Source organism: Caulobacter sp. FG7 (assembly GCF_057808875.1).
The window spans coordinates 1-109,532 of record NZ_JBMDIW010000002.1 but is presented as its reverse complement, the minus strand read 5'-3'; the positions used below and the strand labels follow the sequence as shown (position 1 = coordinate 109,532).

Sequence of the window (109,532 nt, the reverse complement as noted above, 5' to 3'; positions counted from 1 at the left end):
CCATCCCGCCGGGCCCGAGTGCCAGGAGTTCCGCGACCGCTATTCGCGGCGCGAGGTGGTGGGCAGCGAGGACCTGCTGCGCAAGGTCGGCGAGACCACCGTGACCCGGCGGGCGGCCGACGCGGCCGAGGGCGAGGAGTGCCTTCTGACCGACGAGGTTCGTCGCAGGCGGGCCGTGCGCATCCGCTATCTGGGCTTGTGGGACACAGTGGGGGCGCTGGGCGTGCCCGACCGCTTCTGGCTGCTGTCGGCCTTCAACAAGCGCTTCCGCTTTCACGACACCGAAGCCTCCAAGCTGATCGAGAGCCTGCGCCACGCCATCGCCGCCGACGAGGACCGCCGCACCTTCAGCGCCGCGCCGTTCTCCAACATCCGTGACCTGAACATCACCGCCACCGAGGAGCTGAACGCCGGGACCAAGGCGCGCAACGCGCGGGCGGCCAAGGCGGGACGCGAAGTCGCGCCCCTGGCCCAGGTCGTCGACCGCAGGGCGCCCGGCTACATCCCCTATGGCGAGCGGCGCTACCAGCAGAAGTGGTTCCCGGGCGACCACGGGGCGGTAGGCGGCGGCAATTTCGAGCTGGGCCTGTCGAGCGCCGCCCTGCTGTGGGTGGCGCAGGGCGCGCAGGCGGCGGGCCTGGTCTTCGACGACCGGCCGGACGGCGAGCTGGCCCAGGCCGGAGACCTGGCCAATCCGCTGGTCGACTGGCGGATCGGACGCCGGCCCGGAACGCTGCGGCCGGTGTGGATGACCGACCTCCTGGGCATGATCGGCGGCTATCGCTCGCGGGCGGTGTCGATCGGGCGCGACGAGGTGCATCCCGGCGCGCGCCTGCGCTGGACGCGGATGGCGCACTACCGGCCCAAGGTGTTCTCGCCGTTCACCGGCGAGACGAGGCTGGGCCCGCACCGCTATGTCGAGCTGTTCACCGGCCCGCCGTTCCGGCTGCTGTTCGTGCTGGCGCTGATCGCCGGCGCCCTGCTGCTGGTCTGGCTGCTGGGCGTGGTGGCCCACGAGCTGCTGCGGCTGCTGCCCTTCGGGATCGGCGCGCCGGCGGCCGACGTCCTGGCGGGCGTCGGCGCCTGGGTGCGCGGTCTGTTTGGGAGGTAGGTCCGATCGACATTCAGGCCCGGTGCGCGGCCCTCGCCCTTCGACAAGCTCAGGGTGAGGTCCATCTACAGGCCCGAGCGATGGAAAAACCTCATCCTGAGCTTGTCGAAGGACGAGGTTTTCGTCTCAACCGGTGAGGTGTCGATCCTCTCCGGCGCCCTAGTGCGCCAGGGTTTCCAGGAAGCGCACCGGCTCGCCGCGGCCCTCGGCCACGATCTCGTCGTCGCGCATGACCACGATGCCACGGACGATGGTGGCCACCGGCCAGGCCTTGGCCTCGAAACCGTCGAACGGGGTCCAGCCGGCGCGGTTGGCCATCTGCTCGTGGGTGATGACCTTGCGGGCCTTCATGTCGACGATGGTGAAGTCGGCGTCGAAGCCTTCGGCCAGGCGGCCCTTGTCGGCCAGGCCGAACACGCGGTTGACGCCGTGGCTGGTCAGGTCGACGAACCGCTCGAGGGAGAGCTTGCCGTCGACCACGTGGGTCAGCATCACCGGCACCAGGGTCTGCACGCCCGGCATGCCCGACGGCGAGGCCGGGTAGGGGCGGGCCTTCTCCTCGCGGGTGTGCGGGGCGTGGTCGCTGCCCAGCACGTCGGCGATGCCGGCCTCGATGCCGCGCCAGACGCCGGCCACGTGATAGGCGTCGCGGATCGGCGGATTCATCTGGGCGAAGCCCTTCAGCCGCTCATAGGCTTCGGGCGCGACCAGCGTCAGGTGCTGGGGCGTGACCTCGACGCTGGCGACGTCCTTGTTCAGCGCCAGGAAGTCGATCTCTTCCTTGGTGGTCACGTGCAGCACGTGGATGCGCTTGCCCAGGTTCTTGGCGATGCGCACCAGGCGGTGGGTCGACTGCAGGGCGGCCTGGGCGTCGCGCACCTCGGGGTGGCTGGTCCAGTCGCCGGGACGGGCCAGGCTGCGGCGATCGGCCAGGCGGTACTCGTCCTCCGAGTGGAAGGCCGCGCGGCGGTTGACGTGCCGCAGCACGTTCTCGACGCCCTCGTCGTCCTGCACCAGCAGGCTGCCGGTCGAGGCGCCCATGAACACCTTGATGCCGCAGCAGCCGGGCAGGCGTTCCAGCTCGCCCAGGAAGTTGGCGTTCTCGTGCGTGCCGCCGACATAGAAGGCGTGGTCGGTGTGCATGCGGTTCTTGGCGCGCGACAGCTTGTCGGCCAGGGCGTCAGGATCGGTGGTGGTCGGCTCGGTGTTGGGCATCTCGAACACGGCGACGACGCCGCCGAGGGCCGCACCGCGGCTGCCGCTTTCGAGGTCTTCCTTCCACTCCAGGCCCGGCTCGCGGAAGTGCACCTGGCTGTCGATCACGCCCGGCAGCACGGTCAGGCCCGAGGCGTCGAACACCTCGCCGGCGCTGGCCTGGGAGAGGTCGCCGATGGCGACGATCTTGCCGCCGCGTACGCCGATGTCGGTGATCCCGCGCCCGGCGTGGTTCACCACCTCGCCCCCACGGACGATCAGGTCGAAGGTCTGGGACATGGGGCGCGCTCCTGCGGTGGTTTGGGGCGGTCTAGGTCCGCTGGGGAGCGGTGGCAACACGTTTCATTCGCCGTTGCACCCCAACTCCGAGCTTCCCCGCGAAGGCGGGGATCCAAGCGGGATTGGCGACCTCTGGAAAGCGTCAGGGGAGAACTGGTTTCTGACTCAGCTTGGGCCCCCGCCTTAGCGGGGGAAATCGGGGGAGGGGTTAGGGTTGGGCCCCTTTGTCCAGGTCGAACGACACCCGGAACAGGCGGCCGGGGCGGGAGAGCTCGTAGGTGAAGGCCTGGTCGGTCAGGCCCAGCGACCAGACGTTGGTGTTGGACACCGCGCGGTCCAGGCGGGTGAACATCGCCTTGGACTCCGTGTCGACCGGAAAGCGCTGCAATTGGGCTGTTCCCGCCTCGACCGTGTCGCCGCCATAGCGGGAAAGCTCGTCCTCGACGCCGTCGGCGTGGCGGTGGTCGTGCTTGAGGCGCAAGCCGCCGTCCTCGAGGCGGGTGATGATCCACGTGCGCGAGCGGTCTTCGCCCACGTGGAAGGGGATGCGGATCTCGCGGGCGTCGCAGCTGGCCACGGTCATCACCAGCGCCGACTTGCGGAACGGCTCGTCGGCGGCGTCGCCGGCGACGACCTGGCCGGTCAGGGTCTTGCCGCACAGGGCGGTCAGTCGGGCGAAGAACTGGTCGGCCGGCGTCTTGGGCGCTGGAAGGGGCGCAGGGAGGGGCGCGGCGGCGGCCGGGGCGGCCGAGAGGCCAAGCAGCGCGCACAGCGCCAGGATCGCCTTCATTGCATCAGGCCTGCGGGCTGGCTTCGCCGTCCGGGCGCTTGCGGCGGCGGGGCGAGACCTTGAGCTTGGGTTCGGCCTCAGGCGCGGGCGGCGCGGCGGGCAGGTCGAGCGGCAGCTCCGGCGCGGCTTCGCTGGCCAGGGGCGTCTCTGCTTGTGCTTCGGGCGGCGTATCGACCGGCGCTTCGGCCTCGACAGCGGGCTGGGGCTCCACGATCGTCGCGGGAACGACGGCGGCGCGGGCTTCGTCCAGCAGCTCGATCGCGGCGCGCACGACCTTGGCCACCGGCAGGTCGCTCATGTGGCGGATGGCCTGCGAAAGGTCCGGGTCGACGGCCTTGAACTGGTCGAAGTCGCGCGGGCCGCGCACGGCGCGGGTCAGCGGGCCCCAGGGGCCGTAGCGGCGCTCGTCCGATGGGCCGAACAGGCCGACGGTCGGCGTGCCGGCGGCGGCGGCGATGTGCATCAGGCCGCTGTCGTTGCCGATGAAGAGGTCGGCGCGCTTCAGGCAGGCATAGGCGGTCAGCAGGTCCACCTTGCCCGTCAGGTCGATGCATCTGCCTCGGGCGGAAGCCATCCGCAGCTCCTCGACCATGCGGCCGTCCTCGGGACCGCCCAGGATCAGCAGGCGCCCGCCCTCCAGCTTGCCGCCGGGGCCCAGCAGCTGGGCGGCGGTCTGGGTGAAGCGCTCGATCGGCCAGACCTTGCCGATCCAGTTGGCGGCCGGGCCCATGGCCAGGATCGGGCCTGCCGGTTCGTTGCCGCGCGGGGCCAGCATCTGGTCGGCCAGGGCCTGGACCTCGGGCGTGATGTAGAGGTGCGGAGCCGGCGGATCGCCGTCGATCTTCAGCACGCGAGCGGTCTCGACCACCTTGTGGGCGATTTCGCCTGGGGTCTTCTTCCAGATCGCCCGCTTCTCGCGGCGCAGGAAGAGGGCGGTGGCTGAGCCGCGCAGGTCGACGACCAGGCCCCACTTCTTGTGGCGCACCTGGTTCCACAGCTTGAACCAGTGGCCCTTGCCCTTGCCCTTCTCCATGACGATCACGCGATCGAGGCCGGGCACGTGGGCGAACAGCGGCGCGGCCAGCGGGCCGGCGACGATGGTGAAGCGGGCGTTGGGGATCTCGTCGGCCAGCATTTTGATGAGGCCGGACGACAGCACGGCGTCGCCAATACGCGTGGCGGTGATGAAGAGAATCGGGAAGGCCCGCTGTGTCATCGGTCCATGTATAGGGTGAACCGGCTGTCAACGCATCCCGTTATCCCGCTTAAGCTTTCTTGAGCCGAAAGACTGGCGTCGGCGTCGCCTCGGCGCCACATGTGCGGCCATGACTAGCACGCGTCTCGCCCATCTCCCGTCCCGCGCCGTCATCGCCGTCGCCGGCCCCGACTGGCGCAGCTTCCTGCAGGGCCTGCTGACCCAGGACGTCGACAGCCTGGCGCCGGGCGAGTTGCGCTTTTCCGGCCTGCTGACGCCGCAGGGGCGGCTGCTCTACGACCTGTTCGTGGCCGGCTTGCCGGACGGGGCGCTGCTGGACGTCGCCGCCGAGCACCGCGAGACGATCGACTCGCGCCTTTCCATGTATCGCCTGCGGGCCAAGGTCGAGATCGGGTCACTTGACCTGACGGTGGCGGCCGCCTTCGATCCCGCCGGCGCGCCGGTGACGGGCGAGGGGCTCTATGCCGATCCGCGCCTGCCGGCCCTGGGCGCGCGCGCGTACGGCTCTGCCGGCGAGCCCGACGCCGACGAGGCCGCCTACGAGGCCCATCGCCTGGCCCTGGGCGTGCCCGGGCCGGCCGACTGGCTGAGCGACAAGAATTATCCGATCGAAGCCGACTTCGATCTGCTGGGCGGCATCGACTTCAAGAAGGGCTGCTTCGTCGGCCAGGAGACCACCAGCCGCATGAAGCGGCGCGGCACGATCAAGAACCGCATGCTGCCGATCGTCTTCGACGGCCCTGCTCCGGCCTTCGGGGCCGAGGTGCTGGCCGGCGAGCTGCGCGCCGGCGAGGTGCTGAGCGGAAGCGACGGCCGGGCCATGGCCCTGCTGCGGTTGGACCGCATCGAGGGCGCCCAGCTGACCGTCGACGGCCGTCCGGTGCGGGTCGACCGGCCCGAGTGGGTTCCGCAGACGCCGGCGGCGGGCTGAGACGAAGCCCCGTCCTTCGACAGGCTCAGGATGAGGTTTTCCACAGTCCGGGCCTGTAAATGGTCCTCATCCTGAGCCTGTCGAAGGACGAGGACCACACACCGGACCTGGCTATCGAGACGCCTTAGCGGCAGCGGCCGTAGCGGTCGGGCGAGGCGCCGGGACCGCCGCGCCAGCCAGGCGGGTTCTCCCAGTTGGTGCCGGGGCCGCCGCGGGGGCCGGGCGGGTTGTCGTCGCGGTCGAGCCAGCAGCGGCGAGCCTGGTTCCACCAGCCGTAGGTCGGGTGCCAGTAGCCGAAGCGCGGGTTGTAGTAGTAGCCGCGGCGATAGTCGAAGCGGACCTTCTGGCCTTGCCAGCGGTAGAAGCGGCGATCGGGCGAGGCGCCGGGGCCGCCGCGCCAGCCGGGCGGGTTCTCCCAGTTGGTGCCCGGACCGCCGCGCGGACCGGGCGGGTTGTCATCCCTGTCGCGATGCTGGGCGAGGACCGGCGAGGCGGTCATGGTCGCGGTCGCCAGGGCGAGCGCGGCGAGCGTTCGGAAAGCGCGCATGAGCGGCTTCTCCTTGTCGTTGGCGTCCCTCTCGCCAAGCCAAACGTGCGAGACCGGCGTTTCCGTCGCGGGTGGGAGAATGTTCCCTGAAAGTTCTGGTTTTCGGCGCGCGGTCTGCTAGCGTCGCGGCATGACTGAGATCCATCGCTGCACCTGGCGGGGCATGAACGGCGACCCGCTGTACGAGGCCTACCACGACACCGAGTGGGGCGTGCCCGAGTGGGACGGCCGCGCCCTTTGGGAAAAGCTCGTGCTCGACGGCTTCCAGGCCGGGCTGTCGTGGATCACCATACTGCGCAAGCGCGAGGCCTTCCGCGAGGCCTTCGCCAACTTCGATCCCGAGGTCGTGGCTAGGTTCGGCGAGGCCGACCGCGCCCGGCTGATGGCCGACGCCGGCATCATCCGCTCCAACGCCAAGATCGACGCGGCCATCAACGGCGCGCGGATCTATCTCGACATGCGCGAGCGCGGCGAGGACTTCTCGCGCTTCCTGTGGGACATCGTCGGCGACGCGCCGATCCAGAACGCCTTCACCGGCATGGGCGACGTCCCGGCCCAGACGCCGCTGGCGGTCGACATGGCCAAGGCGCTGAAGGCCAAGGGCTACAAGTTCTGCGGTCCGGTGATCGTCTATGCCTTCATGCAGGCGGTCGGCATGGTCAACGACCACTTCGTCACCTGCTTCCGCCACGAGGAATGCAAGGCGCTGGGGCATCGTCACCAGGGGGAGCTCAATTTTCTGGAGAGATAAAGTCTTTAAAATCAATGCTAAATCGATCGTCATCCCGGAAAGCGCGAAGCGCTTATCCGGGACCCAGGGGCGGGCGCACTGCTGGTGGCCCCTGGGTCCCGGCTCTGCGGCCCGCTATGCGGGCCTCCGGCCGGGATGACGACCTTTATAGCTAAGGCATAGAGTACGACCCCGTTGACAGGCCCCCCTGCGGCGCGCCTGTGCGGCCTCAACCGTTCCGTGCTAGAGCGAGGCGTTGGCGTTCGGGGGCGTGTCGCGGCATGGAATGGGTGTTCATCGTCGGCCTGACGGTGTGGATCGCGGTGCAGCACCAGTCGCTCGACCTGGTCAAGCGCCAGCTGAGCAAGGCCCTGGTCGAACTGGAGCGCCTGAAGGCCTCTCTGGAGGCGGCGGGGCCTTCCGCGCCGCGCGAAGCCGCCGCGCCGATCGCGCCAAAGCCGTTCGGGCCCGAGCCGACCCAGCAGGCGCCGCAACCATCGCCCTGGGCGATCGAGCCCAAGGCTGCCGAGCCGCCGCGCGCGCCGCCGTCTGTCGAGCCGGTCTCTGATCCCCGGCCCATTCCGGCGCCCGCCCCGCGCTCTATCCGTGTCGAGCGGCCGATCATCACCCGCGAGGCGGCCTCCACCTGGCTGGCCGAGAACGGCCTGGCCTGGATCGGCGGCGGAGGCCTGGCCCTGGGCGGCCTGCTGCTGGTGGCCTACGCCGCCCAGAAGGGCATCTTCACCCCGCCGCTGCGGATCGCCGCGGCGGTGGTGCTGGGCGTGCTGATGGGGCTGGCCAGCGAGTGGATCCTGCGCCGCAAGACCGAGATGAGCCGCCACCTGCTGGCCGCCGCCATCGCCGCCGGGGCCGGGGCGGTCACCCTGTACGGCGCGGTCTGCGCGGCTCACGGCCTCTATCACCTGATCCCGTTCTGGCTGGCCGCGAGCCTTGCGGCGTCGGTGTCGCTGGGGCTGCTGGCGCTGTCGCTGCGCCACGGCGAGCCGCTGGCCCTGGTGGCCATGGTCGGGGCCGCCGCCACCCCCATCGTCACCGGAATCTCGTCCTGGTCGCCGATCGTCTTCGAGGCTTACGCCATCCTGATCGGCGCCACCGGCTTCGTGCTGGCGGCCGGGAGACGCTGGGGCCGGACCAGCCTGGCCACCGCCGCCGGCGTGGCGGTGTTGAGCCTGCCGCCCCTGGCCGACAGGCAGTACGCCGCCGCCGCCGTCCTCGTCGCCCTGGCCGCCGGCGGACCGCTGGCCGCGCTGTGGCGTCGTCGTCGGACGGGCGAGACGCAAGCAGAGGTGCTGCGCATGCGCCAGGCCGCCATGACGGCGCTGCTCGGCGCCAGCGTGCTGGCCCTGGCGGTCTGGTTCGCCCCGCCGAGCCCGGCCGGAGCCGCCTCCGGCGTGCTGAGCGTGGTCCTGCTGGGCCTGACCGCCCTGGCGATCGCTGCGCGCGTCGCGCCGCCTGGTCTGTTCGCCGCCCCGGCCATCGTCACCGCCTTCGCCGCCATGGCCTGCCTGCTGTTCGAGGGCGTCGACGTGGGGATCGCCGCGCGGCCGCCGTGGCTGCATCTGCTGCTGGCGGCCGCGCCCCTGACGGCCCTGCCGGCGGCGCTGCGGCTGCACGGACGCCAGCGGACGCAGATGCTGGCCATCGCCGGGATCACGACGGCCGTGGCCGCCAGCCTGGCCTGGATGCTGCTCGACGAAGCCCGCTTCGGCTATGCCTGGAGCCCGGCCGCCCTGCTGGGCGCGGGCCTGTTCGGTCTTTCGATCCCGATCGCCCGCCGGTCCGAGGATCCATCGCGCGACCTTGGCCTGGCGCTGTGGCTGGGCGCGGCCGCCGAGATGGTCTTCCTGGCCGTTCACGGCGCCGTCCAGCCGCGGTTCGAGCCGGCCGCCTTCGCGGTCGCCGCCCTGGTCCTGGCCTTCGCCGCCCGCCGCCTTCCCTGGCGGGGCCTGGCCGAGGCCAGCGTCGTCGCCGGGCTGCTGGCCCTGGTCGTCATGCTGCGCCCGGCCTTCATCGGCCCGGCGCTGGAGGGCAGTCCGCCTCTGCCGCTGCCGCTGATGGCGGCCGTGTCGGGCGCCGCCGCCGCGATCGCCTTCGTCGCCGCCTGGCTGCTGAAGGCGGCCGGACGCCGCAACGAGGCCGAGGCGCAGGGCGCGTCGGCCCTGATGGTCCTGCTGCTGGGCCTGTTCATCGGCGTGCACGTGCTTGTGGTCGGCAAGCCTGGCGGCGCCTCGACGTTCCTGCTGGAGGCCTCGCTGCGGACCCTGATCCTGTTGGCCGCGGGCCTGGTGCTGGTCCTTCGCCAGCGCCTGGACGACGGCCGGGTGGCCCGCTGGCGCACCCTGTTGGTGATCGGCGGGGGGCTCGCCCACGGCCTGCTGTTCCAGGGGCTGCTGGCCAATCCCTGGTGGGGATGGGGCGAGGTTCCGGCCGGACCGCCGCTGCTGAACACCCTGCTGCTGTCCTACCTGGCGCCGGCCCTGCTGCTGGCCGTCGCGGCCTGGCGGCGGCCGGTCGACGCCGCCGGCCGCGGCTGGGTGGTCGGGGCCGCGGCCTTCGGCCTGCTGTGGGCGGCCATGGCCCTGCGCCACGGGATCCATGGCCAGGCCATGCACGACGCCGAGATCGGCCGGGGCGAGATCGCCGGCTATGCGGTGCTGGCCCTGGCCGCCGCGCGCGGCTTCTTCGACCCGCGCCTGGCCGCGCGGCCGGCCGCCAGCTGGCTGGCGCGCGCCGCGCCCGTCGTCGGCTGGATCGCCCTGGTCTTCGCGGTTCTGGTGTTTGGCCTGCTGGCGAATCCCTGGTGGGGCCCTGGGCAGGCGGAGCTTTCGTCCCTGGCCGCCGCCCTGCTGCTGGCCCTGGCCCACGGCGCGGGCGCGGTCCTTTTGCTGGAGCTTGGTCGCCGGGGAGGGCCGTTCGGAACGACGGCCCGGGCCAGCGCCGTGGGCGTGCTGTTCGTGCTGGTCAGCCTGGTTGTCCGCTACGGCTTCCATGGTCGGGCCATGGGCGCGTCGATCGACGCCGGCGGGCTGGAGACCTGGACCTTCTCGGCCGTCTGGGCCGCCTTCGGCCTTGTGGTGCTGAGCCTGGGCTCGGCCCGCAAGGACGCGGTGCTGCGTTGGGCCGGCTTGGCGGTGCTGCTGCTGACCGCGGCCAAGGTGCTGCTGGTCGACCTGGCGCGGCTGGAGGGCGTGGTCCGCGCCGCCTCGTTCCTGGCCGTCGGCGCCCTGCTGCTGGGCGGGGCGGTGCTGGTGCGCCGTCTCAATGCACGCGGCGCGAAGACCCCGGAGGTCCCGCAGCCGCCCGAGGCCGGCTGAGCCGGCCCCGGGGCCTGGCCCGTCAGCTTCCGGGCGTCGGCGTCTCCAGGCCCTTCAGCCGGTTGACCGCGTTGGTGTTGCCCGGATCGAGCGCCAGCGAGCGGCGGTAGTGGACGATGGCGGCGGCCTTGTCGCCGTTGACGGCATAGGCCTCGGCCAGGCTGTCCTGGGCGTTGCCGCTGTTGGGAAACAACTCGGCGGTCAGGGCCAGCACCGCCAGCGCCTTGGCCGGCTCGCCGAAGGCCAGCAGGCGATAGCCCCAGTCGTTCAGCTCATGCTCGGCCGGCTTGAAGCCGGGGGCCTGGCGCTGCTTGGCGATCACCCCGGCGAAGGCGGTCTGGGGCTGGCCGGCCAGGGCCGCGCGCAGGGCCGCCACCCCGGTCAGCTTCATGCCGGGCACGAACAGCTGGGCGATCTCGTCGATGGCGTCCTCGGGCGTGCCGCCGGCCAGGTTGCTGAGGATCGCCACCCCGACCCTGTCGTCCGGATAGAGATAGACGGCGTTGCGGCTGCCGCCGGTCATGCCGACCACCAGGCGGTCGGGCCGCTCCAGCACCAGCCAGCCCATGCCCCACTGGCCCAGCTTGCCGTCGGTGTAGGCGTCTTGGGTCCACATGGTCTTGCGGGCGGCGGGGCCCAGCAGGCGGCCGTCCATCAGGGCGATCATCCAGCGGCCCATGTCGTCGCCGGTGCTGTCCAGGCCCGCGGCGGCGCGGGCCAGCGGCGAGAACACCTCCTTGCGCAGGCTCGGCTGGTCGGGAGCCTCCTTGCGGTAGGTGTACGAGGCGGTGCGGCGAGGGCCCGGATCGAGGCTGTCGCCGTAGCGCGAGCTCTTCATGCCGGCGATGGCGAACTGTTCCCCGCCCAGCGGCGTGGTCACCGGCAGGCCGCGTCCGCGGTCGATCGCCATCTGCACCAGGGCGTAGTTGGTCTGGCAGTAGTGGAAGCGCTGGCCGGGCGGGAACAGCACCGGCGCGGCCAGGGCCTCGTTCCAGGCGACGGCTTCCTCGACCCCGCCGTCCTTTTGGCGCGGCACGAAATCGGGCAGGCCCGAGGTGTGGCTGAGCAGGCGGCGCACCTGGATTGTGCGCCAGGCCTCCGGCAGGCCCTCGACGTAGGCGCCGATCGGCTTGTCGAGATCCAGGCGCCCGGCCTCGACCTCGCGCATGGCTGCAACACCGGTGAAGGCCTTGGTGATCGAGTTGATCGGGAAGGTGGTGGTCGGCGTCGCCTTGGTCCCGCTGGCCAGGTCGGCCACGCCATAGACCCGCGAGAAGACGATCGCCCCGTCCTTGACCACCACCACCTGCGCGCCGGGCACGTGGCGGTCGGCCATGAACCGCCGGACGAGGGCGTCGGCGCGGTCGGCCGGGGCCGGATCGGCGGCGAAGGCCAGTGGCGAAGCGACGAAGGTTGAGGCGGCGAGCGCCGGACAGGCCAGTCCGGCCGCCAGCAAGGCGCGGCGGTTCATGATGCGATTACCCCTGGAGCTGTCCCCGCCCCGGCGGGCAAGGGACCAGCCCGGAGCGTGGCGGGCCAGTTAATCTTCGGTCATGCGGCGCCGGTTTCCTTCCCCGGCGAACCCGCCTAGGAAGGGCCCATGCCGACCGGACCCGACATGATGCTGGAAGCCGCCTGCGGACCGGGACCGGTCTGCGGGGTCGACGAGGCCGGCCGCGGGCCGTGGGCCGGGCCGGTCAGCGCCGCCGCCGTGATCCTGGATCCGGCGCGCATCCCCAAGGGACTCAACGACTCCAAGAAGCTCTCGGCCAAGGCCCGCGCGGCCCTGGAGGACGAGATCAAGGACATGGCGCTCGCCTGGTGCGTGGGCATGGCCAGCGTCGAGGAGATCGCGGAGCTCAACATCCTGCACGCCGCGGGCCTGGCCATGCGGCGCGCAGTCGAGGGCCTGTCGGTGAAGCCCAGCTTCGCCCTGGTCGACGGCAATTATCGCTTCGTCCTGCCGTGCGAGGTCAAGACCGTGGTCAAGGGCGACAGCCTGTCGTGCTCGATCGCCGCGGCCTCGATCCTGGCCAAGGAAGCCCGCGACCGCATCATGGTCGAGATGGACGCGGTCTATCCCGGCTACGGCTTCGCCGGCCACAAGGGCTATCACGCCCCGATCCACCTGGAGGGCCTGAGGAAGCTCGGCCCCTCGCCGATCCACCGCCTGGGCTGGGCCCCGGTGAAGCTGGCGCTCGCGGGCGGGCTGGGCGGCCCGATGGACGGCCCGATGGACGGCGACGAAGCCTAGGTCCGGGCCGGCGCGGGCGCCCAAAGCGCCCAGAGACCGTCAGGCCTCCGCTTCCCAGACCGCCAGCGCCCCCAGCTGGCGCAGCCGCGCGAACAGGCGCTTGAGGTTGGCGTGGTTGGCCTGCGCCATGGCGGCCAGGCGGGGCAGGGCGTCCGGCGGAGCGGCGGCGACCCAGCCGTCCGGCCGGCGCAGGCAGAATCCCTGCGCCTCCAGCCCGTTCAGGTGGCGGCGGACGGTCTCGGGCGGCACCCGCAGCGAGCGGGCCAGGGCCGCCGTCCGCGCGGCCTGGCCGGTCGCGGCGGGATCGCGGGCCCAGGCCGGCAGGTCCTGCGCCGCCAGCGCCTCGATATTGGCCACCACCAGTTCCAGCAGCACGCGGCTGGCGATCAGGGCGCCGGTCAGGGCGATCAGGTCGTTGCAGGCGCGCAGCACATATTCCGACAGCGCCCAGTTCAACGCCCGCAGGGGCGGGGCCTCCTCGACGCCGCCCTCGGCCGGCTCGTTCGCCGCCAGGGCGCCGATGGCCTTCAGGTCGTGGTGGAAGCGGCGGGCCCGATCGCTGCGGGCCTGCATCTGGACGCGGTAGGCGCTGGTGGTCACCGCGCCGTTGGGCACCACGACGCCCTGCGGCCCGACCACGCACAGGCCCTCGCGCGCCAGTCGCAGCACCCGCCGGCGCACGGTCTCGAACGGCAGGACCAGTGACTGGGCGATGGCGTTGACGCTGACCGGCCGCCGCAACTCGTCGGGCGCGGATTCCGCCGCTCCGCCATAGACCGCCATCAGCGCGGGATCGCGCATCACCGTGGACATGTTGGCGTCCAGCGCGGCGGTCAGGATCCAGGCGTCGAGCAGGTCGTGGTCGCCGCGGGTGATCTCGATGGTGTCGCGCACATAGATCAGCGAGGCGCGGACTTCCTCGCCCAGGCGGCGCGCCGGCGCGGGGGCGGAGGGGCGGGATGTCGCCGGCGGATCAAGCATCGCTGGAACAGAGCAAGCGCGCGGGCCGGGCGCAAGACCGCGAAGCGCTCAGAATGAGTAGCGAGACGAGTATTTTTCTCCAGCGCGCGCCGCTTACAGTCCGCGCCGTCCGACTGCGACGGTCCTCGGGGGAGGACAGGTCGCGAACCGTTCGTGATCCGGCTGGGGGGCTGGAGGCCGACGGGGGGAGCGGGAAGCGTGCGGGGGCGCGCCTCCCGCTCCTGGAACCTTCCCTGGAAAATCGATCAGCGTCGCCGCGCGACCAGCGCCCACGCCGTCACCGCGACCGATACGCCCAGCGCCGCCGCGCCGATCCAGTCCCAGATCCCGTCTTCGAGCAAGGCGGCCACCAGGCCGAAAAGGCTGAGCGCCGCCACCACGACCGGGATGCGGAACATCTGCCAGAGGGTCAGATGCGGGCGGCTCATCGCACGCTTCCGCGCTTGACCAGCCACAGATAGACGCCCGAGCCCAGGATCACGATGGTGGCGAGGTCGAGCAGCGCCCACAGGATCTTCAGCGGCAGGCCGCCGTAGTCGCCGAAGTGCAGCGGCTGCGACAGCGACAGGGTCTTCACGTACCAGGGCGTGGGGGCCACGGCCGACAGCTGGCCGGTGCGGGCGTCGATCAGGGCCGGGGTGGTCAGGTGGGCGGTCAGCGGCGTGTCGCCGTGGAAGAACACTGCATAGTGGTGGTCGGTCGAATAGCTGCTGCCGGGGAAGGCCACGAACTGCAGCTGCTTGCCCGGCAGGGCCAGCTTGGCGCGTTCGACCGCGGCGGCCAGCGAGCTGCGCTCGCCCGTCGGTGCGGGCTTGTCATAGGCCTGTGTGAGCTCCTTCAGCGCCGTGTTCTTCCAGTAGCCGATGATCGGCGTGGCCAGGGTGTTGACCACCCCGGTGACGCCCACGACCAGAACCCAGGCCAGGGTCACCGCGCCCAGAAGGTTGTGGTAGTCGAGCCAGCGGGTGCGGGCCGCCTTGCGGGCCCGCACCGCGCCGAACGGCAGCTTGCGCATGAACGGGGCGTAGAGGACGACGCCCGAGACCAGGGCGGCCACCAGCAGGAGGCCCATGGCGCCGAGGAACAGCATGCCCGCCAGGCCCAGGAACATGTCGGTGTGCAGCTGGAGCAGGAACTCCATCACCGGATGACCCGCCACCGAGGGGGCGGGATCGCCGCTGGTCTGGTCGATCGGCTGGAAGCTGTAGCCTGACTTGCCCGGCTGGACGGTGGTGACGTTCACCACCGGCCGTTCCACGTCGAAGCTCATGAAGGCGGCGACCTCGCCCGGCTTGCGGGCGAGCGCCGTCTCCAGCACCTGGTCGAGGCTCAGCTTGGGGCCGTCCGGATGGGCCGGCGCCCAGGCCTGGTGCATCGCGACCTCCTCGATCTCGTGGGTGAACACGAGCGGAAGGCCGGTGACGCACAGCATCAGCAGGAATAGGGTCGAGACCAGGCTCGACCACTTGTGGACCCACGACCAGGCGCGGAGCGTCGACGGCTTCATCGCGGGCTTAGAAGTCCGTGGTGACCGACAGGCGCAGGGTGCGCGGGGCGCCCAGCGTCAGGTAGTTGGCGCCCGGATAGCCGCCGACCGCCACCCACTGGTTCTTGTCGGCCAGGTTCTCGATGCGGGCGCGCAGCGTGATCGGACGATCGCCGGCCTCGAAGGCGTAGCGCGCGCCGATGTCGAAGCGGGTCCAGGACCCCAGCTTGACGCTGTTGGTCGCGTTGGCGGCCTGCGAGCCGGTGTAGACGGCGCGGCCCTCGACGGTCAGGCCCTCGAGCGCGGCGACGTCGTACTCGACATTGAGGTTGGTCTGGAACTCCGGCACGCCGATCGGCGACTTGCCTTCCAGCGAGGCGTCGAGGGCGCGCTCGACCTTGGCGTCGACCCAGGTCGCGCCGCCGATCAGGCGCAGGCCCGGCGTCAGCTCGCCATAGGCGGTCAGTTCGACGCCCTGGTTCTTCTGCTCGCCGCCGGCGCTGTAGATGCGGCTGGCGGTGTCGAAATATTCGCTGGGCTGGGTGGTGCGGAACAGGCTGATCGTACCGCCGAACGAGCCGGCGTCGTACTTGGCGCCCAGCTCGGTCTGCTCGCCGCGGAACGGCGACAGGATCTCGCCGGCATTGGCCACGACCACGCCGTTGACCGTGCCTGGGGCCGTCTTGCCGGGGATCAGGGCCTGGGCGTAGTTCGCATAGAGCGAGATCTGGCCGGTCGGCTTGTAGACCACGGCCACCGCCGGGGTGGTGGCGTCGCCGTCATAGGCGCCGCTGCGCGCGCCGGTGTTGTAGTCGTACGAGCGGGTCTCGATCTCCTGGTAGCGGACGCCGGCGGTGACCAGCACGCGCTCGTCCAGGAACGACAGGGTGTCGGCGATCGCGACGCTGCGGGTCTTGGAGCGTTCGGTGACGTTCGGGTCAGACAGCGAACCGCCGATGAAGAAGTCGGCCGCCGGCTTGGCGACCTGCACCGGCGTGTAGAGGCTGCTGGTGAAGCCCGCGAAGTTGGAGAAGGCGTAGGCGTTGCGCGACTTCAGGTTCACCTGGGCGACCGAGGCGACGATGCTGTGGCCCACCGAGCCCGTTTCGAACTTGGCGCGCAGGCCTGCGTCCGCCGAGACGATCGTGTCCTGGCGGACGTTGTCGAAGCGATAGGCGCTGATCGTGCCGTCCGCCTGGGCGGTCGGGTTGGCCAGGACGTTGTCTTCCTTGCCCTTGCGGCCGCCGATCGCGGCCCAGGCGCTGACGTTGTCGGTCAGGTCGAACTCGCCGCGGGCCGCGCCGAACAGCTGGCGCTCGTCGGTGTAGGTCCAGTCCTGGGCGAAGTTCCTGCCGGCCGACGGGGCCTTGGGGATCGCGCCGGCCGGGGTGACGGTCGGGCGCGGGGCGTCGATGTGGTGGTCCTGCCAGCCGAGGTCGGCCGAGAAGCGGGCGCGCTCGCCGCGGCGGTCCAGACCCAGGCCGACCACCTTCAGGTCACGGTCCTGGCCGTCGATATTGGTCTCGCCGCCGTGCAGGCCCAGGTTCAGGCGCGCGCCGTAGGCGTCGCCCTGGCCAAAGCGCCGGGCCACGTCGGCGGTGGCGTAGAGCTGCTCGCCGCCGTCCCAGCCGGCGGTGACGCGGGTCAGAGGGCTGTTGCCAGCCCGCTTGGGCACCAGGTTGAAGGCGCCGCCGACGCCGCTGCCGCCCGGGGCCGCGCCGTTTAGGAAGGCGTTGGCGCCGCGGAAGACGTCGACACGCTCGACCAGCTCGGCGGCCACGAACTGCCGGGGCAGCACGCCGTAGAGGCCGTTATAGGTCATGTCGTCGGAATACACGGGGAAGCCGCGCACCACGTACAGCTCCTGGAAGTTGCCGAAGCCCTTGGTGACGCGCACTGTCGGGTCGTTCTGCAGCACGTCGCCGATGCTGATGGCCTGCTGGTTGCGGATCAGCTCTTCGGTGTAGCTGACCACCGAGAACGGGGTGTCCATGGTGTCGAGCGCGCCGAGCAGGCCCACGCGTGCGCCCTTGGCCACCTGGCCGCCGGCATAGGCGGGCGGCAGGCGCACCTGCGAGCCGGTGACGATCACTTCCTCGACGGCCGTGGCGTCGGCGTCCTGCGCCAGGGCAGGGCTCGCGGCCAGGGGAGCGAGCAGGGCGGTGGACAGCAGCAGGGCGAGGCGGGACGACACGGCATTTCTCCGACAGGTGAGAATGCGTCGCGATAGAGGGAAAGCGCTGTCGTGACAACAACGGGGCGCTCGATGGGCGAGTTTGGCGGTAACCTGTTGCCGTAACTCGCGTTTTGGCTGTGGAATTGTCGGGTGGCCGACGTTTACGGCCGCCGCCACCCGGTCGGCTGACCGACGCCCGCGGCGTCGATGCGGGCGATGGCCTGCGCCAGGGGCTCGATCGCCACGGCCATGTGGTGGGCGTTGGCGTGGACGATGGTGTCGCGGTCCAGCAGGATCGCCACGTGGCCCTTCCAGAACACCAGGTCGCCGCGCCGGCGCTCGGCCTCGTCGATGGGCTGGAAGAACGAAAACTGCATGTCGGTGTCGCGTGGGGCGGCGCGGCCCGTTGCGGCCAGGGCCTGCTGCACCAGGCCCGAGCAGTCCAAGCCCAGGCTCTCCCGCCCGCCCCACTGATAGGGCGCGCCCAGGAAGCCGAGGGCGACCTCGGCTGGGTCGACCGCGCTCGCCAGGCCGATCGGGGTCAGGTGGGCCTCGATGAACCAGCCCGTGCCCGCGCCCTTGGCGAAGCGGCCGTCGCGGGCCTCCACGCTCACCAGCGCCCCCAGGGAATAGAGCCCCTCGGGACGCGACTTGATGTTGGGCTCGCTGAACGCATAGGTCCGCAAGCCCGCCACCTGGTGGGTCGCCGGCTCGCCGAGCGGGGCCAGATCAGCCTGCGCCACCCAGCCCACATAGCCGTCGCGCGCGCCCTGGCCCCAGGCGAAGCCGTCCTGCACGTCGAGCACCGAAAAGCGTTCGCCGAACAGCAGCTGGGTCCATTGCTCGGCGTCGGCGGCCGGGGCCTTGCGCAGGGCGGCCGCCGGAACGGCGACCTGCCAGGCCTTGGGGGCGTCGTAGCGTTCGGCGGCCACCACGCCCTGCAGGGCGATGTCGGCGAGGTCCGGGCGGGCCAGGGTGAGGCGCGGATCCATCAGGCGAACCGGCTCTTCAGCATCGCATAGAGACCGCGGATGGCCTGGGCCTCGCCGCCGCTGGGACGGCCGGGCGCGCCCTTGGGGTTCCAGGCGAAGATATCGAGGTGCACCCACGATCCGGTGGTCGGCGCGAACCGCTGCAGGAACAGGGCGGCCGTCACCGAGCCGGCCTGGGCCCAGCCGTCGGGATCGTTCTTCAGGTCGGCGACGTCGCTTTCCAGCGCCTCGCGATAGCCGTCCCACAGCGGCATGCGCCAGACGGGGTCGGCGGCCTTGCGGGCGCCGGCCTCGATCTGCCCGGCCAGGGCGTCGTCGGGGGTGTAGAAGGGGATCACCTGCGGGCCCAGGGCGATGCGCGCCGCCCCGGTCAGGGTGGCGAGATCGATGGTCAGGGCCGGCGACAGCTCGCCCGCCCGGGTCAGGGCGTCGGCCAGGATCAGGCGCCCTTCGGCGTCGGTGTTGCCGACCTCGATGGAGAGGCCCGCGCGGCTGTCGAGCACGTCGCCCGGCCGCATGGCGTCGCCGGCGATGGCGTTCTCGACCACCGGGACCAGCACGACCAGGCGCACCGGCAGCTTGGCGGCCATGACCATGCGCGCGAGAGCAAGAGCGTGGGCGGCGCCGCCCATGTCCTTCTTCATCAGCCGCATGCCGGCCGAGGGCTTGATGTCCAGGCCGCCGGTGTCGAACACCACGCCCTTGCCGACGATGGCCACGACGGGGTTCTTCTCGTCGCCCCACTGGATCTCGAGCATGCGCGGCGCGCGCTCCGGCACGGCGGCGCGGCCCACCGCGTGGACGGCCGGATAGTTCTGCTCCAGCAGATCGTCGCCGACGATGGCCGAGAAACCGGCGCCGAACTGCTCGGCGATCTCGCGGGCGATGGTCTCGATCTGGCGCGGGCCCATGGCGTTGGCCGGGCTGTTGACCATGTCGCGGGCCAGGGCGCAGGCGTGGGCGATCGCCTGGATCTCGGCGACATCGACGCCGTCCGCCGCGACAAGGCGTCGCGCCCCGTCGGCGCCGCGGGCCTTGAAGCGGTCGAAGCGATAGGTCCCCAGGGCGAAGGCCAGGGCGATCTGGGCCGGGTCCAGGCCCTCAGGCGTGGCGTGCAGGCGATAGTCGCCGGCCGGCAGCTTGGCCGGCAGGGCGCGGAAGGCCATGGCGTCGGCCTTGCTGCCCTTGACCCGTTGTCCCAGGCCGAAAAGCACGCGGTCGAGCGCGCCTTCGGGGGTGGGCACGGCCACCGTCTGGCCGGCCTTGGCCGAGAAGTCCGACAGTTGGGCGAAGCCGCGCACGAAGCTGCGCCGCGCGTCGAGGAAGGCCGTCAGCTCGTCTTCCCACAGGGCGTGCACCGGGATCACGGGGCCATCGGCGGCGCCGCGCGAGGAGGCGGTGATCAGGGGTTCGGTCATGGGCCGGGGCCTTCGCGAATTTATGCTTAACGATTCCTTGAGGGGGCCGCGCGATGCTCGGCCGACCTTCCGGAGACATGCCTTCCATGTGTCGCAAGCCTGCCCTGCTCGCAACCGTCCTGACGCCCATTCTTCTGCTGAGCGTTCCGGCCCTGGCCGCCGGCAAGGGCGACAAGGCGGGCAAGACCGCCGCCAGCGCCCCGGTCGCCGCCCAGCCGGTCGCGCCGCGCAAGGCCGGCGCCGCCGAGCGCGCCGAGGCCGCCCGCATGGACCCGCTGGCCCGCGCCGCCTTCTGGAGCGCCGAGTTCGAGGCCGACCCGCGCGACGCCGACGCCGGGGTGGGGCTGTCCCAGGCCCTGCGCGCCCTGGGGCGCTATGACGACGCCGCGTCTGCCGCCGGCCGCGTGCTGGTTTCACATCCCAACAATGTCGAGGCGCTGCTGGAGTCGGCGCGCGTGCAACTGGCCCGCGGCGAGGGCTTCTTCGCCATCGAGCCGGCCAGGACCGCCGCCGCCGCCGCGCCGAAGGACTGGCGTCCGCAATCCTTGCTGGGCGTGGCGCTGGAACAGTCCAAGCGTGACGACGAGGCGCTCGTCGCCCACCGCCAGGCCGTGGCCCTGGCGCCGAACGAGGCCGCTCCCGCCGCCAACCTCGCCATGTACCTGGCCGGGCACGGCGATCTGGCCGGCGCCGAGACCCTGCTGCGCAAGGCCGTGGCCATGCCGTCCTCGACCATTCAGATCCGCCAGAACCTGGCCTTGATCGTCGGCCTGCAGGGCCGCGTCGACGAGGCCGAGCGCATGGCCCGCCAGGACCTGCCGCCGCAGATGGTCGACAACAACCTGGCCTGGCTGCGCGCGGCCCTGGGCCAGGGCTCGGCCACTCGCACCTGGGGCGCGGTCAAGGCCGGCGGCTAGGGCGCCAGCGTCACCCCGACATCCGGCCGGGTCTCGCCGTTGACCTGGGCCAGCCAGGCCGCCGCTATCGCCTCGGGGCCTTGCGAGCGCCGGGCGTGCAGCCAGCGCGGGGCGTCGGCGACGAAGCCGGCCCAGGCCTCGTCGTAGCGCTGCTCGAACCCGCCCGGACCCCAGTCCTGGCGCCGCTTGGCGATGCGGTCGGGCGCGAAGAAGAACACCGGCCTGGGCCCGGGCAGGCCGCCCTGGCGGCCGCCGGCCTCCCAGTGGGCGCCGCCGACCAGCATCGAATAGGCCAGTTCCTCGCCGAAGGTCTCGTGAATGGCCTTCAGCACGCCCGCGTCGCCGGCGAAGTCGACGGAGACCGCCGGCCGCGCGATCGCTGCGCCCGGCAGGTCGTCATAGGCCAGCACCTGGTCGTAGACGCCCAGGCCCTCGACGAAGGCGCGGCCGCGCGGCGAGGTCAGGCCGACGACCTTGGCCGCCCCGCGCTGTTTCAGCAGGTGGGCCAGGCCGATCGCGGTCTTGGCCGAGGCGCTGGTCAGCACGATCGACCCAGCGCCGAAGCCGGCGTGCTCGTCGAGGAAGTCCTCGATCAGGAACGAGGTGATGAACAGCGGCTGCAGCAGGGCGCGGTGGTCGTCCTGGCGCGGGTCGTCGTCCACCGCCTGATAGTGGTTGTAGGCGGCCGCCAGGCCCTGGCGATGGGGCGCGGTGTCGACGAGGCCCGTGCGGCCGGGCCGGGCCTGCACCGTCAGGTGCGTCGACATCGGCAGGTAGCCGTAGAACCGCCGCCCGACCGCGACCTCGGGATGGGCCGAGGCCTCGACCCGGGCGTGACCCCAGACCGGAACCCGACCCCAGCCCTCGGGGCCGGGGAAGAAGTCCCAGTAGCGCATGGCCTCGCCGAAGGCGGCGTAGGTGACGTTGTTGGCGGTCAGGGCGAAGTTCTCGATCGCCAGCCGGACCTGGCCGTCCTCCAGCGGCGGCGGTCCGGCTTCTTCGAAGCGCGTGGCGCGCAGGTCGGACTTGGCGACCAGAAAATCCCAGGCCATGGCCTACTCCCTCGGCGAGCGACGAGCGGGAGTAGGCGGTCGGACTTGCCGGAAGTCAAACGATTGTTTGAATTCTGTTCTCCGGCCCGGATGGCGAGGGGGCTACCCCGCCGGGAAGATCCGCAGCGCCGCGTACTGCAGCAGCATGATCGTCTTGGCGTCGCGGATGGCGCCGGAGTCGACCATCGCCAGAGCCTCTTCGATCGTGACCTCGTGGACGGCGATGTCCTCGCCCTCGTCGGCCTCGCCGCCGCCGGCCGAGACGCGGTCGCCCGGACCGTACTCGCCGACGAAGAAGTGCAGGCGCTCGGTCACCGAGCCGGGGCTCATGAAGGCGTCGAAGATCTTGCGCACCTTGTCGATCCGGAAGCCGGTCTCTTCCTCGACCTCGGCGCGGATGCGGGTCTCGGGGTCGGCGTCGTCGAGCAGGCCGGCGGGCGCCTCGATCAACAGGTCGTCGTGGCCGTTGACGAAGGCCGGATAGCGGAACTGGCCGACCAGCACGACGGTGCGGCGGGCCGGGTCATAGAGCAGGATCGTCGCGCCGTTGCCCCGGTCGTAGGTCTCGCGCGACTGGCGCTGCCAGGTCCCGTCGGCGCGCAGGTACGAGAAGGTGGTCTTCTTCAGCGTGTACCAGTCGTCGGACAGCACGGTGACGTCCTCGACGCGGATGCGATCGGCGATGGACATGGCGGGAACTCCGTTACGGGCCTTGAAGGCTCGCGTCCAGGCGAGCCTCAGGCGATCTGCTGCGGCGCCAGCCGCGCCTGCGTCAACCCGACGCTCGCCTCGACGACGAAGCGGCTGCCCCGGCCAAGGGTGCTGTCGACGCCGATCGTCCCGCCCATGGTCTCGACGATCTGGCGGGTGATGCTGAGGCCAAGGCCGGAGCCGCCCTCGTGGCGCGAGGCGTCGCCCACCTGCTCGAACGGCCGGAAGATGGCGTCCAACTGGTCGGCGGCGATGCCGACACCGGTGTCCTCCACCGTGAAGGCAAGGCGCGCCGTGTCGCCCGCCTCGCCCTCCAGGCGCTCGACCCGCAGGGTGACCGAGCCGGCGTCGGTGAACTTCACGGCGTTGCCCAGCAGGTTGATCAGCACCTGCCGCAGCCGCTTGGGATCGGCGACGATCTGGGACGGGACCTCGGGGGCCATGGCGACGGCGAAGGCCAGGCCCTTTTCCTCGGCCCGCAGGCGGAACATCGGATCCAGCTCGGCCAGGCACGCAGCCAGGTCGAAGGCGACCGGCTGCAGGTCCAGCTTGCCCGCCTCGATCTTGGCCAGGTCGAGGATGTCGGTGATGACCGCCAGCAGATGCTCGCCGCTGGAGCGGATGGCGTCGACGGCCGTGCGCTGCCGGGCATCCAGGTTCCCGCGGCTGAGCCAGTAGCTGTAGCCGATCACCGCGTTCAGCGGCGTGCGCAGTTCGTGGCTCATATGGCTGAGGAACTGCGACTTGGCGGCGTTGGCGGTCTCGGCGGCGATGCGAGCGTCCGACAGGGCGAGGGCCTCGTCCGCCTGCTGGCGCTGGCGGGCCTCGAAATCGCGGCGCATGCCCAGCAGGCGATGCACCAGGAAGGCGCCGATCATCAACAGCCAGACGCCCAGGATAATCAGGTACCACTGCTCGTCCGACAGCTGGACGCCCTCGGCGCGCACGGCGTCCATCGACACGGACAGCGGGCCGGGCGCCGCGCCGCTGACGGCGACGGCGATCGCGCGCACCTCGGAGAAGTCCGCGCCGACGTCGCGGCGCGACAGCCCGTGGCTCGACAGCCACCACTGCTCGGGCTCCAGCCGGTCGAGCGGCAAGACGATGGTGTTGGCGCCGGGGACCACCGAGACCTCGGCCCCCAGCGGTACGTCCATGTCGCCCAGCCGCGCGCGCAGGGCGGCCGGCGGGGCGGTCTTGACCACCACCTTCAGGCGGTCGGCCTCGCCGCGCCAGTGCAGTTGCAGGGTCAGGGTCTGGAAGCGCGAGAAGTCGAGGCCCCGGGCCTTGGCGCCGGGGTTCAGCAGCAGGCCGTAGCCGCAGTAGGGATAGGCGACGCCCGCGCGGATCTCGCACGACCAGGCCATCGGCCGGTCCGGATCGGGCGTCACCGTCGAGCGGCCGCCGGTCTCGTAATCGGCGAAGGCGTAGCCGGCGAACTGGGTCGATCCCGGGGTCAGTTCCAGCGCCTGGCGGGTGAGGGCGCTCTTGCCCAGCACCGCGGCGAAGGTGACCAGCACCAGCAGGAAGATGACCGCCTCGACCTTGAGGTGGCGGTAGCGCAGCCAGCCGGCGTCGTTCTCGTTCGACGCGGCCGGCCGATCGGCCCGGCGGTCGAGGAAACGGAACGGACGCTGGGGCACGAGGCGCTCCTGAAGGGCCTGCGCGGCCGGTGGAAAGTCGGGAGCGGCGACCTTATGCGGTCATGTTTGATCGCCGTTTAACGGCGGACGAAATTTCTTGCCGAACCGTCGCGAATTGCCGGCTTTGCGTCTTTGCCGTGTCAACATGGCATGGTTCAACCAGGCATGGGGCGCGCGACGCGGCCCCGATCCCGTCATGGAGCCGCCGCATGTCCGTCCGTCGTCAGCTTGTCGCCGCCGTCGCCCTGGCGGGCTTGATCTCAGGGGCCGCGGTCGCGCCGGCCTGCGCCCAGATCCCGTCGAACCTGCGCGACCTGGTCGGCGCCCGCGCCGCCGACGGCGAGAGCGAACTGCAGGCCCGCGGCTACGCGCTGGACCACGTGGACGAGGGCGGCTCGGCCAAGTTCGGTTACTGGCGGCGCGGCGACGAATGCGTGCAGGTCACCACCCGCGACGGCCGCTACCTGACCATCGTCGAGGCCCGCAACATGTGCCGCAAGAAGAGCTCGGGCTCGGACGCCTCGGCGGTGGTGGCGGGCGTCGCCATCGTCGGCCTGGCCGCCGCCCTGGCGGCCCACAAGAAGAAGCACGACGACGCCGACCGCGACCACGACGCCGAGTACGAGCGCGGCTACCAGGCGGCGATGTACGGTTCCGACTACGACGATCGCCACGAGAGCGAGGGCTATCACGAAGGCTATCTCGCCGGGCAGTCCGAGCGCGACAACCGCCGCTTCTCCAACTCCCGCTATGTGCGCAACGCCCCGCGTGCGGCCCAGGACGCCTGCTCGCGCCGGGCCGACGAGTACCAGAGCCGCCCCTACGGCAGCAGCGTGCCGATCAGCGTCCGCGACCTTGGCCGCGGCGACTGGGAACTGACCATGGCCACGGGCTCGTACCGCTCGCGCTGCACGGTCTCGTCGGACGGCCAGGTGCGGGCGATGAACCCCTACTGAGCGGTCACAGCAGCGCCAGCGGCAGCACGATCAGCAGCATGTAGAAGAGGGCGCGCGCCAGGGCGGCGATGGCCATGACGGTCGCGCGCGCCTTGCTGATCTTCAGGTGCTTCGACAGCCAGCGGCCTTCGGTGAGGATCAGCCAGGCGGTCGCGGCCAGGATCAAGGCGCAGCCCGCCGCGCTCCAGGCCGTCCCGCCGCGCTGCACGGCCATCAGGCCCAGCGAAACGCACAATGTTGTCGGCGCGGCTAGGTAGCACTGGGCGTAGAACGGCTTGCGCAAGGTTCGGCGCGAGACGGCGTGGCCCTGTTTGCTCAGCAGGGTCAGGGTGACGACCAGCGGGGTCATGCCAAACAGCAGGCAACGGAACATCAGCAGGTTCTGCTGGGAGTCGAAGACCGCCTTGGCCAGGGGCGTGGCCCCTTGCGGTTGCGGCGCGTGCAGCGCCCAGGCCAGGGCGTTGGCGATCACAAGGGTGATGATGAGCAACACCGGCGGGCTCAGCGAGTCGTCGTAGCGCTGGTCCTCGGGCTGGCCTTCCTCGCGATCGGAATAGGCCATGGCGGTGAGCGGGCGGGTGACGATCCGCAGCATGGTGCGCGGATAGAAATAGAGCCAGGTCATGGCTTCGAAGAGCAGTTCCTCGAAGCTTCTCAGGATCTTCAGCAGGTCCACGGCGTGCGCCTCGTTCGTCGCTCCTGCCGGTGATAGCAGCGGCGTTCGGCGGGTTTCCAGCCTTTCGACCGTCGCGGGCGCGGCGGAAGCTATACACGCATGGCGAAGCCGGGCCTAAATCCCGCGACAGCGGAGCTTCGAGCATGGCCACCCGGCGCGACTTTCCCTACTACCTCGGCGAGCCGGTCGCCCTGTCGGGGCTCGGCTGGATGCTGGCCCTGGGCGGCTGCGTCGCCGGCTTTCTGGCGCTGATCCTGATCCCGCGCGGCGAGGCGGGCCAGGCGCCGGGCCTCATCGGCCCCTTGCTCTTCGTGACCCTGCCCCTGGTCGGCCTGGCGTTGGCGGCGGGCAGGCGATGGACGGCGCTGTTCCCGCGGCCTGCCGCCCGCGACCTGCTGCTGGGCCTGGCGTTCACGCCGCTGGCGCTGCTGGTCTCCGGCGTCGTGGCGTTCTTCTATGGCAAGGGAGGCTTGGCGCAGGCCAATCCCGTCGCCGGGATCCTGCTTCATCTGGAGCCCATGGAGCGGGCGGTGTTCATCGCCGGGACCGCGCCGCAGCTGCTGGGCGAGGAGCTGGTGACCGTCCTGCCCTTTCTGGCGGTGCTGACCCTGTGCCGTCGGCGACTGGTCCTGCCGCGCGGCGCCTCGATCCTCGCAGCCTGGATCGTTTCGGCGGCAATCTTCGGTCTGCTGCACCTGCCGACCTACGGCTGGAACCTCGTCCAGGTGCTGCTGGTGATCGGCGTGGCGCGGCTGGTGCTGACGATTCCCTACCTGCTGACGAAAAGCGTCTGGTCCTCGTTTGCGGCCCACCTCACCCTGGACTGGTCGATCTTCGCGCTGGTGCTATTGGGAAGCGCCCGGACCTAGCGCGCCCAAGCCCTTGGCCTGACTCAGCTTCCGGCGCTTTTGCGCGGTTGACATCGCTCGGCTCGTCGCTTATCCACCGCCCCTCACTCGCGGCGGCCAACCGGCTTTCGCGTCAACGCTATTAGTTTCGGAGCCACGTCGTGAAGCGGACATTCCAGCCGTCGAAGCTCGTGCGAGCCCGCCGTCATGGCTACCGCGCCCGCATGGCCACCAAGAATGGTCAAAAGATCGTCGCGCGTCGCCGCGCCAAGGGCCGCAAGCGCCTGACGGCCTAAGAGCGGGTCCCCCGCTCTTCTTTCCTGCTCCGGCAGGATCGTACGACATGACAAAAGCCGCCCCTTCCCAGAACCAGGCCTCCAGCCTGCGCCGGAAAGGGCGGCTTTTTTCATGACCGATTCCCAAGTTTCGGCCGTCGCCCCGCAAAAGGGGCCGAAGATCGAGCGCCTCAAGGTGCGCGCCGACTTCCTCAAGGCCGCCAAGGCGCCTTCGCTGTCGCGCGGCGCCGTCTTCATGCAGCTGCGCCCGCGGGGCGATGAGAACGCCCTGATCCGGGTCGGTTTCACCGCTTCGAAGAAGGTCGGCGGCTCGGTGGAGCGCAATCGCGCCAAAAGACGCCTTCGAGAGGCGGCCCGGCTGCTTCTGCCCCTTCATGGACGCCCCGGTTGCGACTATGTGTTCATCGCTCGCGGCGGCACGCGCTCGCGGCCCTGGGGGCGTTTGCTTGACGATGTAAAAGCCGCGCTGATAAGCCTCGCGGCCGAAATCGACCGCGGGAGCAAGCCTGCCCAATCTGGGGCTATCTCTCCCGCGCCCGCCTCACCCTCTTCGCACGCGCAAGCGCCCGAACCCTCCGATCCCGGTTAAGTCTCAATGCAGAACGACAACAAGAACACGCTGGTCTTCATCGTCAGCGCGTTGGCGATCCTGATCGGCTACCAATTCTTCGTGCTGGGCCCGAACCAGAAGAAGCAGGAAGCCGCCGCCCGCGCCAAGAAGGCCGCCGAGGCTCAGGCCGCCGCCGCCAATCCTGGCATGGCCATCGGACCGGACGGCAAGCCGCAGCCGATCAAGCTGTCGCGCGAGGCCGCCAAGGCCGCCAGCCCGCGCATCCCGATCGACACCCCGACCCTGTCGGGTTCGGTTTCGCTGAAGAGCGGCAGCGTCGACGACCTGCTGCTCAAGGGCTATCGCCAGACCACCGACAAGGCCTCGCCGCCGGTCGAGCTGCTGCGCCCCGCCGGCGCGGAGAACGCCTTCTTCACGCTGTTCGGCTGGAGCGGCCAGAACCTGGGCGCCATGCCGGGCCAGGACACGGTGTGGACCGCCGCGCCGGGCCAGACCCTGCGCCCGGGCTCGCCCGTCACCCTGACCTATGACAACGGCGCTGGCCTGGTGTTCAACCGCACCATCGCCGTCGACGCCGACGCCATGTTCACCGTCACCGACAGCGTCCGCAACAACGGCGGCCAGCCGGTGTCGATCACGCCCTACGCCTCGGTGCGTCGCTGGGGCGTCCCGGCCGATCTCGGCAAGAACCACATCGTCCATGAAGGGGCGATCGGCATGCTGGGCGAGAAGGACTACAAGCTCGAGCAGTCCAAGTACCAGAAGTGGAAGAAGGACAAGCCGCAGCAGACCATCGCCTCGGTCGGCGGCTGGACCGGCATCACCGACAAATACTGGCTGACGGCCCTGATCCCGACCCAGAACGAGCGCATCAACGCCCAATACAACGTCACGCCCGTCGGCGGCGTGGACGTCTACGAAGCCAACTTCGCCGCTGTCGCCAAGACCGTGAACCCGGGCCAGGCCGTCACCGAGACGACCCGCCTGTTCGCCGGCGCCAAGACCGTGCCGCTGTTGCGCAAGTACGAGTACGGCGAAGGCCAGGCTCCGGCCTGGTGGCAGTTCTGGAGCAAGAAGGCCCAGGCCATCCCGCGCTTCGAGTGGGCCGTGGACTGGGGCATGTTCGCCCTCATCACCCGGCCGATCTTCAACGTGCTGGAGATCTTCTACAAGCTGGTCGGCAACTTCGGCATCGCCATCATGCTGCTGACCGTGACCCTGAAGCTCATCCTCTATCCGCTGGCGGACAAGAGCTACGAGTCGATGGCGAAGATGAAGAAGGTCGCCCCCGAGGTCGAGAAGCTGCGCGCCAAGCACAAGGAAGATCCTGCCAAGCAGCAGCAGGAGATGATGGCGCTGTACGCCAAGGAGAAGATCAACCCGTTCATGGGCTGCGTGCCCATGCTGATCCAGATCCCGGTGTTCTACTCGCTGTATAAGGTGCTGACGGTCACCATCGAAATGCGGCATGCGCCGTTCTTCGGCTGGATCCAGGACCTGTCGGCGCCCGATCCGACCACCATCTTCAACCTGTTCGGCCTGATCCCGTGGGATCCGGGCATGCTGCCCTTCGTCGGCGCCATGATCGCGCACCTGGGCGTCTGGCCGCTGCTCTACGGCTTCACCATGTGGCTGACCACGGCGATGAACCCGCCGGCTGGTGATCCGATGCAGCAGAAGATCTTCCAGCTGTTCCCGATCATCTTCACCTTCACGCTGTCGGGCTTCGCCGTCGGCCTGGTGATCTACTGGTGCTGGAGCAACGTGCTGACGATCATCCAGCAATACATCATCATGCGCCGCTACAAGGTCGAGAACCCGATCGACAAGATCATCGGGCGACTGACCGGCAAGTCCGCGACGGCCACCTGATGACCGATCCGATCGAACCGCTTTACACCGACGAGGAGATCGAGGCGGCCCGGGTGCTGTTCGCCCAGCCGGTCTCGTTCATGATGGGGGCCGTCCGCATGGACGGCCTGCCGCCCGCCGACCTGCCCGAAGTGGCCTTCGCCGGCCGCTCCAACGTCGGCAAGTCGAGCCTGATCAACGGCCTCGTCGGCCAGAAGTACCTGGCCCGGGCCTCCAACGAGCCGGGCCGCACGCGCGAGCTGAACTTCTTCCTGCTGGCCGAGCAGCTGCGCCTGGTCGACCTGCCGGGCTACGGCTTCGCGCGCGTCTCGCGCTCGACCGCCAGCAAGTTCCAGGACCTGGGCCGTCAGTTCCTGCGCGGCCGTCCCAACCTCAAGCGGGTCTACCTGCTGATCGACTCGCGCCATGGCCTCAAGAAGGTCGACGCCGAGGCGATGGATGCGCTCGACATCTCGGCGGTGTCCTATCAGATCGTCCTGACCAAGGCCGACAAGATCAAGCCGCCCGAGGTCGACAAGGTCGTGGCCGATACGCTCAAAGCCATCGCCAAGCGCCCGGCCGCCTTCCCGCGGGTGATCGCCACCTCGTCGGAAAAGGGCCTGGGCCTGCCGGAACTGCGGGCCGAGATCCAGCGGACCTGCCTGAGCTGACCCCCTCCGGCCCTCCGGGCCACCTCCCCCGGAGGGGGAGGATTTGGAACCGCCGACGCCGGAAAGATGCTCCCCCTCTGGGGGAGCTGTCGCGGAGCGGCTGAGGGGGAGCGCGCTCCCGCGCCACGGTCTCTGTGAAATGATCCGCGCACGGATCATCCGCGCACCTACATAAAATCGCAATAAAACTGTCGCCGAAACTTCTCTGGCTCAAGAGTTGTGGCGAAACTATGCCCTCCCCCGACAAGAACACCCGTGTCCCCCGGTGTCGGGCCGATGGCGCGGAGTGTCCGTGGGGATGTTCCGATGAAGAAGACCGCTCTGCTGGCGCTGTGCGCCATCGCTCCGCTGGCGCTCGCCGCCCAGGCCGCGGCCGCCGACCTGGCCGACGCCCCGATCGCCACCGCCGCCGAAGAACCGGTCACCGCTTCCGAAGTGGTCGTCCAGGCCGGCATCGCCTATCGCAACCGCACCGAGGAGACCGCTCCGGTCCTCGAATACGGCCTCGACTACTTCCAGCGCTTCGAGCCGCTGAGCGCCGGCGACGCCCTCAAGCGCGTGCCCTCGGTGGCCTTCCTGTCGGACGTGCTGGAATCGGACGGCGTGCGCCTGCGCGGCCTCGACCCGGCCTATACCCAGATCCTGATCAACGGCGAGAAGGTCCCGGGCGCCGGCTCGGGCTCGGGCGCGTTCGGCGCCGGCGCCGACGGCTCGTTCTTCGTCGACCGCATCCCGGCCGAACTGATCGAGCGCATCGAGATCGTCCGTAGCGCCAGCGCCAACCGCAGCGGCGACGCCGTCGCCGGCGCCATCAACATCGTGCTGCGCGACGCCTACGCCCTGGACGGCGGCTTCGTCCGCGCCGGCGCGATGATGTTCGACGACAAGCGCATCCGCGAGACCGTCGGCGGCGTGTGGGGCGGCCAGGTCGGCCCCGGTCGCCTGCTGATCGGCGCCAACCTGCAGGGCCGCCGCAATCCCAAGCTCAAGACCAGCCTGCGCTACGACGAGCCGAACGGCACGCTCGACAACAGCGAAGTCCAGACCGACACCCGCAACGGCACCGACTATTCGGTCAACGCCAGCTACCAGGTTCCGGTGGCCGGCGGCGACCTGTCGCTGGCCGGCTTCTTCGTCCGCACCGACCGCACGCAGGACGAGGACTCGATCGAGTACGCCAAGGACATCCGCACCAACGCCAACATCCAGACGATCAACAACAACGACGTCCAGATCGACCAGGACAGCTGGTCGCTGACCGGCAAATACAAGCGCGACATGCTGGGCGGCCGCACCTCGGTGAAGCTCGGCTACGCTGGCTTCAAGGGCAAGGAAGACGAGTTCGAGGACGAGATCGAGTACCTGCGCGACGCGATCCCGTTCCCGGACGGCGACCGCATCACCCGCGACAAGTCGCGCCGCGATATCGACGACACCGAAGTTTCGGCCAAGATCGAGCACGAGCGTGACCTGTCGTTCGGCGCCGAGCTGGAGTTCGGCCTGCAGTACGAGAAGAAGGAACGCGACACCTACTTCACCGAGGTTCCGCGTAACCGCTACAACCTGCCCCAGGCCAACCCGCCTGCCTTCGGCGCCTATGCTCCGATCGCCGGCGGCGACTCGACCTTCGAGCAGACCCGCCTCGACCCCTACGTCATGCTGTCGGGCAAGTCCGGCGCTCTGAAATGGGAAGCGGGCCTGCGCTACGAGACCACCGACGTCTCGATCGAGGACCGCACGGCGAACGAGACCTACGACGCCGACTACAAGATCCTGCTGCCGTCGGCCTCGGTGCGCTACAACCTGACGGCCAGCGACCAGTTCTACGCCGCCACGGCCCGCACGGTCCGCCGTCCCAGCTTCGAGTACCTGTCGCCGGCGACCCTGGAAGCCGAACTGGGCGACAACGACTTCATCGGCGTGCCCACCCTGAAGCCGGAAACGGCCTGGGGCCTGGACGTCGGCTACGAGCGCCGCCTGGGCCGCTCGGGCGTCGCCGGCGTCAACGTCTTCTATCGCAAGGTCAACGACCTGCTGGAGCTCTACAACACGGGCGACGAAGGCAGCGAAGGCGACGGCACCTTCGTCTACTCGGCGCGCAACGCCGGCGACGGCAAGGTCTGGGGTATCGAGTTCGACCTCTCGACCCCGCTGACCGTCATCGGCCTCGAGAACACCGGCGTGTTCCTGAACTACTCGTGGCTGGATAGCGACATCGACGACGAGTTCGGCTCGCGCAAGTTCAACAGCCAGTCGGACTACGTGCTGAACGTCGGCTTCATCCAGGACCTGCCGACCTGGGGCGCTTCGTTCGGCGTGACCTACCGCAAGCAGGGCGAGGCCTACAGCCGCGTCGTCGGCGAGGAAGTCACCACCACCTACGGCGGCGACCTGGAGATGTTCGTCGAGAAGCGCATCGGCAAGGACATCACCATCCGCCTGACCGGCTCGAACCTGCTGGACGCCTCCAAGAAGGAGAGCTTCAACAAGTTCACCACCATCGAGGACCAGGTCGACCGCAGCTTCGACGAGTACGAGCTCGAGCGCGAGCAGGCCGGCCCGGTGTTCCAGCTGATCGCCCGCATGGCGTTCTGATCGGAACCCTCAAGGCCTGGAAACACGGAAGGCGGCGTCCGAAAGGGCGCCGCCTTTTTCTTTGTTCCTCCCCCTGAAGGGGGAGGATCGCTCAAGCCGCGCGGCCGTTGCCCTCGTCGGTCATGAAGCCCATCAGGACGTCGATGCGCTTGACCAGTTCGGCGCGGGCCATGGCGCCGGTGACCTCGACCTGGGTCATGGCGCCAAGCGCGTTGGCGGCCTCGATCAGGCGTGGTTCCTTCACCGCCTCGCCGACGGCGCGCAGTTCGGCGGCCTGGGCGGCCAGGGCGCGGCGGGCCTGGGCCGGATCGCTGTCCAGCGACTGGGCGGCGGACTTGACGATGCGCAGGGCCTGCGAAAGGCGGGCGGCGGGCGTGCCGGCGGCGTCGGCCTTGCGCTTGCGCGGCCCCTTGTATTCGGCCGAGTTGAAGCGGCGGCGGTCGGGGCCGACGTATTGCACGGCCTCCACCCAGTCGCGCGGCTTCATCGTCACCGCTTCCAGGCGCCGTTCCAGGTCCTTGATCGTGAACGGCTTGCGCATGAACTCGTGGATGCCGGCGTCACGGGCGCCGAAGATCGCCTCGGCCGTGGCTTCGGCGGTGCACATGATGATCGGGGCCTGGCGGCAGGCCAGATCGCTGCGGCGAATCTTCTTGGCCAGGGCCAGGCCGTCGACGCCGGCGCTGGAATGCTCGACGAAGATCATCTGCGGGTCGACGGTGCGCACCATCCCCCAGCCCTGCTCGATGGTCGGGGCGGAAAAGACCTGCACATTGCCCACGTGGCGCAGCTGGTCGCCCAGCAGGCGGACGGCGGCCGTGCTCGGGTCGACGACCAGCACGCGCTGCATCTTGGCGGCGATGCGCTGCAGGGTGCGGGGGTTGCCGTCGAACACGGGGCGGGGTCTCCAGAAGATCGGACCCGACTCTTAACCCCAGGAGGGTAAAAAACCGCTTGATGATCCGCAGGCGACCTGTGCGTCAGTTCGCCTTGTCTAGACCGCCAGCGAGGCCGAAAGCCCGGAGTCGAAATCCTGCAGGATGTCGACGGCTTCCTCCACGTCGACGATGGCCGGCTGGCCCTCGGGGAAGCGGTAGCGCCAGAAGCTGGCGATGTGCGAGATCACCCCGACCTTCTCGCCCAGGGACAGGAACATGTCGGGGGCGCGCAGCAGGAACTCGCGGAAGGCCTGCGGCTTGCCGTTGTCGATCAGGTCCTCGAAGGCGTCGTCATAGACCTTGATGGTGCGCAGCACGGAGGCGCGTTCCAGCACCACGCCCTGTTGCAGGCGCTTGCGGGCGTCGTCCACATACCGGGCGGTTTCGGCCTCGCGGGCGCCGGTGATAATCATCTGGCCGATCTCGCCGGCCGTGGCGGTCAGCTGCGGCCACAGGCGGGTGAGCATCCACTTGTAATAGAGGAAGCCCTTCCAGCTGAAGACGCCCTCCTTGAAGCTCTCGCCCTCCAGCACCAGGGTCTCTCGCAGCGGCTCCAGCCGCTCGTCGACGTCGGTGGAGAGCAGGGCCTCGACCAGGCGGGCGGCGGCCGCGCCGTTGACCCGGCCGCTGTCGCGATAGGCCAGGTCGATCAGCCGCGAGATCTCCAGCGCCACGAAGCCCTGCATCTGCTCCAGGTCGCCCGGCGACAGGGCGAAGTAGCAGGGCGCCACGATCATGCCGTGGCGGCGCAGGTGCTCGCGCAGCAGGAACGGGTCCAGCGACGGCAGCATGTCGATCATGCGCAGCGTGGCCAGGTCCCGCGTCATGTCCGACGGGTCGTTGCAGGCCTCACGCAGCAGGTCGATCCAGCCGCGCTGGCCGACGAAGAACGACTGGCCGCCCAGGGAGAGGTCGCTGCGCTCGAACGGGATGATGATCTTGGTCGCCGTGGGGCGCGCCTCGTCGAACAGGAAGAGGTCGTCGCTGCGCAGGCGGTGCTTGACGATCAGGGCGTTGTTCAGGACCCGGTTGCGAAACAGCGGGTGCTGGGAATATTCGGGCCGCTGGCTGCTGTCGGCGGCGATGGCCAGCAGGTTCAGCACCCGGCTGGTCGACGCGGTGCGCTCCAGGGCGCGCAGGCTGCGCGTCAGGCGGTCCGGCTTGCGGACAGGAGCGAGCTTTCGGCGCGCGGACAAGATCAGGAGCCCCCTTGGTTACGGGGGGAGTTGTAGCGCTGGCGGACTAAATAAACGCTAACCGTGACCGCAGGTAGTCCCCGGAATGGGGATTAGCGGATGGCGGGAGCGCCGGCTTTGTAAGGAACCTCCCCCTATGGGGGAGGCGATCGCGCAGCGATCGGTGGGGGGAGTTTGCGAAATCGGCGAAGGTCGGTGGCGGCTGATAACGGCCCCCCACCGGCCTTCGGCCGCCTCCCCCAGAGGGGGAGGTTTCTCGCTCAAGATCCTCCCCCTATGAGGGAGGCGCCCGGAGGGCCGGAGGGGGTCACCCCTCGAACGGATCGCGCATCAGGATGGTGTCGTCGCGCTCGGGGCTGGTCGACAGCAGGGCCACCGGGGCGCCGATCAGTTCCTCGACGCGGCGCACGTACTTGATGGCGTTGGCGTTGAGGTCCTTGAACGAGCGGGCGCCGGCGGTGCTTTCGCTCCAGCCTTCCATCTCCTCGTAGATCGGCTCGGCGGCCGCCTGGTCGCGCATGCCGGCAGGCAGGTAGTCGACGACCTTGTCGCCGATCTTGTAGCCGACGCAGATCTTCAGGGTCGAAAGGCCGTCCAGCACGTCCAGCTTGGTCAGGGCGATGCCGTCGATGCCGTTGATGGCCACCGACTGGCGCACCAGCACCGCGTCGAACCAGCCGCAGCGACGCGGACGGCCGGTGTTGACGCCGACCTCGCGGCCGATCGTGGCCAGGTGCTTGCCCACGTCGTCCGAGAGTTCGCAGGCGAACGGGCCTTCGCCGACGCGGGTGGTGTAGGCCTTGACGATGCCCAGCACGTAGCCCGGGCCCTTGGGGCCCATGCCCGAACCGGCGGCGGCCTGGCCGGCGACGGTGTTGGACGAGGTGACGAACGGATAGGTGCCGTGGTCGACGTCCAGCAGGGCGCCTTGCGCGCCTTCGAACAGGATGCGGCGGCCGGCCTTCTTGGCCTGATCCAGCACCCGCCAGGCCGGCTGGGCGTAGGCCAGGATCTGCGGGGCGATCTCCATCAGCTGGTCGAACAGCTGGGCCGCATCGGCGTCCGGCAGGCCAAGGCCGCGACGCAGGGCGCCGTGGTGGCTGAGCAGGCGCTCGATCTTCGGCTTCAGGGCCTCGGGATCGGCCAGGTCGGCGACGCGGATGGCGCGACGGCCGACCTTGTCCTCGTAGGCCGGGCCGATGCCGCGGCCGGTGGTGCCGATCTTCTGGCTGGAGGCGGCTTCACGCGCCTGGTCCAGGTCGCGATGCAGCGGCAGGATCAGGGTGGCGTTGTCGGCCAGCACCAGCAGGTCGGGGGTGATGTTGACGCCCTGGTCGGCGATCTTGCCGATCTCGGTCAGCAGGTGCCAGGGGTCGACGACGACGCCGTTGCCGATGACCGAGGTCTTGCCCTGCACCACGCCCGACGGCAGCAGGGCCAGCTTGTAGACCTTGCCGTCCACCACCAGCGTATGGCCGGCGTTGTGGCCGCCCTGGAAGCGCACGACGACGTCGGCCCGGTTGGAGAGCCAGTCGACGATCTTGCCCTTGCCCTCGTCGCCCCACTGGGCGCCCACGACGGTCACGTTGGCCATGATAGAGATATGCCTTGTCACCTGCCCGGTAGCGCCCGCGGCCCTTCGACAGGACTCGGCGGCGGACGTTGTCTCGATTGTAGGTGACGAACGGGGGGCCGTCAGGCGGCCCCCGCGAAGTCAGAAGGCGTAAAGCAGGCGCACGCCCAGATCGTCAAGCCCCTGGTTCTTGCCCTGGTGGAAGATCTGGCCGTTCGACAGGTGCACGTAGGACAGCTCGGCGGCCCACTTGTCGTTGAAGCGGTAGCCCAGGGCCAGCTCCGGCTGGAACAGCACCTTCGAGCCGAAGTCGATGCGGGTGTTGTAGAGCTTCAGGCGACGATCGATCTCGGCCTGGCTGATGCCCGGCTCGTTGACCGGCGGCAGGCCGGTCTCGCCGTCGGTGTAGGCCAGGCCCATGCCCGGACGGAAGTAGAAGCCGCCCTCGTCGCCGAAGTCGATCGGCCAGGAAAAGCCGGCGGCCAAGAAGTTGGAGGTGTTCTCGCTGTTGAGCGATACGAAGGCGTGGACCTGCGGCTTGCCCAGCCAGGTCAGGTTCTCCAGGCGGTCGGTGCGGTAGCCGAGGTGCAGGTCGACCCCGTCCTCGCGGCCGGCGGCGCCCAGGCCCACGGCCTCGCCGATGAAGGTGACGTCGTGCTTGTAGGCGCCGACGATCAGTTCGCCTGCCCAAGCGGAAGAACCGGCGGTGGCGCAGGCGAGCGCGGCGCCGGCCACGGCGGCCAACAGTGCGAATTTCATGGTCTCTGACCCCTCAGCAGTATCCGGCTCCCTTATGGCGCGAACCGCCGGTGCGAGCTAGAGCAGGGGCGATCGAATGCTGTGGCTGCGTGGCCACATAGCCACTGAGCCATTGAGGGGCCTCATGACCGTCTCGCTCGCCGACATCCAGGCCGCCGCCGACCGCCTGAGGGGCCAGGCCGTGGTCACGCCTCTGCTCGAGAGCGCGGTCCTTTCGGACCGGGTGGGCGGCAGGATCTTCGTCAAGCCCGAGACCCTGCAACTGGCCGGGGCCTTCAAGTTCCGCGGCGCCTACAATCGCCTGTCGCAGTTCAGTGAGGAGGAGAGGGCGCGCGGCGTCGTGGCCTTCTCGTCGGGCAACCACGCCCAGGGCGTGGCCCTGGCGGCCGACAAGCTGGGCATGCCGGCCCTGATCGTCATGCCCGCCGACGCGCCGTCGGTGAAGGTCGAGGCCACGCGCGGCTTCGGGGCCGAGATCCGCTTCTTCGACCGCTTCAAGGAAGACCGCGAGGCCATCGCCGCGCAGATCGCCGCCGAGCGCGGCATGATCGTCGTGCCGTCCTACGACGATCCGCACGTCATCGCCGGCCAGGGCACGGTGGGGCTGGAGATCATCGCCCAGGCCGAAGCCGCCGGCGCGAGCCTGGACAAGGTGCTTTGCCCCATCGGCGGCGGCGGCCTGATCGCCGGGACCTCGACGGCGGTGAAGGCCCTGTCGCCCTCGACCCAGGTCTGGGGCGCCGAGCCCGCCGGCTTCGACGACACCCGCCGCTCGCTGGGCAGCGGCCATCGCGAGGGCATCGACCCCGACGCCCGCTCGTTCTGCGACGCCCTGCTGGCCCCGACGCCGGGCGCCCTGACCTGGCCGATCAACAGCCGCACCCTCACCGGCGTCGCCGCCGTCACCGACGACGAAGTGGCCGCCGCCATGCGCTGGGCGTTCATGAACCTCAAGCTCGTCGTGGAGCCGGGTGGCTGCGTGGCGCTGGCCGCGGCGCTGAGCGGCAAGATCGACGTCAGGGACCAGACGGCGGTGATCGTGCTGTCGGGCGGGAATGTTGATCCGGCGGTGTTCGCGAAGGTGCTAGGGGGCTGAGGCTGGCCCTCAAGATCCTCCCCCCGAAGGGAGAGGTGGCCGCGAAGCGGTCGGAGGGGGAAGTCCCTGCCGACATCGAGGCGGTCGCTGACTCACAGGCCACATCCCCCTCCGTCGCCTTTGGCGACACCTCCCCCTTCAGGGGGAGGATCTTGGAAGCACGCCCACTTTCTCCACGCCCCCTAGTCGCGGTCAAAACCTCCCGCTAGGGTCCGCGACCTCGAAACGAACCGCTCGAAAAGAGTAGCGACGATGAAACGCCTTCTCCTCGCAACCGCGCTGATCGCCGCGCCGATGATCGCGCAGGCTGCGGATGCGCCCAAGATCGATCCCGCCCGGCTGTCGCAGCACATCAAGATGCTGTCGTCCGACGAATTCGAGGGCCGGGGCCCCGCCACCGAGGGCGAGAAGAAGACCGTCGCCTACGTCGTCGAGCAGATGAAGGCGATCGGCCTGGAGCCGGCCGGCGACCTGCAGGCCGACGGCAAGCGCGCCTGGACCCAGGACGTGCCGCTGGCCAAGTTCGAGATCGCCGGTCCCGTCAGCGCCCACGTCATGGCCGGTCCCGACCATGTCATGCTGGCTCAGGGCGAACAGATCGCCATCCGCGCGGCCATGACCAATGTCGACAAGGTGTCGATCAAGGACGCCCCGTTGGTCTTCGCCGGCTACGGCGTCACCGCGCCCGAGCGCAACTGGGACGATTTCAAGGGCCTGGACGTCAAGGGCAAGATCGTCGTCGTGCTGATCAACGACCCGGACTTCGAAACGGGTAAGGGCGACTTCGGCGGCAAGGCCATGACCTATTACGGCCGCTGGACCTACAAGTACGAGGAAGCCGCCCGTCGCGGCGCCGCCGGCCTCTTGATCGTGCACGAGACCGCGCCGGCCTCCTATGGCTGGGCCACGGTGAAGAACTCCAACACCAACACGATGTTCGACATCGTGCGCAAGGATCCCTCCAAGAGCCACCCGGCCCTGGAAGGCTGGATCCAGCGTGATGTGGCCGTCGACCTGTTCAAGAAGGCCGGCCTCGACTTCGAGACCCTGAAGAAGCAGGCCCAGACCCGCGACTTCAAGCCGGTGGACCTGAAGGCGACCTTCTCGGCCGACTACGCCGTCAAGCACGAGGTCATCGTCTCGAAGAACATCGCCGGCCGCGTGAAGGGTACGAAGTATCCGGACGAGACCATCATCTACAGCGGCCACTGGGACCACCTGGGCGTCGGTTTGCCGGACGCCAAGGGCGACAAGATCTACAACGGCGCCGTCGACAACGCCGACGGCATCGCCGCCCTTCTGGAACTGGGCCGCGCCTTCAAGGCCGCGCCGGCGCCGCAGCGCTCGGTGATGTTCCTGGCGGTGACCGCCGAGGAAAAGGGCCTGCTGGGTTCGGAATACTACGCGGCCAACCCGCTGTTCCCGCTGGCCAAGACGGTCGCCGACCTCAACATCGACGCCCTGTCGGCCGCAGGTCCCGCCAAGGACGTCACCACCTCGGGCGACGGCAAGGTCGACTTGCAGGACATGCTGGTGGCCAAGGCCAAGGAAGAGGGCCGCTACTTCACGCCCGATCCGGTGCCGCAGGCCGGCCACTTCTACCGCTCGGACCACTTCCCCTTCGCCAAGCGCGGCGTGCCGGCCATCTCGGTGGGCTCGGGCAGCGATCTGGTGAAGGGCGGCAAGGAGGCCGGCGAGAAGGCCGAGGCCGACTACAACGCCAACCGCTACCACCAGCCGGCCGACGAATGGTCGGCGGACTGGGACCTGTCGGGCCAGGCCATGGACATCGGCCTATTCTACAAGGTCGGCGCGGATCTGGCCAACTCGCGCACGTGGCCCGAATGGCAGGCGGGTTCGGAGTTCAAGGACCTGCGCGACAAGACCAAGGCCGAACGGAAGTAGCGAACTAAACGCCGCGCTCCTTTCAGCCGTCATCCCGGATAGCGCCTGCGGCGCTTCCGGGATGACGACCCCTTTTACGAATACCCCGCAACATGACCGCCTCCGTCTTCGACCTCTTCAAGCTGGGCGTCGGCCCTTCCAGCAGCCACACCATGGGGCCGATGACGGCGGGCGTGATGTTCGTCGAGCGGCTGCGCGCCGCCGGCAAGTTGCCCCTCACCGCCCGGGTCGAGACCCGGCTCTACGCCTCGCTGGCCCTGACCGGCAAAGGCCACGCCACCGACCGCGCCGTGATCCTGGGCCTGATGGGCTTTGCGCCCGCGCAGCTCGATCCCGACGCCGGCGAGGCCGCCTTGGCCGAGACCAAGGCGACGCAATGGATGAAGCTCGGCGGCGAGGTCGGCATCGGCTTCGACGAGGCCCGCGACATCGTCTTCGCCGGCCACGAGCGTCTGCCCCAGCACCCCAACGCCCTGACCTTCACGGCCTTCGACGCCGAAGGCGGCGTGCTGGCCGAGCGCACCTATTTCTCGATCGGCGGCGGCTTCGTGCGCGATGAAAGCGAGATGGGCCGCAATGCGCCGCCCGAGGAAGGTCCGGCCATCCCGTTCCCGTTCGAAAGCGCGGCCGACCTGCTGGAGCGCGCCGAAAAGGCGGGCCTGACCATCGCCCAGGTGATGGCCGCCAACGAGCTGGCGAGGATGAGCGAGGGCGAGATGAACGCCGGCCTCGACCGCATCTTCGGGGCCATGGAGGCCTGTATCGACCGGGGCATGCGCGAGGACGGGATCCTGCCTGGCGGCCTGTCGGTCAAGCGCCGCGCCCGCCAGATCCACCAGACCATCCTGGGCCGGATGGAGCGCCAGATGAGCGATCCGCTGGCGGCCATGGACTTCGTCAACCTGTGGGCCATGGCGGTCAACGAGGAGAACGCCGCCGGCGGCCGCGTCGTCACCGCCCCGACCAACGGGGCTGCGGGCCTGGTGCCGGCGGTGCTGCGGTTCTTCGTGCGCTTCCACAAGGGAACGCCCGAGCAGATCCGCATCTTCCTGCTGACGGCGGCGGCGATCGGCGCGCTCTACAAGCGCAACGCCTCGATCTCGGGGGCCGAGGTCGGCTGCCAGGGCGAGGTGGGCGTGGCCTGCTCGATGGCGGCCGGCGGCCTGTGCGCCGCGCTGGGCGGCACCAACGCCCAGATCGAGAACGCCGCCGAGATCGGCATGGAGCACAACCTGGGCCTCACCTGCGACCCGATCGGCGGCCTGGTGCAGATCCCCTGCATCGAGCGTAACGCCATGGGCGCCATCAAGGCCATCGACGCCGCCCGCCTGGCGCTGCTGGGCGACGGCCAGCACTCGGTCAGCCTCGACAAGGTCATCGCCACGATGAAGCGCACGGGCGAGGACATGAACGAGATCTACAAGGAGACCTCGCTCGGTGGCCTGGCCGTGGGTCTGTCGGTGAACCGGGTGGAGTGCTGAGGCGGAGCTAGGCCTGGAGCCGCTCCAGCCCCCTATGCCAGACGTGCCGGACGGTTTCCAGGGCGTCTATGACGTCCTTCGCCGAGCGGTTCGATAGCGTGAGCTGGTGCTGATAGACCGTCATGAAATTGTAGAGCGGCATCTGCGTGATATCGACGAACGATCGAGCGGCCGAGACGACGAGCAGCCCCTCGATGTGTTCCGACAGCGGGTGCGTCCCGTCCAGCGGAGAGACCCAGGTCCGGATGTCGATGCGGACAAGCGCGCTCTGGTAGGTCGAGGCGGTCCGGTCGAGATCGACGAGGTACCTCTGGTCCGGTTGCTCGGCCGTGGGCCGGTCGGCCGCGGCGGCGGCGAGCCTGATGATCAGCCGGGCCTCCGACTTTGAGAGGGAGGCGAAGTCCGCTTCCAGGGCGCCGGGAACGTCGCCGGCCCCGTAGCCGTAGCTCTGGTGTACGATCCTGTCCAACGCCGTGACCGGCACGTTCACCTGGTCTTGCGGATCGGGTGACTGGCGGAACACCGCGTCGTCGAGCAGATGCCGAGCGGCGGCCAACTGTTCCAGAGCCTGGACGGCGTCGCTGTCGGCGCCTTTGTTCAGCAACGTGTTGAGCGGCGTCAGCTTGGCCATGTCGGCTCCCTCGCATCGAATGGTGAGGCGCAACTTCCGCGAGGCTAATTAACAAACTCCACCGACGGCGCCTCTTCCCACCTGAACGCCGATAATTAGAATGAGCGTTTGAAAGAGCGCCGCCCCCGTCCCAGGTTAGAGCGGCCCGGCAGGAGGAACCCATGCGCGACTACCTGAAGTTCTACATCGACGGCCAGTGGGTCGAAGCGAAGTCCGACAAGACGGTGGACGTCATCAACCCCGCGACGGAAGCCGTCGCCGGCCGGGTGACCCTGGGTTCGGTGGAGGACGTGGACCTCGCCGTCCGCGCCGCCCGCAAGGCCTTCGCCAGCTATTCCCAGACCAGCCGCGAAGAGCGCATCGACCTGCTCGAGCGGATCATCGCCGAGTACCAGAAGCGCTTCGAGGACATGGCCAAAGCCATCACCGAGGAGATGGGCGCCCCCGCGTGGCTGGCCCAGCGCGCCCAGGCGGCCATGGGCATCGCCCACGTCCAGACCTCGCTGCAGGTGCTGAAGGACTACAGGTTCGAAGAGGATCGCGGCACGACCCGCCTGGTCAGGGAGCCGATCGGCGTCTGCGCGTTCATCACGCCATGGAACTGGCCGGTGAACCAGATCGCCTGCAAGGTCGCCCCGGCCCTGGCCGTCGGCTGCACCATGGTGCTCAAGCCCTCGGAAGTGGCGCCGTTCTCGGCCTGGGTGTGGACCGAGATCCTCGAGGCCGCCGGCGTGCCGGCCGGCGTCTTCAACCTGGTCAACGGCGACGGCCCGACGGTCGGCGCGGCGCTGTCCAGCCATCCTGAAGTCGACATGGTGTCGTTCACCGGCTCGACCCGCGCCGGCATCGAGGTGGCCAGGAACGCCGCCCCGACCGTCAAGCGCGTGCACCAGGAACTGGGCGGCAAGAGCCCGAACATCATCCTCGACGACGCCGACTTCCAGCGCGCCGTCGGCGGCGGCGTGGCCTCGGTGATGATGAATTCGGGCCAGTCGTGCAACGCGCCCACCCGGATGCTGGTCCCCGCCAAGCGCATGGACGAGGTGATCGCCATCGCCAGGGTCGCCGCCGAGGCCCACACGGTCGGCGACCCGAACGGCAATTCCAAGCTCGGCCCGGTGGTCTCCGAAGTGCAGTGGACCAAGATCCAGGGCCTGATCCAGAAGGGCGTCGACGAGGGCGCGACCCTGGTGTCCGGCGGCCCGGGCAAGCCGGAAGGGCTGGAGACCGGCTACTACGTCAAGCCGACCGTCTTCGCCAACGTCACCCCCGACATGACCATCGCCAAGGAAGAGATCTTCGGCCCGGTGCTGTCGATCCTGGGCTACGACAGCGTCGACCAGGCCGTCGAGATCGGCAACGACACCGAGTACGGTCTGGCGGCCTATGTCTCCGGCGGCGACCCCGCCGGCGTCCGTGCGGTGGCCGCCAAGCTCCGCGCCGGCCAGGTGAACCTCAACGGCGCCAGCCCCGACCTGATGGCCCCGTTCGGCGGCTACAAGATGAGCGGCAACGGCCGCGAGTGGGGCGACCACGCCTTCGGGGAGTTCCTCGAAACCAAGGCCATCCTCGGCTACGCGCCCAAGCAGGCGGCGGAGTAGGTCGTCTCACCTTCTCCCATAGGGAGAAGGAGGGGCCCGCGCCGAAAGGCGCGGGAGGATGAGGGGTTAGGGACTGAAGACGGCGTGCCAGCACGCCGGTTGAGGCCGTCACCCCTCACCCTCCCAGGCTATCGCCTGGGCCCCTCCCTCTCCCCTCCGGGAGAGGGGCTGAAACGCATCACCAGCTGACGCTCGCCCGGGTCAGCACCAGGGTCTTGTCCGAGATCCCCCAGCCCATCAGGCCTTCCGGCTTGGCGCCCGGCGAGGGGGCGGCGCGGGGCCAGCCTTCGCGGGTTTCGAGGGCGGCGGCCTCGACGCGGCCGGCGCCGTTCAGGCGGCTGAAGCTCAGGGTCACGCCGTTGGGGTCGGGGGCGTGGTAGGTCAGGCTGGTCCACTCGCCGTGCTTGGTGGTCAGGGGCACGGGGCGGCCGTTGAGGCGCGCTCCGGCCAGCATGCCGTCGGGCTTGATGCGCAGGGTGACGTATTCGGCGCCGGGACCGGGGATCACCCGCACCAGCAGGCGCTCGCCGGCGTGCTCCATGATCAGCTGCGGCGGGTCCAGCGGCACGGGCCGGGCCTCGGCCATCCAGACCTTGGAACGGAAGAACGGCGGCAGGTCCTTCTGGGCCGGGGTTCCGCCCTGGGCGGTCAGGGCCCCGCGCGACCAGGCGTCCAGGCGCGGCAGGGTCGAGATCCGCCAGGCCTGGCCGCTGGACAGGTCCGACAGGTGGGCGGCCTCGGTCAGTTCGGGCCGGGTCGGCGTGGCGCCGGCCAGCACGGCGTAGGCGACGAGGCCGCCGCCGACCGCCGCCACCAGGGTGGCGGGGATGGCCGCCAGCTTCAGGGCCGAGAAGTCGTGGGCCAGCGGGATCAGGGCGGGCAGGGCCAAGAGGCCGAACGCCGCCAGGATCGCCGGCAGGCTCACGCCCAGCCCGGCGAAGGTCCACGCGCCCCAGGCGCCGACCTGGACGACGACCAGGATCGCCGCCAGGGCGACGCAGGCGGTCAGCGCCCAGGCCACCCGGCGGTCGCGGGTGCCGCCCTTGGCCAGCACCAGCACGGCGGCCAGGGCCGCGACCAGCAGCGGCCAGACGGCCATCACCGAGCCGCCGGGCAGCAGGATCATGGCCGCGACGGCGATGGCCAGCAGGCCGACGAGGGCCCCGATCCAGGCGCCGAGTACGCCTACCGGCTTGCCGAGCGAGGCCCAGACCAGCACGGCGCTGGCGACGCCGAGGCCGGCGCCGATCGGGTCGAGGGCCGGCGGGCCGCCGATCAGGCAGGTCGCGCCGCCGGCGACCAGGGCCAGGAGGCTCGGCCAGATCCGCGCCGCGCCCTTGGCCTGGCCGATGACCACCGCCAGGGCGACGCCGACCAGTATGGCGGTGCAGCCCAGCAGCAGCGGGTCGAACCGGCCCAGCAGGGCGTAGTGGGCCTGCAGGTCGGCTACGTGCAGCAGCTTGCCGGTCAGGTGCAGGACGAGGGCGCCCGAGGTTCCAACCAGCAGGAAGCCGGCGAGCCCCTTGAGCAGCTCGACGGGGCTGGTTCCCCGGATCATCAGGCCGCGGACCAGGGCGTACAGCACCAGCACGCCGGCCAGGGCCAGCAGGCCCCAGGCCACCTCGACCGGATAGCTGACGAGGAACAGGCCGAAGACGTCGGAATAGACGGCGTTGGGCGCCTTGCCCGGCAGGGTCTGGGCCGTGGCCAGGGCGCGGGCGGTGGGCAGCACCTGGTCGCCGAAGTGCTGCAGACTGCCCTGGTCGAGGTGGTCGGCCTTGGCCAGCGGCGTGTGATAGGCCAGCTGGTCGTCGATGAAGGCGAAGTTCAGCCCCGGCAGGCCGGCCTTCACCGCGTGGGTGAAGTCGGTGTCGTTGGGCATCTTCTCGTAGACCGCCGCGGCCAGGGAGTTGGCGGCCGGCCGCCTGGCCTCGCGGGCGAAGAGGGTCATCAGGGCGCCGTTCTGCGGGCCGGTCTGGAACATCGCCGCCCGGCCGCTGTCGCCGCGCGCCTCCATGTTGATGACCACCCCGACCTTCTGGCGCAGCGGGTCGCGGGCGAAGAAGGCGTCGGCGCCCAGCAGGCCCTGCTCCTCGCCGTCGGTGAACAGGAAGATGACGTCGCGGGCCGGCGTCGGGCCGGCCTTGAGGGCGCGAGCGACCTCGAGGGCGGCGGCCACGCCGGCGGCGTCGTCGGCCGCGCCCGGTGAATTGGCCACCGAGTCGTAGTGGCTCATGACCAGTACGGCGGGCTTGGAGCGGTCGGCGCCCGGCAGCACGCCGATGACGTTCTGCACCGATCCGGCGACCAGCCAGCGGCCGTCGTTGCGCGGACCGGTGTAGCCCTCGTCGGCGCGGACCGACAGTTCCAGCCCCAGCGACGAGATCCTGGCCATCAGGTGGTCGCGCACCCGCACGATGTCGGTCGAGCCGGTGGGGTGGGGACGCAGGGCGATGGTCCGCACGTCGGCCATGGCGCGCGCAGCGGAGAAGGCGTCGGGCGGGGCGCTGGCGGGGACGACGGGCGGCGATCTCTGCGCCAGGGCGGCCAGCGCCAGGCCCAGCAGCAGGCAGATCCAGAATCCGAGCAGTCTGATCGCTTTCATGCGCGGCTCGCCCTCGCGTCCATCCCCGGCCCGCGTCGAGGGTGCGGGTGTTCGCGCGTCGGGGGAACGGGAAAGGCGGGCGTGCGGAGCGAAAATGGGCGGGAAACGCTAGGGTTTTCCCCAGCATGGCGGCGCGGAGCGGCCGCGCTATGCCTCGATCCTTCCTTCATATCTCCCGAGGTCATCGATGAGCATCGTTTCCGCCTTCGCGATCCTGGCCATGCTGGCCGGCGCGCCGCTCCAGGCGACGGGGCCGACCGAGGCCGGCGGCAAGGCGATCGCCATCTCCGGGACCGACCATGTCGAGACCTTGGCCTGCGACGGCCGCGCCGTGACGATCACCGGCGTCGACAACACCGTCACCCTGACCGGCGCGTGCAAGAGCCTGGAAATCTCGGGCAGCGGCAACACCGTCACCGCCACGATCGCGCCCGGCGGCGTGCTGTCGGTCACCGGCACGGACCAGAAGGTGCGCTGGCGCTCCACCGGCGAGGTCCGTCGCAGCGTGACCGGCGTCGACAACCAGGTGGTCCGGGAAAAGTAAGGCGTTCCACTTTCGCATGCGGCCGTGCAAGCTTGGCGGCATGCGGATCCTTCCCGGCCTTTCGATCGCCTGCTGCCTGGCCCTCGGGCTCCTGGTCGCGGGCTGCAAGCCCCCGTCGCCGGAGGCCTTCGAGCCCTACGCCAGGACACGGGGATATGTCGACCTGACACGGCCGGCCTGCGCGGCAGGCTACAACGCCTTCCTGCGCCATGCGAACGCGCATCCGGGCGGGATGGCCGGGCGTGACGGCTACGAGGCGGTGCAGCCGGTCGAGCCGGGCGACCCGTTCTCGCCGACGGTCTGGGCCAAGGTGAAGCTCTACGGCGTGGATGGCGAAAACCGGCTCTACATCTTCACGACGCCAGGCCATCCCGCCCATCCGGCGGTGATCCTCAAGGAGAGAATCGTAGCCATCCACGGTCCGTGGTGGTCGATCAACGGCTGTGGATGGGGCGACCAGCAAGCCTATCAGGCGTTCGAGGGCGCGGTCCGCATGCTGGCGCGCGACTTCGAATGGCAGGCCAAGCAGTCGCCTCCGCCGGACGCCAGGATGGTTGCGGGGCATGAGGACCTGACCGATGTTCGCGCACCGATGCCCCTTGTGGTCGGCAAGGTCGCGGACCGGGCCGTGGGGCTGCTCGAGGTCGGTCGCCCCGCAACGCGCATCAACGGCCTGACGCCGGCGGGCGATTTGCCCCCGGCCCTGAACTTCGTCTGGCTCGACCCGGTGAAGCCGGGGCTGGACCGCTACGCCATACTGGAGGCCTCCCGCCTCGACTACACCAGCGACGAAGGCGCGGCGGCCATGGCCGCTTGGTGCGGGGGCGCCGAAGGACGCAGGACGCCCAAGCTTTGCGCTCAGGCCCGCAAGGTCACCGCCATGTGGAACATGATCAAGGTCGACTAGCCCTCCGACTCGCGGATCGGCGGGCAGCGGTAGGCCGGTTTCAGGCGCAGCTGGACGTCGGTGAGGGAAGCGGTGCGCTCGGCCTCGTCGTCGCCATAGACGGCGATCACCGCCTTGCCGGCTATGGGGCGGTCCGCCTGGTTGTGATTGCGGGCCTGGCTATGATCGCGGCCTTCGACTCACGGGCCTTCCGGCAGCTGAAGGTGACGCGGTGAGATATCAAATTGCGTCACCGATAAAATTTCCACCCAATTTATAAGATCTTCGACGTCGCTTTTGCTAAATTGATCATTATGTCCATGTGCAGCGTTATTTCGTATGTCGGCCAATGCTGTTATGCGTTTTTGCTTTTGTAAATTGTATGTGCCGATTTTGCTTAAATCGGCATTCATTTTATTTAGACTTCCGTGACCGATTCCTGCTCGTTCGCATAGTTCGCGTAGTGTGGTTTCGAGTATGACGCCGCCGATTACGGCAGCAGATGACGTATAGCCGGCCTCTAATAATTCGCGTGCTTGTGAAATCTCGCTGTCGAATATTTCGGATTGGATTACGCTGCGCATGGATTGAAGGTGGCCGCCATCATAATCTTCTTGTGCGGCGCAGAAAATTGCCCGCAATAATATTAGTTTATCAAAATTTGTGCTGTAAAATCCTTCTTCTTCATTTTTGATAAATTCTTTGAAGTGGTGAGAATTTTCGCCACATGCGCGTGAAAGAAGATTTTTGGCTTTCACCTTCCAATTCAGATATGCGGAGTTGTCGACATAATTTCCAGATGTCATATCGCCGTGGCGATAATATTTTGTTTTTTCGACTTCAGATAGTTGATCGATGAGTTCTTTGAAGCGCGCAGAAAGTGCCGGCATTCTTGTCTCTCCGCCTTGGGGGAAATTATCGTGCGCGCGAGAGCGCTGCAATGAGTAGCCGCCCAAAGAAAAAGGGCGGCCCGTGCGGACCGCCCTTTCCCTGCCCCAGGCGCCCGTCGCCGGGCGCCTTAGCCTTATTGCCTAGAACTTCGCCCGCAGGGTCACGCCGTAGGTGCGCGGCGCGCCGAGGAAGGCGTCGTAGGTGAGGGTGTCGGCGGCGGGGTTGTAGACCTTGTTGGTCGCCGACAGGCCCGACGAGCCCTGCAGCGGGCCGTTGAACACCACTTGGTAGTAGTCCTCGTCGAACAGGTTCTGGGCCCACAGCTCGACGGCCCACTTGTCGTCGGCGTCGCCCAGGCCGACGCGGGCGTTCACCAGGGTGAAGGCGTCCTGCAGCTTGAAGGGGAACAGGTCCGAGCCGGTGTTGTATTCCGACACGTACTTGGCGCCGATGTTATACTTGGCTTTCAGCGTACCGCCGACGGCGTGCTCGTAGGTCACCGAGGCCGAGCTCGACCATTCCGGAGCGAACGACATCTGCGAGCCAGGCAGCAGGGCCAGGGCGTTGGTCGGGTCATTGGCCACCGGCTGGTCGCCGTATTCAGTCTTGGCGTAGGTCAGGCCGCTCTGGACGGTCAGGCCGCGCACCGGGGTGAACCACAGGAAGTCGACGTCGACGCCCTTGGAGGTCACTTCCTCGACCGAGCGCACCGCGAACGAGGTGCCCAGGAAGGTGTTCAGCTGGAAGTCCGAGAACTTCTGGTAGAAGCCCGTGACGTTGAACAGCACCGTGCGATTGAACAGGGTGTTCTTCAGGCCCAGCTCGTAGCTGTCGACGAATTCGGCCGGGAACGAGGTGTCGGTGATCGGCACGACGCCGACGCCGCCCGAGGGCGTGCCGTTCGACGACTGGGTACGGTCCAGGTTGAAGCCGCTGCCCTTGTAGCCGCGGGCGTACGAGCCGTAGGCGAACACCGACGGGTTCAGGCGGTAGCTGGCCTTGACCGTGCCGGTCCACTCACGCTCGCTCAGGCTCTGCTGGGTGCCGCGGCCGTTGAACAGCGGATTGGCCCAGGGCAGGCACATGTTGCCGACGACGGTCGAGACGATGCTGGTGCCGGTGGCGGTGCCGAACAGTGCGGCCGGCACGCCGCGGCCGACCAGGGTCGAGGCCACGCGGGCCTGGCCCGCCGGGGTCAGCAGCACGCCGCAGGCGTTGGAGGCGCCGGTCTGGTAGGTCGACAGGTCCTTCTCTTCGGCCGTGTAGCGCAGGCCCACGGTGATGTCGAAGGCGTCGGTGACCTTGAACGTGTTGTTGGTGAACAGCGCGATGGTCTTGGAGCGCTGGTTGTAGGTGTCGTGCAGGCCGGTGCCGGCGGTGAACGAGCTGCCGTAGGGCAGGGCGGTGATCTGCGAGGCGAACAGCGCGCTGTTGGCCTGGCTGACCGTGATGCCGGCCGGGGCCAGGGCGCCGGCGACGCCCGACAGGACGATCGTCGACATGTAGGCTTCGTAGTCGCTGCCGAAGCGGAAGTTGGCCTCGTTGTCCAGGCGCTCGTCGGCCAGGAAGGCGCCGACCAGCCAGTTCAGGCGCTCGGTGCTGCCGGCCAGGCGCAGTTCCTGGCTGAAGGTGGTGAACTCGGCGTAGTTGGTGCCGTCCTTGGCGCGATAGGTGATGTCGGCCGTGGTGAAGTCGGCGTCCTGGCCGCTGTCGATGCGCCAGTTACGGATGGCGCTGATCGAGGTCAGCGTGCCGATCGGCAGGTCGATGTCGGCCTGCAGCGAGATGCCCTTGTCCTCGATCTCCTGCGGCGCGCCGCGGTTGGAGTAGGCGACGCGGTCGAACGGCTTGGCCGGGTTGGCGATGCCGGTTCCGCCGGCCAGGGCGTTGATGATCGCCGCGGTCGGGCCGGTGCGGATCTGCACGGCGCCGCAGCAGTTCTCGTCGCGCTTGGTGTAGTCGGCGATGATCTTGAAGGTCGAGTTGTCGTCCGGCACGAACAGCAGCTGGCCGCGCACGGTGTAGAAGTTCTGGTCGGCGTCTTCCTTCTCGGTGCTCGGACCCTTGCCGGTCACCACGTCGTTGAAGCCGTCGCGCTGGCGGGCGGCGGCGTAGAGGCGGCCCGCCCACTTGTCGCTGCCGAACAGCGGACCGGTGACCGAGGCCGAAGCGCCCTTGGCGCCGTAGTTGCCGGCGGTGACCTCGGCGTTGGCGCCGAAGCCGAACTCCGGCTCCTTGGTCATGATGTTGATGACGCCGGCCGAGGTGTTCTTGCCGAACAGGGTGCCTTGCGGACCTTTCAGCACCTCGATGCGGTCCATTTCGCCCAGGTCGCCGAACGACACGCCGTTGCGGGGGCGGTAGACGCCGTCGATCACCACGCCGACCGAGCTTTCCAGGCCGGGGTTGTCGCCGACGGTGCCGACGCCGCGGATGCGGGCGGTGGTCGAGGCTTCCGACGTGGTCGAGGTCACGGTCAGGCCCGGCGTCAGGATCGTCAGGTCCTTGATGTCGCGCACGCCGGTGTCTTGCAGCAGCTTGGCGCCGACCGCGGTGACCACCACCGGGGTGTCCTGCAGGTTCTGCTCGCGCTTCTGGGCGGTGACGATGATGCTGTCGACGGTAAGGGTTTCGGGCTCTTGGGCGGCCGCCGCGGCCGAGTCCTGAGCATGGGCGACGCCGACGGCGGCGACGCCCGCGAGCACGACGGCGGAGGCCGTGCCGCGAAGCACCTGGGTAAAGCGCATTTCCTACCTCGGTTCGTTATGACGAGAGCGCTTGCACCGCCCCCGCCGGTTTTTTGATTGGCCTTCACCCGAACGATCGTTCGAATGGACAGCCAATGGTTATGGGCGGTCCGTATGCTCGGCAAGCGAAAACCTTGCTGTGAAACGGTTCCAAGGTTCCTGTTGCGAAACTGCGACAGCGTTATGCGAACATGCCGGCCTTCTTAAAACGGCCCTCTCGGCCGCCTCGCCTTGCACTGGGCGAGGGGCGGGCGCATCTGGCGTCCATGCCGGCCAATGCACGCTACCACCCCGATTCCCGCTTCGCCTCGCTGGGCGGAGAGTTCGCCGACCCGGTGGCGGCCGCCGATTTTCCGGAAACGATCCTGCGGTTCCGCAATGATCGGGCCGCCGCGACAGTGGGCCTGGAGACCCTGGCCGAGGCCGAGTGGATCGCGCATTTCGGAAGGTTCCAGCCCCTGCCGGGCGCCCAGACTCAGCCGCTGGCCATGCGCTATCACGGCCATCAGTTCCGATCCTACAATCCCGAGCTCGGCGACGGCCGGGGCTTCCTGTTCGCGCAGGTGCGGGAGGAGGGGACCGATCGCTTGCTCGACCTGGCCACCAAGGGCTCGGGCCAGACCCCGTGGTCGCGGCACGGCGACGGCCGGCTGACCCTGAAGGGCGGCATGCGCGAGATCCTGGCCGCGAGCCTGCTGGAGGCCCTGGGCGTGCCCACTTCGCGCGCCTTCTCCCTGATCGAGACCGGCGAGGCCCTGACCCGCGGCGACGAGCCCAGCCCGACCCGCTCGGCCGTGCTGACCAGGCTCTCGCACAGCCACATCCGCTTCGGGACCTTCCAGCGCCTGGCCTATTTCGAGCGCGCCGACCTGATCTCGGCGATGGTCGACCACGTGGTCGAGACCTACTTCCCGCACCTGGCCGACGCGCCCGACCGGCCGACGGCGATGTTCGAGGAGGTGGTGACCCGCACCGCCCGCCTCGTCGCCCGCTGGATGACCGCCGGCTTCGTCCACGGCGTGCTCAACACCGACAACATGGTCGTCACGGGCGAGAGCTTCGACTACGGCCCCTGGCGGTTCCTGCCGCGCAACGACCCCAACTTCACGGCCGCCTATTTCGACCATTCGGGCCTCTACAGCTTCGGCCGCCAGCCGGAGGCGGGGTTCTGGAACCTGCAGCAGCTGGCCGCCTGCCTGGTGCTGGCCGCTCCCGACCAGGCAGGATTGATCGCTGCGCTGAACCGCTTTTCCGACGCCTACAAGGACGGCCTGCGCGAGGCGATGATCGCGCGGCTGGCGGTCAAGAGCCGGGGCGCGGAGGCCGACGTCGCGCTGGTCAACGCCGCCTTCAAGGCCTTGGCTGAGGGGAGCAGGCTTTCCGGCGGCGAGGCCCTGCGCTGGGAGCCGTTCTTCTTCGACTGGTTCGGTGGCGAGGCCTCGCAGGTGCGGGCGCTGGAGGGGCCGCGCGGCGGCCTCTACCAGGACCCGGCCTTCGCCGACTTCCGCACGCGGCTGTCGGGCTTCGAGCCCGATCGTCCCGATCGCCTGGAAAATCCCGTGTTCGGACGAACCGAGCCGGAGGAGCTGCAGATCGAGGAGGTCGAGGCCCTGTGGGCGCCGATCGACCAGGCCGACGACTGGGCGCCGCTCGACGCCAAGCTGGCGCGGATCGAAAACGCACGCGCGGCCTACGCCCTCGATGTGTGAACTGGACGACTGACATAAGTTTGAGGCATTTATGCCGCATGCTGAGTTTTCCGGAGTCGCACCCGGAACCAACGTCAAGCTTGCGATTTAAGCGTGCTGGACGGCGGTCTATCAACCCCGCGGCCGACCCCTTCCCCCGAGGGCGGCGGGACAAGGTGGAGAATAACGCATGCGCATCTTCCAACCGATCATGCTGGTCTGCGCCGTGGCCCTGTCGTTCATCGGCGCCCTCGGCCTGCCGGGCTGCGCCCGCGCCATCGGCGAAGCGCTCTCGGACAAGCCGGAACTGGCTTAAGCGCCAGGATGCTCCCCCTGAAGGGCGAGCTGTCGGCGAAGCCGACTGAGGGGGAAGTTGCTGGTGAGCCAGCAGCGCTCTCGACGTCAGTGGGCGCTTCCCCCTCCGGCCCTCCGGGCCACCTCCCCCTTCAGGGGGAGGACCTTTGGTGACGGTCCTGCGGCCTGTGGCTTAACCAACACACCGCCCGCAACTTCCGCGCGCGCCGTTCGCTCGGCGCTGGCGCGGATTGGCATAGCCCTGTAATCGCCCGCCTCCCGATAAGGACCTCGAAGACCATGGCGCGCAAAGCCCCAGCCTTCATGACCGTCAGCTACCAGCTCGACCTGCAGGTCGAGGGTAATGACGCGTGCATGCTGGAGGGGATGACGGCCTAGGTCCGAAAGGATTTCGGGAAGTACGAAGAAAACCCCTCCTGGCCTTGGCCGGAGGGGTTTTTCGTTTTTGCGCGGAAATTCCACCGACCATGACGCCGGGAGGGGCGGATTGGAAAGGAGAAGCCCATGAGCGGCTTCATGGACATCGAAAGCGGGGGCGCGCCGATCAAGGCGTGGACCCAAGGGGTGCCGATCGAGGACTCGGCGCTCAAGCAGCTGCGCAACGTCGCCAGCCTGCCGTTCATCCACAAGCACGTGGCGGTGATGCCCGACGTGCACTGGGGCATGGGCGCGACCGTGGGCTCGGTGATCCCGACGTGGAAGGCGATCATCCCGGCCGCCGTGGGCGTCGACATCGGCTGCGGCATGATGGCGGTGCGCACCTCGATCCGCGCCGAGCACCTGCCCGACAACCTGTTTGCGATCCGCTCGTCGATCGAGGCGGCCGTACCGCACGGCCGCACCGACAACGGCGGCCGCAACGACAAGGGCGCCTGGCAGGTCGAGCCTCCGGCGATCGCCGCGGCCAAGTGGACCGACCTGAAGGACGGGTACGACGACATCGTCGCGCGCAACCCCAAGGCCGGCCACCCGCGCGGGTTCGGGCACCTGGGGACGCTGGGCACGGGCAACCACTTCGTCGAGCTGTGCCTCGACGAGGCCGGCGACGTGTGGGTGATGCTGCACTCGGGCTCGCGCGGGGTCGGCAACCGGTTCGGGACCTACTTCATCGAGCGGGCCAAGCACGAGATGCGCCGCTGGTTCATCAACCTGCCCGACGAGGACCTGGCCTACTTCGCCGAGGGCAGCGACGGCTTCGTCGACTACGTGCGCGCGGTGGCCTGGGCCCAGAAGTACGCCCGCGCCAACCGCGAGGTGATGATGGACCAGGTGCTGGGCGTGCTCCGCGAGCACTTCCCTGACCTGGTGGTGACGCAGGAAGCGGTGAACTGCCACCACAACTACGTCTCCAAGGAGAAGCACTTCGGCAAGGACGTCTACCTGACCCGCAAGGGCGCGGTGTCGGCCAAGGCCGGGGAGCTGGGCATCATCCCCGGCTCGATGGGCGCCAAGTCGTTCATCGTGCGCGGCAAGGGCAACCCGGACTCGTTCTGCACCTGCTCCCACGGGGCGGGGCGGGCGATGAGCCGCAACGAAGCCAAGCGCCGGTTCACGGTGGAGGACCACGTCGCGGCCACGGCCGGCGTGGAATGCCGCAAGGACGAAGGCGTGATCGACGAAACCCCGATGGCCTACAAGGACATCGACGCGGTCATGGCCGCCCAGAGCGATCTGGTTGAGATCGTCCACACGCTGCGCCAGGTCATCTGTGTAAAGGGATAGCGGGACGCCGTCCGGTCGCAAGACCGGGCGGCGTTTCCGCGTGGGGTTACCCATTGTGGGCGGGTGGTGCGTACAGCACGCGCGTCTGTTGCTAAGCCGCTGCTCAAGGTTGACCTGAGGCGCGCGCCATGCCCACGGAAGTCCCGTTCCCGACCCGGCCCTTCTACATCGTCTCCAAGCTGCCCGGCGACGAGCGCTTCGCCCTGACGAAAGGCGACGGCGGCAAGGTGGCGCTGCAGCCGCTGGTCGGCGCCTTCGAGCAGTTGTGGACGGCCGAGGACACCGCGCAGGACGGGTCGGTGCTGCGGCACCTGGCCAGCGGCCTGGCCCTGACCTATCGAACCCGGCGCTACTCGACGCCCAGGGCTGGCGGCTACGAGACGCCCGAGGGGCTCGTGCACCTGACGCCGTTCGTTCCGGGCGAGGTGCGGCAGGTCTGGCGCGCCGAAGCGGTGAACGGCTGGGTCGCCCTGAACACCCGCCTCGACTGGGAACGCAAGCTGAACGTCTATCGCTCCGACCCGCGCGGCGACATCGGCGTCTATCCCTGGGACCGCGGCGCCAACAACGAGTGCTGGGATCTGCTGGTCGAAAACGGCCAGGTGATCGTCGCCGACCTGCGGTACGCCGGGAAGGGGTCGGTCGAGCTCGAGTATCTGGCCGGGCGGCCGGGACCGGTCATGACGGTCGACAACCGCGCGGGCGACACGCTGCTGACCGACGTACGCTGGGCGGCGCCCGCCTACAAGATCGAGCGGGCGTTCGTCGTCGACGAGGCCAGCAAGCGCGGCGGGCTGCCGGCGCTTGGCCGGGCCTTCGGTTTCGACCTCGCTGCGGAGGCCGGCCTCAACCGCGAAGTTCTCGAGCGCCCGATCCATCCCATGGCGGAGGGGTCTCCCGAGAACCTGGAACAGGAGATGGTGGACGACCCGTCTCAGGTGCTGGTCGAGGTTCCGCCGGGACGGGTCTATGGCTATCGGGTGATGGTCGAGTACGCCCGGGTCATCGCGCCGTTCACCGCGACCTTGCGCCTGGGCTCGTCGGTCTCGGGCCGCGTCTCCGGCGAGGCGGTGGTCAAGGGACGGTTCTTCGGCGTCAATCCCGTGCGTACCGAGGTTCAGGTGCTGGACCTGACTGCGGTCGGTATCGACGGCGGCGAAGGCGACCCGGTCGGTTCGCTCGAGCCGGTCTAGTCGCGCCTGCCCGCGCGCCGCAGCCAGAGCTCGGCGGCGATCAGGTTGGGAACCCAGGCCAGGAACGAGATGGCGCGGTACCAGGGCAGGAACGGCAGGTCGAGGACCATCACCAGCGGCAGGTAGAGCCGCAGGGTGACGGCCGCCAGGGTCAGGGCCCAGGAGCGGATCATCCAGCGGCGGTGCTCGACCAAGCGGCCCTGCACGGCCGCGCGCCAGCCCAGGATGTTCACCGCGATCCAGATGACCGCGAGCAGGCCAAAACCCGCCGTGGCGATCGGCCCCGCATGGGAGCCGGGCGCCAGGACCAGGCCCGCGACGCCGCCGACCAGGCACCCCAGCACGTAGACCCGTCCGGTCCAGCGGTGCGGCGGGACCGCGCCCCGGCGCAGGGCGGGAATGAACTGCACCGACCCCAGCACAAGGGCGGTGACCGAGCCGGCGATGTGGATGACCAGCCACGGAACCCCGCGCGGATTGCCCAGGGCCTGGGCCGGGGTCTGGGGCGGGCTGAGCAGGTAGCGCGCGGAGTAGGCGGCGATCCCCAGGCAGAGAAGGCCGATGGCGATCCAGGCGAGACGGGCGCGCCAGGACATAGGCGCTGGGTGGAGGGCGGCGGTCGTGGCGGTCAAGGCTAAGGTCCCCGTTGCGAATTGGCGCAACCTCGTTGCCGGACGGTCGGCGGCTCGCTAGGCCTTGCTTCGCGAACGGCGCCGGGGCTGCGCGAACGGGACGGCATGGACAGCGGGACGGACAGGGCAGGCGGAAACCTCGCCGTGCGACGGTGGGCGATCGATCTGGCCATGCTGGTGGCGATCGGCCTGGTGATGGGGTTCCTGGGGCCCTTCGCCTCGGAGCGCGCGCCCGTGGTGCAGCGCTATGTCTACTGGATGATCTGCATGGTCGGCGGCGGGCTGATCGGCATCGGCGTGGACGCAGTTCTGAGCCGGTTCGTACCTGCGACCTGGCCGCGGGTGATCGTGGTCTCGGTGCTGATGACGCCGCTGGTGTCGCTGTTCGTGCTGACGACCGAGCATCTGGTCATGGGCGGCGCGTTCAAGCCGCACGGCTATGTCCGCCTGCTGTGGCAGGTGTGGCCGATCTCGCTGGCGGTGATGGTGGTGCGGGCCCTGGCCTGGCGGCGAGCAGCCCCGAGGGTCGAGACGCGGACAGTCATCGCCGCGCCCCTGCCCGAAGCCGAGGCCGCCTTCCGCCGACGTCTGTCGGCCAAGCGCCGGACGGCGCGGCTGATCGCCGTCGAGGCCCACGACCACTATCTGAAGGTCCACACCGACGCGGGGTCCGAGATGATTACCCTGCGCTTCAGCGAGGCGCTGGAGGAACTGGCGCAGGCCCATGGCTGGCGCGTGCACCGCTCGTGGTGGGTGGCGGCCGAGGCGGTCGAGGCGGTGCGCTGGCGGCGCGGCGCGGGCGAGGCCAGACTGGCCGGCGGCCTCGTCGCACCGGTCAGCCGCACCCACGCGCCGGTGTTGAAGGACGCCGGCTGGTTCTAGGTTCAACGTCCGTCATTCCGGCCCACCCCTACCCCGAGCTTCCCCGCGAAGGCGGGGATCCAAGCGTGGGTGGAAGGTGGGCCGCCGACGTGGGCGATCCTGAAAGTCAGCTTGGGTCCCCGCCTTCGCGGGTATTGAGCGGATTGTAGTAGCGGCGCGGGAGTGAGCGCTGCCCCTCACGCCAGGACCGGCATCTTCTCCAGCAGCTTGTCCAGCGTCACCGGGTACTCGCGCACCCGCACGCCGGTGGCGTTGTAGACGGCGTTGGCCACCGCGGCGCCGACGCCGCATATACCCAGTTCGCCCACGCCCTTGGCCTTCATCGGTGACGACATCGGGTCGGTCTCGTCCAGGAAGATCACCTCCTGGTGCGGGATGTCGGCGTGCACCGGCACCTCGTAGCCGGCCAGGTCGTGATTGACGAAGAAGCCGATGCGCTTGTCGACGACCAGCTCCTCCATCAGGGCCGCGCCGGCGCCCATGACCATGGCCCCGATCACCTGGCTGCGGGCCGCCTTCGGATTGAGGATCCGGCCCGCGGCGCAGACGGCCAGCATCCGGCGGATGCGGATCTCGGCGGTGTCGGCGTCGACGCCGACCTCGACGAAGTGCGCGCCGAAGGTCGACTGCTGGTGGGTCTTGGTGAGGTCGCCGTACTCCATGAAGTCCTCGGCGGTGACCGGGCCCGAGGCGGCGGCCTGCTCCAGCGGCAGGCTCTGATTGCCCAGCTTCACCCGGCCGTCGGCGAACTCGGCCTTTGCCGGATCCAGGCCCAGCTTGTCGGCCACGGCCTCGCGCAGCTTCATGCAGGCGGCGTAGACCCCGGCGGTGGAGCTGTTGGCGCCCCATTGTCCGCCCGAGCCGGCCGACACCGGGAAGGACGAGTCGCCCAGGCGCACGTTCACGCGGGTCAGGGGCACGCCCATCATCTCGGCCGCGGTCTGGGCGATGATGGTGTAGCTGCCGGTGCCGATGTCGGTCATGTCGGTCTCGACGGTGACGACGCCGCTGGTCTCCAGCCGCACGCGGGCGGCCGACTTCATGACGAGGTTGTTGCGGAAGGCCGCCGCCACGCCCATGCCGACCAGCCAGCGGCCGTCGCGGACCTGGCCGGGCTTGGCCCGGCGGCTCCAGCCGAACTTGTCGGCGCCGGTGCGCAGGCACTCGTTCAGCCGCCGCTGCGAGAACGGCCGGCTGGGCTTTTCCGGGTCGACCTGGGTGTCGTTGAGCACCCGGAACTCGACGGGGTCGATCCCCAGCTTCTCGGCCAGCTCGTCGACCGCCACCTCCAGCGCCATCAGGCCGGGGGCCTCGCCGGGGGCGCGCATGGCGTTGCCCTCCGGCAGGTCCAGCACCGCCAGCCGCGTCCTGGTCATGCGGTTCTCGCCCGCATAGAGCAGGCGGGTCTGCTGCACGGCCGTCTCGGGTCCGCCGCCGGGCAGGTCGCCCGACCAGCCTTCGTGGCCGATAGCCAGGATCTTGCCGGCGCGGTCGGTCCCGATGCGGATGCGCTGGATGGTCGCCGGACGGTGGGTGGTGTTGTTGAACATGAAGGGCCGCGTCAGGGCCACCTTCACCGGCCGCCCCGCCGCCTTGGCGCCGAGGGCCGCCATGATGGCGTCGGCCCGCACGAACAGCTTGCCGCCGAAGCCGCCGCCGATGAACGGCGACATCAGCCGCACGTTTTCGCGCGGTATCCCCAGGGTCTTGGCGACGTCGCCGGCGCCCCAGGCGATCATCTGGTTCGAGGTCCACAGGCTCAGCTTGTCGCCCTTCCAGGCGGCGATGCTGGCGTGCGGCTCCATCATCGCATGGCCGTGGTCGGGGGTGATGTAGGTCTCGTCCAGCTTCACCGGCGCGGCGGCGAAGGCGGCCTCGAAGTCGCCGACCGCGCTGTCGGGGCCGCCGTCCTTGGGCTTGGTCGCCCCGTCCTTGGCCGAGGCCAGGTCGAAGGTCCCCTTGGCGCGCTCGTAGTCCACCTTCACCAGGCCGGCGGCGGCGCGGGCCTGCTCGAAGGTCTCGGCCACGACGATGGCTATGGCCTGGTGGTAGTGCTGGATCTCCGGGCCGCCCAGCAGCATGGCGGTGTTGAAGTCGCCCTTGGCCAGCTTGCCGGCCTCGGCGGCGGTGACGATGGCCAGCACGCCCGGCGCGGCCTTGGCGCGCGAGGTGTCCATGGACGTGATGCGTCCCTTGGCGATGGCCGCGCCGACCACGTAGCCGTAGGCGATGTGCGGAATCGCGTCGTGGCGCTCATAGGCGTAGGGGGCGCGGCCGGTGGTCTTCAGCGGCCCGTCGATGCGGTCGACCGGCTTGCCGACCACCTTCAGCTGGTCGATCGGATTGGTGGTGGCGGGGGTGTCGAACTTCATGGCCTCAACCCCTCGCTTCGGTGACGGCCGCGCCGATGGCGCGCTGCGCCAAGGTCAGCTTGAACGCGTTCTGGCTGGTGGTCCTCGCGCCGGCCAGCAGGCCCTCGGAGATGGCTTTTGCGCCGCGCGACAGCGAGCCTTCCGCCGCCTCCACCCGCCAGGGCTTGTGGGCGACGCCGCCCAGGGCGATGCGGCCGCCGCCATCCTTGTGGATGACGCTGGCCACCGAGACGAGGGCGAAGGCGTAGGAGGCCCGGTCGCGCACCTTGCGATAGGCGTGAACCCCGCCGATGGGCCTGGGCAGGGTCACCGAGGTGATCAGTTCGCCACGCGCCAGGGCGGTCTCGACATGGGGCGTCTGCCCCGGCAGGCGGTGGAACTCGGCGATCGGGATCGAGCGCTCGGTCCCGTCCGGCGTCACGGTCTCGACCGTGGCGTCCAGCACGCGCAGGGCCACGGCCATGTCGCTGGGGTGGGTGGCGATGCAGGCCTCGCTGGCGCCCAGCACGGCCAGGCTGCGGGTGAAGCCGCCGATCGCCGAGCAGCCTGCGCCGGGGGTGCGCTTATTGCAGGGCATGTTGGTGTCGTAGAAGTAGGGGCAGCGGGTGCGCTGCAGCAGGTTGCCGGCGGTGGTGGCCTTGTTGCGCAACTGGCCCGAGGCGCCGGCCAGCAGGGCCCGCGACAGCACGCCGTAGTCCTTGCGCACCCGCTTGTCGGCGGCCAGGTCGGTGTTGCGCACCAGGGCCCCGATGCGCAGGCCGCCGTCCTTGGTCGGCGCGATCTCGTCCAGCTTCAGACCGTTCACGTCCACGAGGCGCGTGGGTGTCTCGATCTCCAGCTTCATCAGGTCGAGCAGGTTGGTGCCGCCGGCGATGAAGCGGGCGGTCGGGTCGGCGGCGACGGCGGCGGCGGCTTCGCGCGGGCTTCTGGCGCGCTCGTAGGAAAACGCTTTCATGCCTTTCCTCCCGCGACTTCGGCCACGGCCGCGACGATGTTGGAATAGGCCCCGCAACGGCAGATGTTGCCGCTCATCCGCTCGCGCAGCTCATCCTCGCTGAACTGGACCTTGGCGTTGAGGTCGGCGGTGACGTGGCTGGGCACGCCGGCCTTGATCTCATCGAGCACCGCCTTGGCCGAGCAGATCTGGCCCGGCGTGCAGTAGCCGCACTGGTAGCCGTCGTGCTTGACGAAGGCCGCCTGCAGCGGGTGCAGCTTTTCCGGCGTTCCCAGGCCCTCGATGGTGGTGACCTCGTCGCCCTCGTGCATCACCGCCAGCGACAGGCAGGAATTGATCCGCCGGCCGTCGACGATGACCGTGCAGGCGCCGCACTGGCCGTGGTCGCAGCCCTTCTTGCTGCCGGTCAGCTTCAGGTGCTCGCGCAGGGCGTCCAGCAGGGTGGTGCGGGTGTCCAGCTCCAGGGTCTGGCGCTGGCCGTTGACCGTGAAGGACACCTTCATCAGCGAAGGCCCTGGTTCAACGGGCGCGGCGCCGGCCGCGCCCGGGGCGGCCGCAACGCCGACGGCGGCGCCGGTCGCCATCACTTCGCGCCTGGAAAGCTGAAGGTCGTCGAGTATCGCCATCCCATCCTCCGGTCCTCCACGCGCCAAGGGGCCGCGATCTAAGCGGCTGGGCGCGCGGGCGGTTTCGTCGCGGGTGTCGGCCCAGCGAAAGACGCGAAGCGTAACAGCGGCGGGGACGGCGCATTAGGCGCCTGGCGGTGCATGGGGTGTTGAGCGCTGCTCAACAATCCGGATCGGGTTTCGCGCGTTGCGGCGGACGCCGCGGAGCGATCGGCGCGGTCGCGGCGTTGTCCGGGCGAACCCGATGGAGATCGCATGGACCTCGACACCAAGCCCGACACCCACCCCGACCAGCAGCCCAAGCCGGTCAAGCGCAAGCACGTCAAGGTGCTGGCCCTGGTCGCCATCGTCATCGCCGTGCTGGCCGTGGCGATGTTCGTCGGCTTCAACACCTTCTATGCGGTGGAGGCGACCTAGGCGGCCCTACGCCTCGCCCTTGCTCCCGCCCGAGCGCTGGAAGAGCTGCAGCGTGCGCAGCATCGACAGGCGGGCGCTGTCGGCGTGGTGTCCGCTGGGGGCGACGAAGGCGTGGCCGGCGTCGTACTGGAAGATCGGCAGGTCGGGATGGGCCGCCTCGATCGCCGCCACGTCGGCGGGCGGGATCATCTCGTCGGTCTTGCCAAAGTGCAGGATGGTCGGGACCTTGGGCGTCTCGTCGCGATAGCGCACGATGTCGCCGCCGTAGAAACACGAGACCGCCGTCACGCCGTGGGCGCGGGTGGCGGAGAGCCAGGCGGTGGTGCCGCCAAAGCAGAAGCCCAGGACGAAGACCGGACCCTCCAGGGCGTCGATGGCGGCCTGGACGCGCGGCACACTGGCCGCACCCCAGCCGGCCTGCTCGCCCAGCGCCATGCGCTGGTCGAGGATCGCGGGGTCGGTGTTGTGCTCGGGCCAGGGGGCGTCGGCGCTGTCCAGCAGGTCGGGGGCGATCACCTCGTAGCCGTGCTCGGCCAGGCTTTCGCTGAATTCGCGGATGTGCGGGGTGATCCCCCAGATGGCGTGCAGGACGACGAGGCCGCCCCGGCGCGCCTCGCCCGGCTGGACGTGGAAGGCCGACAGCGGACCGCCGTCGCGGTCGCAAAGGGCGATGCGGGTTCCGGTCGTGCTCATGCGCCTGCCCCGCCCTGGGATGCGGCGACTTCCTCGAACAGGGCCACGGTGCGCTCGCGGGCCAGTTCGGCGTCGGCGAGGTCGCTGTCGGGGCGGCCGTCGTTGTTGAAGCCGTGGCCGCTGGCCTCGTAGACATGGACCGGCACGTCGGGGTGCGTCGTCCAGATGGCGGCCTTGGTCGCCTCGGCGTCGATGTGGGCGTCCTGGGCGCCCAGGTGGACGATCACCGGACAGTGCAGCGGCAGGGCGGCGTTGGCCCGCACTTGGCTGCCGTAATAGCTGGAGCCCGCCGCCAGGCCTTCCAGCTTCGAGGCCGCCAGCCACACCAGCGAGCCGCCCATGCAGTAGCCGACGGCGAACACCGGGCCCTTGTCCTTCAGGGCGTCGATGCAGGCCTGGATGTCCGACAGCATGGCCGGCATGCCCACCTTGCCGACGGCGGCGACGCCGTTCTGGAAGCCCTCGGGGTCGTGCTCGGCGACGTAGCCGCGCTCGACCCGGTCGAACAGCGACGGCGCGATGGCCTCGTAGCCGCGCGCGGCCCAGCGCGCGAGGTCGGCCTGCACGTACTGGTCCAGGCCGAAGATCTCCTGGATCACCACCACCCCGCCCTTGCGCTCGCCTTGCGGCTGGACGTGGCCGGCGGTGAACGAAAAGCCGTCGATGGCGGAGGTCAGGGTGAGGGTCTGCGACATGGGATCTCCGGCGTCTTCGAGGCGCCTTGGTCAGGCGCGCGCATCCAGAACCGCGCCGCCCTTCCGGTCAAGGCGCGCCGTCGTCGAAGTCCATCAGCCGGACGTGCGGGGCCAGGGCGCGGATCATGTCCGGCAGGTCTTCGCCCCAGGCGTTCTGGCCGCCGATGCGGATCGAGACGCGCTCGCCCGGGACGCTGTCCAGGTCCAGCTCCAGCCAGCCGTCGTCGTGGTTGCGGGGATGGTCGCGGTGGCCGACGGCGCGCACCTGACTCCACGGCGCGAAGCGCAGCGGCGTCCAGAGATGGGGGCGCCAGCGCAGGCCGTCGCGGTCGAGCACGAGGCGCGCCCGGCGGTCCAGGGCGCCCAGCAGGTTGCACGCGCAGGATAGGGCGACGCCGGCTCCGAGCAGCCAGATTCCCACCCCGCGCAGCGCCGGCGAGGCGAACATCAGCATCACCAGGCCGATGGCGGCGAACAGGGCCGTGCTGACCCAGTTCTTCCAGTTGGACGGCCTGACCACGAAGGGCAGGCGCGGCGGCGGGGCCGGGGCGTCGACGTCGGTCATGGCGTGATCCTCACCCGCGCGCCGTCGCGCACCAGCGTCCAGACCTCTTCTATCTCGGGATCGGTGAGCGCGATGCAGCCGTCGGTCCAGTCGCGGCCCTTGTAGAGCGCCGAGAGGGCGCCGCGGCCGTTGGGCAGGCCGTGGATCATGATGTCGCCGCCGGGATCGATCCCCTTGGCGCGGGCCGTCGCCGTCTGGGCCGGGGTCGGATAGCCGATGCGCAGGGCCAGGTGATAGCGGCTGCGCGGGTTGCGGCCGGTGATGCGGTAGTCGCCCTCGGGCGTGCGCCGGTCGCCCGCGCGGACCTTGGGCGCCAGCCCCCCGCCGCCCAGCGAGATCGCATAGGTCCGCACGAGGCGGTCGCCGGCATAGAGGCTCATGCGGTGGGCGGCCTTCTCGACCACGATGCGGTCGACCGAACCCTCGACCTTCGGCGGCTGGGCGGCGGCCATGCCGCAGCCGGCCAGGGTGAGGACCGCCAGGGCGGCGAGAACGGGGCGCATGAGAAAGCCGGTGCGTCTCAGTTCGCCGCGCCCAACCGCTCGCGCAGCATCCTGACCACGTCCTCCTTGCCGATCGGCGGCGACAGCAGGGTCTCGCCCGCCGTCATGCCCGAGACCAGCCGCACGGTGGCCGGACCGTCGACCGTGACGTCGGAGATCTCGATGCGGTAGGCGCCGAGGACCAGTTCGCCCTTGCCGTCTTCGATCTCGACGACCTGGGGGTCGCTGTCGAACAGGGCCTCGCGGTTGGGGCCGGCCACGACCTGGAACTCGACTACCCCGTCGCGCAGCTTGCCGTCGGGCGAGATCCTGCCCTGCACCGGGCCGCCATAGCGCAGGCCCAGCAGCTCGGTGAACGGCGCGGTCGCTCCGGACTTGGTGTAGGGCGCCGGGGCCAGCAGTTTCTCGGGGCGGCCCGCCTCGGAGATCTGGAAGACGCTGCCGGGGCGCAGGCTGTCGGAATAGGACCGGGTCAGGCTTTCGAAGCGGCCGTCGTCGTCTTTGTCGGCGAAGCAGTAGACGTCGCCCGCGGCCGGCTTCTGTCGGCGGCAATAGACCGTCCGGCCGTCGACCACGGCGGGCCACAGCGCCTCGCCGGCGGCGCCCAGGCGGGGCTTGTCGTCGGGCATCCTGGTCAGGGTGACGCCCGGCGCGGGGCGCACCACCTGCACGCCGATGACGGCGCGCTGATCGATCGAGCGGGCGGCGAACGGCTCGAGCGCCTGCTCGACCACCAGCCGCGACTGCGGCGGCGCCTTGTCGAGCATGGGGGTCAGGCTCTGCTGCACGCTCGGCGGCAGATCATCCCAGGTCTTGGGGAGCTGGAAGCGGATCGGCGACGCGCCCGGCGTCTGCCGGGCGGCGCTGCCCACCGGGACCTTCAGCGGCTCGCGCTGGACGGGGGGAATGGCCAGCGGCGGGGCGGCCGGCTTGGCCTCCTGGGCGGCGGCGGCGGCGGCGGCGGTCAGGCCGGCGGAGGCGAGGCCTGCGGCGACCAGAAGGATGGCTGGGATCGAGCGGCTCATCGGTAGATCGGAATGTAGGTGGTCGTGGTGGTGATCGACAGCGTCACGCGGTCGACCTGCGCGGGGATGGCCTCGACCACGCGATAGCGCAGGTCGCCCTCGGGGGTCAGGCCCAGCACGTCGATGCGGGAGCCGCGGATGGTGACGCTGGCCGGGCTGTCCTCGTCTCGCAGCGGGCGGGTGGCGCCGCCGTTGCGGATGGCCTGGAAGCCCAGGGGGCTCTCGAAGGCCGGCTGGACGGTCACCGAGCCGGGCTTGGTCGGCTCGCCCTCCCTGGCCCGGGGAGCCTGGGCGTTCCAGATCAGGCCGAAGTCGACCGAAGGCCCTTCGGCATAGGGCGTGCGCTCGTAGGCGACCGAGGTCTCCAGCGGCTTGGGCGCGCCCAGGGTGAACACGAACAGGGCCACGTTCATGAACGGCGAGCCCGACGGCCGCACCTGGTCGAAGTCGCCGTCGGCGTCGACGTCCTCGAAGCACGAGAAGGTGGCGCTGGACCACCAGCGCTTGCCCTCGGACACCGCGCAGTAGGCGAACCCGCCCTGCGAGGGCACGCCGAACATCTTGGCGCCGACGGGGAAGACGGTGGCCTTCTTGCCGCTGCCCAGGGTCGCCTGGGCGGTCAGGCGCGCGGCGCGCGGGGCGACGGCCTGCTGCACCAGCAGCGGCTCGCCCTTCTTGGCGACCTGCACGCCCTCGGGGGCGGTCGTCGGCAGGATGACGTAGCTGGCCGATTGGGTGCGGGTCTGGGCGGCGGACTGACCGCCGGTGACGGCAAGAACCGCCAGCAGGGCCCCGCCAGCCCATGCGGCGCGCCCGAACGATACTGGTTTCACGCTGAGCCAAGCTCCCCCGAACAACTGCGGCGAAGCTTGGCTCAAACGCGAACTATTTCAAGTCGGCAATCAAACGTTGAAGCGGAAGTGCATCACGTCGCCGTCCTTGACGACGTACTCCTTGCCTTCCGAACGCATCTTGCCGGCTTCCTTGGCGCCCGCCTCGCCGTTCAGCTTGACGTAGTCCTCGTAGGCGATGGTCTCGGCGCGGATGAAGCCCTTCTCGAAGTCGGTGTGGATCACGCCGGCCGCCTGCGGGCCGGTGGCGCCCACCGGGATCGTCCAGGCGCGGGCTTCCTTGGGGCCGACCGTGAAGTAGGTCTGCAGGCCCAGGAGCTTGTAGGCCTCGCGGATCAGGCGGTTCAGGCCCGGCTCTTCCAGGCCCAGGGTCTCGAGGAACTCGGTGCGCTCGGCTTCGTCCAGCAGGGCGATCTCGCTCTCGATCTGGGCCGAGATGACCACGCTGTTGGCGTTGTCGGTCTTGGCGCGCTCGGCCACCAGGTCCGAGAACTTGTTGCCCTTGTCGGCGCTGGCTTCGTCGACGTTGCAGACATAGAGGGCCGGCAGCGAGGTCAGCAGCTGCAGCATGGCCCAGGCCTTGGCGTCTTCCTTGTCGACCTTCGCGGCGCGGGCCGGGCGGCCGGCGCGCAGCTGCTCAAGCGCCAGGTTGATCAGGCGCAGGGTGGCGATCATTTCCTTGTCGCCGCCGCTCTTGGCGCGCTTCTCGACGTTGGGCAGGCGCTTTTCCAGGCTTTCCAGGTCGGCCAGCATCAGCTCCATCTCGATGATCTCGAGATCGGCGATCGGGTCGATGCGGCCTTCGACGTGGGTGATGTCGCCGTCCTCGAAGCACCGGGCCACGAAGGCCACGGCGTCGCAGTCGCGGATGTTGGCCAGGAACTGGTTGCCCAGGCCTTCGCCCTTGCTGGCGCCGCGCACCAGGCCGGCGACGTCGACGAAGTTGATGCGGGCCGGGATGATTTCCTTGGAGCCGGCGATGGCGGCCAGGGCGTTCAGGCGCGCTTCGGGCACGGCCACGTCGCCGGTGTTCGGCTCGATGGTGCAGAACGGATAGTTGGCGGCCTGGGCCGACGCCGTCTGGGTCAGGGCGTTGAACAGGGTGGACTTGCCGACGTTGGGCAGGCCGACGATGGCGACTTTCAGGGCCATGGAACTCTCGTGAATTTCGTTGGGCGGGCGCTTAGCACGGATCGCGCCGGAAGTCCGCCCTCACCACATCGGATCGATGTCCGCGCCCTTCAGGGCTTCGGCGATGCGCTGGCGGGTGGCGTCGGTGACGTCGTCGGGCAGTTCGTCGGGATGGAACCAGCCGATCTCGTGAATCTCGCCCTGCTGGGCCGCTTCGCACGGCTCCCAGGCGTGGACGCGGTAGAAGAGGACGTGGTCGCCCGGGTGGCGCGGCTCGTTGCTGTGCACCGACAGCAGGGTGGGGCGGCCGATGACGCGCACGCCGGCTTCTTCCTGCATCTCTCGGATCAGCGAGGTCTCGGCGACCTCGCCGCGCTCGACCCCGCCGCCCGGCAGGTACCAGCCGGGGACATAGGTGTGCTGGATCATCAGCACGCGGCCTTCCGCGTCGGTGGCGAGGCCGCGCACGCCCAGCGTCAGGCCTCGGGTCATGCGGAACCAGGCATAGATGAAGGGACGGGTGTAGGGTTCGACTTTACGGCGCCAGAGCATGGCGCGCAGGCTAGGCTGTTTCGGCGGCGAGGGGCAGGCCTTGCTCCACCGAACATTGGCCGCTAAAGCCGGAGGCGAGGAAACAACAACCAAGCCGGAGCGGCGCCAACATGCTCGCGATCCTGATCATCGCCATCTTCCTGGGCGTCATCGTCGGCCTGAACGCCTTCGAGTTCGGCCGCATCGACTGATGCAGTCCGCGCGGCGGTTTCCCGCCGCGCTCGTTCTCCCTAGTCCCCCACCCGCGCCATCAGCCGCCGGCCGCCGGCGCGCATCAGGAAGCGGGTCTCGGCATTGGCCGGGATGCGGGGGTCGTCCCACAGCGCCAGCTGCAGCCAGGCCTCGACGCGCAGGCGGCGGGTGAGGCCGCGCGCCGTCTCGAAGGCGTCGCCCAGTTCGCGCACGGCCCGGGCCTCGACGGCCTCGGCCACCGCCTCGCCGTCGGCCAGCATCGGGTCGGCCCCGGCCAGCACCCAGGCGCGCACGTCCTCGCGGGCCTCCAGCGACGGCGTCATCTCCTCGGCGAAGAACAGCGGCCAATGGGCCAGCGGGCGGCGGCCATTCGAAAGGTCGCCGGCCGCCAGCTCCAGGGCGCGGCTCAGGAGCTGGTCGCGGGCCACGGGGGAATGGGCCAGATCCTCGGCGTGCAGCGACAGGCGCGTGGCGGCCTCGCGCGGCGTGGCGCCGGACGAGGCCTGCTCCACTTGGTCGGCGGCGGCCAGCAGGGCGGTCGCGGCGGCGGTGCTCAGGCCGTGGCCGGGGCTGGGGCAGGGGCCCGGCGCGTCGTCAGCCGTCATTGCGCACCGCCAGCACCTTGATCGAGCGCACCCGGCCGCCGGCCTCGGCCCACGAGAAGCGCTGACCGGGCTTGAGGCCCAGCAGCGCCGCGCCGATCGGGGCGGTGACCGACACCCGGTGCTCGTCGATGCTGGCCTCGTGCGGCAGGGCCAGGCGGATGGTGCGCATCCGGTCGCGGTCGAGGTCGTGATAGTCGACCTCCGAACCCAGCCGCACGCGGTTGGCGGCCAGGACGCCCTCGACCACGGCGGCGCGCTCGAGCTCGACGGCCAGCAGGGCTTGCCCAGGCGCGGCGCTGGGATGGGCGACCAGGGCGGCCAGGGCGTCGTAGTCCTCGGCGCAGACGGTGATCGGCGGACGCGGATCGCGTTTGGAAACGGGCGGGGAGGCAGGCATCGAGGCGCTCCTGGCGTTTGGCCATGCGGCATGGCGCGGCGTCGCAGCCCTAGGCCGCGCGCCGTAGTAATGGGGGTATGGGCGCAAGTTTTCTGGACCTCGACCGGTTATGTGTCGAAGTCTTGCGCAACGCTGTTGTCGATGTGGTTTTCGTCCCAAGCCCGGCGCAGGCGCGTCGATAGGGGCTCGGGACTAGGCTCCTGCGATGAGGTGGCCCGCCCTATGCTGCTCGCGATTGAAGAATTCGATGCGATACATGGTGACGGCATCATAGGTCAGGCAGCGCTGCTGTCAAATCAGGCAATCGGTGACGAGCGCCGTTCGCACGACATGGGTCGCCGAGGCGGCTGGCGGCGGCTAAACGGGTCGTGGGTCCTTCGCGTCCGGAGAGTCGTTTCCATGTTCCGTCGTCTGTCGGCCGCCATTGTCGTCGCCGCCCTGCTGGCCGGTCCCGCCCTGGCCCAGGACCCCAATGCGCCGCCGCCGACCGAGGCCCACTACGCCACCGCCCGGGCGATGATCGCCGACCGCCAGAAGATCGTGACGCCGAACGGGATCCAGGTGATGGAGCAGGTGAACCTGAACGGCCTGCCGCAGTGGGTGTCGATCCGCGGAACCGACAAGAGCAATCCGGTGATCATCTACGTCCATGGCGGGCCGGGCGCGACCGAGATGGGCCGCTCCTGGCCCTACCAGCAGGGCTGGGAGGACTATTTCACCGTCGTGCAGTGGGACCAGCCGGGCGCGGGCAAGACCCTGCGCTCGGGCGGCGAGGCGGCCAACCGCACTCACCTGTCGCGCGCCCAGATGACCAAGGACCTGCTGGCCCTGATCGACGACGTGCGGACCCGCGTCGGCGCGCGCAAGGTGATCCTGCTCGGCCACTCTTGGGGCAATGTCATCGCGATGGACGCGGCCATGGCCCGGCCGGACCTGGTTGCGGCCTATGTCGGCGTCGGCCCGCTGTTTTCCCTGCGCGCCAATGAGGCGGCCCAGTACGAAGCCCTGCTGAAGATCGCCGCCGAGCGCAAGGACGAGACGGCGCTGGCCGAGCTGAAGGCCCTGGCGCCCTATCCCGGCGACGGCGAGATCCCGTTCGCCAAGGTCAATGTCGTGCGCAAGTGGGTGATGGCCTACGGCGGGCTGGCCGCCTATCGCGACAACGCCGACTTCTATTTCCGCGCCGCCCGCCTGTCGCCGCTCTACGACTATGCCGACCGCCTGGCCATCGACCAGGGCGGCCAGCTGTCGGTGCCGGCCCTGCTGCCCGACATGGCCGCAGTGGATCAAACGAAGATCGCGGCGACCAAGTTCCCGGTCTTCATGTTCCTGGGCCGCCACGACATCACCACGCCCTCGTCGGTGATCGAGCCGTGGCTGACGCGGCTGAAAGCCCCGAAGAAGCAGCTCGTCTGGTTCGAACACTCCGCCCACCTTCCCCCGCACGAGGAGCCGGGCAGGTTCCTGGTCGAACTGGTGGAGAAGGTGCGGCCGCTGGCGGTGGAGAAGCCGGCGAAGTAGGGCGATCGGCTCAGATGCCGACCGCCTTTCTCAGAAGTTCGTTGGCCCGGCTTTGCCAGCCGGGGCCGTCCTCGCGAAGCTTGTCGATGACGTCTTGGTCAAGGCGCAGGGTCACCTGCTTCTTGGGCGTTTCGAGCTTCGGGCGGCCGCGCCGAGTCAGCGTCCCTGTCGCGGGGCGCAGGACGCGGTCGCCGTCCTTCAGTTCGGCCCGATCGAGCGCCTCGTCGGACCATTCGGGCGCGTCATCCGGATCTGTCCAGACGGGGCGCGTATCGTTGTTGTTCCCTGTCATTGCACTCTCTCATCGAGATGATGCGTCGTGCCTGACCTCGTGGTGTCCAAACCACCATGACCATTCGGCCGTTGAGGCGGCCGATCGTCTGGTAGCGGATCTCCCCATACTCGACGCGATCATCCTCTAGGGTCAGCTGCCTGCCTTCGAAGACGAAGCTCGCATCGGAAAAATCCAGCCCACGATGGGTCAGGGTCAGCGAGCGCTTAGTCTCATCCCATTCGAGTTCCATCATCGATTGTCGCCTTGGCGCTAAGCGGTTTCACATCTGCTCTTCCGTCAAGCGCGTCGGCGACCGCGCAGAATTTTTGTAACGTCAAAAAGACCACGAGTCAAATTTTGTAGTTACAATAATGCGTAGCGGTCGCACATGCTTTCGTCACCCGCTATGACCGTAGGAAGATCCAGCCCGCGTCGGATATCGAATGACCCATTCGCTGACTTCTTTCTCAATCCCGCGCGGCGGCGCGCTCGTCACCGGCGCGGGCCGGCGCATCGGGCGGGTGCTGGCGCTGGAGGCGGCGCGGGCAGGGTATGACGTGGCGGTGCACTACCGCACCGCGCGGGACGAAGCCGAGGCGGTGGTCGCCGAGATCGTCGCGCTGGGCCGCCGTGCGGTCGCCGTGCCGGGCGAGCTAGCCGATCCGGACATCGGCACGGTCCTGGTCGGGGCGGCGTCGCGGGCGATCGGGCCGCTGACCCTGCTGGTCAACTCGGCCTCGACCTTCGAGGACGACCGGATCGGAGGCGTGACGACCGACAGCTGGAACCTGCACATGGACGCCAACCTGCGCGCGCCGGTGCTGCTGGCCCAGGCCTTCGCCGCGGGCTTGCCGACGGGCGACAAGGGTCTGGTGGTCAACCTGGTCGACCAGCGGGTGCTGAAGCCCAATCCGCAGTTCTTCAGCTACAGCGTCTCCAAGGCCGGCCTGTGGTGGGTGACGCGCACCCTGGCCCAGGACCTGGCGCCGGCCATCCGCGTCAATGCGATCGGGCCGGGGCCGGTGCTGGCCTCGATCCACCAGGCGCCGGGCGAGTTCGAGGCCGAGGCCGCGGCCACGCCCCTGGGCGGCCCCGTCGATCCGGCCGAACTGGCGGCGGCGATGCGCTATCTCATTGACGCGCCGTCGGTCACGGGCCAGATGATCGCGGTCGACGGCGGCCAGCATCTGGCCTGGCGCACGCCCGACGTCCTCGGTTCCTGAAGGCCCCCGCCCTTGTCCGCCTCCCCCCTCTCCGAAACGCCGTTTCCGGCGCCCGCCCTCGCAAAGGTCATCGTGACCAAGGTCTTCGTGCGCGGCCTCAAGGTCGAAGCCGAGATCGGCGTCTACGACCACGAGCACGGCCGCGTGCAGCCGCTGGTCATCGACGTCGAGCTCGACGTGGCCGCCAGCCACTGCGAAGAGCTGGGCGACACGGTCAATTACGAGACCATCCGCACCGCCGCCCAGGACATCGCCGCCGCCGGCCATATCGACCTGGTCGAGACCTTCGCCGAGCGCCTGGCCCAGGCATGTTTCGACGACCATCGCGTCACCCGCGCCCGGGTGCGGGTCGAAAAGCCCCTGGCCCTGGCCCCGCACGCCGCCGCCGCCGGCGTCGAGATCACCGCCGTCCGCGGGTGAGCGAGCTTTCCCACAGCGCCCGCCTGGCTCCGTTCCAGCCCGAAACGGCCTGGACCCTGGAGGGCGGGACGCTGGTGGAGCGCCGCGGCGCGCGCGAACGCCGCTTCGACCTGGCCCACCTTCGCCGCTTCCGCCTGGCCATGCCGCGGGGCGGCGGTCGCCAGCGCGCCCTGATGCTGAGCTTCGGCCGCCAGCGCGTGGCCATCGCCTCGCAGAGCTGGCGGGGTCCCGGCCTCTATGACGACAGGCTGGAAAGCTTCTCGCTGCTGGCCCGGGCGATCGCCGCCGTCGGCGCCGACCTTGCGCCCCATGCCCGCTTCGAGACCGCCGGCTTCAAGCTGCGCGACGCCACGACCCTGGTCACCGGCCTGCTGGCGGTGGGAATGGGAGCGCTGCTGCTGCTGGCGATCTCGTCGTCGATGCGGGGCATGGCCATCGACCTGGCCGCGCGCATGGGCTTCCTGCTGCTGCTGATCTTCGCCGCCCTGCCCTGGCTGCCCCGGGGCGAGGCGCTGGACCCGCACGACCTGCCGGCGCGCTGGCTGCCGTGAGGCCTTGCCGCGGCCCGGCGCGCGCTCTACCTCCGAGGCCATGATCAGCTACCGCCCCTCCTTTCCCGACGACGGCGAGCGCATCGTCGAGATCTGGCGCCGCGCCGTCGACGCCACCCACGATTTCCTCAAGCCCGAGGACCGGATCGCCATCGAGGCCGAGGTCACCGCCTTCCTGCCGAGCGCGCCGATGTGGGTTGCGGTCGACGAGGCCGACGTCGCCGTCGCCTTCATGCTGCTGGAGGGCGCGCACATGCAGGCGCTGTTCGTCGATCCCGACCATCGTGGGACGGGCGTGGGCCGCAACCTGGTCTCCCTGGCCCAGGCCACGCAGCCGACCCTGACCACCGACGTCAACGAACAGAACGCCCAGGCCGTGGGCTTCTACGAGCGGATGGGCTTTGCGGTCACCGGCCGCTCGCCCGTCGACGGGCAGGGGCGGGCCTATCCGCTGGTGCATCTGCGCAAGGGCGGCTGATCGGCCGTCCTTTCCTAAGCTTCATTTGCATCGGCGCGCGTTTTTGGCGAGCATCCGCCAAACATCGCCTTTCGATCCAGGAAGCCCGTGACCGACGTTCAGCCCGACCCCGCCGTCCCGCCCACCCCGCAGGACGACAAGACCCTGCCGATCATCGCCTATGCCTGCTACATCGCCGGCTGGGTGACGGGCATCTCGCCGGTCATCGGCGTGATCCTGGCCTATGTGTTCACGGCCTCGGCGCCCGAGTGGCTGCAGAGCCACTACGTCTTCCAGATCCGCACCTTCTGGCTGTCGCTGCTGTTCGGCCTGGTCGGCGTGCTGACCCTGATCATCGGCATCGGCGCCCTGATCCTGATCGCCGTGGGCATCTGGGTGACCGTGCGCGCGATCGTCGGCCTGTCGTGGCTGCTGAAGGGCGAGGCCTATCCGACGCCGCGCAACTGGATGCTCTGAGGCCCGATGAGCGACCTCGCCCCCTCCGTCGCCCCGCAGGCCGAACGCCACTCCGAGGACAAGATCGTCCCGGCCGTGGTCTACGGCCTTTACCTGCTGGGCTTCAGCAACGGCCTGACCTTCTTCATCGGCCTGATCGTCGCCTATGTGCAGCGCGGCCAGGCCGGGCCGATCAACGAGAGCCACTACACCTTCGCGATCCGCACCTTCTGGCTGTCGATCGCCTGGTTCCTGCTCGGCGGGGCGCTGGTGCTGTTCGGCATCCCGCTGTCGCTGGTGCTGATCGGCGTGCCGATGATCATTGCGGGGGTGGCGATCATCTCGGCGATCAGCCTCTGGTTCGTCGTCCGTTGCATCGCCGGAATCGCCTTCCTCGTGCGCGGAGAAGCCTATCCCAGGCCGCGCACGTGGTTGATTTAGAGGCAGGAACGGCCGTCGGCGCCCGCATGGGCGACTTCCAGGTTATCAACGTTCCCCTGACGGGCGAGTATGCTCGACGCCGGTCGCCCGGTCCTATGACTTTCCGCCCCTGGCGGAAGTAAGTCGTGGAGGGGGCGACATGCTGGCTCGCATCGTAGGGATCATCTTGGGGCTGATCCTGACGACGTCGGGATATGTGATCTCAGGCCTGGGCACGCTGGGGACGTGGGCCCTAGGCTGGGATCTCGGCCCGTTCGAGCCGCATCGGACGACCGCCGGCTGGGCGGCGATGACGTTGGGGGGAATCCTTCTCGTCGCCGCCCTGCTGCCCCGCAAGGGGACGTCGCGTCGGGGGACGCGACGCAGGAAAGGGAGCGCTCGCGGGGGCGAGCGTTCCCTGACCAAACCTTTCGACATGGACGGGCCCGCGCCGGCGACTCTGGCTATGACGCCGGTCGTCATGACGCCTCCTTCGCCGCCCGCCCACACCGCCACGCCGCCCGTTTCCGCGCCCGCAACCGTGGGCGCCACCGAGTTCGAGATCCTGCGGGCCGAGATGCTGGCCCTGTGCGGCTCGGAGGCCTGGAACCCGGCCGCCCGCGTGCTGGCCCGGCTGGTCCGCGTGGCCGAGAGCGACCGCGAGCGGACGATCGCCTATCGCGACCTGGGCGACTTCGCCGCGGCGCAGGGCCGCCATGACGACGCCGCCGAGGCCTACGAGGAAGCCGTCTCCTACGCCCGCATGGTCAGGAAGGCTCAGCCCAATGATCCGTCGACGGACGAACTGCTGGCCGGCGCCCTGGCCGGCGTGGGCGACACCGCCGAGGCCGAGGGGCGGCTGAACGAGGCCCTGGCCGCTTTCGAGGAGGCGCTGGCCCTGCGCCGTTCGCCCGGCGGCCGCGAAGCCGCCGATCCCGGCGCGCAGCGGGCGCTGTCGGTGGCGCTGGAGCGGCTGGCCGACCTGCGCGAGGATCGCGGCCACCGCATGCGGGCGCTGGATCTCTACCGCGAGAGCTACGACGTCACCGCCCGCCTGGCCGCCGCCGACCCGGCGCGCTTCGGCCTGGAGCTGGTCGCGACCCGCGCGCGCCTGGAAGAGATCGAGGCGAGGGTCGCGGGGTAGGGCTCTTTCTCCTCCACCGCTTCGCGGTCCCCCTCCCCCGCTTGGCGGGGGAGGAGAAAGGCCGCTTGTGGCCAAGCTTTTCGCCCGCCATCATCCGCCGCTTTCGGGGGCTTGCGTCCCCCGCTCTGGGGGAAGTCATGGTCTATCTGCGCTGGCGGCGCTTCATCGAGATGGCGTCGCTGGATCGTCCGTGGCTGGGCGACCTGATGGAGAAGCGCAAGGGCGAGGCCTTCCGGGCCGCTCCGGTCGAGCGCTGGGACCAGGAGTATCGCGACGGCGTCTATGACCGCCTGCATCGCTCGGACCAGCGCCACCATCACCGCCTGCTGGCGGCGATGATCGCCGACCGCTGGCCCAGCCCTCGGGTGCTCGAGATCGGGGCCGGCGAGGGGGTGTTCTTCGAGGCCCTGCGCAATCACCGCCCCGCCCGTTATGTAGGCGTCGACTTCTCCGAGCCGGCGGTGGCGACGGGGCAAAAGCGTCTGTCGGCCGAGATCGCCTCGGGCCAGGTCCGGATGCTGCTGGGCGATGGCCGCACGTTCGCCGCCGACGAGACCTTCGACGTGGTGGTGTTCTCCGAGTGCATCGAGCATCTGGGGCAGGTCGAGCCGCTGATCGACCACTACCGGCCGATGTTGGCGCCCGGCGGGGCCGTGGGCCTGACCATGTGGCTGTCGCTCAAGCCGCTGCGCCTTTGGCGGACGCTGAAGGCGATGGGCGAGGTTCACGACGAGGCCGTGGTCAACACGCCGTGGGGCGGCGGCTGGCTGGTGGCGACGGTGGGCGTGAAGGACTGAGGCTGGCCCACGAGGAACCTCCCCCTCTGGGGGAGGCGATCGCGCAGCGATCGGTGGGGGGAGTGATTGCGGCCCATCCAACGCTCCGGAGGCTGAGAACGGCCCCCCACCGGCCTTCGGCCGCCTCCCCCACAGGGGGAGGTTCCTCGAGAGTGGAGGGCCGGAGGGGGTTCTCCACGGCCAATAAAAAACCCCGGAGCGTTTCCGCCCCGGGGTCCTTCAATTCAAAGCTCGAGCCAGCCTTACGCCGGGACGACTTCCTCGCGGCGCACCAGGGCGGCGTAGGCGTCCATCAGGCTCAGCGACAGCTTGCCGGGCGTGAAGGTGAACTCGCCGATCTCGGCCACCGGGGTGACCTCGGCGGCGGTGCCGACGATGAAGCACTCGGAAAAGCCGGCCAGCTCTTCCTTCTCGATGTGGCGCTCGACCACCTCGATCCCCTGGCCCTTGGCGATCTCGATCACCGTGCGGCGGGTGATGCCGTCCAGGAAGCAGTCGGGCTTGGGCGTGTGCAGCACGCCGTCCTTGACGAAGAACACGTTGGCGCCGGTCGCCTCGGCCACGTAGCCGCGGTAGTCCAGCATCATCGCGTCGGTGTAGCCGTCCTTCTCCGCGGCGTGCTTGGAGATGGTGCAGATCATGTAGAGGCCGGCGGCCTTGGCGGCGACGGGGGCCGTCTTCGGATCCGGGCGGTTATACTTGGCCCAGGTCAGGCGGATGCCCTTGGCCTTCAGGGCCGGGTCGAAGTAGCTGGGCCAGTCCCACACGGCGATGGCCACGTGGATCTTGGTCTGCTGCGCCGAAACGCCGATCATCTCGCTGCCGCGCCAGGCGATGGGGCGCACATAGCAGTCGCTCAGGCCGTTCTTGGCGGCGGTCGCCTTGCAGGCCTCGTCGATCTCGGCCACCGTGTAGGGGATCTCGAAATCGAGGATTTCGGCCGACTTGAACAGGCGCTCGGTATGCTCGGTCAGCTTGAAAATCTCGCCGCCGTACATGCGCTCGCCTTCGAACACCGACGAGGCGTAGTGCAGGCCGTGTGTCAATACGTGCACCTTCGCCTCGCGCCAGGGAACGAACTGGCCATCCAGCCAGATCCATCCGTCGCGATCATCGAAGGGAACGAGAGACATCGGTCCAAGACCTCCTTATTTGGAACCCGGTCCTTAGACGCCCGAGGAGCCGGAAGGTCAAACGAAATGGACGCTCGAGCATGACGCCACACGCCGATCCCCGCCTGATCCTGCGCGAGGAGGAGCTCGACGGCGGCCTGGAGTTGATTCTCCTGGCCGAGGCGGCGCTGTGGGCCGCGGTCGACGGCGTCCTGGAAACCGAGGGGCCGGGCCTGGGGCGTTCGCACTGGCGGGCGGCCTTCCTGCTGCGCCGGCGTCCGGGCATCGGCGTGCAGGACCTTTCCAAGCTCACCAGCCTGTCCAAGCAGGCGGCCAGCAAGACCCTGTCGGACCTCCAGCGCCTGGGCCTGGCGGAAAAGGCATCAGGCGATCTCGACGCGCGTCGGCGGCCTGCGGTGCTGACCGAGGCCGGCAAGGCCTTCGAGGCGCGCGTCAGCGAGCGGCTGCGGGCCCTCCTGGGCCGGGCCTATCGCACCGGGGGGCTGGACGGGGTGCCGGGGGCGAGGCGGATTCTCGCGGCCCTGGCCGGACCACGCCAAGGGGTGGGCGTCAATCGAAGGGAGGCGCTGTGAGCCCCGAGGAAAGACGCGATCGCCACCTGCTGGTGGTCGACGACGACGACCGCATCCGCGAACTGCTCAAGCAGTTCCTCAGCCGCGCCGGCTTCCGGGTCAGCGCCGCGGCCGACGCCGCCCACGCCGACCGCCTGATCGGGGTGATGGACTTCGACCTGCTGGTGCTCGACGTGATGATGCCGGGCGAGGACGGCTTCGCCTTCACCAGGCGGGTGCGGGCCAAGGGCGGCGAGGTCGGCCGCATGCCGATCCTGATGCTGACCGCCCGCGACACCACCGGCGACCGCATCGAGGGCCTGACCCACGGCGCCGACGACTACCTGGCCAAGCCGTTCGAGCCGCAGGAACTGCTGCTGCGCATCGAGTCGATCCTGCGCCGGGCCGCGCCCAAGCCGATGGGGCCGCAGGAGATCGTCATGGGCGACTGCGCCTTCATGCCCGATCGCGGCGAGCTGACGAGAGCCGGCGCGCCGGTGCGCCTGACCGAGGCCGAGGTCGCCCTGCTGCGCCGCCTGGCCCGGGCCCTGCACGAGCCGGTCGACCGCCTGGAGCTGGCCCGCGACACCGCCGACGCCACCGGCCGGGCCGTCGACGTCCAGGTCACCCGCCTGCGCCGCAAGATCGAGCCGGACCCCAAGAACCCGCGATACCTGCAGACCGTGCGGGGGGTGGGTTATCGGCTGGCGCCGGATTGATGGGTGTCGGCATCCAGATCCTCCCCCTGAAGGGGGAGGTGGCGCGAAGCGCCGGAGGGGGAAGTATCTGCGGGGCTGGGGACTTCACTTCCCCCTCCGTCGGCTGCGCCGCCACCTCCCCCTTCAGGGGGAGGACCTAAGTCATGCGCCTGCGCACCCGCCTGTTCATTCCGCGCCAGATCAAGCGCTGGCTGCCGACCTCGCTGTTCGGCCGCAGCTTGCTGATCATCGTGCTGCCCGTGGCGGTGATGCAGATCGCCGTCACCTGGGGGTTCTTCGACGCTCACTGGGAGACGGTGAACAGCCGTCTGTCCGAGGGGCTGGCGGGCGACATCGCCTGGGCCGTGGCCACCTATCAGGATGATCCCAGTCCCGAGGCCGTCGAGCGCATGGCTCAGCGGGCCGAGGACACGATGGACCTGTCCATCGCCCTGCTGAAGGGGCGCGATCTGCCCACCGGGCGGCGGCCGGCGATGTTCGCCTCGCTCGACCGGTCGATGCAGCGGGCCCTGGAGGAACGGCTGGACGAGCGCTTCTGGTTCGACGCCTCGGACCGCTACACCGCCCACGTCCAGATCCAGGTGAAGGTCAGGGAAGGGGTGCTGCGCATCTACGCCCCGCGCGACCGCGCCTTCGCGACCCAGGGTCACATCTTCATCCTGTGGATGGTGGTGGCGACCATGCTGCTGACGGCGATCGCCATCCTGTTCATCCGCAACCAGGTGCGGGCCATCGAGCGCCTGGCCGACGCCGCCGACGCCTTCGGGCGGGGGCTGGATCCGGAGTTCAAGCCGCACGGCGCGCGCGAGGTGCGCCAGGCGGCCCAGGCGTTCCTGGCCATGAAGGCCCGCATCCAGCGCCATATCGAACAGCGCACGGCCCTGCTGGCCAGCGTCAGCCACGACCTGCGCACGCCGCTGACCCGCCTGAAGCTGGAGATGGCGCTGGCCGAGCCCGGCCCGCAGGTCGAGGCCATCAAGCGCGATCTCTCCGAAATGGAGCACATGATCGACGAGTACCTGGCCTTCGCGCGGGGGGAGGGCGGGGAAGCGCTGCAGGAGGTCGAGCTGGCCCCGCTGATCGCCGGCGTCTGCGCGGCCGCCGAGCGCGGCGGTGCGCGGGTCGAGACCGTGCTCGAGCAGGATCTCGTGGCCAACCTGCGGTCCAGCGCCTTCAAGCGCGCCCTGGCCAACCTGGTCGACAACGCCGCCGCCCATGGCGACACCGTCCGGGTCACGCTGGAGGCGCGGCTGACGGGCGGGGTGAACATCGTCGTCGACGACGACGGCCCCGGCATTCCCGAGGACCGCTACGAGGACGCGTTCAAGCCCTTCAACCGCCTCGACGAGTCGCGGAACCAGAACGAGAAGGGCGTGGGGCTAGGCTTGGCGCTGGCCCGCGACATGGCCCGCGGGCTGGGCGGCGACCTCGTTCTGGAGCGCTCGCCGATGGGCGGCCTGCGGGCGGTGATGCGCCTGCCGGGCTAGAACGGCGCCGGGATGCGGCCCTGGATGAGGATCCGGGGCCGGGCCTGCGACGCGCCCTCGACCGAGACGTCGTACATCAGGTGGACGCTGTCGCCGAGCGGCCGCGGATGGCGGCTGATCCACAGGCTCCAGCGGCCGTCCTTGTCCTTGCGCAGGTGATAGAGGCCGGGCAGCGGCAGGGCGGCGAAGGCGGCCGCCTCGCCTTTCGGGCAGGCGGGCGGGCCGCTGATCGTGTCGCAGGCCAGGCTGGCCTCGGCGCGCTGGCCCAGGGCCTGCTGACCGACCAGCCAGGCCAGGAGCTGCGCGGCCTCCTTCGGCGCAGCGCCCGAGACCGTGGCGAAGCCCTCCAGGCTCTTGCCCTGGCAGGCGGCGCCGACGGCCAGGGTCTGCCTGGCGCCGACCTTGCCGGGATCAGGCTCAATCGTCGCGTCGCCGCCGCCCGGATCCTGGCGATAGCGCAGCCCGACCTCATGGATGCGGCGGCTGCAGACGCCCGGCGCGATCGGCGTGGGGGCGTCGCCGAACTCGAAGCGGCCCATCACGGCCAGCATGTGGTCGGGACTGAACCGCTGCGCCGTCGGGGCCGCGTCGGCCGGCAGCAGCGCGCGGGCGGCCGCTCGGTTGGCCGGCGTGTCCGGCGAGGGCGCCTGGGCCAGCGCCGGGCCGGCGATCCCAAGGACGAAAACGATCGAAAGGGCGGTGCGCAGCATGGCGCGAGGCTCCCGTGTTTTCGTGTTGCGCGCAATGGCCTTGAATGCATCCATTGGTTGATTATCTGCGATGTTCGCCTTTCCCGTATCCGCGCCAGGCAAGGGGCCGCGTCATGAAAATCAGGGATATTCAGCAGCAACTGGCCGCGCGCGGTTACACGCCGGGGCCGATCGACGGGATCTGGGGGCGCCAGACCATCGCCGCCGTCCGCCGTTTCCAGGGCCGGCATGGGCTCGAGCCCGACGGCGTGGTCGGGCCGCTGACCCTGGCGGCGCTGTTCCAGGGCGCGCCGGCGGCCGCCGCCCCGACGCCCTCGTCCCTGACCGGCTTCGACGATCCCAGCCTGGTGTGGTTCCAGGAGGCGCGCCGCCTGATCGGCACGCGCGAGAAACCCGGCAAGGGCGACAATCCCGAGATCCTCGACTGGGCCTCCGAGCAGGGCCTCAAGAACATCTACACCGGCGACGACATCCCCTGGTGCGGCCTGTTCGTCGGCCATTGCGTCAGCAGCACCCTGGACCGCGAGGCCACGCCCTCGAACCTGCTGACGGCCCGGGCCTGGGAGCGGTTCGGCATCCCGATCGCCCCGACGCCCGGGGCGGTGATGGTGTTCTGGCGAGAGAACCGGGGCGGCGGCAAGGGCCATGTCGGCTTCTATGCCGGCGAGGACGAGGCCGGGGCCTACCGCATTCTCGGCGGCAACCAGTCCGACAGTGTCTCGCTGGCCTGGCTGGGCAAGGACCGCTTCCTCGGCGCCCGCTGGCCCGCCACCGTGCCGCCGCCGGTCCCGCGCGCGATCAAGGTGACGCGGACGGCCGGCCTGTCGTGGAACGAGGCCTGACTAGCGAGCGGGGGGCGTCTTGGACACCCGATCCGCCGAAGCGATGAGACTGCTCAGAATGCGTGAGCAGGCCAAGAACAGGCCCGCCCCGCCGATGCATGCCGCGACGTGGAACGCGTTGATCGAAGCGGCCGTGAGGAGCAGCGGTCCCAGAAGGCCGGCTGAAAGCGTGATCCAGCACAGGGGCCAGGGCATGCGTCCGGCGAACATGCCGATCCCGCAAGCGACGAGGCAGGGGGGAAGCAGCAGATACTCGGAGCGCATGGGGCCTCTGTCTCGCAATCGGTCAGGCGGCGACCAGAGGCTCGATCGCCTCCAGGTCGGCTCGGCGCTCGATCACGGCTTTCGAGAGGTCGTGCTGGGCCTGGAGGTTCATCCAGAACTGCGCGTTTATGCCAAACACTCGCTCCAGGCGCAGGGCGGTGTCGGGGGTGACGGGCTGGGTTTCACGGGTCAGGCGTTCGATCCGCGTGCGGTCCCTCAATCCCATGGCCTTGGACAGCGCCCCGGCGGTCAGGCCCATCGGCGTCATGAAATCCTCGCGCAGGATTTCGCCCGGATGCGGCAGGGGGCTGACGAGATCGAGGTCCAGGAAGGTGGCGCTCATCGTTGCATATCCTCAGTGATAGTCGCCAAACCAGACGTCCTCCGGTCCGTCCGCGCCCCACCGGAAGGTGATGCGGAACTGGTCGTTGACGCTGACCGACCATTCGCCCGCCCGATCGCCTTCCAGCGCGTGCAGGCGATTGCCTGGCGGGATCCGCATGTGGGTCACGTCTGTGACCGCATTGAGCTGGGCCAGGACCCGTCGGGTTCGGCGTACAAGGTCGGCGGGGAAACCCTTGGGCGAATGACCCAGGAAGACGGCTCGGGCCGCCTCGCTTCGCCAGCTCTGGATCATCGACGTTTCGAGCTCAAACTGTAGCGCGTTGCGCTACGCTGTCAATGGTGTTGTAGCGCGATGCGCTACATATGGCGATTCCCCTACTGCCGGGTCGGACGCCAGTCGATGGGCAGGGACAGCCAGCGATCAGCGACCGGCTTGCCCTCGGCGTCCTCGGGCTTCATGCGGAACAGACGCGATAGCTTCAGCGACGCCGCGCCGAAGTCGACGTTCTGGGGTGTCTCGGCTTGCACGACGCAGCTGGAAAAGGCGCCCTTGGCGGTGATCTGGCAATCGAGCCGCACATGTCCTTCGGCCCGGCCGGCGCGCACCGGATAGTAGCGGCGCATGTCGAGCGCGGTCGGGGTGCGGGTCCAGACCGGGCGGATGACGTAGTCGCGGCTCTCTTCGGCGGCAGCCGGCGACGCGCCAGCCAGGACGGCCGCTACGGCGGCGCAGATGATGGCGAGCTTGCAGGTCAATGAGCGAACGTCCCCCGACGACTATGGCGGCGCCACTATCGGCCGTAACGGCCCGGGCTTGCAACCTGGTCTCAGAACCCCGCGCCGACCTTGCCCAGTTGCTCGGCCATCTGTTTCAGGCGCTTGTCGAGCTCGGCCATGGTGCGGTTCAGCGCGCCCTCGTCGTCGCGCCAGACCTGCAGGGTGCGGGCCCAGACGGCGGTCATGGCCGCCAGCCGCACGGGTGTCGCCTCGATCCCGGCTGCCTCCAGGATCGCGCGGGCGGTCTTGGGGAAGCGGACGGCGACGCGGGGCAGGCCTTCGGATTTGGAGATGGCGATGAGGGCGTGGCGGTGCGGCTCCATGGCCTCGACCCGGGCCATGGCCGCGTCGAACAGGCGGTCGTGGGCGGCCGCGCCCTCGCCGGCGTCGGCGTTCAGCGCCGCCTGGTCGAAACGCCGGGACAGGTGGGCCAGCACCTTGGCCTTGCTGTCGGCCTTCACATAGAGCTCGGCGAACGGCGCGCCGGCCGCGATCGCGATGTCGCGCAGGGCGATCTGCGGCCAGGGACGGTCGGCGGCCAGGGAAAGCGCGGCGGCGGCCGCGCGGTCGAGCAGGTCTTCGGCGGGCGTGGTCATGGCCAGAGACATGGCCGTGCGGGCCTGCGCTGACAAGGTCGGCGCTTGCCTCGCGGCCGTAGTTCGGGGAAAGGGGCGGCCATGAGCCTTTCCTATTTCCGTTGCGACTGGGCCCACGAGAGCGCCGAAGAGCCCGTGTCGATCTTCTACGAGGTCGACGACGAGGGCCGGGTGCTGCGCCTGATCGACGTTTTCCGTGACGGCAGCCGCGAGCGCGACGCCGTCGCCAACTATGTCGGGCGCGAGCACGAACTGCCTGGCGAGGACAGCCTGTCGGAAGACGACTTCCACGATTCGGTCGAGGCCCTGCTCGACGATGAAGACGTGGTCGAGGGCGAGGATCGCCTGTCGCTGACCCCCGTGGAGGCCTCGGTGTTCGAGGCGGCCTGGCGGCTGGACGCCTGAGGGGGCGAAACCTCGCCCTTCTGCAGGCTCAGGGGGAGGTTTGTGGCTGGCCGGCCATTTGCAATGGTCCTCATCTGAGCTTGTCGAAGGACGAGGACCACGCGCTGGATCTACCCCAGCAGCCACCTCAGGCCGGCCGCGGCGACGATGCCGATCGGCACGACCGCCAGCATCGGCAGGCGCAGGGCCGCCAGGAAGGTGATCGCCAGCGCGGCGAGGTCGGCCGGTCGCGGCGAGACGAAGTGCGGGGCGATCACCGCGATCAGCACGCAGCCGGGGGCCGCCTCCATCACCGCCGTGGCGCGCGGGCCCAGCGTGCGGTTGCGCAGCACCAGATAGCCGCCGATCCGGGTCAGGTAGGTGACGGCGGCCATGGCCAGGATGGTGGCCAGGACGGGCAGCGAGATCATGCGGTCTCTCCCTTCTGCGCGGAACCGGCCCACAGCCAGGCCGTGACCAGTCCGGCGATCGCGCCGGCCGCCACCGTCCAGGCGCCGGGCGCCAGCAGGTGACCGGTCGCGGCGACGGCCAGGCTGACCAACCACGGGCGCGCGGCGCGCAAGCCCGTCCACATGCCGCGCAGCAGGACGAGGAAGATGGCCGGGAAGGCCATGTCGAAGCCCAGGGTCTCGACATTGCCCAGCACCGGTCCGACCAGGGCGCCCAGGGTCGTGAAGACGATCCAGGCCAACCACATCGGCAGGGCCACGCCCATGTAGTGCGCCAGGCTGAAGGTCCCGCGCGCGCGGGCGTCGGCCAGGGCCATCGCCCAGCTCTCGTCGCACATCAGGAACAGGGCCGGCAGCACCCTCCGCTTGGGCAGGGCTTTCAGGAACGGCGCCAGGGCCGCGCCCATCAAGAGGTGGCGGCTGTTGACCATCAGGGTCACGGCGGTGATCAGGGCCAGGTGCGGCGGCGAGGTCCACAGGCCGATGGCCGCGAACTCCGACCCGCCGGCGAAGTTGAGGCCCGTCATCAGCGGGGTCTCCAGCGCCGACAGCCCCTTCTGGCCGGCCTGGGCGCCCAGCACCAGGGCGAACGGCACGAAGCCGGCGGTGACCGGCAGCGAAGCGACGAGGCCCCGCATGAATTCGGGCCTGGATCTGGAACGCAGTTCGGAGGGCCCGTCGCCAGGCATGGCGGCGGGAGCGCAGGTTTCGATTGTCATGGGCGACCGGGGGAGGAACGGTTGCGAGGAGGATTGGCAGCCTAGCGCAGAGCCTGCGCAATCGGGTTGCGATCATGCTCCCATATGATCGATGATTGGCATCCAGGCGAAGTTGATCGCCAGATATTGGTTCTCGATTCCATGAAGCTCGACGACATCGACCGCCGCATCCTGCGCGAGCTGCAGAAGGACGGCCGCATCCAGAACGCCGAGCTGGCCAAGCGCGTGGGCCTGTCGCCCTCGCCGTGCCTGCGCCGCGTACGGATCCTAGAGGAGACGGGGGTCATCGCCCGTTACGTGGCGGTGGTCGACGCGGCCAAGGTCGGCCGGGGCCAGACCTTTTTCACCCGCATCTGGCTGAACTCGCAGCACGAGGACGCCGTCGACCACTTCGTGGCCGAGATCAACAAGATGCCCGAGGTGGTCGAGTGCTACGTCATGCTCGGCGATTGCGACATGCTGCTGCGCGTGGTCGCCGCCGACATCGCCGCCTATCGCCGCTTCCAGGCCGAGCATCTCAGCCGCATCCGGGGCGTGCTGAACGTCAAGACCGACATCCCCGCCCAGACCGTGAAGCAGACCTACGCGGTGCCGCTGTAGAGTTTCTCCTTCTCCCATAGGGAGAAGGAGGGGCCCGCGCCGTCAGGCGTGGGAGGATGAGGGGTTACGCCTTTAACCGGCGTTCCGGCACGCCGTCGGGCGCCGTCGCCCCTCACCCTCCCATGCTGCGCATGGGCCCCTCCCTCTCCCCTCCGGGAGAGGGTCGCTACTCCGCAGCCGCCGCCAGTTCGGTCGCCGGGCGGTACTTGTCCAGCCAGTGCGCGTAGGGCGCCGGCAGGGTGGCCCAGGTGGGGCGCGCAACGCCCAGTTCCTGGGCCAGCTCGTAGGGGTAGTGCGGATTGGCCAGGTGGGCGCGGCCAATCATGACCAGGTCCATCTGCTCGCTGGCGACCAGGCTTTCGGCCAGGCGCGGCGCGTCCAGGCCCCAGGACGAGGCGACTGGCAGGCCGGCTTCCTCGCGCACGCGTTTGGCGATCGGCCCCAGGAACGGCGTGCCCCACGGAATGCTGGTGTTGGGGATCGTGAAGCCGACGCTGACATTCAGCAGGTCCAGGCCTCCGGCCTTCATCCGGCGAGTGAGGTCGATCGACTCGGCCAGGGTCTCCTCGTCGCGGCCGTCATATTCCAGCACGCCGAAGCGGGCGGTCAGCGGCAGGTTCTCGGGCCATTCGGCGCGGACGGCGGCCAGGGTCTCTTCCATGAACCGGCCGCGGCCGTGGGCGTCGCCGCCGTACTGGTCGGTGCGATGGTTGGAGTGGTGCGAAAAGAAGCTCTGGGCCAGGTAGCCGTGGGCGAAGTGCAGCTCCAGCCACTCGAAGCCGGCCTCGCGGGCGCGGCGGGCGGCGGCGGCGAAGTCGGCCTTGACCCGCTCGATGTCGGCCAGGGTCATCTCGCGCGGAACCTTGGGCAGGCCCTGTCCATAGGCGATCGCCGACGGGGCGATGGTCTGCCAGCCGCGCGGGTCGCCGTCGGCGATGTGGTCGTCGCCTTCCCAGGGGCGGTTGGCGCTGGCCTTGCGGCCGGCGTGGGCGATCTGGATGCCGGGGACGGCGCCGGCCGCCTTGATGGCCGCGGCGATCCTGGCCAGGCCTTCAGCCTGCTCGTCGGTCCAGATGCCGGTGCAGCCGGGGCTGATGCGGCCTTCGGGCGAGACGGCCGTGGCCTCGACGATCACCAGGCCCGCGCCGCCGCGCGCCAAGCCGGCATAGTGCGGCAGGTGCCAGTCGGTCGTGACGCCGTCCTCGGCGCTGTATTGGCACATCGGCGGAATGGCGATGCGGTTGCGAAGCTGGGCGTCCTTCAGGCGGAAGGGCGTGAACAAGGCGGACATCAGGGCGGGCTCTTTCGGGGAGGAAAGGGAGTGGAGGCGGCAGAGGTGTAGGTCCGGCCCGCCCGGCTCAAGTGCCGTTCGGGCGCAAGACCTGTGCCCTGGAGGCACAATGCCCGTTATTCGAGCGCCAGACCTAGGGCAGCAGAGCGGCCACGCCCGGGTGGCCCCCGGCTTGCGCCACCTGCCGCGCCGTGCGGCCGCTGGCGTCCTTCAACGTCGGGTCCGCGCCGTGCGCCAGCAGCCAGCGGACGGATTCGGCCTGTCCGAACTGCGCCGCGCCCATCAGTGGGGTGAAACCGCTCCCCGGCGCCTGCAGATTGATCTTGCCGCCGTGATCGAGGCACAGCGCCAGCGCGGTCAGGTCGCCGAGGGCGGCGGCGCCCATGAAGGCGCTGGCCGCGCTCTGGTTGAACTGGTTGGGATCGGCGCCGTGGGCCAGCAGATAGGCGCGGATGGTCGAGGCGTCCGCGCCGGGGCCGCCTTTCACCGAATGGGCGTCGCCCGCCACCATCAGGGCCGTGTCGTCATAGGCGTTGACGCCGTTGGGATCGGCGCCGGCCTCGATCAGTATCCGGACCATCTCCAGGTTGGCCTGGCTGGAGGCGCGGGCCAGCGGCTTGCAGATGTCGTAGGGGCCGCAGCGCGGCTCCAGGTCGGGCTTGCGGGCCAGGGCTTCGCGCAGGGCCGTGACGTCCCCGGCCTCGATGGCGGCCATGGTCGCCTCCTCGGGAGACGGCGCGCAGCCCGTGGTCAGGATCGCGGTGAGGACGAGACCAAACAGCTTCAGGCGCTTCAGGGTCACGCGGCCGGTCCGTAGCGGTTTTCGTCCGGCTTGCCCGCCAGGCACAGGAAGATCACCAGCAAACCCAGCGAGGCCATATAGGCCAGGTTGTTGGCGAACAGCGGCAGGAACAGGAACATGCTCGTCTCGTCGCCGGCGATCGCGCCTTCGAAGAGGACGGGGAACAGCGCGAGGCTGATCGCCAGGAACACCGCCGGGGGCAGGCCCCAGAGGCCCGAACGGCCGGTGTCGTGCAGGCGACGGGTCACGCCGGCGGCCAGGAGGGCGATGATCGCGACCGTGCCTGCCGCCATGATCCAGAAGAAGGGGCGAAAGCCCGAGCCCCCGTCCGCGAACGGATCGGCTGCGACAAAGGCGGCGGTGAAGATCGGCAGGATGGCCAGATTCATCGCCACCAGTCCGCCGACCACGACGAGGGCCGCGAAGGGCCAGAACTGTCCGCGCCGGTCACGGCCCGAGAAGCGACCGAGATTGGAAAAGCCGTGGCGGATCGAGGCGAGCATGGACGCGCTCCAGTAAAGCTTGCCGTCCAGCCTTAGGGGCGCCTGCCGCCGCAAGGCAAGCGGGTTGGGCGTCGTAGCGAAATTGCCGGTTGACCGCTGTCGGGCGCCGGGTTCCGGCGGCGCTCGTACGGTTGTGGGCCTGCACAGGCCGCCGGGGGCGGGCCCTTTCCGGCAAGAAGAAAGGCGGCTCCCTCGCGGGGGCCGCCTTCGTCTTTTCCGCGTCGCTGGCGGGCCCTCAGGCCACCTTCACCCGGGCGGCGCTCTCGGGCAGGTCCTGGCCGAAGGCGCGCTGGTAGAATTCGGCCACGGTCGGGCGTTCCAGCTCGTCGCACTTGTTGAGGAAGGTCAGGCGGAAGGCCAGGCCGATGTCGCCGTCGAAGATCTCGGCGTTCTGGGCCCAGGTGATCACCGTGCGCGGGCTCATGACCGTCGAGATGTCGCCGTTCATGAAGGCGTTGCGGGTCATGTCGGCGACGCGGACCATGGCCGCCAGGGTGCGCTTGCCCTCGGCGGTGTCGTAGTGCGGGTTCTTGGCCAGCACGATGGCCGCCTCGACGTCGTGCTCGAGGTAATTCAGCGTGGTGACGATCGACCAGCGGTCCATCTGGCCTTGGTTGATCTGCTGGGTGCCGTGATAGAGGCCCGTGGTGTCGCCGAGACCAATCGTGTTGGTCGTCGAGAACAGGCGGAAGTACGGGTTGGCGCGGATGACGCGGTTCTGGTCGAGCAGGGTCAGCTTGCCGCCGGCCTCCAGCACGCGCTGGATGACGAACATCACGTCCGGACGGCCCGCGTCGTATTCGTCGAACACCAGGGCGATCGGGCGCTGCAGCGACCAGGGAAGAATCCCTTCGCGGAACTCGGTGACCTGCTTGCCGTCCTTCAGGACGATGGCGTCCTTGCCGACGAGGTCGATGCGCGACACGTGGCTGTCGAGGTTCACGCGGACCAGCGGCCAGTTCAGGCGCGCGGCGATCTGCTCGATGTGGGTCGACTTGCCGGTGCCGTGATAGCCCTGGACCATCACCCGGCGGTCCTTGGCGAAGCCGGCGCAGATGGCCTTGGTCGTCTGCGGGTCGAAGCGATAGGCGCTGTCGATCTCCGGCACGTGGCTGTCGCGGTGCGAGAAGGCCGGGACCTTCATGTCGCTGTCGACGCCGAACGCGTCACGAAGCGTCACCCACTTGTCCGGGACCAGGGTGATCAGGGGATCGGCGGCGTGGCTGTCGGTCAGTTCGGGCATGGTTTTTCGATTAGCGCTCCGCCCTTGGGAGGGGAAGGGGGAATTGCAAGAAGATGCTCCCCCTGAAGGGGGAGCTGTCGCGAAGCGACTGAGGGGGAAGTTGCTGCGAGGCTGGCCAGCGCTACGGCGGCGGAAACCCTTCCCCCTCCGGCCCTCCGGGCCACCTCCCCCTTCAGGGGGAGGATCCTGGCGCATGCGAAAAGGGCGGCGGATTGCTCCGCCGCCCTTCGTCTTGAGGATCCGAAGGTCCCTAGTTGTTGGCGATGATCACCGAGGCGATGATGCCGGTGGCGACCGCGGCCAGGATGTATTGGTTGTCCACGCGCTGCCAGCGGTAGCCGCGGGGCGGGGCGCGCAGGCCGTGGCGGCGGTAGTCGCTGACATAGTAGCCGTTGCCGCGATAGCGGGCGTCGAGGCGTTGGCCCTTGGCCCAGCGGCGGTACTCGCGACGATCCTGCTTGCGCTCGTAGCGCGCCTGGTCCTTGCGGCCCTTCTCGTAGGCGCGTTGCTGTTCATAGCGGTCGTGACGGTCGTCATGGCGGGGCTGGGCCATGGCCGTCCCCGACAGGGCGGTCCCGGCCAGCAGCGAGGCGGCGACGGCGGTGATGATGAGACGTTTCATGACAAGTCCTTTCCCTTCGATGCCTCCACCTTAGTGAGGTCGATTTGGACTGGTGATGAACGAAGCAACTCAGGAACGGTTCATGTTTCTTTCATGAAACATTGTAGCTATACACGACGAATACCGGTTGCGGCCGATCTGCTTTTCGCGCGTTGAGGGTGCATGCCGCTCAAGCTCCGCCTCGATCCCCGCCGCAACCTGCCCCTGCTGCTGAAGGCCGCAAGGCGCGAGGTCGCCGCCACGGCCGCCCTGCTGGTGGCCGGCCTTGGCCTGCTGGCCTTCCTGAACATCGCCGACGAGGTGGCCGAGGGCGACACCCGCGCGCTCGACTTCCAGATCCTGCAGGCGCTACGCGTACCGGGCCAGCCGCACCAGCTGATCGGTCCGGAATGGCTGCATACGGCCGCCGCCGACGTCACGGCCCTGGGCTCGGTGACGGTGCTGACCCTCTTGGTGCTGCTGGCCCTGGCGATCTGCGCCAGCCTGCGCCGCTGGGCCGAGGCGCTGGTCGTCGTCGTGGGCGCGGTCGGCGGGGTGAGCATCAGCCAGGGCCTCAAGCACCTCTTCCTGCGCGAGCGGCCGGACCTGGTCTATCGCGCCGTCGAGGCGGCCAATCCCAGCTTCCCGTCCGGCCACGCCATGCTGTCGGCGGTGGTGTTCCTGACCCTGGGAACGCTGGCGGCGCGCTTTGCGCCCCGGCGCCGGGTCAAGGCCCTGGCCCTGGCGGCGGCGGTTTTCTTCTCGGTGCTGGTGGGGCTCAGCCGCGTCTATCTCGGCGTCCACTGGGCCAGCGACGTGCTGGCCGGCTGGTGCGTCGGCGCGGCCTGGGCCATGGCCTGCTGGCTGACGGCCTGGGGCTGGGGAAGGGTCTTCCGCTCGCCGCTGTCGGAGACCTGAGATCCTCCCCCCTGACGGGGGAGGTGGCCCGGAGGGCCGGAGAGGGAAGTCCCTGCTGACGTCGAGGCGGGCGCTGGCTCACAGACCACATCCCCCTCCGTCGGCTTCGCCGACACCTCCCCCTTCAGGGGGAGGATTGTTCCAGTCGGGCCTTCAGCGTTTCCAGGTCGCGGGTCACGGCGGCGGCGTCGCGTTCGAAGGCGGCGTCGTCCATGTCGGGCAGGCGAAAGAGGGTGAGGGTCACCTCGGCGCCGTCGCCATTGGCCACGACCCGCAGGGGGACCGAGATCTCGGTCCCGTCCGGCAGCGTCACCCAATGGTCTAGGACGCCGAAAGGATTGGTCGGCGAAAAGCGCACCCGGGCCTCGCCCACGGGCGTCTCGGCGATCCAGACGCCGTCTTCGTCGGGAGCCGGACGCAGGCCGTCGCCGATGCCGGCGGCCCAGTCGGCCATGCTCTCGGGATCGGCCGCGTAGGCATAGACGGCGTCGGCCGGGCGGGCGACGCCGATGGTGATCAGGCGGCAGGGATGCAGGGTCATGCGAGCGGCCTCGTCATCGGCGGAACGCGCCGCCGGCGGGACGCCCAGGCAGGATCAGGCGCGCAGGATCAGAAGAGGACGGTGGCCAGGGCGATGAGGCCGGCCCAGAGCGCGATGCTGGCGCCGACGACGGCCACGCGGCTCCAACGGACTTGGCGACGCGGCGCCGCGCTATCGGAGCGCGCGCCCATGCTGAGATAGGCCATGTCTTCCTCCCCCGCCTCTGTTCTCCCTTGGGGCGGGAGCGGGCGGTTTCATTTGATACGATCTCCTGGGTTGCAACGCTTGGCAAGAGCAACGGAGCCACGGACTCACAAAAATGTGCGTTCCAACACAGTGACTTGTGTCGACCAGCCGACTTCACCGCAGGGCGGGCGGCCTCAGATCGATCCGGTCCCATGATATGGGCGGCCGATGACCTGGTCCTCGTCGCCCTCCCAGGCCTCGTCGTCGGGCATCGAGACGTTGGCGTCCCAGTGCTCGGCCTGGCTGGAGCCCGAGCCGCTGTCTGTGTGGCGGACGATCTCGTCGATGTCGTGGGCATTGCGCGGAGGAAGCCCCGGCGGGATGGTCGCCGTCTCGGCCGGGCTCAGCGCATCGTTCTGGAAGTCGACGTGCTGGGGATAGAAGGCCAGGCGCCCGGTCAGGCGCTCCATGCCCGGCAGGGGCGCCTCGTACGACCACACGGCGTCCTCGATGATCTGGCCGTCGCGATAGATCGTGTAGTAGCTGGCCGAGCCCTTGTAGGGGCAGCGGGTGGTCTTGTCGGACCGGCGCAGGAAGGCCATCGCCACGTCGTCGCGCGGGAAGTAGCGGACGGGCGGATAGTCGGCCTCGCGCAGCACCAGGACGTCGTCGCTGTCGGCGATTTCGTGGCCTTCGAACAGCACGCGGACCCGGCCGCTTTCGCGGGCGCAGGTGATCGGATGGTTGGGGTCTGACGATTGCATGGGCGTTCCCCAGGCGTTGAGGGTGTCGTTGCGGAACTTGCAGCCAGTGAAACGCGCGGCGCGCCCCAACCGCTCCCTCCCGGCAAGCCTTTGCTTGTGAAACGGAAAGCCGCGTGATCTTCTCCCCGCGAACCGGGGAGGGGAGGGCGAAACGACCGTTGGTGTCGCCCTATCTGACTTGAATATAGTCAAGGTCGAGAATGAATAGCATTGTCGTGGTCGCCGGCATTCTCGTCACGTTAGTGACGGGCCTGCCGGTCTTTTTGCAGCTCATCAAGGAACACCCGAAAGGGTTGATCATCCTGTTCTTCGCCGAAATGTGGGAGCGGTTCTCCTACTACGGCATGCGCGCCATCCTGATCTTCTATCTGACGCAGCATTTCCTTTTCGACCCGAAGGTCGCCAACGGCCATTATGGCTCCTATACCTCCCTCGTCTATCTGCTCCCGCTGATCGGCGGCTTCCTGGCCGACAAGTGGCTGGGCACCCGCAAGGCCGTGGCCTTCGGCGCCATCCTGCTGGTCGCCGGCCACCTGGCCATGGCGGTGGAAGGCAAGCCCGCCACCCAGACCCTGACCTATGCCGGCCAGACCTACAGCTTCCAGGCCGAGGGCCGTGGCGGTGAACGGGTCGCCAAGCTGGTGGTCGCGGGCAAGCCCTACGACGTCTCGGCCACCAAGGCCGGCGACTTCGAGATCAAGGACCTGCCGGCCGCCGCCCCGCTGCCCACCGTGCTGCCCAAGGGCCAGTACCAGCTGGGAGTCGAGGGTCGTGACCCGACCTACCTGAACATCTTCTGGCTGGCCCTGTCGCTGATCATCGTCGGCGTCGGCTTCCTCAAGCCCAACATCTCGACCATCGTCGGCCAGCTGTACCCGCAGGGCGACCCGCGTCGCGACCCGGGCTTCACCCTCTACTACTACGGCATCAACCTCGGCTCGTTCTGGGCCTCGATCCTCTGCGGCCTCTTGGGCATCAAGGTCGGCTGGTGGGCGGGCTTCGGCCTTGCCGGCCTGGGCATGCTGGCCGGCTTCGTCGTCTTCGTGCTGGGCAAGCCCTGGCTGCTGGGCAAGGGCGAGGCGCCCGAGCCCAAGAAGCTGAAGGAGAAGGTCGCCGGCCCGCTGACCCGCGAGCACGTGATCTACGCCCTGTCGCTGCTCGGCGTGCTGGGCGTGTTCTTCCTGGTCCAGCGCAGCGCCATCGTCGGCGTGACCCTGGTGGCCGGCATGATCGGCTCGATCGGCTACGTGCTGTGGTTCATGTTCGCCAAGGTGCAGAAGGTCGAGCGCGAGCGCCTGGCCCTGGCCCTGTTCCTGATCTTCGGCGCGGTGGTGTTCTGGACCCTGTTCGAGCAGGCCGGTTCGTCGCTGAACCTGTTCGCGGCCACCAACGTCAACCTCAACCTGACCTCGGCCCCCGTGCAGTGGTTCGGCGGCGCGGTGACCTTCGCCACGCCGGCCCAGCTTGCGGCCGCGACCATCGATCCGGCCAAGACGCTGTGGATCGATTCCAGCTTCAACGCCGCCCAGACCCAGGCGCTGAACGCCGGCTGGATCCTGATCTTCGCTCCGGTCTTCGCGGCGCTGTGGACCTTCCTCGGCCGTCGCGACAAGGACCCGAACCCGGTCGTGAAGTTCGGCCTGGCGCTGCTGCAGGTCGGCCTCGGCTTCCTGGTGCTGCAGTGGGGCTCGACCTTCGCCGACGGCGCCTTCCGCATGCCGCTGTTCTTCCTGGTGCTGATGTACATGCTGCACACCACCGGCGAGCTGTGCATGTCGCCGGTGGGCCTGTCGCAGATGACCAAGCTGTCGCCGGCCTCGATGGTGTCGTTCATCATGGCCGTATGGTTCATGGCCGTGGCCATCGCCCAGTACGTCGGCGGCTTCATCGCCGGCCTGACGACGGTGGAAACCGTCGGCGGCCAGGTGCTGGACCCGGAAGCGGCCCTGCGCACCTCGCTGCAGGTGTTCAACGTCATCGGCCTGATCGCCGCCGGCATCGGCGTGCTGTTCCTGATCGCCTCGCCCTTCCTCAAGAAGTGGTCGCACGGCGCGGACGAACATCACGCCGCCCCGACCGACACCGCCACGGTCGCCGACTGATCTCGGCGACCCTGACGAAGACGAAGGCCCCGGAGCGATCCGGGGCCTTTTTCTTTTGCCCCTCCCCCGCAAGCGGGGGAGGAGACGGTTTCCCGTTTTTCTTTCCCGCCCTGTCGGGTTTCGCACAGTCGCCCGTTCGCTGGTCGCGCGAAGTGGCGTCGATGCACGTCAGGGTCGCGTTGGCGGCCGAACGGGGAAACGGCCATGGGAACGACCTACACGATCTTCGGCGCGGGGCCGGCGGGGCTCTACACGGCCTGGCGGCTGGTCACCGGCGGCAAGGCCGTCGCGGGCGACACGATCCAGCTCTATGAATGGGGCGACTACGCCTTCGACGGCCCGGGCTCGGGCACGCGCCTGCCGGCCGGCCGCATCGTCACCCACTTCTGCAACGACGACCCGCGCCAGTCCTACATCGAGGCCGGCGGCATGCGCTTCATCCAGTGGGACGCGACCAAGAGCGAGGGCCACCAACTGGTCACCCTGACCATCGAGAAGCTGGGCCTGGCGGGCAAGATCATCGACTTCAACACCACCGACAATCCGCTGCTGTTCCTGCGCGAGGAGCACATCTACCAGAATGACCTGGCGACCCATCCCGCGCCCTACAATACGCCGGGCAACAACGAGCAGCCGGCCGCCACCCTGTTCTCGAACATCTCGGCCCTGATTACCGGCGATGCGCCGGTCAAGACCCGGGCCCAGCAGTGCGCCTTCTATGGCTCGGGCCAGCTGCCGCCGACCTTCAACTCGTTCGTCTATCCGCCGGGCTCGATCGCCGGCAACATCGGCTACTGGAACGTCTTCTACGACCAGGCCGGCAACGAGGGCTACGAGTACGCCGCCGACGCCGGCGGCTACACCTCCAACGTCATCAACTGGAACGCCGCCAACGCCGCCGTCTACAACGGCGAGTTCGCGCCCGGCGGGGCGTTCAAGACCCTCAGCGGCGGCTACTCCCAGGTGTTCGTCGAGCTCTACCAGCAGACCCTGAAAGCGGCGCAGGCGGCGGGCGTGACCTTCGACCTGACCCAGCGCACCCGCCTGCACTCGATCTGGCTGGAGGGCGAGACGGTCAACTACCGCCTGGCGTCGGCCGAGACGCCGTTCAAGGGCGGCGCGGTGCAGACGACCCAGAACGCCTTCCTGGCCATGCCGCCGGCTTCGCTGGACCTGGTGGCCGAGGCCACCCAGTACGCCGACATGCCGGCCGGCACGCTCGACATCCTCAACGCCGAGGGGGTGCAGCTCTATATCGACGGGGTGATCCGCCAGCCGTCGATGCGGGTGATGCTGTTCTTCGACCGTCCGTGGTGGAACGATCCCGGCGTGCCCTATCCGCCCAGCCTGACGGGGGCGCCCAACACCTTCGGCCCGACCATCACCGACCTTCCGCTGCGCCAGGTCTACTACTTCGGGAACAACAGCGACGGCGCGGCCAACCCCGCCTATGGCGTCCTCGCCTCGTATGACGACATGCAGTACGTGCAGTTCTGGCAGGAGCTTGAGGTCGACGTCACCGAGCGCCGCAAGGTGCCGATCGACCAGGATCACCAGGTGCTGTTCGGCCCCCGCAAGGCCACCGACACCATGATCCGCATGGTGCTGCTGGAGTTGGCCAAGGTGCACTGGGGCGATCCGAACGCCGCCCACCAGATCCCCTGGCCGGTCGAGGCGATCTTCAACGACTTCTCGCTGAACCCGTTCGGGGCCGGCTACCACGCCTGGGCCGCGCACTACGACATCTGCGACGTGATGCAGCGCATCCGCCAGCCGACGGGCCTCGTGCCCGGCGCGACGGCGGCCAACCTCTTCATCATCGGCGAGGCCTATTCCAACGACCAGGCCTGGGTCGAAGGCGCCTTCTGCACGGCCGAGTCGGTGCTGGTCGACTATTTCGGAATGACCACCATCGCCGACACGACCAACTATCCGCTGATCTGCAGCTGCGGGTGAGGGATCAGGCGGCGGCTTCGGCCGCCGCCTTGGCCGCCTGCACCTTGGGCTGACGGGCGGCGACCAGGAACGACAGGACGATCGCCGCCACGCCGATCAGGGCGGTGTAGATGAAGAACGCCACATAGCCGGCCCCCATGGCCTGGCCGCTGACGCCCAGCTTGGCGCCGGCCGCGGCGAAGGTCTCGGGCGGGGTGCGGGCGAACAGGCCCTTCAGGCCGGCCAGGGCGCCGTGCTCGGCGGCGGCGGCCGAGGCCTCGACGATGCGGCCCGACTGCGAGGCCACCAGCTTGCCCGGCAGGGCGTAGAGCGACGAGAACAGCGCATACTGGGTGGCGGTGAAGCCGGCCGTGGTCAGGCTCGACATGTAGGCGATCAGGGCCGTGCCGGCGATGCCGCCGCAGATGTTGTCCAGGCAGATGCTGGTGAACAGCATCGGTACGCTGTGGCCGCTGACGGCCAGAACGGCGAAGCCCAGGTTGCTGATCGGCTGGGCGAAGGCGCCGATGATCAGGGCCTTCATCAGGCCGAAGCGCGCGACGATCACCCCGCCCAGGAACACGCCGATCATCGAGGCGATGATGCCGAACACCTTGCGGATCTCGGCGATCTCGGTGAGCGAGAAGCCCATGTCCCGATAGAACGGGTTCATGATGTTGAGCACGAAGTCCGAGACCCGGTAGATGCAGATCGCCGCCAGGATCAGGCCGGCGACGCCCGAGAAGCGGCTCATGAACTCCTTCAGCGGCGAGCCCAGAGCGGTCGACAGGTAGACGCCTGGCTTGGTGCGCAGGCCAGGGATCGGCCAGGCGGCCAGCACGATGACGCCGAGGCCCACAAGGGCGCCGATCAGTTGCAGCCAGACGCCGTTGGGCTTGGCCTTCCAGGCCTCGGCCAGGGTTTCGCCGCCGACGATCTTGGACAGCAGGTCGGCGTCGCCGGCCAGGCCCGATCCCAGGACCAGGGCGCCGAACGCGATGATCGCCAGGCGCGCCAGCCACTCGAGCACCACCAGGGCCTGGGGCTGGGCGACGTCGTCGGTATGGATCGGGCGGATGGTGTGGGCGGCCTCGCGCGGGGCCCACAGGGTGGCGGCGACGCCGATCAGCACCGCCAACGCCATCAGCGCGTAGGAGAAGTTCCAGCCGAAGCGCTCGGCCAGGATCAGCGGCACGGCACCGGCCATGACCATGGCCCCGCGATAGCCCCACTGCACGGCCACGGCCATCGGGCCCTGGCGCTCGGCGTCGGCAACCTCGATGCGCCAGGCGTCGATGACGATGTCCTGGCTGGCGGTGAGGAAGCCGGTCAGCACGGCGAGGGCGGCCAGCAGGCCCAGATTGGTCGCGGGATTGAGCGTCGAGATCGTCCACAGGCCCAGCATGATCCCGGCCTGGCAGACCAGCATCCAGGCGCGGCGATGGCCCAGCAGCCCGTGCAGCACCGGGATCTTGGTCCGGTCGATCAGCGGCGCCCACAGGAACTTCAGCGAGAACGACAGGGTGGCCAGGCTGAAGAAGCCGATCACCGCCAGCGACAGGCCCGAGTCGCGCAGCCACAGCGACAGGGTGTCGAAGATCAGCATGTAGGGCAGGCCAGACGCGAAGCCGAGGCCCAGCAGGGCCAGCGCCCGGCGCTCGCCGAACACCGCCAGGGCGCCGGCCAGGCTCTTCTTGGGCGCAGCGCTTGCTTCGCTCTTGGTCTGCTCGGTCATGGTCTTCCCCGAAGTGGACGGGGAGGCTGGGACCGTCCCGTCAGCCGGCGACCTTGGCGCGCGTCGCGTCGTTCGTCCAGCGGCGCGGGCGGTCGGGGCCGGTCCAGCGCGACAGGGCGTCGCGCAGGGCGGCGGGGGTCAGCGGCTTGACCAGGAAGTCGTCCATGCCGGCGCTCAGGCACTGGCGGCGGTCCTCGTCGAAGGCGTCGGCGGTCAGGGCCAGGATCGGGGTGTCGACGCCCTTGGCGCGGACGGCCCGGGTGGCCTCCAGGCCATTCAGGCCCGGCATGCGCAGGTCCATGAACACCAGGTCGTAGGTTCCGCGCGACAGGGCCGCGACGGCCTCGTCGCCGCTGGCGATGCGGTCGACCGTGCAGCCTTCCCGCTCCAGCAGGGTGCGGGCCAGGAGGGCGTTGATCGGATTGTCCTCGGCCAGCAGCACGCGGGCGCCGGGGGCGGCGGCCGGGGCGATGCGGTCGTCCTGGGCCTCGGCCGGGGTGACGATGGCCTCCAGCGCCGCGTCGATCGGCTTGGCGCCCAGCACCTGGGCGGCCAGCGAGGTGCGGCGCAGCGGCTTGATCAGGTAGCCCGAGAAGCCGGCCTTGGAGAGGTTGGGGATCAGGTCGCGCTGATCGGGGGTCAGCATGGCCACGGCGGCGCGGCCGGCGGGCGCGGCCAGCGGACCGGGGAGGGCCGCGTCGACCAGCAGCACGGTCTGGGCCGGCAGGGCGTCGACCTTGTCGAGGCCGGCCAGGTTCTTCACCCAGGCGCCGCTGGCGATGGCCTGGGCGCCGACGGCCTCGCGGACCACGGGGTTGGGTGAGACGACGGCGACGAACCGGCCTTCCAGCGGCGGAGCGGCCGGGGCTTGGTCGCACCGCTCGAACGGGGACTCGAACCAGAAGTCGGCGCCGCCGCCCGGGTTCTCGCCGACGCCGGCCTCGCCGTCCATGGCACCGGCCAGGCGGGCGACGATGGCCAGGCCGAGCCCTGCGCCGCCCAACTGGGCCTGGTGCGAAGGGTCGGTCTGGACGAAGGCCTCGAAGATCTTGTCGCGCTGCTCGGGGGCGACGCCCGGGCCGGTGTCGGCCACCGAAAAGCGTACCCGGCCGGCGCCGGCGTCGCGGGCGGTGATCAGCACGCCGCCTTTTTCCGTGAACTTCACGGCGTTGCCGGCGAAGTTCAGCAGCACCTGGCGCAGGCGGCCCTCGTCAGCCAGCAGCGGCGGCAGGCCGCGCTCGACCGCCCAGGCGATCTCGACGCCCTTTTCGTGGGCGCGCGGGCTCATCAGCTCGGCCACCTGGCGCAGCAGGTCCTCGGGGTTCACCGGGGCCAGGTGCAGCTCCAGCGCCGTGGCGCCCAGGCGCGCGAAGTCCAGAACGTCGTTGACCAGGGACAGCAGGTGGTCGCCGCTCTCGCGCAGGGCCGCGACATAGGAGCGCTGCTCGGCCGTCAGGCGGGTGTTTTCCAGCAGACGCGCCATGCCCAGCACCCCGTTCAGGGGCGTGCGGAACTCGTGGCTCAGGGTGGCCAGCTGCTCGGCGGAGACGGCGTCGCGGGTCTTGGTCATGGCGCGGGAGTATAGGGGGCGCGGGTTAAGGGCGGGTGGAGACCGGCTTTGCGCGGGCCCCCTCAGTCGCTCCGCGACAGCTCCCCCAGAGGGGGAGCATCTTGGCGCTCCAGATCCTCCCCTCTCTGGGAGAGGTGGCCCGAAGGGCCGGAGGGGGATTTACGCTAGACCCCCTCCATCTCCCCCGCAGGGCTCGTCCGCCGGTGCGCAAGGGCCTCGGCGATGTGCACCCGTTTCACCGAGCCGGCGCCTTCCAGGTCGGCGATGGTGCGGGCCAGGCGCAGGGTGCGGGTCCAGCCGCGGGCGCTGATGCGGCCGGCTTCGGCGGCCTTTGACAACAGGGCGCGGCCGGGCTCGTCGAGGGCGCAGATGCGTTCGAGCAGTTCGCCCTCGGCCCGGCCGTTCAGCGTCTCGGCGGTTCCTGGCATCAGGTCTTCTGCGCGATCGGCCTGCAGGCGTCTGGCCGTTGCGACCCGGGCGGCGACCTCGGCCGAGCCCTCGCTGGCGGCGGGCAGGGCCAGGTCGGCGGCGGTGACGGCAGGCATGTCGACGGCCAGGTCGATGCGGTCCATCAGCGGGCCCGACACCCGGCCCTGATAGTCGCGGATGCAGCGCGGGGCCTTGCCGCAGGCGCCGCGCCCGGCCCCGCCGTGGCCGCAGCGGCAGGGGTTCATGGCGGCCACCAGCTGCACCCGCGCGGGATAGCGGACATGGGCGTTGGCGCGGGCGACCATCACCTCGCCCGTTTCGAGCGGGGCGCGCAGGCTGTCCAAGGCTTGCACGCCGAATTCGGGGAGTTCATCAAGGAACAGCACGCCGTTGTGGGCCAGGGACACCTCACCCGGCTTGGCGCGCAGGCCGCCGCCGGTGAGGGCGGCCATGCTGGCGCTGTGGTGCGGGCTGCGGAACGGCCGGGCGCGGGTCAGGGCGCCCCGGGCGATCAGCCCGGCCACCGAATGGACCATCGAGGTCTCGAGCAGTTCCTGCGAGGTCAGCGGCGGCAAGAGGCCCGGCAGGCGCTGGGCCAGCATCGACTTGCCCGAACCCGGCGGGCCGACGAACAGCAGGTTGTGGCCGCCGGCCGCGGCGATCTCCAACGCCCGCTTGCCCTGCTCCTGGCCCTTGACGTCGCGCAGGTCTTTCGCGCGCTCGCCCTCGATCACCGGGCCGGGAGCAGGGGCGCCGAGCAACTGGCTGCCCCGGAAGTGGTTGATCAGCGCCACCAGCGAGCGCGGGGCCAGGATCCGCGTACCGCCGGCCCAGGCCGCCTCGGGCCCGCAGGCCTCGGGGCAGATCAGCCCCAGGTCCATGGCTCCGGCCGCCATGGCCGCGGGCAGGGCGCCGGCGCAGGCGACGATGCGGCCGTCGAGGGAGAGCTCGCCCATGGCCGCCCAGCCGTCCAGGGCGTCGGGCGGAATCACGCCCATGACGCCGAGCAGCGCCAGGGCGATGGGCAGGTCGAAGTGGGTGCCTTCCTTGGGCAGGTCGGCGGGGGCCAGGTTGGCGACGATGCGCTTGCCCGGCATGGAAAGGCCGAGGCCTGCGAAGGCCCCGCGCACCCGCTCGCGGCTTTCGGCCACGGCCTTGTCGGCCAGGCCGACCACGGCGAAGGCGACGCCGCCGCCGGTCAGCTGCACCTCGACGTCGACGCGGCGCGCCTCGACGCCCTCGAACGCAACCGTGACGACCTTTGCCGCCATCGTTCCCCCTGAAACAACGTTCGACTTATCCACAAGCCAAGCATGGCTGTCGGCTCGGAGCAAGAACGAAAAACGAACATTTCAGGAAAGTGTGACGATTCAGTCGTCTACGGCCACTTCCTCACGCAGGGGTTGATCGGATGGTTTCGATCCGATCCCAGAGCACCGCGGCCGCGTCGATACCGCTGAACCGCTTGAGCTGCTGGGCTCCGGTGGGCGAGGTGACGTTGATCTCGGTCAGGTAGTCGCCGATCACGTCGATGCCGACGAACAGCAGGCCGCGCTTCTTCAGTTCAGGGCCGATGATGGCGCACAGTTCCTTGTCGCGGGCGGTCAGCTCGACAGCCTCGGCGCGGCCGCCGACGCGCAGGTTCGAGCGCACCTGGCCGGCGGCCGGTACGCGGTTGATGGCGCCGACCGGCTCGCCGTCGACCAGCAGCACGCGCTTGTCGCCCTTGCTCACGGCCGGGACGAACTTCTGGGCGATGACCTGCTCGCGGCCGATCATGGCGTGCAGCTCCAGCAGGGCGTCGAGATTGGGATCGTCCGCCAGCAGACGAGCCACGCCAGAGCCGCCGCCGCCGTAGAGGGGCTTCAGGACGATGTCGCCGTGGCGGGCGCGGAAGTCGTAGATCGCCTCGTGGTCGGAGGTGATCAGGGTCGGCGGCTGCACGCCGGGGAAGTCGGTGACGAACAGCTTTTCCGGAGCGTTCCTGACCTCGGCCGGATTGTTCACCACCAGGGTGTGGGGGTGCACCTTCTCAAGGAAGTGCGTGGCGGTGATGTAGGCCATGTCGAACGGCGGGTCCTGGCGCATCAGCACCACGTCGACGTCGTCCTTCATGTCGAGCAGCACGGTCTCGCCAAGCCTGGCGTGGGCGCCCTTTTCGGCGAACACCTCCAGCGGCTGGGCGCGGGCGAAGACGCGGCCGTCCTCCAGAGACAGCTTGTCGGGGGTGTAGAACCACAGCTTATGGCCGCGGATCTTGGCCTCCATCATCATCAGGAAGGTGGTGTCGGTGTCGATGTTGATCCCCAGGACGGGATCCATCTGGACGGCGACTCTCAGCGACATGACGACTCCGGGGCTTTCTGGACGCCGCACAGGTACACGGTTCCGCGGCGCTGGTGTCTAGTTAAGTCGAAGCGGGGCGATTGCGAGGGGCGATCGCTGAATCCTTCTCCCGCAGGGGGAGAGGGGGAGAGGGGGAGAGGGGGAGAGGGGGAGAGGAGGTCAGTTCAGCCTCAATCTCACCCGCTCCCGCGCGGCCCGGGCCGCGATCGTCGCGCCGCCGTCCAGGGTCTGGGCGCGCGACAGGGCCTGCAGCGCTCCGGCCAGGGCGCCCTGGCCCTCGCGGGCGGCGGCGACGTCGAGCCAGGGGTGGTGGTCGGTGGGGTCGAGCAGGGCGCGGCGCAGGGCCGAGCGCTCGGCGCGGGCCCAGTCGCGCGACTGCTGGGCGCGGGCGAAGATGTTGTTCTGCAGGCGGATCAGGACGGCGCGGTCCGAGATCGGGGCCATCAGCTGGTCGAGGCGCGCAGCGACGTCGGGCATCAGGCCCGTGCGCAGGGCCCGACGCGACAGCTCTGACGGCAGCACCACCCGCCCCTCGCTGAACGGGTCGAGCGCCAGCGGCCCTTCGTCGGTCTCGATGCGCAGCAGGAAGTGGCCGGGGAAGTCGACGCCGTTGACGTCCAGCCCCACTTCGCGGGCGGCGTGGATGTAGAACACCCCCAGCGCCACCGGCAGGCCCTTGCGGCGCTCGGCGATGGCGATGACGTCAGCGTTGTCGGGGTGGTCGTAGGTCAGCAGGTCGCCGGTCAGGCGCAGGTCGCCGGCCATGGCCTCGGCGATGGCCTCCTCGGGCGACTCGCTCTGCATGCGGGCCTTCAGCCGCTCGACCGCCGAGCGGGCCAGATCCAGGGCCGGCTGCTCGTCGCGGTCGGGATCGTCGTGCGCGGCGCAGGCCAGGGCGGCCTCGAACAGCGGGAAGGCCTCGTCGTCGAGTTCGCCGGCGCGGGTCAGGATGGCTTCGGCCTCGTCGCGGGTCATGCCCAGGCCCTCCCGTCGTCAGGCCAGGCGTCGGGCACGTGGCGCGGCAGCCTGCCGGGGGTCATGGCCAGCAGGTCCAGGCGCACGGCCATGCCCTTGAGGCCGGCGCGCGCGGCCGCGGCCAGCGCGCCCGCGCGGCGCAGGCGCATCCGTTGTTCGAAGCTCACCGCCTCCAGCGCCGCCTCCAGGCTCGTCCGACTCTTGACCTCGACAACGATCAAGACGCGACCGCGTTGCGCGAGGATGTCGATCTCGCCCGCCCTGGTCGCCAGGCGAAAGCCCAGGATGCGGTAGCCCTTGAGCATCAGCCAGGCGGCGGCCCAGGCCTCGGCGCGGCGGCCCGAGCGCCGCGCGGCCGCGCCGCGGACCTTGCGGACCTCGCGCAGCGGCCGGGCCGTCATCCGGCCTCCTTCAGGGCCAGGGCCTGGCGGTAGAGGTCCTTGCGCGACAGGCCCAGCGCCTTGGCCACCTCCGAGGCGGCCTCGCCCAGCGGCAGGCGGGCCATGGCTTCACGCAGGGCGGCCTCGGCGTCGTCGGCGCTGGCGGCCTTCTCCTCGCCGGGACCGACCAGGATGACGATCTCGCCCTTGGGGCTCTCGAAGCGGGGGTCTACGGCCAGCTCGCCCAGCGGGCCGCGCACGCAGGTCTCGTAGAGCTTGGTCAGTTCGCGGCAGACGGCGGCCGGGCGATCGGCGCCGAACACGGCGGCCATGTCGGCCAGCGTATCGTCCACCCGCGAGGCGCCTTCGAAGAAGATCAGGGTGGCGCGGACATTGGCGAACTCTTCCAGGAAGGTGCGCCGCGCGCCGCTCTTGGGCGGCGGGAAGCCGGCGAACAGGAAGCGGTCGGTGGGCAGGCCCGCCAGGGTCAGGGCCGCAAGGGCCGCCGAGGCGCCGGGTATGGGGAACACCGGGTGGCCAGCCGCAATGGCCTCGCGGGCCAGGCGGTAGCCGGGATCGGAAACCATCGGCGTGCCGGCGTCCGACACCAGGGCCACGCGCTCGCCGGCTTCCAGCCGCTCGAGAATGGCCGGGATGGCGCGCTCGGCCACGTGCTCGTCGTGGCGCTCCAGCTTGGTGCGGATCGAATAGGCCGAGAGCAGCTTGCCGGTCACGCGGGTGTCCTCGGCCAGCAGCAGGTCGCAGGCGGCCAGCACGTCGAGCGCCCGCAGGGTGATGTCGCGCAGGTTCCCGATCGGCGTGGCGACCAGATAGAGGCCGGGCGCGAGCGGGGCGTCGGACAGGACAGGCGGGGGAAGCAAACGGCTCAAGCGGCGGTACTTTCCGTTGAGTGGGTCGGGCCAGGGCCCGTGAAGCGAGACGTTATCAGGTCGCGAGCACGCCTGTCAGCCGGTCGAGAACCAATCGGCCTTGGCGCGTGGCGCGCAACCTCGCCGGGTCATCGACCAGAAGTCCCGCCTCGACCAGCGATTTCACCTTGGGCGTGTCCGGCGACAGGCCAAGGGCGGCCATTTCGGCGAAGGCGACGCCGTCGTCGATGCGCAGGCCCAAGAGCAGGCGTTCCTCGGCGGCCTCTACGGGGGTGAGGTCCTCGCGCTCGAAGCCGGCGCCGTCGCGGGCGACGGCGGCGATGTAGTCGGCGATCTTCGAATGCGCGGTGGTGGCGATCTTGCCCGTCTCCAGCGTCAGGCGGCCGTGGGCGCCGGGGCCGACGCCCACATAGTCGACGCCTCGCCAGTAGACGAGGTTGTGGCGCGAGCGGGCGGCCGGGCCCCGGGCGTGGTTCGACACCTCGTAGGCGTCGAAGCCGGCGGCTTCGAGCACACCTTGCGTCGTCTCGAACAACTGGGCGGCCAGGTCCTCGTCGGGCGGGACGATCTTGCCGCGGCCGACGGCGCGGTCGAAGGCGGTGCCGGCCTCGATGGTCAGCTGGTAGGGCGAGACGTGCTCGGGGCCATAGGCCAGCATTTCCGCCAGCTCCTCGCGCCAGGCCGCGTCGGTCTGGCCGGGACGGGCGTAGATCAGGTCGACCGACAGGCGCGGAAAGAGGCGCGCGGCCGTGGCGATGGCGCGGCGGGCCGATCCGGCGTCGTGGTTGCGGCCCAGCATCTTCAGCGAGGCGTCGTCCAGCGCCTGGACGCCCAGCGACAGCCGCGCCACGCCCGCCTGCGCCAGGGCCTCGAAGCGGCCGGCCTCGGCGTCGGTGGGATTGGCCTCGAGACTGATCTCCAGGTCGTCGGCCGGCGTCCACAGGGCCTTGGCCGTTTCGATCACCCGGGCGACGGCGGCCGGATCCATCAGCGAAGGCGTGCCGCCGCCGAAGAAGATCGAGAGCAACCGGCGCGGTCCCGTCATGGCCCGCTGGGCGGTCATGTCGGCGATGATCGCCTGCGCCAGAGCCGCCTGCTCGTCGGTCCGCCCCCGGTCGCGCACGACGTTGAAGTCGCAATAGGGGCAGATGCGGGCGCAGTAGGGCCAGTGGACGTAGAGGCCGAGAGGCGGAAGGCTCATGCTTCAGCCTTCCGGGTGGTGAAATCCTCGTCCTTCGATGAGCTCAGGATGAGGATTTCTACTGCGGCGCCTGAAATAGCCCTCATCCCGAACCTGTCGAAGGACGAGGGCGGACCCGCTGCGTGAGCGAGATCACTCAAACAGCGCCGCCTTCAGCTTTTCGAAGGCCACGGCGCGGTGGCTCATGGCGTCCTTCTGGTTCGGCTCCATCTCGCCGAAGGTCTGGTCGTAGCCGTTGGGCACGAAGATCGGATCGTAGCCGAAGCCCTTGTCGCCGCGCGGCGGGAACACCAGCGTCCCGTGCACCTCGCCCTGCACCACCACGGCCGGGCCGCCATTGGGCCAGGCCACCGCGAGCGCGCAGGTGAACCAGGCGCTCATGTCTTCCGAGCCCGTCTCCTCGATGCGCTCGGCCACCTTGTCCATGGCCATGGCGAAGTCCTTGCCCGGACCGGCCCAGCGGGCCGAATAGATGCCCGGCGCGCCGTCCAGCGCGGTGACCGACATGCCGGAATCGTCGGCCAGGGAAACCTCGCCCGACAGGTCGGCGGCGTGGCGGGCCTTCAGCAGGGCGTTGCCGACGAAGGTCGTCTCGGTCTCGTCCGGCTCGGGCAGGCCAAGGGCGCCGGCGGCCAGCACTTCGAAGCGGCCGTCGAGCAGGGCGGCCAGCTCCTTGGCCTTGCCCGGATTGTGGGTGGCGGCGACGATCTTCTGGCCGTTGATCAGTTTCAGGGTCATCGCACACTCCTCGGACGGAAACCGAGCGTGTTTAGACCTCCGCGAGGCCCGCGCCGCAAGGCCGGATCATTGCGAAAGTTTAATATCGTTTATCGATAAGCGACATTGTTCGATGGCCAAGGACCGGCGATCCTGGCGACGTCGGGGAAAAAGACGCCCGACCGCCCCTGTCCGGAACCGCAAGATGACGCTGCCCCGCCTGTTCAGCCTTTTGGAATCCTCGGCCGTCCGCCTGGCGACCCTGGTGCTGATCGCGGGTCTTCCGATCTCGGCCGTGACGTTCCTGGCCCACACGCTCTAGACTTCAATCCCGCGGCCGCCAGGGGAGGCGAGTCGCTGTTGGCGGGGACACAAGCCCATGCGCGCCTTGGGGCCAGGCTCGGTATCGAGCTTCCTGAAGATCATTCTCGACGTCAGCTACTATGCGCTGTGGGTCTGGGTCAGCTTCCTGGCCCTGGTGACGGTGCTGGTGCTGCTGCTGAGCTTCAATCCCGACCTGCTGGCCTCGATGCTGCCGGCCGAGGCGGCGGGCATGCTGCGCAAGTACGGGGCCGGCGCGGCTGTGGCCCTGGGCGGCTGGGCGCTGATGTCGGGCGGCTGGATGGCCATTGTCGAACGCCTGCGCAAGATCTTCGCCACCATGATCCTGGGCGACCCGTTCCACCCCGACAACGTGCGGCGCCTGCGGGTGATGGGCGTGGTGCTGGCCTGCCTGGAGATCGGCCGCTACGTGCTGTCGGCCCTGACCCGCATCCTGGTCGGGGGCGAAAAGGCCTCCGAGGGATCCTTTACCCTCACGGCCTGGTTCTCGGTCCTGGTCGTCTTCGTCCTGGCCGAGGTCTTCCGCGAGGGCGCCCGCCTTCGCCGCGAAGCCGAACTGACCATCTGATCGCGAGCTTCGCATGTCCATCCGCGTAAATCTCGACCGCGTGCTGCTGGAACGCCGTATGTCGCTGACCGAACTCTCCGACCGCGTCGGGGTGACGCTGGCCAACCTGTCGATCCTGAAGACCGGCAAGGCGCGGGCCATCCGCTTCTCGACCCTCGACGCCCTGTGCCGCGAACTGGGCTGCCAGCCGGGCGACCTGATGACCTTCGAGCACGGTCCGGGCGATGGCGGCGACGACGGCGACGGGGCCTGACGCAAGGCTTGCGAAGGCGGCGGGCGGGCCACACCTGTGGGCCATGCAAATCGTCTGTCCATCCTGCGGGGCCGCCAATCGCCTGCCCGAAGACCGCGACCCCGCCGCGGCCAAGTGCGGCCGCTGCAAGAGCGCCATCTTCACGGCCGCGCCGATCGAAGTCGACGCCGCGGGCCTCGATCGCCACCGCCGCCTGACCAAGGGCGCGGCCGTGCTTCTCGACGTCTGGGCTCCGTGGTGCGGACCCTGCCGGGCCATGGCCCCCAACTACGCCGCCGCGGCCGGAAGGCTGGAGCCGGGCGTGCGTCTCTTGAAGCTGAACTCCGAAGCCCACCCGGCGCCGGCCTCGGCCCTGGGCGTCAGCGGCATCCCGGCCCTGATCCTGTTTCGCGACGGCGCGGTGGTCGCCCGCTCGGCCGGCCTGATGAGCGCGCCCCAGATCGTGGACTGGACCAGCCGGGCGCTGGCTTGAGCGATGTCTTGACCCCTCCACCTTGATAGGGGAGGGGCAGGGGTGGGGGTGACCTCGGCGGTTGGCGCTTGGCGCGGCGGTCGAGACCGTAGCCACCCCCATCCCCGACCCTTCCCCATCAAGGGGGAAGGGGGCGTTACGAGAGGCTAGGGAAATGATCGAACGTATCGGCAAGGCGGCGCGGTGGAGCGACGCGGTGGTCTTCAACGGCGTGGTGTACCTGTCGGGCCACGTGGCCGAGGAGACCCGCGGCCAGTCAGTGCTGGAGCAGACCAGGGAAGTGCTGGCCCAGATCGACGACACCCTGGCGCAGGCCGGCTCCAGCAAGGACAAGCTGCTCAGCGTCACCATCTATCTCGCCGACATGGCCGGCTTCGACGAGATGAACCAGGCGTGGGACGCCTGGGTGGACAGCGACAACCCGCCGGCCCGGGCCACGGTGGAAGCGCGCCTGGCGCGGCCGACCATGGCGGTGGAAATGACGGCGATCGCGGCGCGCTAGGATCGGGTCGACATTCAAACTTCGAGCGTGGTCCTCGTCCTTCGACAAGCTCAGGATGAGGACCATTGATCGGCCGGGATCGTAGAAAAACCTCATCCTGAGCCTGGCGAAGGGCGAAACGGCCGTGACCTTCGATACGGGCGGCGCGGGCCTATCCGAACCTTGCGCGGTCCGCGGAGGCCAAGCGGCGGCTCGATCCTGGCGGCTTGTTCCGCAACGCCCTGTGGGATCGGTACTTCGCGGCGGGGGGGGGGGGGGGGGGGGGGGGGGGGGGGGGGGGGGGGGGGGGGGGGG

110 protein-coding genes and 1 pseudogene (1 of these 111 running past the window's edge) are annotated in these 109,532 nt (G+C 69.7%); 47 read left to right on the top strand and 64 right to left on the bottom strand.

Annotated features, from left to right (window positions below; translation table 11 throughout):
• Positions 1–1,111: the 3' portion of a T6SS phospholipase effector Tle1-like catalytic domain-containing protein gene (locus tag ACODR1_RS02255; protein ID WP_488878997.1), read on the top strand. 434 nt of this gene lie to the left of the window's left edge; 1,111 of the gene's 1,545 nt are visible here — the last part of the coding sequence; the start codon falls outside the window, past its left edge; it ends in the stop codon at positions 1,109–1,111.
• Between the two features lie 159 nt (positions 1,112–1,270).
• Here ACODR1_RS02255 and ACODR1_RS02250 read toward each other — a convergent pair whose 3' ends face one another.
• The 3 genes from ACODR1_RS02250 to ACODR1_RS02240 form a co-directional block, all read right to left on the bottom strand.
• The gene (locus ACODR1_RS02250; RefSeq protein WP_488878996.1) at positions 1,271–2,605 is read right to left on the bottom strand and encodes a dihydroorotase; all 1,335 of its coding nucleotides are present in this window, start codon (positions 2,603–2,605) and stop codon (positions 1,271–1,273) included.
• 208 nt (positions 2,606–2,813) lie between these two features.
• The gene (locus ACODR1_RS02245; RefSeq protein ID WP_488878995.1) at positions 2,814–3,395 is read right to left on the bottom strand and encodes a hypothetical protein; all 582 of its coding nucleotides are present in this window, start codon (positions 3,393–3,395) and stop codon (positions 2,814–2,816) included.
• Between the two features lie 4 nt (positions 3,396–3,399).
• Complete coding sequence (locus tag ACODR1_RS02240) at positions 3,400–4,611, bottom strand: glycosyltransferase family 9 protein (RefSeq protein ID WP_488878994.1); 1,212 nt, start codon at positions 4,609–4,611, stop codon at positions 3,400–3,402.
• A gap of 109 nt (positions 4,612–4,720) precedes the next feature.
• Here ACODR1_RS02240 and ygfZ point away from each other — a divergent pair, with 109 nt between their 5' ends.
• Entirely contained in the window at positions 4,721–5,542 is an 822-nt protein-coding gene (gene ygfZ, locus ACODR1_RS02235) for a CAF17-like 4Fe-4S cluster assembly/insertion protein YgfZ (RefSeq protein WP_488878993.1), read from the top strand.
• Positions 5,543–5,666: 124 nt separating this feature from the next.
• Here ygfZ and ACODR1_RS02230 read toward each other — a convergent pair whose 3' ends face one another.
• Complete coding sequence (locus ACODR1_RS02230) at positions 5,667–6,089, bottom strand: hypothetical protein (RefSeq protein WP_488878992.1); 423 nt, start codon at positions 6,087–6,089, stop codon at positions 5,667–5,669.
• A 130-nt stretch (positions 6,090–6,219) separates the two neighbouring features.
• Here ACODR1_RS02230 and ACODR1_RS02225 point away from each other — a divergent pair, with 130 nt between their 5' ends.
• Together ACODR1_RS02225 and ACODR1_RS02220 are read left to right on the top strand one after the other, a co-directional pair.
• On the top strand, positions 6,220–6,840 hold the full coding sequence (locus ACODR1_RS02225) for a DNA-3-methyladenine glycosylase I (protein WP_488878991.1): 621 nt from the start codon (positions 6,220–6,222) through the stop codon (positions 6,838–6,840).
• A 260-nt stretch (positions 6,841–7,100) separates the two neighbouring features.
• Positions 7,101–10,154 (top strand): DUF2339 domain-containing protein, encoded by a 3,054-nt coding sequence (locus ACODR1_RS02220; RefSeq protein WP_488878990.1) that lies wholly within the window; start codon positions 7,101–7,103, stop codon positions 10,152–10,154.
• Between the two features lie 22 nt (positions 10,155–10,176).
• Here the strand turns inward: ACODR1_RS02220 and ACODR1_RS02215 are convergent, their stop codons facing one another.
• Complete coding sequence (locus ACODR1_RS02215) at positions 10,177–11,625, bottom strand: serine hydrolase (RefSeq protein ID WP_488878989.1); 1,449 nt, start codon at positions 11,623–11,625, stop codon at positions 10,177–10,179.
• A gap of 129 nt (positions 11,626–11,754) precedes the next feature.
• Between ACODR1_RS02215 and rnhB the strand changes: the two genes are divergently transcribed.
• Positions 11,755–12,408 carry a ribonuclease HII gene (gene rnhB, locus ACODR1_RS02210; RefSeq protein WP_488878988.1) on the top strand — a complete coding sequence of 218 codons (654 nt, stop codon included), beginning with the start codon at positions 11,755–11,757 and terminating at the stop codon, positions 12,406–12,408.
• 39 nt (positions 12,409–12,447) lie between these two features.
• On the opposite strand, the gene ACODR1_RS02205 is transcribed toward rnhB, so the two are convergent.
• From ACODR1_RS02205 to ACODR1_RS02180, 6 genes and pseudogenes are all read right to left on the bottom strand, one after another.
• Positions 12,448–13,389 (bottom strand): hypothetical protein, encoded by a 942-nt coding sequence (locus ACODR1_RS02205; RefSeq protein WP_488878987.1) that lies wholly within the window; start codon positions 13,387–13,389, stop codon positions 12,448–12,450.
• Positions 13,390–13,634: 245 nt separating this feature from the next.
• Positions 13,635–13,817 carry a hypothetical protein gene (locus ACODR1_RS02200; RefSeq protein WP_488878986.1) on the bottom strand — a complete coding sequence of 61 codons (183 nt, stop codon included), beginning with the start codon at positions 13,815–13,817 and terminating at the stop codon, positions 13,635–13,637.
• Positions 13,814–14,994 (bottom strand): annotated as a pseudogene (locus tag ACODR1_RS02195) (PepSY-associated TM helix domain-containing protein). Before ACODR1_RS02195 ends, ACODR1_RS02200 begins: the two are co-directional and overlap by 4 nt.
• Positions 14,904–17,069 carry a TonB-dependent receptor gene (locus tag ACODR1_RS02190; protein WP_488878985.1) on the bottom strand — a complete coding sequence of 722 codons (2,166 nt, stop codon included), beginning with the start codon at positions 17,067–17,069 and terminating at the stop codon, positions 14,904–14,906. The pseudogene ACODR1_RS02195 and the gene ACODR1_RS02190 overlap by 91 nt, the downstream one beginning before the upstream one ends.
• Before the next feature lie 143 nt (positions 17,070–17,212).
• Positions 17,213–18,043, bottom strand: a complete 831-nt coding sequence (locus ACODR1_RS02185; RefSeq protein WP_488878984.1) for a C40 family peptidase — start codon at positions 18,041–18,043, stop codon at positions 17,213–17,215.
• Positions 18,043–19,461, bottom strand: coding sequence for a leucyl aminopeptidase family protein (locus ACODR1_RS02180; protein WP_488878983.1), 1,419 nt, complete (start codon positions 19,459–19,461; stop codon positions 18,043–18,045). The genes ACODR1_RS02185 and ACODR1_RS02180 overlap by 1 nt, the downstream gene beginning before the upstream one ends.
• Before the next feature lie 86 nt (positions 19,462–19,547).
• Between ACODR1_RS02180 and ACODR1_RS02175 the strand changes: the two genes are divergently transcribed.
• Positions 19,548–20,378 carry a tetratricopeptide repeat protein gene (locus tag ACODR1_RS02175; protein ID WP_488878982.1) on the top strand — a complete coding sequence of 277 codons (831 nt, stop codon included), beginning with the start codon at positions 19,548–19,550 and terminating at the stop codon, positions 20,376–20,378.
• Here the strand turns inward: ACODR1_RS02175 and ACODR1_RS02170 are convergent.
• The 3 genes from ACODR1_RS02170 to ACODR1_RS02160 all read right to left on the bottom strand — a co-directional run bounded on the left by ACODR1_RS02170 (position 20,375) and on the right by ACODR1_RS02160 (position 23,784).
• The gene (locus ACODR1_RS02170) at positions 20,375–21,430 is read right to left on the bottom strand and encodes a DUF2855 family protein (RefSeq protein WP_488878981.1); all 1,056 of its coding nucleotides are present in this window, start codon (positions 21,428–21,430) and stop codon (positions 20,375–20,377) included. The genes ACODR1_RS02175 and ACODR1_RS02170 overlap by 4 nt on opposite strands.
• Positions 21,431–21,532: 102 nt before the next feature.
• Positions 21,533–22,120: an NUDIX domain-containing protein gene (locus ACODR1_RS02165; protein WP_488878980.1), complete on the bottom strand. Its 588-nt coding sequence runs from the start codon at positions 22,118–22,120 to the stop codon at positions 21,533–21,535.
• A gap of 47 nt (positions 22,121–22,167) precedes the next feature.
• Positions 22,168–23,784, bottom strand: coding sequence for a sensor histidine kinase (locus tag ACODR1_RS02160; RefSeq protein ID WP_488878979.1), 1,617 nt, complete (start codon positions 23,782–23,784; stop codon positions 22,168–22,170).
• A gap of 209 nt (positions 23,785–23,993) precedes the next feature.
• Here ACODR1_RS02160 and ACODR1_RS02155 point away from each other — a divergent pair, with 209 nt between their 5' ends.
• On the top strand, positions 23,994–24,740 hold the full coding sequence (locus ACODR1_RS02155) for a hypothetical protein (protein WP_488878978.1): 747 nt from the start codon (positions 23,994–23,996) through the stop codon (positions 24,738–24,740).
• A gap of 4 nt (positions 24,741–24,744) precedes the next feature.
• Here ACODR1_RS02155 and ACODR1_RS02150 read toward each other — a convergent pair whose 3' ends face one another.
• Positions 24,745–25,416, bottom strand: a complete 672-nt coding sequence (locus ACODR1_RS02150) for a hypothetical protein (RefSeq protein ID WP_488878977.1) — start codon at positions 25,414–25,416, stop codon at positions 24,745–24,747.
• A gap of 143 nt (positions 25,417–25,559) precedes the next feature.
• On the opposite strand from ACODR1_RS02150, the gene ACODR1_RS02145 reads away from it, so the two are divergent.
• From ACODR1_RS02145 to ACODR1_RS02120, 6 genes are all read left to right on the top strand, one after another.
• Positions 25,560–26,285 carry a CPBP family intramembrane glutamic endopeptidase gene (locus ACODR1_RS02145; protein WP_488878976.1) on the top strand — a complete coding sequence of 242 codons (726 nt, stop codon included), beginning with the start codon at positions 25,560–25,562 and terminating at the stop codon, positions 26,283–26,285.
• A 140-nt stretch (positions 26,286–26,425) separates the two neighbouring features.
• Positions 26,426–26,560: a 50S ribosomal protein L34 gene (gene rpmH, locus ACODR1_RS02140; RefSeq protein WP_012284717.1), complete on the top strand. Its 135-nt coding sequence runs from the start codon at positions 26,426–26,428 to the stop codon at positions 26,558–26,560.
• A gap of 112 nt (positions 26,561–26,672) precedes the next feature.
• Positions 26,673–27,149: a ribonuclease P protein component gene (rnpA, locus tag ACODR1_RS02135; protein ID WP_488878975.1), complete on the top strand. Its 477-nt coding sequence runs from the start codon at positions 26,673–26,675 to the stop codon at positions 27,147–27,149.
• 6 nt (positions 27,150–27,155) lie between these two features.
• Entirely contained in the window at positions 27,156–29,003 is a 1,848-nt protein-coding gene (gene yidC, locus ACODR1_RS02130) for a membrane protein insertase YidC (protein WP_488878974.1), read from the top strand.
• A complete protein-coding gene (gene yihA / locus ACODR1_RS02125; RefSeq protein WP_101711621.1) occupies positions 29,003–29,653 on the top strand; it encodes a ribosome biogenesis GTP-binding protein YihA/YsxC in 651 nt (216 codons plus the stop codon). The genes yidC and yihA overlap by 1 nt, the downstream gene beginning before the upstream one ends.
• A gap of 306 nt (positions 29,654–29,959) precedes the next feature.
• Positions 29,960–32,248, top strand: a complete 2,289-nt coding sequence (locus tag ACODR1_RS02120) for a TonB-dependent receptor plug domain-containing protein (RefSeq protein ID WP_488878973.1) — start codon at positions 29,960–29,962, stop codon at positions 32,246–32,248.
• Positions 32,249–32,339: 91 nt separating this feature from the next.
• On the opposite strand, the gene ACODR1_RS02115 is transcribed toward ACODR1_RS02120, so the two are convergent.
• The 4 genes from ACODR1_RS02115 to ACODR1_RS02100 all read right to left on the bottom strand — a co-directional run bounded on the left by ACODR1_RS02115 (position 32,340) and on the right by ACODR1_RS02100 (position 36,714).
• A complete protein-coding gene (locus ACODR1_RS02115) occupies positions 32,340–33,098 on the bottom strand; it encodes a response regulator transcription factor (protein ID WP_488879156.1) in 759 nt (252 codons plus the stop codon).
• Positions 33,099–33,242: 144 nt separating this feature from the next.
• Entirely contained in the window at positions 33,243–34,388 is a 1,146-nt protein-coding gene (locus ACODR1_RS02110; protein ID WP_488879155.1) for a hypothetical protein, read from the bottom strand.
• A gap of 301 nt (positions 34,389–34,689) precedes the next feature.
• On the bottom strand, positions 34,690–35,976 hold the full coding sequence (locus ACODR1_RS02105; protein WP_488878972.1) for an adenylosuccinate synthase: 1,287 nt from the start codon (positions 35,974–35,976) through the stop codon (positions 34,690–34,692).
• A 120-nt stretch (positions 35,977–36,096) separates the two neighbouring features.
• Entirely contained in the window at positions 36,097–36,714 is a 618-nt protein-coding gene (locus tag ACODR1_RS02100) for an acyloxyacyl hydrolase (RefSeq protein WP_488878971.1), read from the bottom strand.
• 124 nt (positions 36,715–36,838) lie between these two features.
• Between ACODR1_RS02100 and ACODR1_RS02095 the strand changes: the two genes are divergently transcribed.
• The 3 genes from ACODR1_RS02095 (at position 36,839) to ACODR1_RS02085 (ending at position 41,196) form a co-directional block, all read left to right on the top strand.
• Positions 36,839–37,810 carry a threonine ammonia-lyase gene (locus tag ACODR1_RS02095; RefSeq protein WP_488878970.1) on the top strand — a complete coding sequence of 324 codons (972 nt, stop codon included), beginning with the start codon at positions 36,839–36,841 and terminating at the stop codon, positions 37,808–37,810.
• 252 nt (positions 37,811–38,062) lie between these two features.
• Entirely contained in the window at positions 38,063–39,715 is a 1,653-nt protein-coding gene (locus ACODR1_RS02090; protein ID WP_488878969.1) for a M28 family metallopeptidase, read from the top strand.
• 92 nt (positions 39,716–39,807) lie between these two features.
• Positions 39,808–41,196, top strand: a complete 1,389-nt coding sequence (locus tag ACODR1_RS02085; RefSeq protein WP_488878968.1) for an L-serine ammonia-lyase — start codon at positions 39,808–39,810, stop codon at positions 41,194–41,196.
• Positions 41,197–41,203: 7 nt separating this feature from the next.
• On the opposite strand, the gene ACODR1_RS02080 is transcribed toward ACODR1_RS02085, so the two are convergent.
• Positions 41,204–41,827 carry a hypothetical protein gene (locus ACODR1_RS02080; protein WP_488878967.1) on the bottom strand — a complete coding sequence of 208 codons (624 nt, stop codon included), beginning with the start codon at positions 41,825–41,827 and terminating at the stop codon, positions 41,204–41,206.
• A gap of 161 nt (positions 41,828–41,988) precedes the next feature.
• Here ACODR1_RS02080 and ACODR1_RS02075 point away from each other — a divergent pair, with 161 nt between their 5' ends.
• Entirely contained in the window at positions 41,989–43,428 is a 1,440-nt protein-coding gene (locus ACODR1_RS02075) for an aldehyde dehydrogenase family protein (protein ID WP_488878966.1), read from the top strand.
• 178 nt (positions 43,429–43,606) lie between these two features.
• Here ACODR1_RS02075 and ACODR1_RS02070 read toward each other — a convergent pair whose 3' ends face one another.
• Positions 43,607–46,033 (bottom strand): M20/M25/M40 family metallo-hydrolase, encoded by a 2,427-nt coding sequence (locus tag ACODR1_RS02070; RefSeq protein ID WP_488878965.1) that lies wholly within the window; start codon positions 46,031–46,033, stop codon positions 43,607–43,609.
• 187 nt (positions 46,034–46,220) lie between these two features.
• Between ACODR1_RS02070 and ACODR1_RS02065 the strand changes: the two genes are divergently transcribed.
• Both ACODR1_RS02065 and ACODR1_RS02060 read left to right on the top strand, forming a co-directional pair.
• Entirely contained in the window at positions 46,221–46,577 is a 357-nt protein-coding gene (locus ACODR1_RS02065) for a DUF3060 domain-containing protein (RefSeq protein WP_488878964.1), read from the top strand.
• Positions 46,578–46,617: 40 nt separating this feature from the next.
• Positions 46,618–47,484, top strand: a complete 867-nt coding sequence (locus ACODR1_RS02060) for a hypothetical protein (protein ID WP_488878963.1) — start codon at positions 46,618–46,620, stop codon at positions 47,482–47,484.
• Between the two features lie 179 nt (positions 47,485–47,663).
• Here the strand turns inward: ACODR1_RS02060 and ACODR1_RS02055 are convergent, their stop codons facing one another.
• Both ACODR1_RS02055 and ACODR1_RS02050 read right to left on the bottom strand, forming a co-directional pair.
• Complete coding sequence (locus tag ACODR1_RS02055; protein WP_488878962.1) at positions 47,664–48,353, bottom strand: hypothetical protein; 690 nt, start codon at positions 48,351–48,353, stop codon at positions 47,664–47,666.
• A 141-nt stretch (positions 48,354–48,494) separates the two neighbouring features.
• Entirely contained in the window at positions 48,495–51,101 is a 2,607-nt protein-coding gene (locus tag ACODR1_RS02050) for a TonB-dependent receptor (protein WP_488878961.1), read from the bottom strand.
• Positions 51,102–51,367: 266 nt separating this feature from the next.
• On the opposite strand from ACODR1_RS02050, the gene ACODR1_RS02045 reads away from it, so the two are divergent.
• From ACODR1_RS02045 to ACODR1_RS02030, 4 genes are all read left to right on the top strand, one after another.
• Complete coding sequence (locus tag ACODR1_RS02045) at positions 51,368–52,810, top strand: protein adenylyltransferase SelO (RefSeq protein ID WP_488878960.1); 1,443 nt, start codon at positions 51,368–51,370, stop codon at positions 52,808–52,810.
• Between the two features lie 169 nt (positions 52,811–52,979).
• The gene (locus ACODR1_RS02040; protein ID WP_058349058.1) at positions 52,980–53,105 is read left to right on the top strand and encodes a hypothetical protein; all 126 of its coding nucleotides are present in this window, start codon (positions 52,980–52,982) and stop codon (positions 53,103–53,105) included.
• 503 nt (positions 53,106–53,608) lie between these two features.
• Positions 53,609–54,826 (top strand): RtcB family protein, encoded by a 1,218-nt coding sequence (locus ACODR1_RS02035; RefSeq protein ID WP_488878959.1) that lies wholly within the window; start codon positions 53,609–53,611, stop codon positions 54,824–54,826.
• 128 nt (positions 54,827–54,954) lie between these two features.
• Positions 54,955–56,019 (top strand): hypothetical protein, encoded by a 1,065-nt coding sequence (locus ACODR1_RS02030; protein WP_488878958.1) that lies wholly within the window; start codon positions 54,955–54,957, stop codon positions 56,017–56,019.
• Here the strand turns inward: ACODR1_RS02030 and ACODR1_RS02025 are convergent.
• On the bottom strand, positions 56,016–56,651 hold the full coding sequence (locus ACODR1_RS02025) for a DUF2306 domain-containing protein (RefSeq protein ID WP_488878957.1): 636 nt from the start codon (positions 56,649–56,651) through the stop codon (positions 56,016–56,018). The two genes, ACODR1_RS02030 and ACODR1_RS02025, sit on opposite strands and share 4 nt — an antisense overlap.
• A gap of 144 nt (positions 56,652–56,795) precedes the next feature.
• On the opposite strand from ACODR1_RS02025, the gene ACODR1_RS02020 reads away from it, so the two are divergent.
• Positions 56,796–57,533, top strand: a complete 738-nt coding sequence (locus ACODR1_RS02020) for a LytTR family DNA-binding domain-containing protein (protein WP_488878956.1) — start codon at positions 56,796–56,798, stop codon at positions 57,531–57,533.
• Between the two features lie 176 nt (positions 57,534–57,709).
• Here the strand turns inward: ACODR1_RS02020 and paoC are convergent, their stop codons facing one another.
• Genes paoC through paoA form a run of 3 tightly spaced genes read right to left on the bottom strand, consistent with a single transcriptional unit; the run spans position 57,710 to position 61,486 of the window.
• Complete coding sequence (gene paoC, locus ACODR1_RS02015; protein WP_488878955.1) at positions 57,710–59,905, bottom strand: aldehyde oxidoreductase molybdenum-binding subunit PaoC; 2,196 nt, start codon at positions 59,903–59,905, stop codon at positions 57,710–57,712.
• 4 nt (positions 59,906–59,909) lie between these two features.
• Positions 59,910–60,860 (bottom strand): FAD binding domain-containing protein, encoded by a 951-nt coding sequence (locus ACODR1_RS02010; RefSeq protein WP_488878954.1) that lies wholly within the window; start codon positions 60,858–60,860, stop codon positions 59,910–59,912.
• On the bottom strand, positions 60,857–61,486 hold the full coding sequence (gene paoA, locus ACODR1_RS02005) for an aldehyde dehydrogenase iron-sulfur subunit PaoA (protein ID WP_488878953.1): 630 nt from the start codon (positions 61,484–61,486) through the stop codon (positions 60,857–60,859). The genes ACODR1_RS02010 and paoA overlap by 4 nt, the downstream gene beginning before the upstream one ends.
• Positions 61,487–61,741: 255 nt before the next feature.
• Between paoA and ACODR1_RS02000 the strand changes: the two genes are divergently transcribed.
• The gene (locus ACODR1_RS02000; protein WP_488878952.1) at positions 61,742–61,903 is read left to right on the top strand and encodes a hypothetical protein; all 162 of its coding nucleotides are present in this window, start codon (positions 61,742–61,744) and stop codon (positions 61,901–61,903) included.
• Positions 61,904–61,909: 6 nt separating this feature from the next.
• Here the strand turns inward: ACODR1_RS02000 and ACODR1_RS01995 are convergent, their stop codons facing one another.
• The 10 genes from ACODR1_RS01995 to ACODR1_RS01950 all read right to left on the bottom strand — a co-directional run bounded on the left by ACODR1_RS01995 (position 61,910) and on the right by ACODR1_RS01950 (position 69,112).
• The gene (locus ACODR1_RS01995) at positions 61,910–62,596 is read right to left on the bottom strand and encodes a dienelactone hydrolase family protein (RefSeq protein WP_488878951.1); all 687 of its coding nucleotides are present in this window, start codon (positions 62,594–62,596) and stop codon (positions 61,910–61,912) included.
• Complete coding sequence (locus ACODR1_RS01990; RefSeq protein WP_488878950.1) at positions 62,593–63,291, bottom strand: dienelactone hydrolase family protein; 699 nt, start codon at positions 63,289–63,291, stop codon at positions 62,593–62,595. The genes ACODR1_RS01995 and ACODR1_RS01990 overlap by 4 nt, the downstream gene beginning before the upstream one ends.
• A 67-nt stretch (positions 63,292–63,358) precedes the next feature.
• Positions 63,359–63,856: a hypothetical protein gene (locus ACODR1_RS01985; RefSeq protein ID WP_488878949.1), complete on the bottom strand. Its 498-nt coding sequence runs from the start codon at positions 63,854–63,856 to the stop codon at positions 63,359–63,361.
• Positions 63,853–64,359 (bottom strand): L,D-transpeptidase family protein, encoded by a 507-nt coding sequence (locus ACODR1_RS01980; RefSeq protein ID WP_488878948.1) that lies wholly within the window; start codon positions 64,357–64,359, stop codon positions 63,853–63,855. Before ACODR1_RS01980 ends, ACODR1_RS01985 begins: the two co-directional genes overlap by 4 nt.
• A gap of 17 nt (positions 64,360–64,376) precedes the next feature.
• A complete protein-coding gene (locus tag ACODR1_RS01975) occupies positions 64,377–65,384 on the bottom strand; it encodes a hypothetical protein (protein WP_488878947.1) in 1,008 nt (335 codons plus the stop codon).
• Positions 65,381–66,217, bottom strand: a complete 837-nt coding sequence (locus tag ACODR1_RS01970; protein WP_488878946.1) for a hypothetical protein — start codon at positions 66,215–66,217, stop codon at positions 65,381–65,383. Before ACODR1_RS01970 ends, ACODR1_RS01975 begins: the two co-directional genes overlap by 4 nt.
• Positions 66,218–66,286: 69 nt before the next feature.
• Complete coding sequence (gene ychF / locus ACODR1_RS01965; protein WP_277795312.1) at positions 66,287–67,387, bottom strand: redox-regulated ATPase YchF; 1,101 nt, start codon at positions 67,385–67,387, stop codon at positions 66,287–66,289.
• Positions 67,388–67,447: 60 nt separating this feature from the next.
• The gene (locus ACODR1_RS01960) at positions 67,448–67,918 is read right to left on the bottom strand and encodes an NUDIX domain-containing protein (protein WP_488878945.1); all 471 of its coding nucleotides are present in this window, start codon (positions 67,916–67,918) and stop codon (positions 67,448–67,450) included.
• A gap of 230 nt (positions 67,919–68,148) precedes the next feature.
• Positions 68,149–68,715, bottom strand: coding sequence for a hypothetical protein (locus tag ACODR1_RS01955; RefSeq protein ID WP_488878944.1), 567 nt, complete (start codon positions 68,713–68,715; stop codon positions 68,149–68,151).
• The gene (locus ACODR1_RS01950) at positions 68,705–69,112 is read right to left on the bottom strand and encodes a GreA/GreB family elongation factor (protein ID WP_488878943.1); all 408 of its coding nucleotides are present in this window, start codon (positions 69,110–69,112) and stop codon (positions 68,705–68,707) included. The genes ACODR1_RS01955 and ACODR1_RS01950 overlap by 11 nt, the downstream gene beginning before the upstream one ends.
• 399 nt (positions 69,113–69,511) lie before the next feature.
• Here ACODR1_RS01950 and ACODR1_RS01945 point away from each other — a divergent pair, with 399 nt between their 5' ends.
• On the top strand, positions 69,512–70,633 hold the full coding sequence (locus ACODR1_RS01945; protein WP_488878942.1) for an alpha/beta fold hydrolase: 1,122 nt from the start codon (positions 69,512–69,514) through the stop codon (positions 70,631–70,633).
• A 10-nt stretch (positions 70,634–70,643) separates the two neighbouring features.
• On the opposite strand, the gene ACODR1_RS01940 is transcribed toward ACODR1_RS01945, so the two are convergent.
• Together ACODR1_RS01940 and ACODR1_RS01935 are read right to left on the bottom strand one after the other, a co-directional pair.
• Entirely contained in the window at positions 70,644–70,925 is a 282-nt protein-coding gene (locus tag ACODR1_RS01940; RefSeq protein ID WP_488878941.1) for a BrnA antitoxin family protein, read from the bottom strand.
• Positions 70,876–71,157, bottom strand: coding sequence for a BrnT family toxin (locus tag ACODR1_RS01935; RefSeq protein WP_488879154.1), 282 nt, complete (start codon positions 71,155–71,157; stop codon positions 70,876–70,878). The genes ACODR1_RS01940 and ACODR1_RS01935 overlap by 50 nt, the downstream gene beginning before the upstream one ends.
• 193 nt (positions 71,158–71,350) lie before the next feature.
• Between ACODR1_RS01935 and ACODR1_RS01930 the strand changes: the two genes are divergently transcribed.
• From ACODR1_RS01930 to ACODR1_RS01895, 8 genes are all read left to right on the top strand, one after another.
• The gene (locus ACODR1_RS01930; RefSeq protein ID WP_488878940.1) at positions 71,351–72,130 is read left to right on the top strand and encodes an SDR family oxidoreductase; all 780 of its coding nucleotides are present in this window, start codon (positions 71,351–71,353) and stop codon (positions 72,128–72,130) included.
• A gap of 12 nt (positions 72,131–72,142) precedes the next feature.
• On the top strand, positions 72,143–72,550 hold the full coding sequence (folB, locus tag ACODR1_RS01925) for a dihydroneopterin aldolase (RefSeq protein ID WP_488878939.1): 408 nt from the start codon (positions 72,143–72,145) through the stop codon (positions 72,548–72,550).
• Positions 72,547–73,101 carry a hypothetical protein gene (locus ACODR1_RS01920; protein ID WP_488878938.1) on the top strand — a complete coding sequence of 185 codons (555 nt, stop codon included), beginning with the start codon at positions 72,547–72,549 and terminating at the stop codon, positions 73,099–73,101. The genes folB and ACODR1_RS01920 overlap by 4 nt, the downstream gene beginning before the upstream one ends.
• Positions 73,102–73,141: 40 nt before the next feature.
• The gene (locus ACODR1_RS01915; protein ID WP_488878937.1) at positions 73,142–73,579 is read left to right on the top strand and encodes an acetyltransferase; all 438 of its coding nucleotides are present in this window, start codon (positions 73,142–73,144) and stop codon (positions 73,577–73,579) included.
• 87 nt (positions 73,580–73,666) lie between these two features.
• Positions 73,667–74,035 (top strand): DUF4870 family protein, encoded by a 369-nt coding sequence (locus ACODR1_RS01910; protein WP_488878936.1) that lies wholly within the window; start codon positions 73,667–73,669, stop codon positions 74,033–74,035.
• A gap of 6 nt (positions 74,036–74,041) precedes the next feature.
• Positions 74,042–74,455 carry a DUF4870 family protein gene (locus ACODR1_RS01905; protein ID WP_488878935.1) on the top strand — a complete coding sequence of 138 codons (414 nt, stop codon included), beginning with the start codon at positions 74,042–74,044 and terminating at the stop codon, positions 74,453–74,455.
• A gap of 445 nt (positions 74,456–74,900) precedes the next feature.
• Positions 74,901–75,578 carry a hypothetical protein gene (locus ACODR1_RS01900; RefSeq protein ID WP_488878934.1) on the top strand — a complete coding sequence of 226 codons (678 nt, stop codon included), beginning with the start codon at positions 74,901–74,903 and terminating at the stop codon, positions 75,576–75,578.
• A gap of 137 nt (positions 75,579–75,715) precedes the next feature.
• Positions 75,716–76,375 (top strand): SAM-dependent methyltransferase, encoded by a 660-nt coding sequence (locus ACODR1_RS01895; protein WP_488878933.1) that lies wholly within the window; start codon positions 75,716–75,718, stop codon positions 76,373–76,375.
• 242 nt (positions 76,376–76,617) lie between these two features.
• Here the strand turns inward: ACODR1_RS01895 and ACODR1_RS01890 are convergent, their stop codons facing one another.
• On the bottom strand, positions 76,618–77,508 hold the full coding sequence (locus tag ACODR1_RS01890) for a branched-chain amino acid aminotransferase (protein ID WP_488878932.1): 891 nt from the start codon (positions 77,506–77,508) through the stop codon (positions 76,618–76,620).
• An 80-nt stretch (positions 77,509–77,588) separates the two neighbouring features.
• On the opposite strand from ACODR1_RS01890, the gene ACODR1_RS01885 reads away from it, so the two are divergent.
• From ACODR1_RS01885 to ACODR1_RS01875, 3 genes are all read left to right on the top strand, one after another.
• On the top strand, positions 77,589–78,080 hold the full coding sequence (locus ACODR1_RS01885; protein ID WP_101716807.1) for a MarR family winged helix-turn-helix transcriptional regulator: 492 nt from the start codon (positions 77,589–77,591) through the stop codon (positions 78,078–78,080).
• On the top strand, positions 78,077–78,778 hold the full coding sequence (locus ACODR1_RS01880) for a response regulator (RefSeq protein ID WP_116490292.1): 702 nt from the start codon (positions 78,077–78,079) through the stop codon (positions 78,776–78,778). Before ACODR1_RS01885 ends, ACODR1_RS01880 begins: the two co-directional genes overlap by 4 nt.
• 143 nt (positions 78,779–78,921) lie before the next feature.
• The gene (locus ACODR1_RS01875) at positions 78,922–80,265 is read left to right on the top strand and encodes an ATP-binding protein (RefSeq protein ID WP_488878931.1); all 1,344 of its coding nucleotides are present in this window, start codon (positions 78,922–78,924) and stop codon (positions 80,263–80,265) included.
• Here the strand turns inward: ACODR1_RS01875 and ACODR1_RS01870 are convergent.
• Positions 80,262–80,975 carry a hypothetical protein gene (locus tag ACODR1_RS01870; protein WP_488878930.1) on the bottom strand — a complete coding sequence of 238 codons (714 nt, stop codon included), beginning with the start codon at positions 80,973–80,975 and terminating at the stop codon, positions 80,262–80,264. The two genes, ACODR1_RS01875 and ACODR1_RS01870, sit on opposite strands and share 4 nt — an antisense overlap.
• 113 nt (positions 80,976–81,088) lie before the next feature.
• Between ACODR1_RS01870 and ACODR1_RS01865 the strand changes: the two genes are divergently transcribed.
• Positions 81,089–81,817: an NlpC/P60 family protein gene (locus ACODR1_RS01865; RefSeq protein WP_488878929.1), complete on the top strand. Its 729-nt coding sequence runs from the start codon at positions 81,089–81,091 to the stop codon at positions 81,815–81,817.
• Positions 81,818–82,103: 286 nt separating this feature from the next.
• Here the strand turns inward: ACODR1_RS01865 and ACODR1_RS01860 are convergent, their stop codons facing one another.
• The 4 genes from ACODR1_RS01860 to ACODR1_RS01845 all read right to left on the bottom strand — a co-directional run bounded on the left by ACODR1_RS01860 (position 82,104) and on the right by ACODR1_RS01845 (position 83,799).
• Positions 82,104–82,424 (bottom strand): HigA family addiction module antitoxin, encoded by a 321-nt coding sequence (locus ACODR1_RS01860; protein ID WP_488878928.1) that lies wholly within the window; start codon positions 82,422–82,424, stop codon positions 82,104–82,106.
• 12 nt (positions 82,425–82,436) lie between these two features.
• Complete coding sequence (locus ACODR1_RS01855; protein ID WP_488878927.1) at positions 82,437–82,718, bottom strand: type II toxin-antitoxin system RelE/ParE family toxin; 282 nt, start codon at positions 82,716–82,718, stop codon at positions 82,437–82,439.
• A gap of 83 nt (positions 82,719–82,801) precedes the next feature.
• Positions 82,802–83,182, bottom strand: coding sequence for a TonB family protein (locus ACODR1_RS01850; RefSeq protein ID WP_488878926.1), 381 nt, complete (start codon positions 83,180–83,182; stop codon positions 82,802–82,804).
• Positions 83,183–83,253: 71 nt separating this feature from the next.
• Complete coding sequence (locus ACODR1_RS01845) at positions 83,254–83,799, bottom strand: TetR family transcriptional regulator (protein WP_488879153.1); 546 nt, start codon at positions 83,797–83,799, stop codon at positions 83,254–83,256.
• Positions 83,800–83,880: 81 nt separating this feature from the next.
• On the opposite strand from ACODR1_RS01845, the gene ACODR1_RS01840 reads away from it, so the two are divergent.
• Positions 83,881–84,204 carry a DUF6881 domain-containing protein gene (locus ACODR1_RS01840; RefSeq protein WP_277795290.1) on the top strand — a complete coding sequence of 108 codons (324 nt, stop codon included), beginning with the start codon at positions 83,881–83,883 and terminating at the stop codon, positions 84,202–84,204.
• Between the two features lie 110 nt (positions 84,205–84,314).
• On the opposite strand, the gene ACODR1_RS01835 is transcribed toward ACODR1_RS01840, so the two are convergent.
• Together ACODR1_RS01835 and ACODR1_RS01830 are read right to left on the bottom strand one after the other, a co-directional pair.
• Positions 84,315–84,614 carry an AzlD family protein gene (locus ACODR1_RS01835; RefSeq protein WP_277795289.1) on the bottom strand — a complete coding sequence of 100 codons (300 nt, stop codon included), beginning with the start codon at positions 84,612–84,614 and terminating at the stop codon, positions 84,315–84,317.
• On the bottom strand, positions 84,611–85,291 hold the full coding sequence (locus tag ACODR1_RS01830) for an AzlC family ABC transporter permease (RefSeq protein ID WP_488878925.1): 681 nt from the start codon (positions 85,289–85,291) through the stop codon (positions 84,611–84,613). The genes ACODR1_RS01835 and ACODR1_RS01830 overlap by 4 nt, the downstream gene beginning before the upstream one ends.
• Positions 85,292–85,513: 222 nt before the next feature.
• Between ACODR1_RS01830 and ACODR1_RS01825 the strand changes: the two genes are divergently transcribed.
• The gene (locus ACODR1_RS01825) at positions 85,514–85,972 is read left to right on the top strand and encodes an Lrp/AsnC family transcriptional regulator (protein WP_488878924.1); all 459 of its coding nucleotides are present in this window, start codon (positions 85,514–85,516) and stop codon (positions 85,970–85,972) included.
• Positions 85,973–86,138: 166 nt separating this feature from the next.
• On the opposite strand, the gene ACODR1_RS01820 is transcribed toward ACODR1_RS01825, so the two are convergent.
• The 5 genes from ACODR1_RS01820 to ACODR1_RS01800 form a co-directional block, all read right to left on the bottom strand.
• A complete protein-coding gene (locus ACODR1_RS01820) occupies positions 86,139–87,263 on the bottom strand; it encodes an NADH:flavin oxidoreductase/NADH oxidase (RefSeq protein WP_488878923.1) in 1,125 nt (374 codons plus the stop codon).
• Positions 87,264–87,396: 133 nt separating this feature from the next.
• Positions 87,397–88,065: an ankyrin repeat domain-containing protein gene (locus ACODR1_RS01815; protein WP_488878922.1), complete on the bottom strand. Its 669-nt coding sequence runs from the start codon at positions 88,063–88,065 to the stop codon at positions 87,397–87,399.
• Positions 88,062–88,568, bottom strand: coding sequence for a DUF805 domain-containing protein (locus tag ACODR1_RS01810; RefSeq protein ID WP_488878921.1), 507 nt, complete (start codon positions 88,566–88,568; stop codon positions 88,062–88,064). The genes ACODR1_RS01815 and ACODR1_RS01810 overlap by 4 nt, the downstream gene beginning before the upstream one ends.
• A 235-nt stretch (positions 88,569–88,803) precedes the next feature.
• Positions 88,804–89,811, bottom strand: a complete 1,008-nt coding sequence (gene cobS, locus ACODR1_RS01805) for a cobaltochelatase subunit CobS (RefSeq protein ID WP_116490305.1) — start codon at positions 89,809–89,811, stop codon at positions 88,804–88,806.
• 250 nt (positions 89,812–90,061) lie between these two features.
• Positions 90,062–90,433 (bottom strand): RcnB family protein, encoded by a 372-nt coding sequence (locus ACODR1_RS01800; RefSeq protein WP_488878920.1) that lies wholly within the window; start codon positions 90,431–90,433, stop codon positions 90,062–90,064.
• A gap of 162 nt (positions 90,434–90,595) precedes the next feature.
• Between ACODR1_RS01800 and ACODR1_RS01795 the strand changes: the two genes are divergently transcribed.
• Positions 90,596–91,330 (top strand): phosphatase PAP2 family protein, encoded by a 735-nt coding sequence (locus ACODR1_RS01795; protein ID WP_488878919.1) that lies wholly within the window; start codon positions 90,596–90,598, stop codon positions 91,328–91,330.
• Positions 91,331–91,454: 124 nt separating this feature from the next.
• Here the strand turns inward: ACODR1_RS01795 and ACODR1_RS01790 are convergent, their stop codons facing one another.
• The 3 genes from ACODR1_RS01790 to ACODR1_RS01780 form a co-directional block, all read right to left on the bottom strand.
• Complete coding sequence (locus ACODR1_RS01790; RefSeq protein ID WP_488878918.1) at positions 91,455–91,871, bottom strand: SRPBCC family protein; 417 nt, start codon at positions 91,869–91,871, stop codon at positions 91,455–91,457.
• A 68-nt stretch (positions 91,872–91,939) separates the two neighbouring features.
• On the bottom strand, positions 91,940–92,077 hold the full coding sequence (locus ACODR1_RS01785) for a hypothetical protein (RefSeq protein WP_488878917.1): 138 nt from the start codon (positions 92,075–92,077) through the stop codon (positions 91,940–91,942).
• Positions 92,078–92,251: 174 nt separating this feature from the next.
• Entirely contained in the window at positions 92,252–92,821 is a 570-nt protein-coding gene (locus ACODR1_RS01780; RefSeq protein WP_488878916.1) for a DUF427 domain-containing protein, read from the bottom strand.
• A gap of 200 nt (positions 92,822–93,021) precedes the next feature.
• Between ACODR1_RS01780 and ACODR1_RS01775 the strand changes: the two genes are divergently transcribed.
• Together ACODR1_RS01775 and ACODR1_RS01770 are read left to right on the top strand one after the other, a co-directional pair.
• A complete protein-coding gene (locus ACODR1_RS01775) occupies positions 93,022–94,923 on the top strand; it encodes a peptide MFS transporter (protein ID WP_488878915.1) in 1,902 nt (633 codons plus the stop codon).
• A 204-nt stretch (positions 94,924–95,127) separates the two neighbouring features.
• Positions 95,128–96,879: a flavin monoamine oxidase family protein gene (locus ACODR1_RS01770; RefSeq protein WP_488878914.1), complete on the top strand. Its 1,752-nt coding sequence runs from the start codon at positions 95,128–95,130 to the stop codon at positions 96,877–96,879.
• A 4-nt stretch (positions 96,880–96,883) separates the two neighbouring features.
• Here ACODR1_RS01770 and ACODR1_RS01765 read toward each other — a convergent pair whose 3' ends face one another.
• From ACODR1_RS01765 to rdgB, 9 genes are all read right to left on the bottom strand, one after another.
• The gene (locus ACODR1_RS01765; RefSeq protein WP_488878913.1) at positions 96,884–98,593 is read right to left on the bottom strand and encodes an AmpG family muropeptide MFS transporter; all 1,710 of its coding nucleotides are present in this window, start codon (positions 98,591–98,593) and stop codon (positions 96,884–96,886) included.
• 40 nt (positions 98,594–98,633) lie between these two features.
• A complete protein-coding gene (locus tag ACODR1_RS01760; RefSeq protein ID WP_488878912.1) occupies positions 98,634–100,163 on the bottom strand; it encodes a response regulator in 1,530 nt (509 codons plus the stop codon).
• Positions 100,164–100,327: 164 nt separating this feature from the next.
• Complete coding sequence (locus ACODR1_RS01755) at positions 100,328–101,863, bottom strand: YifB family Mg chelatase-like AAA ATPase (protein ID WP_488878911.1); 1,536 nt, start codon at positions 101,861–101,863, stop codon at positions 100,328–100,330.
• A 121-nt stretch (positions 101,864–101,984) separates the two neighbouring features.
• The gene (gene gshB, locus ACODR1_RS01750; protein WP_488878910.1) at positions 101,985–102,938 is read right to left on the bottom strand and encodes a glutathione synthase; all 954 of its coding nucleotides are present in this window, start codon (positions 102,936–102,938) and stop codon (positions 101,985–101,987) included.
• Between the two features lie 159 nt (positions 102,939–103,097).
• Positions 103,098–103,913, bottom strand: coding sequence for a SirB1 family protein (locus tag ACODR1_RS01745; RefSeq protein WP_101716776.1), 816 nt, complete (start codon positions 103,911–103,913; stop codon positions 103,098–103,100).
• Positions 103,910–104,314, bottom strand: a complete 405-nt coding sequence (locus ACODR1_RS01740) for a YraN family protein (protein ID WP_488878909.1) — start codon at positions 104,312–104,314, stop codon at positions 103,910–103,912. The genes ACODR1_RS01745 and ACODR1_RS01740 overlap by 4 nt, the downstream gene beginning before the upstream one ends.
• Complete coding sequence (gene rsmI / locus ACODR1_RS01735) at positions 104,311–105,183, bottom strand: 16S rRNA (cytidine(1402)-2'-O)-methyltransferase (RefSeq protein ID WP_488878908.1); 873 nt, start codon at positions 105,181–105,183, stop codon at positions 104,311–104,313. Before rsmI ends, ACODR1_RS01740 begins: the two co-directional genes overlap by 4 nt.
• A 55-nt stretch (positions 105,184–105,238) precedes the next feature.
• Positions 105,239–106,384: a radical SAM family heme chaperone HemW gene (gene hemW / locus ACODR1_RS01730; RefSeq protein ID WP_488878907.1), complete on the bottom strand. Its 1,146-nt coding sequence runs from the start codon at positions 106,382–106,384 to the stop codon at positions 105,239–105,241.
• Between the two features lie 132 nt (positions 106,385–106,516).
• The gene (rdgB, locus tag ACODR1_RS01725; protein ID WP_488878906.1) at positions 106,517–107,122 is read right to left on the bottom strand and encodes an RdgB/HAM1 family non-canonical purine NTP pyrophosphatase; all 606 of its coding nucleotides are present in this window, start codon (positions 107,120–107,122) and stop codon (positions 106,517–106,519) included.
• A 358-nt stretch (positions 107,123–107,480) separates the two neighbouring features.
• Between rdgB and ACODR1_RS01720 the strand changes: the two genes are divergently transcribed.
• The 4 genes from ACODR1_RS01720 (at position 107,481) to ACODR1_RS01705 (ending at position 109,238) form a co-directional block, all read left to right on the top strand.
• On the top strand, positions 107,481–108,011 hold the full coding sequence (locus ACODR1_RS01720) for a DUF2975 domain-containing protein (RefSeq protein ID WP_101716771.1): 531 nt from the start codon (positions 107,481–107,483) through the stop codon (positions 108,009–108,011).
• A gap of 13 nt (positions 108,012–108,024) precedes the next feature.
• On the top strand, positions 108,025–108,264 hold the full coding sequence (locus tag ACODR1_RS01715; RefSeq protein WP_488878905.1) for a helix-turn-helix domain-containing protein: 240 nt from the start codon (positions 108,025–108,027) through the stop codon (positions 108,262–108,264).
• A gap of 43 nt (positions 108,265–108,307) precedes the next feature.
• Positions 108,308–108,736 carry a thioredoxin domain-containing protein gene (locus tag ACODR1_RS01710; RefSeq protein WP_488878904.1) on the top strand — a complete coding sequence of 143 codons (429 nt, stop codon included), beginning with the start codon at positions 108,308–108,310 and terminating at the stop codon, positions 108,734–108,736.
• A gap of 154 nt (positions 108,737–108,890) precedes the next feature.
• Positions 108,891–109,238, top strand: a complete 348-nt coding sequence (locus ACODR1_RS01705) for a RidA family protein (RefSeq protein WP_488878903.1) — start codon at positions 108,891–108,893, stop codon at positions 109,236–109,238.
• Positions 109,239–109,532 lie beyond the last annotated feature (294 nt).

Bases quoted from the DNA above. Each gene is read 5' to 3' on its own strand.
- ACODR1_RS01720 (WP_101716771.1), top strand. From the start codon at position 107,481: ATGCGCGCCTTGGGGCCAGGCTCGGTATCGAGCTTCCTGAAGATCATT.
- ACODR1_RS02245 (WP_488878995.1), bottom strand. From the start codon at position 3,395: ATGAAGGCGATCCTGGCGCTGTGCGCGCTGCTTGGCCTCTCGGCCGCC.
- ACODR1_RS02035 (WP_488878959.1), top strand. From the start codon at position 53,609: ATGAGCGGCTTCATGGACATCGAAAGCGGGGGCGCGCCGATCAAGGCG.
- ACODR1_RS01765 (WP_488878913.1), bottom strand. From the start codon at position 98,593: ATGACCGAGCAGACCAAGAGCGAAGCAAGCGCTGCGCCCAAGAAGAGC.
- ACODR1_RS02030 (WP_488878958.1), top strand. From the start codon at position 54,955: ATGCCCACGGAAGTCCCGTTCCCGACCCGGCCCTTCTACATCGTCTCC.
- ACODR1_RS02105 (WP_488878972.1), bottom strand. From the start codon at position 35,976: ATGGCCAACGTGACCGTCGTGGGCGCCCAGTGGGGCGACGAGGGCAAG.
- rnpA (WP_488878975.1), top strand. From the start codon at position 26,673: ATGACCGATTCCCAAGTTTCGGCCGTCGCCCCGCAAAAGGGGCCGAAG.
- ACODR1_RS01995 (WP_488878951.1), bottom strand. From the start codon at position 62,596: ATGAGCACGACCGGAACCCGCATCGCCCTTTGCGACCGCGACGGCGGT.
- ACODR1_RS01825 (WP_488878924.1), top strand. From the start codon at position 85,514: ATGAAGCTCGACGACATCGACCGCCGCATCCTGCGCGAGCTGCAGAAG.
- ACODR1_RS02170 (WP_488878981.1), bottom strand. From the start codon at position 21,430: ATGGCCTGGGATTTTCTGGTCGCCAAGTCCGACCTGCGCGCCACGCGC.
- ACODR1_RS02205 (WP_488878987.1), bottom strand. From the start codon at position 13,389: ATGCTTGATCCGCCGGCGACATCCCGCCCCTCCGCCCCCGCGCCGGCG.
- ACODR1_RS02060 (WP_488878963.1), top strand. From the start codon at position 46,618: ATGCGGATCCTTCCCGGCCTTTCGATCGCCTGCTGCCTGGCCCTCGGG.
- ACODR1_RS02240 (WP_488878994.1), bottom strand. From the start codon at position 4,611: ATGACACAGCGGGCCTTCCCGATTCTCTTCATCACCGCCACGCGTATT.
- ACODR1_RS01895 (WP_488878933.1), top strand. From the start codon at position 75,716: ATGGTCTATCTGCGCTGGCGGCGCTTCATCGAGATGGCGTCGCTGGAT.
- ACODR1_RS02080 (WP_488878967.1), bottom strand. From the start codon at position 41,827: ATGGCCAAGCTGACGCCGCTCAACACGTTGCTGAACAAAGGCGCCGAC.
- ACODR1_RS01745 (WP_101716776.1), bottom strand. From the start codon at position 103,913: ATGACCCGCGACGAGGCCGAAGCCATCCTGACCCGCGCCGGCGAACTC.
- paoC (WP_488878955.1), bottom strand. From the start codon at position 59,905: ATGAAGTTCGACACCCCCGCCACCACCAATCCGATCGACCAGCTGAAG.
- ACODR1_RS01975 (WP_488878947.1), bottom strand. From the start codon at position 65,384: ATGAGCCGCTCGATCCCAGCCATCCTTCTGGTCGCCGCAGGCCTCGCC.
- ACODR1_RS01740 (WP_488878909.1), bottom strand. From the start codon at position 104,314: ATGACGGCCCGGCCGCTGCGCGAGGTCCGCAAGGTCCGCGGCGCGGCC.
- ACODR1_RS01945 (WP_488878942.1), top strand. From the start codon at position 69,512: ATGTTCCGTCGTCTGTCGGCCGCCATTGTCGTCGCCGCCCTGCTGGCC.
- yihA (WP_101711621.1), top strand. From the start codon at position 29,003: ATGACCGATCCGATCGAACCGCTTTACACCGACGAGGAGATCGAGGCG.
- ACODR1_RS01775 (WP_488878915.1), top strand. From the start codon at position 93,022: ATGAATAGCATTGTCGTGGTCGCCGGCATTCTCGTCACGTTAGTGACG.
- ACODR1_RS02250 (WP_488878996.1), bottom strand. From the start codon at position 2,605: ATGTCCCAGACCTTCGACCTGATCGTCCGTGGGGGCGAGGTGGTGAAC.
- ACODR1_RS02185 (WP_488878984.1), bottom strand. From the start codon at position 18,043: ATGGATCCGCGCCTCACCCTGGCCCGCCCGGACCTCGCCGACATCGCC.
- ACODR1_RS01855 (WP_488878927.1), bottom strand. From the start codon at position 82,718: ATGATCCAGAGCTGGCGAAGCGAGGCGGCCCGAGCCGTCTTCCTGGGT.
- ACODR1_RS01985 (WP_488878949.1), bottom strand. From the start codon at position 63,856: ATGACCGACGTCGACGCCCCGGCCCCGCCGCCGCGCCTGCCCTTCGTG.
- ACODR1_RS02055 (WP_488878962.1), bottom strand. From the start codon at position 48,353: ATGCCGGCACTTTCTGCGCGCTTCAAAGAACTCATCGATCAACTATCT.
- ACODR1_RS01845 (WP_488879153.1), bottom strand. From the start codon at position 83,799: ATGACCACGCCCGCCGAAGACCTGCTCGACCGCGCGGCCGCCGCCGCG.
- ACODR1_RS01715 (WP_488878905.1), top strand. From the start codon at position 108,025: ATGTCCATCCGCGTAAATCTCGACCGCGTGCTGCTGGAACGCCGTATG.
- ACODR1_RS02070 (WP_488878965.1), bottom strand. From the start codon at position 46,033: ATGAAAGCGATCAGACTGCTCGGATTCTGGATCTGCCTGCTGCTGGGC.
- ACODR1_RS02000 (WP_488878952.1), top strand. From the start codon at position 61,742: ATGGACCTCGACACCAAGCCCGACACCCACCCCGACCAGCAGCCCAAG.
- ACODR1_RS01905 (WP_488878935.1), top strand. From the start codon at position 74,042: ATGAGCGACCTCGCCCCCTCCGTCGCCCCGCAGGCCGAACGCCACTCC.
- ACODR1_RS02045 (WP_488878960.1), top strand. From the start codon at position 51,368: ATGCCGGCCAATGCACGCTACCACCCCGATTCCCGCTTCGCCTCGCTG.
- ACODR1_RS02180 (WP_488878983.1), bottom strand. From the start codon at position 19,461: ATGACCGAACCCCTGATCACCGCCTCCTCGCGCGGCGCCGCCGATGGC.
- ACODR1_RS02225 (WP_488878991.1), top strand. From the start codon at position 6,220: ATGACTGAGATCCATCGCTGCACCTGGCGGGGCATGAACGGCGACCCG.
- ACODR1_RS02220 (WP_488878990.1), top strand. From the start codon at position 7,101: ATGGAATGGGTGTTCATCGTCGGCCTGACGGTGTGGATCGCGGTGCAG.
- hemW (WP_488878907.1), bottom strand. From the start codon at position 106,384: ATGAGCCTTCCGCCTCTCGGCCTCTACGTCCACTGGCCCTACTGCGCC.
- ACODR1_RS01980 (WP_488878948.1), bottom strand. From the start codon at position 64,359: ATGCGCCCCGTTCTCGCCGCCCTGGCGGTCCTCACCCTGGCCGGCTGC.
- ACODR1_RS01795 (WP_488878919.1), top strand. From the start codon at position 90,596: ATGCCGCTCAAGCTCCGCCTCGATCCCCGCCGCAACCTGCCCCTGCTG.
- ACODR1_RS01710 (WP_488878904.1), top strand. From the start codon at position 108,308: ATGCAAATCGTCTGTCCATCCTGCGGGGCCGCCAATCGCCTGCCCGAA.
- ygfZ (WP_488878993.1), top strand. From the start codon at position 4,721: ATGACTAGCACGCGTCTCGCCCATCTCCCGTCCCGCGCCGTCATCGCC.
- ACODR1_RS01760 (WP_488878912.1), bottom strand. From the start codon at position 100,163: ATGACCAAGACCCGCGACGCCGTCTCCGCCGAGCAGCTGGCCACCCTG.
- ACODR1_RS02155 (WP_488878978.1), top strand. From the start codon at position 23,994: ATGTCCGTCCGTCGTCAGCTTGTCGCCGCCGTCGCCCTGGCGGGCTTG.
- cobS (WP_116490305.1), bottom strand. From the start codon at position 89,811: ATGCCCGAACTGACCGACAGCCACGCCGCCGATCCCCTGATCACCCTG.
- ACODR1_RS01830 (WP_488878925.1), bottom strand. From the start codon at position 85,291: ATGCGGGGCCTCGTCGCTTCGCTGCCGGTCACCGCCGGCTTCGTGCCG.
- ACODR1_RS02095 (WP_488878970.1), top strand. From the start codon at position 36,839: ATGACCGTCTCGCTCGCCGACATCCAGGCCGCCGCCGACCGCCTGAGG.
- rdgB (WP_488878906.1), bottom strand. From the start codon at position 107,122: ATGACCCTGAAACTGATCAACGGCCAGAAGATCGTCGCCGCCACCCAC.
- ACODR1_RS01900 (WP_488878934.1), top strand. From the start codon at position 74,901: ATGACGCCGGTCGTCATGACGCCTCCTTCGCCGCCCGCCCACACCGCC.
- paoA (WP_488878953.1), bottom strand. From the start codon at position 61,486: ATGGCGATACTCGACGACCTTCAGCTTTCCAGGCGCGAAGTGATGGCG.
- ACODR1_RS02215 (WP_488878989.1), bottom strand. From the start codon at position 11,625: ATGAACCGCCGCGCCTTGCTGGCGGCCGGACTGGCCTGTCCGGCGCTC.
- ACODR1_RS01705 (WP_488878903.1), top strand. From the start codon at position 108,891: ATGATCGAACGTATCGGCAAGGCGGCGCGGTGGAGCGACGCGGTGGTC.
- ACODR1_RS01870 (WP_488878930.1), bottom strand. From the start codon at position 80,975: ATGCTGCGCACCGCCCTTTCGATCGTTTTCGTCCTTGGGATCGCCGGC.
- ACODR1_RS02075 (WP_488878966.1), top strand. From the start codon at position 41,989: ATGCGCGACTACCTGAAGTTCTACATCGACGGCCAGTGGGTCGAAGCG.
- ACODR1_RS01780 (WP_488878916.1), bottom strand. From the start codon at position 92,821: ATGCAATCGTCAGACCCCAACCATCCGATCACCTGCGCCCGCGAAAGC.
- ACODR1_RS02090 (WP_488878969.1), top strand. From the start codon at position 38,063: ATGAAACGCCTTCTCCTCGCAACCGCGCTGATCGCCGCGCCGATGATC.
- ychF (WP_277795312.1), bottom strand. From the start codon at position 67,387: ATGGCCCTGAAAGTCGCCATCGTCGGCCTGCCCAACGTCGGCAAGTCC.
- ACODR1_RS02120 (WP_488878973.1), top strand. From the start codon at position 29,960: ATGAAGAAGACCGCTCTGCTGGCGCTGTGCGCCATCGCTCCGCTGGCG.
- gshB (WP_488878910.1), bottom strand. From the start codon at position 102,938: ATGTCGCTGAGAGTCGCCGTCCAGATGGATCCCGTCCTGGGGATCAAC.
- yidC (WP_488878974.1), top strand. From the start codon at position 27,156: ATGCAGAACGACAACAAGAACACGCTGGTCTTCATCGTCAGCGCGTTG.
- ACODR1_RS02165 (WP_488878980.1), bottom strand. From the start codon at position 22,120: ATGTCCATCGCCGATCGCATCCGCGTCGAGGACGTCACCGTGCTGTCC.
- ACODR1_RS02010 (WP_488878954.1), bottom strand. From the start codon at position 60,860: ATGAAAGCGTTTTCCTACGAGCGCGCCAGAAGCCCGCGCGAAGCCGCC.
- rnhB (WP_488878988.1), top strand. From the start codon at position 11,755: ATGCCGACCGGACCCGACATGATGCTGGAAGCCGCCTGCGGACCGGGA.
- ACODR1_RS01960 (WP_488878945.1), bottom strand. From the start codon at position 67,918: ATGCTCTGGCGCCGTAAAGTCGAACCCTACACCCGTCCCTTCATCTAT.
- ACODR1_RS01835 (WP_277795289.1), bottom strand. From the start codon at position 84,614: ATGATCTCGCTGCCCGTCCTGGCCACCATCCTGGCCATGGCCGCCGTC.
- ACODR1_RS02085 (WP_488878968.1), top strand. From the start codon at position 39,808: ATGACCGCCTCCGTCTTCGACCTCTTCAAGCTGGGCGTCGGCCCTTCC.
- ACODR1_RS02065 (WP_488878964.1), top strand. From the start codon at position 46,221: ATGAGCATCGTTTCCGCCTTCGCGATCCTGGCCATGCTGGCCGGCGCG.
- ACODR1_RS01840 (WP_277795290.1), top strand. From the start codon at position 83,881: ATGAGCCTTTCCTATTTCCGTTGCGACTGGGCCCACGAGAGCGCCGAA.
- ACODR1_RS01935 (WP_488879154.1), bottom strand. From the start codon at position 71,157: ATGGAACTCGAATGGGATGAGACTAAGCGCTCGCTGACCCTGACCCAT.
- ACODR1_RS01990 (WP_488878950.1), bottom strand. From the start codon at position 63,291: ATGTCGCAGACCCTCACCCTGACCTCCGCCATCGACGGCTTTTCGTTC.
- ACODR1_RS02115 (WP_488879156.1), bottom strand. From the start codon at position 33,098: ATGCAGCGCGTGCTGGTCGTCGACCCGAGCACGGCCGCCGTCCGCCTG.
- ACODR1_RS02175 (WP_488878982.1), top strand. From the start codon at position 19,548: ATGTGTCGCAAGCCTGCCCTGCTCGCAACCGTCCTGACGCCCATTCTT.
- ACODR1_RS01860 (WP_488878928.1), bottom strand. From the start codon at position 82,424: ATGAGCGCCACCTTCCTGGACCTCGATCTCGTCAGCCCCCTGCCGCAT.
- ACODR1_RS01950 (WP_488878943.1), bottom strand. From the start codon at position 69,112: ATGCCTGCCTCCCCGCCCGTTTCCAAACGCGATCCGCGTCCGCCGATC.
- ACODR1_RS02050 (WP_488878961.1), bottom strand. From the start codon at position 51,101: ATGCGCTTTACCCAGGTGCTTCGCGGCACGGCCTCCGCCGTCGTGCTC.
- ACODR1_RS01820 (WP_488878923.1), bottom strand. From the start codon at position 87,263: ATGTCCGCCTTGTTCACGCCCTTCCGCCTGAAGGACGCCCAGCTTCGC.
- ACODR1_RS01785 (WP_488878917.1), bottom strand. From the start codon at position 92,077: ATGGCCTATCTCAGCATGGGCGCGCGCTCCGATAGCGCGGCGCCGCGT.
- ACODR1_RS02040 (WP_058349058.1), top strand. From the start codon at position 52,980: ATGCGCATCTTCCAACCGATCATGCTGGTCTGCGCCGTGGCCCTGTCG.
- ACODR1_RS02230 (WP_488878992.1), bottom strand. From the start codon at position 6,089: ATGCGCGCTTTCCGAACGCTCGCCGCGCTCGCCCTGGCGACCGCGACC.
- ACODR1_RS01810 (WP_488878921.1), bottom strand. From the start codon at position 88,568: ATGCTCGCCTCGATCCGCCACGGCTTTTCCAATCTCGGTCGCTTCTCG.
- ACODR1_RS01915 (WP_488878937.1), top strand. From the start codon at position 73,142: ATGATCAGCTACCGCCCCTCCTTTCCCGACGACGGCGAGCGCATCGTC.
- ACODR1_RS02100 (WP_488878971.1), bottom strand. From the start codon at position 36,714: ATGAAATTCGCACTGTTGGCCGCCGTGGCCGGCGCCGCGCTCGCCTGC.
- ACODR1_RS01940 (WP_488878941.1), bottom strand. From the start codon at position 70,925: ATGACAGGGAACAACAACGATACGCGCCCCGTCTGGACAGATCCGGAT.
- ACODR1_RS01800 (WP_488878920.1), bottom strand. From the start codon at position 90,433: ATGAAACGTCTCATCATCACCGCCGTCGCCGCCTCGCTGCTGGCCGGG.
- ACODR1_RS01885 (WP_101716807.1), top strand. From the start codon at position 77,589: ATGACGCCACACGCCGATCCCCGCCTGATCCTGCGCGAGGAGGAGCTC.
- ACODR1_RS02145 (WP_488878976.1), top strand. From the start codon at position 25,560: ATGGCCACCCGGCGCGACTTTCCCTACTACCTCGGCGAGCCGGTCGCC.
- ACODR1_RS01790 (WP_488878918.1), bottom strand. From the start codon at position 91,871: ATGACCCTGCATCCCTGCCGCCTGATCACCATCGGCGTCGCCCGCCCG.
- ACODR1_RS01930 (WP_488878940.1), top strand. From the start codon at position 71,351: ATGACCCATTCGCTGACTTCTTTCTCAATCCCGCGCGGCGGCGCGCTC.
- ACODR1_RS01755 (WP_488878911.1), bottom strand. From the start codon at position 101,863: ATGGCGGCAAAGGTCGTCACGGTTGCGTTCGAGGGCGTCGAGGCGCGC.
- ACODR1_RS01955 (WP_488878944.1), bottom strand. From the start codon at position 68,715: ATGACGGCTGACGACGCGCCGGGCCCCTGCCCCAGCCCCGGCCACGGC.
- ACODR1_RS02200 (WP_488878986.1), bottom strand. From the start codon at position 13,817: ATGAGCCGCCCGCATCTGACCCTCTGGCAGATGTTCCGCATCCCGGTC.
- ACODR1_RS01865 (WP_488878929.1), top strand. From the start codon at position 81,089: ATGAAAATCAGGGATATTCAGCAGCAACTGGCCGCGCGCGGTTACACG.
- ACODR1_RS01770 (WP_488878914.1), top strand. From the start codon at position 95,128: ATGGGAACGACCTACACGATCTTCGGCGCGGGGCCGGCGGGGCTCTAC.
- ACODR1_RS01875 (WP_488878931.1), top strand. From the start codon at position 78,922: ATGCGCCTGCGCACCCGCCTGTTCATTCCGCGCCAGATCAAGCGCTGG.
- ACODR1_RS01890 (WP_488878932.1), bottom strand. From the start codon at position 77,508: ATGTCTCTCGTTCCCTTCGATGATCGCGACGGATGGATCTGGCTGGAT.